The sequence below is a fragment of the Paenibacillus sp. Y951 genome (assembly GCF_056786395.1).
On sequence record NZ_JBXCIY010000006.1, the window covers coordinates 180,374 to 275,253 of the forward strand.

Consider the following 94,880-nt stretch of genomic DNA (forward strand, 5'->3'; position numbering starts at 1 on the left):
CTTCCCAATTCACAATTTCATTCTCATTAATAAGCTTTAATAGCTCAAATTTCTCTTCGAATAATCCTTCATAATCCTTCAAATCATATCCAAGTAGTTCGAACAAGCCAACACGTGAAGCTCGTCCAGCTACAATTTCTACACGCCCATTAGAAATAAGATCAATCGTTGAGAAATCCTCGTATACGCGCACTGGATCTGAAGTACTAATAATCGTTGAAGAACTTGTTAATTTTATATGTTCAGTCGCTTGTGCAATCGCACTTAGTACAACGCTATGCGCTTGTGTCGCGAAATATTTTTGATGACTTTCTCCTACACTAAATACATCTAAACCAAACTCTTCAGCAAGCTTTGCAAGCTCGATAATTTCATTAAGACGTTGCTTTGCTGAGATACGCTCCATCGTTTCTGGATTCGGAATATGATCTCCTAATGTATATAAACCAAATTCAATTCCTTTACTTCGATCAATACGATATTTTTCCATTTTCCTCTTCCTTTCATCCTGTTATTAGCTCAATTATGCATCATGTATAATTAATTTGATAGTACGCACTTTGAAGTAGTATAGTATACTAAAAGATACTGTAGGATATATGTTTTCAATGCTATTTTATGTTCACAATTTGCTGAAAGGATGGGAGATTAGCATATGGAAAAACCAATCGAAGCTTGTAAGGTAGACGATGCATTAGAAATTATTGTTGGTAAATGGAAGCCGAAAATATTATTATTACTTCTCGAACATGGAACTATGCGCTTTAATGAATTACGTCGTCATCTTCCAGGTATTACACAGAAAATGTTGACACAGCAGCTTCGTGATCTAGAGGGAGAATATATCGTACATCGCGAAGTATATGCACAAGTACCGCCTAAAGTTGAATATTCGATAACGGAATACGGACGTTCGCTTGATCCGATACTCGATACGATTCATCAATGGGGCTCTGCTCATCTTCTCTTCAAAGCTAAGCAAATAGCACAAAAAGTAGCTACTGAGTAATCAGTGCTACTTTTTGTATGGTGCATTTATTCTACTCTTTCCATTAATAATTTCACTAAAATCTAAGATCAATGACTTGCTACATAAGCCTCGATCTCTGTATAGATGTCTACTGGAATTGTATAGTGATACTCTTTACTTCTAATGTCAATCTTAACATAACCTTCTACATCATCTTTACATAACAGCTGAAGCTGGTAATCGTTGAGCTGTACATAATAATTTGGTGCACACTTGAAGTTAGTATCTGATCCACTATTATACTGACTATCAGAGTGGTGATCCCACGCACTAACCTTTAACAGAGTAAGTAATTGCTCAATTTCTTCTGGTTCCGTGATCGATGCGGTATTATTCGTTCCTTCAGCTGTATTAATCTCAACTGTAGTAGGAGCGTAGCTAACCATATCACTTAATACAAGTGTAGGTCTATTCATAACAAAGATGAGCATTAAAGCTGCAGTTACTACTATAGTGATCAATAACACTATGGTCAATATACGCTTGTTTTTCCTTATTTCCATTGTAATCGGTACCTTCCTTAAATAAGCTATCTATTTCCCATGTTGTTATCAAGCGGCAATAAGACATTATATCTATTGTATCACTATTGTCTGTACAGTCCCAAATAAGCACTTATTGTCAACAAATCTCCATAGTTTAGCCACTAATGCTCAAATACCTTTGCATCTACATAACCAATAAACGACACATTCGCAACCGTTGTTCGATTGGGGTTATGTTCATCAATGGGATGCGGACCACCACAATTATAGTCCACAACGACTTCGCTACCAAAAGGAACTTTCGTCACACTCTTTGTACCGCAATCGGTACATTCTATGCCGCATCCGTCATTTACATTTGCAGTTAACTTCTCTATCTTGTTGACGACTAACTTTTGCGAAATTGATGAGGTTAACCACGGACTCCATGCAGCTATTAATATGCCTACAATAAGACCGAGTACAATGGTAAACGTCCATACTTGCAATCGTTGCTCCATATCCATCAACTCCATTCGCATTACTAATCATTTTTTCTACTGAATATCGAAATCATAATATGTGTTTGGAAAAGGCTCGTTCTTCAATACATAATGCCACCATTCTTTGCTATACGGCTTGAATCCATACTTCACCATAACGTCTTGTAGTACTTGCCGATTAGCGGCCTGCTCATCTGTTATAAGCTTCGTCGAGAAATGAGAAATTTCATCCAACAGATCATAAGGGCTACCCATATCTACTTCCTTCTTAGTATCAGAATAAATTAGCGTCAAATCTACTGTGCTGCCTCGTGAATGTCCTGACTTACTGGATAAATAGCCTGATTTAAACAGAGTGGCTTTATCAATATTCGGATAGAAATCTTCCTTCATATCAATATCATCCGTATCTTTGGACCAAGCAAGAAATTGCTGAACTGCTTTTGCTGGTCGATACGCATCATAGATGAGAATTTGATATCCTAACTCCTCAAGTTCATTACTGACTTTCAATAGAGCCTCTGCCATCATACTTGTACCAATCGCTAACGGTGTTAAGTAACCATCGATCTGCTTGCCTACAAAGTTATAATCACTATAATAGCGCATCTCAAATTGGGCGTTAGGTACAACTTCATCTAAGTAGACAAAACCTTTTGGTAAATCATCTTGCTTTGCAATGACTTCACTAGTAGCACTATCTTCCTCTGATTTTTCACCATCAGAGTTTTCTGTATCGATCGTTTCTTCTGTTTCTAGTTCTGAATCTGGATCTGAATTAACATCTAACTTACCGTCTAGTTCTGCCTCTTCTTGACCAGTTAATACTTCCTCAGTAGATTGTTCTTCATGTTGAGGAGGCATACTTTCGTTAGTCTCTTCATTAAGAGTCTCATCAGTTATTATTGGCGTTGGTTCCATTGGCGAAGATAAATCTTCTAGCTCTTTATTTGCTGAGCAAGAGACAACTATCAAACTTAAACCGATAACAATAAGCAGCTTTATATAGTAGATTGTGTTAGTATTTACCATGATAATTCCTTTTCTGTATTCAGTATTATTGTACTCAAGTTTCTCTTCGATATATCATGTAATTTTTTCTGTACTAATACAAGAGAAGATACATCTGTAACTTATTATTCATTGCTCCAATTCCACAGTTCAACCTCTCCAAGCTTTTCCCCCCGGACAAATGTAGCATCTTGTAGCTTCAATAACTCTTTCACTGGCCCAGTCACTACTGCACCATAAACTATAAATCCATTGTCTTTAAGGTACTTATATTTTTCTGGTAAATGATCCAAGCCTAGAAGATCATCATAATAGTTCTTCGGCTTAGTAAGTAATTTCTCCATATTGGTTAGCATCGCTTGCTCACTGTATGCTATTGAGTCAGTAGATAAACCATATGACTTAGATCTCGATCTAAAATTATCACTTACTGTTCTACCGCCATTTAATCCAATAATATTACTTAGTGTCAAGTTTCTGCCACTCGAGCCATAGCCTCTAGGATCATAATCTATGAACTCCCCTGTATATAATGGCATCCATAATATATCTACATTATATTCCTCTAACAGACGAGTTAACTGTTCTGGCTCCATAAAACTAGTACTAGAGAATGTAAGCTCGCCCACAGTTCCCTCCGGTAACATCTCTAATCTCTCCCACACCTTGGGATTCTTTTTAGCCGTTAATTTCTCATTATTACGTGGATCTTCGGGTAAGTAAAAACCCCCTTCACTCAATCCTCTTTGATTCGGTATGGTGTACTCAATTTTAGAAAACATATTAATAAGGCGTTTTTTCATGGTAGCTTTCCCAATGACAACATCTTCATGACCTACACGTTTCAATAGAGCGTACGTAAATGTCTGTGTACCAAACATCGATAATTTCTCATCCGTAATAATTTCTGACCCTCTTACATTAGGCACTTGCCATTCAACTGCAAGCTGAGCGTAAAATTGATTCTCCCTAGCGAAATTAAATTCATATACAATAATACTTAGTACTATCATCCACACAACATAAATGAAGAATAAACTCATGAGTACTCGTGCTATTTTCAACGTTAACGTAAATCTAGATTTAAATAATATCTTTTTCTCGAGTTTGCTATTCCACTCTGTCATAATCCCACCCTTTCTGTACTGCGAGCTGAGCTAATCGTTTTCTCGCTCGATGTAGCGTTACCTTCACTTGATCTTCCGTCAGCTGCAATGCATCCATTATTTCCGCATAACTAAATTGTTCGTATTCCCTGAGATATATAATGGAACGATAATTTTCAGGTAAGTATTGCAATAAATCTTCGAGTTGCTGCGTTAATTCTTTCTCCAGTAAACTCTCTTCTGGCAATCCATATGGACTAATTGAATTCTCTCTCTTTATAAATGAAGAAAGAATCGGAATTTTTCTAAATCGCTGTTGTTTGCGCCACTCGTCAAGATATACATTTCGTGCGACTTTAAATAGCCAAGCTCGTGCCTCTTCATCCCTGTACGTATGAATATGTATCGTTGCCCTAACGAATGTTTCCTGTGTTAAATCCTCTGCTAAACTTTCAGAACCACATAATTTATATAAATAAAAATAGAGCGCTTTAACATAACGCCTATACAATTTATCCAAAGCATATCGTTTGTTCATAGTGCCCCCTTTCTTCACTATACATTAACACGTTTAATCAACCAAAATGTTACAGTTATTCAAAAAAAACAATTAGCCCCATGAAACAAAAATCGTTTCATAGGGCTAATTATATAAATTCTATACTTACTAGATATCAGTTATTACTTAGCAAGCCACTCATTAACACGAGCTTCATTGGCTTCTACCCAATGCTTTGCAGCCTCTTCTGGAGTTGCTCCATCAATGACCTCTACCATAACCTCTGCCATTTCATCTGGCGTCCATTCAAAGTTATTAAGAAGCTCATAAGCATCTGGCTTATCCGTTTCCAAGCCTGTACGGGTCATCGTATGAATTTCCTCTGACTCACCATATACACCTTTTGGATCCTCAAGGAATTTCAATTCCATTTTGGCGAACATCCAGTGTGGTGTCCAGCTCGTTACGATAATTGGTTTTTCCGCAGCGTATGCATTTTGCAGCTCCTGAGCCATTGCAGCTGAAGAACTCGAAATCAGCGTCCAATCTTTTCGTAAATCATACTCATCAAGTACCTTCTCGCTAGCCATCATAAGACCAGCACCAGGTTCAATCCCAATAATTTGATGATCAACTAATGAACCGATTTGACCGTCTGTTAGCTCTTCAATACTAGTTATATCCATATAGGTAGGTACTGCAAGTCCAAGCGTTGCACCTTTTAAGTTTGGTCCAAGATCAACAAGCTTATCTCCGTAACGCTCCATATAATCGGCATGTGTAACTGGCTGCCATGATGCCAGAATTGCGTCAGCACTACCGTCTGAAACTGCGGCAAACATCGGACCTGCGTCAAGCTGAAGCATTTCTACTTTATAGCCGAGCTTTTGCTCCAAAACTTCCTTCATAACATAAGTACTAGCAATTTCTGAATCCCAAGCAACATAAGCTAATTTAATCTTTTTGTTATCACCAGATTGAGCTCCATTACTACTACATCCTACAAGTAAAGCTACGATCATTACTGCTGTTATCATCCATTTAAAGTTTTTATTCATGTTATTCTCCTTGTAAATCAAGATTTTTTCTTAATCATATGTTGCGTCACTCTGTCTAACAATATTGCCAGAATGACTATGACTAGACCGGCCTCGAATCCTACACCTGTTTTCGTTTGCGTGACTGCAGCGAAAACAATGGTACCAATACCTTGTGCACCAATCATTGATGCAATAACGACCATTGAAAGCGAAAGCATAATCGTCTGATTAATCCCCGCCATAATTGTCGGCAGTGCCATCGGCAATTGTAGCTTGAACAATTTTTGAGCGGAAGTTGAACCGAACGCATCCGCTGCTTCAACTAGCTCTTCTGGTACTTGTTGAATACCTAATATAGTTAAGCGAATCGTTGGTGGAATCGCGAAAATAATAGAAGAAATCACTCCTGGAACAACACCAATGGAGAAGAATGTAATCGCAGGCAATAGATAGACAAATGCTGGCATCGTCTGCATGAAATCCAACAATGGCGTAATTATTTTTTGCATTGTTTTATATTTGGCACTTAATATACCAATGGGTACACCGAGTAAAATGGAAATCAATGCGGCGGTAAGCACAAGTGCTAATGTTTGCATTGCAGGGTCCCAATAGCCAAGATTGACAATAAATAATAAACCAATTAACGCAAAAGTTCCAAGTCTCCACTTAGCAAACCACCATACTAATGCGGTAATGACCACAATAATAATAATCGCAGGTGGTTCACGCAATATAAATTCAAGACCACTTACAACACCACCAATAACGGTTTTCACGAAAGAAAAGAAAAAACCGAAATGTAGCTGCATCCAAGATTCTAATGTTTCAATCCAATTACCTACTGGAATTTTTGGAATGTTCATTGTTGCTCACCTGTCTCTGGAATCATACTACCCGCAAGTGCAGCTAGAACTGCTCCTTTTATTAATATCCCTTTTAACCTACCATCATCTGTAACAACAGCTACAGGCAATCTCGTTCCACCCATAAGCTCGAACAAATCATTCAACAATGTATCCGGGCTAACCTTAGGAAGTTCATGTTGAACAATAGACTCCAGTGATTTACCCTCTTTTACCGCTTGAATCGCATCCTCTGCCGAGATAACTCCGATTAGCTTCATCCCTTTATCAACAATATAAAGGTTGGATACACCTCGGTCTCTCATTGTCTGCAGTGCTACACGTGGACCACGATCAATACTTAACGTTTCTGGTTTGCGCATAATATGAGCAGCTGTAAGTACTTTAGACAAATCGACATCTTCAACAAATCGTTCTACATATTCGTTGGCTGGATTCATAAGAATTTCCTCAGGTGATCCAATCTGGACGATTTGCCCATCTTTCATTAACGCAATCTTGTCGCCAATTCGCAGCGCTTCATCCAAATCATGCGTAATAAAAATAATTGTCTTTTTCATTTGTGTTTGGAGCTCTAATAATTCATCTTGCATATCTTTACGAATTAGTGGATCAAGCGCACTAAAAGCTTCATCCATTAGTAATATTTCAGGATCATTCGCCAAGCCACGGGCCAAGCCTACTCGTTGCTGCATCCCACCAGATAAGGCGTCAGGATAACTATCTGCCCAGCTCATCAACCCGACTAGCTCCAACGTTTTCATTGCCATTTCACGCCGCTCTGCTTTTGGTATGCCCTGAATTTCTAACCCATACTCTACATTTTGAACAATGGTACGATGTGGAAATAGTGCGAATTTCTGAAATACCATGCCCATACTTTTACGTCGGAATTGACGCAATTGCTCCGCATTCATTTTCAAAATGTCCTTATCATTATATAAAACTTCGCCTGATGTAGGCTCGATCAATCGATTAAGCAACCGAACTAACGTAGATTTACCACTGCCGGACAAACCCATAATGACAAATATTTGTCCTTGCTCTATTTCAAAGCTTGCTTGATTAACGCCAACCGTTAGCTTCGTTTCGCGAAAAATTCGTTCCTTACTCCAGCCCTCATTCAATAATTTAACGGCTCTCTTCGTATCCGCACCGAAAATTTTGGTTAGTTTGTTCACTTTAATTATTGACATCTTATCCCCCTTTATGATCATCCGATCGCCTTTTTTCTTTTACCATTGTATGGGTTTTGCGTATGCTTGGTCAAAGCTCATATAAGCTAGTAGCGTGCGTACAGTTTTAACTTTACAAACTTATAGTACCGTTTACTCTGTTTAACATACAAATGGTCTATAAACTGGCGCTTTACTTCTAATGAACATAATGCTAAAACTAATTAGTAAGAAGTTGTAGCGTTTCTTATATGTTTATTTTGGTCCGCAGGAGGGCATTTTATTATGAAAGATTTAGAACAGTTGTCAGAAGAGCAACAAGCATACATTAATAAGATCAGACAGCGTGTCATAGAATCTATAGGGAAAAATATGGATTTGTATGGTGTTACACTTTCTATTGGTCATTTGTATGGGAATATGTATTTTAATCGTTCTCCTGTAACTTTGGATGAAATGAGCCAGACTATGGGTATGAGTAAGACATCGATCAGCACTGGGATGCGCACTCTTACAGATTTGAAGATGATTAACAAAGTTTGGGGAAAAGGCTCTCGGAAGGATCTTTATGAGGTTGTTCCAGATTGGCATCAGAACTTTACCGACTATTTTTCTACGAAATGGCGTAAAGCTGTTGAGATTAACTCTTCTGTACTTAAAAAAACTTTAATTGAAATTAAAAATATAAAGCAACAAGAAGCAGATGATGTAGGTTTATGTCAGCTTATTGCGCTCGATGAGGAAAAAATAGTTGATGCATTGAACTATTACAATTGGCTGCTACGCTTAATTGACTCATTCGAAACAGGAGCGATCTTTGATTTTATTCCAAAATCGGAATAAGGGGATTATTCATGAAAAAGAAGCTGACGCAATCTTAACAGCGCCAGCTTCTTTCCTATATTCTATTACCTTTCGCTAAAATGTATAATTACCACGCTTGGAGCACATCTCACACTTTCGTTAATTGCCTATTACGCTTCGTTGCGAAAATTCCAATCACAATGAATATAATCATCAAAACAAAAGTTATCGTTAGCGTCTTCCAGTAATGATTCATATCTACTGTTCCAGTAACAATACCAACGCCATAAGTAGCTAGCTTCCAAGGCGTCGAGTGCCAAAAGCCGCCAATTATTGAATCAATGACTAACCCAATTGGCAATGCAAAGATAGCCACCGCTAATGCAATACTCGTTTGAAATGCTGCACTTAACGCTACCGTTATGGCCATCACCAATAGTATCCAGACGAAATAAGTACATAGCATCGCAATAAAGTTAATAGGATTGACTGTCCCATATAGTATAGAAATATAGTACATACTCCCCGCATAACCTAACAATGCGCTTAATATACCGACAATTGAAGCCATAACCCATTTACTCATAAAAATTGCAGTTGCAGAAATAGGGCGTACATAAAGTAATGTTGCAGTACCATTCTGTCGTTCTCTACTAATCGAACCTACAAAGACAGCGACAAGTACAATTAATCCAACGAGCTGAAACTGTCCAGTAGAAGCAACTAATAAGTCTGCTGGCTTAAGCTCGGGAAACATCATCTCAAAGCCTTCAGGCATATTTCCAACAGCAGCCAATATATCACTCATATAATAATTCGTTAAAGGGTCACTTACACCAAGCGATATAAATACGAGTGGGATCCATATTAGCTTGAAGCTACGCAAGCAATCTAGAAATTCTTTTTTCAACAGCATATTAAATTGCCTCACTCGTACCAGCCACCTTCATAAAGATTTGATCTAAGCTAGCTACTACACGCTCTACTTTAACAATATCCGCTTGGAGAGCAAGTAGGTGTTGCATTATAGCTGCAATGGAAGGAAACTGCTCACTAACATCGACATATACATATACACCTTGTCGCTCAATATTTCTATTCGTACTATTACAGAACGTAGCAGCCGACTGTTCACTCGCAAACTGTATCATATATTTGGACTCTGCATATTTTTGCTGAATATCTATTAGAGTGCCTTGCTCAACGAGCTTACCCTCCTTCAAGAATAGCACTTGATCGGTCATTTTCTCAGCGTCATGCAATATATGTGTCGAATATAGAATTGTCGTTTCTTGCTGCAATTCCTTCAATAAATCCATAACTTCCTGTCTACCAATCGGATCTAGCGCAGATACAGGTTCATCTAACAAGAGAAGCTTCGGTTCGTGCACAATTGCTTGTGCAATTCCTAATCGCTGCTTCATCCCGCCTGAGAAAGTTGATGTCTTTTTGTGAACGACTTTACCAAGTCCAACATATTCAAGTGTCTTCATGCTGCGAGCTCTAATTTCTTTCGCTGCAACCCCACTTAGATTGGCTACTATCTCCACATATTCAAGCGCTGTGAGCCACGGATAAAACTGTGGGTATTGTGGTAGAAATCCGATCGCTTCACGAATATCAGCATAATTTTCAATGAATACTTTCCCACTAGTGGGATGCAATAGTCCTGTAATCATTGACATCGTCGTAGTTTTACCCGCTCCATTCGGACCAATAAGCGCCGTTGAAGTGAACGGCTCTATCGTAAAGCTCACATTATTCACTACAGTGTTGCTTCCATAATTTTTGGTAAGATTGTCAACTCGAAGTAAACTCATATTTGTCTTCTCCCCACGATAAAGTAAATAATTGAACCGAATAAACCACTCACAAGAATGGCCACTAACCATAACCATTTCGGTCCATTCGTCGCATGGATTCTCAGTAAATCAATAAGCGCAACGATCTGCAGTATAAGTTGAATTCCAATGATCGGGGCAATCAGTGCCCAGGGAATATCGGCAAGTTCTTGCATATTAACCCCTCCTAAAACTTTTTATATCTTCTTGATGCCGATTAACCTGCCTGCTTCACTTCGTTATCAAAGTCTGTCTTATAGTTGTAAATGATGCTTCAAATTAGCGACTATAGCTGTAAATTCTTTATCGTCTTTCAAACTATCGAACATAGGTTGATTACTTACACTGCCAAGCAAATCTCTCTTGATCGACATATCGTCACGAGGTGCTTGCGACCCTATGCTAATGTCTCGAGCAATCCAGTCGTCAAGCAAGTAGTAATATTGATCCCCACGAAGCGAGATTGGAAATACAATGTCACAACATATCCGATAATATTTTCGCAACATCTCTAACGCTTTTTCATTTTTTTGCTGCATAACGTAACCCATTGCCGCCTTCAAATAAAACACTAATCCCGCATTTTCATTTAATGCAGATACTTGAAATACGTCGAGCATTGCCTCAATCCGATGAACGGTTTCATCAAAGTGGCTACTATTATTCGTTTCCATTAATAAACTTTCCGTTGCACTTGAAATAGTACCTAGCATATATTGATACATACTTACTTGTATAATTTCTTTCGCCTTTTCAGCTTGGCCAGTCATACCTAGAGCCGTAGCAATCAACTGCTCCTTACCATAATAAAGACTAACCTCATCACCCAAAGCACGAAGTACTTCCTCAGGTTTACCTGTAAGTAACATGACATAAGCCTTTATCATTTCTGCTTCAAATGCAAGTTTGTAATTTGCACTTAACGAAATCACTCGATCACATAACAGCAACACTCGATCTAATACATCCTCTTTATTTGATGATATCGTATAATAATTCAAATATAGCTGAGCCATTTGTAGCACAAATGGAAAACATGAGTAGTATTCTGATAGTAACTCTTCTATTTCTAACTGAACCTTTTCGAAGGGCTGCTCGCCAAATTGTTTCGCAAACTTCGCATATATTTTCTGGGTATGCTCCTTCGTCATTTGAGGATCGTAGCCTAGTAAAGCATCAATGGAAATATTGAAATATGTCGCTAGCTTTGGTAACAGCGTAATGTCTGGATAGCTTAATCCTTGCTCCCATTTTGAAACTGCTGCCTTAGATACTCCGACATATTGAGCTAATTGTTGCTGCGTAACAGCCATTTCTTTTCTTCTTTGTACCAAAATACTAGAGAATTGAAAATTTTGCATGGTTTCCCTCCTTCTATTTCAATATTAATCCAATACTTGAAGGAATACTAACGAGTATTTGTGTATATTGGTGGTCTAAATCAACCATTGGTTTACTTTTAGTGTGTTAAATACGAGTTCTATTTGATCTTTCTTCATTTTCATACAAATAAAGCCTATCATGCAATCAATCAACATATGACCGCAAATAGACTTTTCTTCACATCGATATATAATATACCTCATCTATATTTTCAATTGCTTCTTATCTAATTTCCCTATAGCCGTATACGGCATTTCATTAACAAAGATAATTTCTTTCGGCATCTGAAAACGTGCTAATCTAGGGCGTAACCAACCATGTAACTCCTCTGTTGTCATTGCAGTATAAGGGATCAACTGAACATATGCCCGTAATCGTTGTCCAAAGTGTTTGTCTCTTACGCCAATTACTGCTGTAGCATCAACTTCGGGATGTGTAAGCAATATCCGCTCTACTTCAAATGGATAGACGTTCTCTCCACCAGAAACAATCATACTATCTACTCTGCCGCATAAATAGTAGTATCCTCTCTCATCACGATAACCCATATCACCAGTTTCGATCCAAGATGTATGACTTTTCCCATTAATACATGTACTTCGTATACAAAATTGACCTAAGTTTCCTATCGCAACTTCCCTTTTATAATCATCTAAAATTTTCAAGTTAACCCCTTCAATTACCTTGCCTACCGTGTAAGGGGAATAGATGAGATCCTCTGGCTTGGCGATAACTGTTAAACCTGCTTCCGAGGTTCCATACAGATTATATAATACATTGCCCAATTGACTACGCGTTGCTTCAATTAGCTTTGGATTGAGTTCAGCACTACCTGACGCAATACATTTAAGAGATTTTAGCGCCTTCGCGTTGGACATCAACATTTTATGTAACATGATCGGAACAACAGAAATAACTTGTACTTGTTGTTCTCTAATTAGCTCACAAGCCTTCTCAGTATTGAATCTACGTTGGATAATGACTTTCTTACCGATAGCTCCAAAAAGTAGCAATATCGCTATTCCATATCCATGAAATATAGGAGTAGCAATATACACATTATCGTACTTAATAAGTTTCAACCTTGAAAGTAATGCAGCAAAGGGGTTCAGATAGTTGAATAAGGAAGGTTTATGCGTCGCTTCTTTGGCATTCCCTGTTGTACCACCAGTTAATATGACAAGTTTACCTGAATTATTACGTAAACTTTGCTTATGTTCAAATTCGGTTGTAGACAATATATTACTGATTGCTAAACTGAAGTCATCATAACTTAATAGTTTGGCATTGTTATATGTAGATTGTTCGATAAATAAGCTAAGTTCGGGATCATAGATAAGAAGATCAAAATCTTTATGCATTAGCAGATTGTGCAGCTGTTCCTTACTTAATTCTGTATTAAGTAAATAGAGGTCTGCTCCCGAATATGAAATCGCATAAATAGCTTTTACTAATGAAATATGATTTCTACATAATATACCGACTTTTTTACCTTGAGTAAGTTGGAATTGCTCTCTCATAGCTAACGAAAGCCTATTAGATTGGGTGAACAATTGATGATACGTTAACGTCTCTTGCTCATCGACAATAGCAATTTTCTCTCCGTAAGTTTTAGCCGAAAAAGAGAGCAGTGCCATCAGATTTACTCCGTATTTTTGAATACTGAACAATAATCGAAAGATCGCTACAGGGGAAAAGAGCTTAATAGTATAAAATATATAGAAGAGCTTGTATACTCTCATGGCGTACCTCTCTTTTTCTTAAGCTTTTTTGCAATGAAAGTTTCCAACAATCCACTAAACAAAACAGAGGAAAGCTGTCCGAAAACTAACCACCACGGTTTATATGCTTTCTTTTTTGTATATATACCATTACAGATGATCGCTGCCGCATGTTGTGGAGACATTGCGGGAGACTTTTCATAAGAAATGGTCGGTACGATCATAGGTGTTCTTACTAAGGGAAGATAGATTGAGGTGGTCATAATACCACTGTTGTTAAGTTCTGGAGCAGCAGACCGTAGCCAAATATCAAAAGCAGCTTTCGAAGATTGATATGCCGCCCAATGGGGAAATGGGTATAATAATGTATTTATCGTAGAAATATTAATGATTTGCCCTTGTTTTTGTTCTAAAAGTGGTTGAATAGCTAGAATAAGCTCCACTGGAGCAAAATAGTTGATCGCCATCGTACGAGTAAAATCATGAAATCGGTTCAATGATTGCAGTATCGGTCGTCTAATCGAATGTCCTGCATTACTAATGAAGAAATCAAGTCCATCTGGAAGTTGATGTAGAAACGATATTACCCTCTCCCTGTCCTCATCCATTCGTAGATCAGCAGGGACAGCTGTTACCATCGCTTCGTTCATTTCAATTTTTTTCTTCATAGATAGAAGCTTTTCTTCACGTCTAGCTACTAGTATTAGATGAACCTGTATATCAGCTAACATATAAGCAAGTTGTTCGCCAATTCCCGAGCTTGCCCCTGTTATAAGAACCGTTTTCCCTTCTAATTCTCGCTTAAGCTTCTGCCGATTAAGAGTTGTTCGTGGAAACATGATATGTTCAATAAAACTATAGCTATGCATATAGACTCCTTTCGAACCGAAGGAAAGAATTTAGTCACTAAATACTTCGCTTAATACTTTCTCTCTATTTTCCAGAAAACGTCTAGTAATAATATAGTGCAATGTATCTTCATAGCGAATATTCTGTACCGGTTGCGCATCAAAATTCAATATTTGTGCATTGGGATATCCAAGTAATATCGGAGAATGCGTAGCAATAATAAACTGGGCATCATTCTCCATCTCTTTAATAATTCGTAGTAATGCCAACTGTCTTGCCGGCGACAGGGCCGCCTCTGGCTCATCCAGTATATAAAGCGCCTGTTTACCAAACCGATGGCTGAAAAGAGACAGAAATGCTTCCCCATGTGATTGTTCATGTAAGGAGCGACCACCGTAATGACGCAAACTTGCTGGCATTGTATCAAGATGTGAAGCGAAATGGTAGAACGTTTCAGCCCTCATGAAAAATCCATTTGTAACTTTAGGCATCCATGATAATCGCATATGATCACCTAAGACGGAGTGTGAGGCATCAACCTCATAATTATTATTCTTGCTTCCACCCGCCGTATTGAAACCACACTGATAGGCCATTGCTTCAAGAATTGTTGACTTCCCTGATCCATTTTCGCCAACTAGGAAAGTTACATTTTTTTCAAACTTAAGTGACACTAGATTTTTTATCGCTGGAATGTTAAATGGGTAGTTATCGCTACTGGTTTTATTAATAATTTCAAGGCTATGTAAAAACATATGATCACCCCTTTGTTACATCTAAAGTTACATTAATAGTTGCATCCTGTGAGATCGACTATTTAAGCTCTTTTTGCATCATTACATGAGGGATATTTTCTTCTAAAAATACGTCTGATATAACGGAGTACCCTAGCTTCTCGTAAAATGGCTGTGCGTGTACTTGTGCACCTAACTTCACGCTACTGAACTGCTTTTCGCGTGCTATCGTTTCCAATGCTTCCATAATGCATGTCCCCACACCCATACCTCTTACTTGCTGCAGTGTACATACACGTTGGATCTTACCGATACCATCTTGATTGCTAATTCTGCCAGTACCAACTGCCGCTCCTTCATGCAGGACAAGAATATGTGTACACTTTGCAGAAATTTCATCATAGTGATCTTTCTCAATCTCAACATCTACACCTTGTTCATCCACAAATACTTTGATTCTAATAGCAAGTGCTTCATTCAATTGTTCAATCGTTTCTACTTTAATCCAATTCATCGTCAAACCCTCTATCTCTAGCTTCATATTCGATGCAGAATAATCTTCCTGCATCACTTCGTTATTAAAGTCCGCTTTCTGAACTTCCTCTTCTAGTTTAACACAGATAATATGTCTTTCCTTATCCAATCTAGACTATCTATTTGGCTCCATTCATAGCGGCTGGGACAAAAGGTTTTTAACTAATGAAAAAACCGAACTATTATTGAATCTCTAACTTAGAGATTCGAAATAGTTCGGTTTTTATTGATGCAATTTAAGTTTTTTCCTAGCCTCTATGAACCTTCTGAAGGATTTGTACGTGAGTGATTTTTATTTTTCACTTTCTTAGATCCTGAAAGTGGCTCATTACCAGGATTTGTTGGTTTGGCATGAGTATCAGCATAATGAGGATTTTCTGGCTCGTTCTTCTCTTTATTCATCGTAATTCTCCCTTCATACAGCTAATTGCATCTATTCGTTTTGCTCAGTTTCATACGCCTTTTTGTTATAGTGCAAAGAGTCACCATTCAAATTGTCCATATGCTGTTGATTCAATTGTTGATTACCATGTGCATCTAAATCAGGTTTTTCTAGTTCTTTCACAACATTTTGCAAGTTTTTATCTATTCCTGGCTTGGCTTTGGTCATTGTTTGGTCACTCCCTTCAAGCTCTGTGCACATTCACGAATGTGCCTGATATAATCTTTAACTAAGGATTGAATAATGTCTGTTTGCTCATCTGCATGTACCTCGCCTTTTTCAACATCAACGAATTCAACATGGATCTCACGATCATCGACATACTTTACTCTAAAATCGAATGAATAGTGTGATCGTCCATCATCCTTAATGTGAATCAATAACGTATCCGAAAATTTCTCATCTGCTTGAATAGAACATTCACCTGATGGCTTAATAAATTCAGGAAGAGCATCTTGCCAAGCCTTAACTAGTGTTTTGGCGTCAATTGTAAGCACGTTGGTCTTACTCATTAATATCACCTCCATAAGTATTATGCCGTTATAAGTTTGGTCATATGCATGTCAATTTTACATTTCGAGTAGCATTTCAGTTGCGGCGACCTCTAAGCCATTAACCAATAAAACAATGCGATGTTTGCCAGGATAATGACGACGTGTAGTTAGATCGGACCAGCGGTGAGTTCTATTCGCCTGAAGTTGTGTTCCTCCCGCTACTGTTTTATCAGATAATAAAAACTTTTTGCGAGATACTTTTTGGCCTGATTTCACAAAATCAATCCCGTACTCCACTCTAATGCGAACGGGATCGCCTTGTCTTATAAGCAGCTTGTAGCCTAATAGACATTCTCCGCCAATGGATAACGTAGCTTGGTCTACCTCAAGCTTAGCATGCTCAATAATTGTACAATCATCAGACGATCCGGCATAACCAAATAATGCGAGTACTTCGGGATCAGCTTGTCGAATCAAAGTTCTGCAGCCATGTCTCACAATCCAGTCAGTATCTCTATTTTGTCCAAGCCAACGACGAGCAATCTCAATAACTAACTGTGGATGGTCTTTAGCGATATCATTCAAATTGTTAGCCACACTTTTACGTACATATAGAGATTGATCTTTCTTCAACTGTTCCAATATTTCAAGAACGGGTGCTGGATCTTTTTTGAACATCACAAGCGCTTGTCCCCACGGAAGTCGTGGTCTGCAGCCCTCACTTGCCAGTCTTCTAACATGTTCATCCGAGCTATTGGACCATAGTAGCATCTGCTTCATCATCCGCTTCGGGTCACGAATGATAAATGGTCTAACTGCAAATTCCGCCGAAGAGTGTGAAGTAAACTTCTCTAATGCAAGCATTGATAACTCCCAGTCCTCAACATCTTGTCCATATACTTCAACGAAATCTGGCAGGATAAGATAAGGAAAGCCACTGCATGATTCATTGACAATCAATAAAATATTAATGGCATTAATATATTCATCTGGTAAGTATGTTCCAAGTGATATTGTAATTTTACGAATTCTTTGTTTAAGTGCGAGCCCTTCCCACTCATCAACCAACACATTTTCTACAAAAGCATCAATTGAAAATGGTGGATACGCTGCTTGAATAATTCCACCAAACTGTCGTAAAAAGTTTTCGTTGTACATATTTTTAAGTGGTTCCGCCATAGCTAACACCTCCATTTAGTTTCGTACTACCTATAAGAGGTAGTTCAAACAGCGAACTTTTTGAACCTTCATTATATTATATAAATTGTATAAATTAGAAGTTTACGAGACAAGCTTTAACCCAACAGCTGCACTTAAAATCATGGCGATGAAAATAATTCTTCGATAATCTTTTGATTCACCGTACAAGATCATACCTAGAATAGCACCACCGGACGCTCCAATCCCCGTCCATATCGCATAAGCTGTCCCCATCGGTAAATATTCCATTGCATAAGCGAGAAACAGAAGGCTTGAACCAAATCCGACAAATAATAATACGAATGATTGCCAATTTTTATCGTTATTCAATTTATTGATCATCGTAACACCGAACATTTCACATAGTCCTGCCAATATTAATGATACCCATGCCATCAGTTTTCAGCTCCATTCTGCACTTTATCTTCTGTTACCATTTTCAAACCAATGACACCCGCTAATAGCAATAATATTAAGAGCATCTTACTTAACTTAAACGGTTCTTCGAAAAAAACAATTTCAGAAATTGTAGTTCCTGCTGTACCTAAGCCAACAAAAACGGCATATACCGTTCCTACTGGAAGCTTTCGTCCCGCCACAATTAGCAAATAAAAACTAATGACAATAGAAATAATCGTTCCTATCCAAGTCCAAACATCATAGGCATGTTTTAAACCGATAACCCAACACACTTCAAAAAAAGCAGCGATAAACACACTAATCCAGTCTCTATTCATTGAAACAATACCTCCGATTTTATTGTACTTAACAACAAAGAAAGCCCAAGAGACAACTGTTTGCACAGTTTCTCCCAGGCTTTTATCCTTCCGTGACACAGCAAAGCTGTGAGTTTTCTCTCGGACCAGACTAGCACCTACTGCTACGGAACCCTAGAAAACATTTTAACTATTCATTTACAATAAATTATACACATTTTAACCACTTTTTCAAGAAATGAATGGTAAGATTCACTAATAGGTCTCAAAATTATTATACGGAAGTCCTTACAATAATTTTTTTGCATTTTCACTTGAGATTGACGTAAGGTTAGGGTTTATAGTTAATCTAACGAACATCCAGTTCATATTCAGTTCACAACTTATTTATATACTTTATGTTGTAAACCAAAAAGAGAGGAAGTATTTACATGACAAAACCGAAACAACAAAAAGGATGGCAGCAGTTTTTACGATTAGTCGCGCAGACGAAGCCATCTAAATTATTAATAGCCATTGCATTAGTACTCAGTTTATCTACTGCAGGTGTTGGATTATTAGTACCACTATTCACAAAAGACCTCATTAATGACTTTTCAATTAGCTCATTAAATGCTGGTAGTATTACACTCTTAGCTATCGCAATTCTTCTACAAGCATTAGCAGGTGGATTCTCCATCTATTTATTGAATCGAATCGGTCAATCCGTCGTTGCAGGTATACGAGATCAGTTATGGAAAAAACTACTTGTGCTTCCGATAAGTTATTTCGATGAGCATGCATCAGGAGAAACGGTTAGCCGGATGACCAATGATACATCTGTTGTAAAAGAATTAATCTCTCAACATTTAGCCAACTTTGTATCCGGAATTATATCGATCGTAGGTGCGATTATCGTTCTATTTATTCTTGATTGGCAAATGACTTTAATGATGTTTATCGCCATTCCTATAGCAACCTTAATCTTAGTCCCACTTGGTAAAATGATGTACAAAATTTCTAAAGATACACAGGATGAGACTGCAAAGTTCACTTCCGTTCTTACGCAGGTATTGTCCGAAATTCGTCTTGTGAAATCTTCAAATGCCGAAAATATCGAGTACAACAACGGCAAACGAGGCATTACGAATCTGTTTCGCTTTGGTCTAAAGGAAGCAAAAGTCCAATCTACAATCGGACCAATTATGAGTTTAGTGATGATGACATTACTTGTTCTGCTATTAGGTTACGGCGGAATGCGCGTATCTTCAGGTGCATTAACTGCAGGTGCTTTAGTTGCTTTCATCATGTATCTCTTCCAAATTATTATGCCGATGGGACAAATGGCTTCTTTCTTCACCCAATTCCAGAAAGCTACAGGTGCTACGGAGCGGATCATTGCTATTTTAGAATCAGATGCTGAACCGAATGCAACAGCTGAAGTTGGCAATATGAATGAAACGATTAAAGTAGAACATGTTAACTATAGCTACAATAGTGATAGTCAAATATTGAAAGATATTTCCTTCGACGTAGAAGCCGGTAAAGTTACTGCCATCGTCGGACCAAGTGGTAGTGGTAAAACGACACTATTCTCTCTATTTGAACGTTTCTACACACCCGATGACGGGTTGATTTCCATTGGCGGCAAGTCAATTCAAGATTTCTCCCTATTATCATGGAGAACTCAGATCGGATACGTCTCACAAGAAAGCCCTATTGTGGCAGGAACGATTAGAGATAATATTACTTACGGTATTGAACGTGATGTAACAGACGATGAAATTAATAAAGTTGCCAAAATGGCCTATGCCGACCAATTTATCAGCGATCTACCCAAAGGTTATGCTACCGAGGTTGGCGAAAGAGGTATGAAACTATCTGGTGGTCAACGACAACGTATCGCCATTGCTCGCGCATTTTTGAGAAATCCGAAAATTTTAATGCTTGATGAAGCTACTTCAAGCCTAGATAGCAAATCAGAAAATGTTGTACAACAAGCTTTGAATGACTTGATGAAAGGCCGTACAACCATAGTTATTGCTCACCGTTTGTCCACTGTTGTTGATTCTGATCAGATTATATTCCTTGATAAGGGCGTCATTACAGGCAGTGGGACGCATGAAGAATTATATCAATCACATGACTTATACCGCGAATTTGCTAATCAACAATTGCACAAACTTGAAATAGCCTAATTGGTCAAAAGGGAATGAAGAAGGATGGCAATACACGCAATAAGCATTGCAATGCTTATCTAGAAATCATTACGGCGCTTCGTAAAGTAGCAAGTGAACTTGGAAAAGGTACAACGTCTACGATTACACTGCCTGTATCATAAAAATAGGGACTATCTAAAGTCATTTATGACTTTAGATAGTCCCTGTTCATTTTACAAAATCCATTCAGTAGATACTTTTGTTCTTACTTTTCAAAAACATACTAATCTGCTTCCCTTTAGACTTCTGTTCATTCTTTAAGTTAGCAGATGCTTTGCTATTGATATACGCTAGTTCTCGATTCATTTTCAAGTAGTTATTATAGCGACTTTGCTCTAACTCACCACTAGTCAGCGCTACTCTTATGGCACAACCGGGTTCATTATTATGGTTACAATCGCTAAATCTACATTGCGTTATTAGGCTATCTACATCTTCAAACGTACTCGTAACACCCTCATCTGCATCCCATAACTGTAGTTCTCTCATTCCTGGTGTATCCATAATAAGACCACCTTCAGGAATAAGCAGCAGTTGTCGATGGGTTGTCGTATGCTTGCCTCGGTCATCGCCTTCACGTACTTCATTGACTCGTTGCAGCTCTTCACCTAGTATTCGATTGATTAAAGTAGACTTTCCAACTCCCGATGAACCGATTAATGCTATCGTGTTGCCAGGCTGAATATATTGACGAACTGCCTCACAACCATCCTCTTCAATCGCTGTAATTACATGAATAGGAACACCTAGCGCTACAGACTCTACCTCACTAATTTTGGAGGCAATATCATCACAAAGGTCGCCCTTGCTTAATATAATTACTGGCTGCGCTCCGCCTTCCCATGCAAGAATAAGGGCACGTTCAATCCTTCTTACATTAAAATCATGATTAAGCGCATTAACAAGAAACAGCGTATCTACATTAGCAGCTACAATTTGCTCTTCAGTAACTCCACCTGCTACTTTTCGTGAAAACTTACTTTCCCTAGGCAGAACCTCTTGAATTAGCTTTTTCGATTCACCTGCAAGTTCTCGTACAACGACCCAGTCCCCAACAGCTGGAAACATTGCTCGATTTGTCGCCTGATGACGTAACTTGCCAGTTACTTCTGCAAGATATTCCCCATCCTCTGTATAGACATTATACAGATGCTTATACTCCGCAACTACACGACCAATTTGATTTCTCGAATAGTTCTTTTCTACTCGAAGGTTTTCAAAGTAGGGTTTCCACCCCAAATCTTCTAACTTCATTTCTTAATCCTCCTCGAATTATACCTATTTCCTCACATCTATTTAAAATAACCACACTCTGCATTTTCATAACAATCTCCTCCTCGAATTTATTATTTTTAGTCAAACGTTTGGATGGTCAACAATATTCTATGTCGCATGTATCCAAACAGTTAACTACAATACAATTCTATATATAACAAAAAATCCCTCTTTTTATACGAGGTTTTTTAGTTAATCCACTATTTACAAGGCATGCGTCTTGCTATTACAGAAGAAAAGCCAAGTAATTTTCAGATGAAAACCTGAAAATTACTCGGCTATATGTGATCTAAGTATATAACGATTACTAACTACTCGATATTCGAAGACTATCTCGCAGTCAAACCACCATCGATAACAAATTCAGAACCAGTTGAATAGCTGGATTCATCCGAAGCTAAGAACAGCACAAGGTTGGAAACCTCTTCTGATTGAGCTACACGTTTCAAAGGAATATGTTTGGCAAATTCCTTAATCACTTCTGCAGCATCACCTTCTGTCACCATTGGTGTTTCAATCACACCAGGATGAACAGAATTTACACGAATACCGAAGTTGGCAAATTCTATTGCAGCTGCTTTCGACATACCACGAACCGCAAACTTCGTATCTGTATAACCAATGGCTCCGGCCACTAATCCATTCATCGATGAAATATTGACGATAGAGCCGTTTTCAGTTTTTTGCATGGAAGGCAGAACAGCTTTCATACCTAGAAATACCGAAACCTGATTAATATCTACAATTTTACGGTACTGTGCCTCTGTCATCTCAGTAATCGACGTATTCATACTAATACCAGCATTGTTAACAAGAATATTTACTGGTCCGAAAGCTTGTTCAGTTTCAGTAATGACTCGTTCCCAATCCGCAGCATTCGTAACATCTTGTTTCACGAATTTCGCATTTTCGCCTAATTCATTAGCAAGTGCGTTACCACTTTCTTCGTTTAGATCTGTAATTACTACTTTTGCACCTTCAGCAATAAATTTTCTTACATGAGATTCCCCCATACCACGAGCTCCACCTGTAATAATCGCAACTTTACCTGTTAGTCTACCCATCATGCACTACTCCTTTGTAAATCTAATATGTCAATATTACTTAATTATATCATTGTATCCAAAACAAAAAAATGCATCCCGAAGTAGCATCATTTACTTGGTAACCAACTCGAGCATCTCCATCCAATTTACGATACAACGTTCAACAAATTTAATTACATCAGGCGATACAGGAGAAATTACGATTATGCTTATGCCCCAGCGAACTACAAAACTGAGTATCGCTGGCTTCGAAATAGGATTGGTGTCGGTGGAGGAATGTAGGTTTATAAAATACTAAGCTGAATGATCATCTGTTGTACCAATAGAAAAAGAACCTCTTATACCACTACTAGTAGAGGTATAAGAGGTTCCTATCAAACAGCTAAGATAAGTTAGCTGACTTCTTTATTTTTAAAAATTCCAAAGGGTGAACCAAGAGGTAGAAAACTACGCCCAAAATGAACATTTAGAACAGATGCCCCACATCCATATAGGGACATGATAGCAATTCCCAGTTCAGCATAAGCTGCAATAGTATGGAATATATGAGGTGCCACTCCAAATGCATCTAATGTCAATCCTAAGAAAAGAAAATCGATTAACACAAAAATAATAAATAGTACTTTATGTGTTTCCATAGCGCCGATCGTCATAAATAATGTGAAGATCAAATAACCTAGAAAAGCGAAACCTAGCTGCTTACCATCAATGTCGGCCGTCAATAGCGGGCCGAAAGCACCTAATTGGATTAACCAGCTACTAGCTACCCCAAGCCAAAAGAAGCCATACGCTGCAAAAGCCGTCATTCCAAATGTATTATTATGTTTCGCATCTTGGATAGCTGCAAAGAGCTGGGCGAATGCACCTAGAAAAATAGCCCATGGAATAACGAAACTGAGTCCCGATGTAAGACCAAGCTTTTGCGATGATGCAACAAGCGTTACTATAGCCAACCCAAATAGACCAATTGCGCTTGGATCTGCTGTAATGATTTTTACCGATTGTTTTGAATGTGTAGTCATAGTTGCCTCCGGTTTTAATTAAAATGATAATTTATTGTAGTCTGTATCGATCAGAGCACAGTAGCTTATCATAGCATAGTTTCCTTAAATTTTCTAACCATTCCCACTTAACAAGCTATTTTGTAATAGGCATTATTGCTCAACCTTCAAACCATCGTAGCGAAATCCTAAATATTCATATCCCTGCTTCTGATACATTTCCCTCGCTGTATCCTCACCGTCAGCCAGTAAAATAACCGTTTTATCCACGAACAGCTCCATAATAAATCGCTGAATTTGTCCGCCAACTCCGTGATATCTAAATAATTTAGCAACAAAAAAACTATCGATTTCTACTGTCTTATCTCGTTCAATCACTTCAACACATCCAGCTGGATTACCTTCATAGTATGCAATCATTTGCAGCTTACTCCCATCATCATATTGGCGCCGTAATAATTCTTGCTTCTCTTTGGCAAAGGTTTCGCCATATTTCAGATCCTCTTCATATTGCAGTTGCAAAAATGCCTCCATATTAGTATCTGAGACAAGCTGTACATCGATCGATGAATGTTTCGCGACTGAAAATTTCTTAGGCTCAATCGCATATAACTCCACAAAACCAATATCATATTCCTCTGTCTTCATATAATTAGCAATCTCATCGGACATGATTTTATTAGGTGGGAAGATGAATTTAAGATGTTGCTGACCATGCGCTCGATGAAAAGCCCGTAATGATTGTTCCAGTTGACGGAATGCGATTAACGTTGGCATCTGCTTTAACGCTATGAAATTACTATCATAACGGCACAACATCTCAGGGTAATGATATTGGCAGTACTGTTCACTATCATTTACGATGTATCCAAGTATATATGTATGTTCAAATGTTATAGTTTTCATCATTCAACCTCAATCTCCTTATTTTTTGTAGCTATCTACTATTATACACAATCAATTCATAGCAATATTTCCCCGGAAATTGACGAAACGGGTAGTTACAAGGGCGCGAAGCAGCACAACAATACAAAAAAATACAAGCAATCATCTTATTTCTAGAATTTTTTCGCACAGTTTGTTACTATTTTGACCATCTAAATGGTTCTCAGTGCTTGTCAAAATTCAAATAATATTACCGTGAATTTCCTGATCGAGGTATAAAAAAAACAGCCATTCCTATATGGAACGACTGTATTCCTTATTCCGTAAAAACCCCTTAGAATGAAGAGAGGCATTCACATTTTTGTTATTGCTCAACAGAAATTGAACTTGTAAATTCATTAATTTCTTTGGTTATTTCCTTATATTGTGTCCAATGGAGATAGTGATGACCCTGTAAGACTACAACTTTACTATTAGGATTATCAGTTAACTGTGTCTTATAAAAAGACACATTATTCTTGCCATCCTCTGTTACCTTTTCTTCTTTCGTTGTAAAGAATAAGACTGGAATATTAGAAGGGAACTTCATATTAACGGTTTTGTCTATATTCTCTTTTATTTCATTGGCTTCAGCAACAACGTTTTTGTTGTAACCCTTCCAAGCGGAGATTACCTTGGTCATTTTTAAATTTTCTTCGGAATAAGTGAAATCATCAGCAATAGGTAAAAAACCTTGAGGATTCATATATAATACTAATCTTGCAATTCCAGTTGGTGCCAGATAGCTTAAATACATTGGTATTGTAGGTGCATCTTCACCAAAATATTCTAATGCTTGTGGTAACGTTGGGTCGATTCCTATAATGCCTTTAACTTCCTCTGGGTATGTATTAGAAAAATACATACTGTAAATTCCAGAAATTGAATGAGGCATCAAAATATACGGTCCTAGTATGTTTGATTTTTTTAAGGCTACTCTTATTTCCTCTACAATGTTTTCAACTGTCCGTTCCTTTTTGGTTATATCACTCCATCCGTATCCAAACAGCTCTACTACTACTACCTTATTATTTTTTGACATTTCATTTATTAAAGGGTCAAAATCCAATGCAGGTGCTGATGTTCCAAGCCCGCTTAATAAAACTATCGTGTCAGCACCCTCCCCCTTTGTATAAATGTGCATATTTCTACCATCAACTTCAACTACCTCTCCTATGGGCTGGTATTTTTTTTCTTCATATGCTGTCATAACATTACTGAAAGTAACCCAAATAACAAATACAGCTAGTATGGAGAATAAAATGTTTCTTAGAACTATCCAAATTCGAAATCTTTTTTTTGCTTTCTTCATTACTTTCTATGACCTACTTTCTTTTTTCTAGCATATGTTACAAAGAAGCTAATAGAAATGAACCATAGAAGTATTTTAAGATAAGTCTCAAAGCTTATATTCCAATAAAGGTTCAAAACATTCGCTTGTCAGCATCAAGAAGATGACCTACAGCGGAAACGAGTAGCACAGCGTACGTTTTGGGTACGTGAGCACACGCAGGCTTTCGATGGGGGGCATATTCGACGTCGACTAAGCTACGGTAGCATAGTCATCGTGATCACAAGTGACTGTTTTGAACTTCCTCTCAAACTTCTTTTCTTTGTAGGTATATATATCCGACCAGGAAGAAAACAATAAAACTTCCACCTACGACCGTCAGCAATTGCTCCCATGGTATGAAAAACACATCCTGCTTATCCTCTGCGATATACATCATGGCAAAAGGCTGCGCCCAAGGATAATATGGAGCAAACTTCTCTGAATTCATGACTAGAATGGTAGGTATAGTGAAAATAACATTAACCGCAAATGGGGCAGCAAAAGACTTAAATAATGTAGATAGCCATAATTGCAGTGCAATGAGAGGTAATGTAGCTACCCAACCTCCAAAGATGCTCTTCACGATAAGTATCATTGGGAATGGTTCTCCATAATCCTTCATTAACCCTACGAAAAGCAATACAAGTGCATAGAGTAACTGCATAATAAGGGTAATGCCAATAATGATTACGAATTTAGAAACATATACTTTCCCTCTAGTCGTTGGTAAGGCGAATAATTGCTTCCACCCTCCCGCTTGATGCTCATATCTGCATATGATCGCGGCCAGTACACCCGTCATTAAGGGAAGAAACATTACAGCATATACGAGGTTAACCATCATAGAAGTGTAAATATATTGAAAACCTTCAGTGCCTTCCATGTCCAACTCAATATTCCAAGCAATAGCTAACACAAGTAATGGACCAACTAATATGAAAGGAATAATATTAGTTTTTTGTAGCTTATACCATTCCGCTTGCAGCAAATTAACCACTTAGGCCACATCCCTTCTATTAAAATCCCACATGCCGATAATTAATAGAATGATCGCTGTGCCTACACCACAAGCTACATTAATCAATGGATTATTCCAATCATTCATTAACGTTGGCCACTTCCATATGACCCAATCCGGCAAATAATAAGACATCATACATATAATTACACCCATAATGCCTATCGTTATCGTTACTCCTTGATGCTGACTAATTATGGCGATCCATAGATGAAGTCCAACTAAAGCTAGAGACGCTAGATAAGGATAGAAGCTATTCAGTAGTAGTTGTGACCATGGGATATTTTCACCTAGCCCTAATGTCCTGCCATATAGCAGTGTTAGAACGGTAAGTACACAAGACGAAACGAATAAAAGAATAGCAACGATTACAAACTTAGAAGCATAGACGCTCATTTTCGAAATAGGCAGTGCGATCCACTGCTTCCATCCGTTTGATTCATTTTCAATACTTGCCATAAGTGAAGTGAGAATGACTAGACCTAATATTAACGCCATTGGAGTAAAGCTCCCTACATTAGATAAATAATAACCCCAATCATCGTCACTTTGCGTTAACAAATAATCCTTTCGGACACCGTAATTGACCATCTGCAAGGCAACAACACCAATGGGGCCTAGTAGCGCGAGAAACCATAAGCCTTTACGCTTAATCTTCAGCCATTCAGCGCGTAACAATTGGGTTATCATCGTCTCTGCCCCTTTTCGGTCATTTGCAGGAAGATGTCTTCAAGTGAGCGTTTCACTTCTTCAACACGGTATACTTGATGTCCACTATGTACTAATGTACTAACTACATTGGCTACACATTGATCCGTTGGCTGTGATAAATGAATATGATCCTGAATAACTTCTAACGGTATTTCTAATTCTTGTATCCGCTCGCTAGCTGAAATAACATCACTGCATTGAATAATGATTTTCGCTTTTGCTATTTGGCGCATTTGCCCAATCGAATCCTGAAATACAAGTTCACCCTTTGATACTACACCTACTGAAGTAGCCATTTGATCAATTTCTGATAATAAATGGCTTGAGATTAGCACGGTCATCCCGTACCTTGCTGGTAAGCTTTTAATAAGCTCGCGAATTTCAATAATACCTGCTGGATCAAGTCCATTTGTCGGCTCATCCAAAATTAATAGCTTCGGCTGATGTATTAGAGCAGCTGCAATTCCTAATCTTTGCTTCATCCCCAGCGAAAATCCTTTAACCTTCTTGCGCTTAACATCTGAAAGCCTTACGATTTCTAACACTTCATCAATACGAGCCTTTGGTACATTGACTACTTTACGAATGACTTCCAAATTCTCATATGCGGTCAAATGAGGATAATAAGAAGGATTCTCCACTAGCGAACCAATGTCACGTAATATTTCTAGCTTGTTTTTCGTAATATCTTTACCGAAAACTTGAATACTTCCTGAGGATGCTTTCATTAAGCCTAATAACATCCGTATCGTAGTCGTTTTGCCCGCTCCGTTTGGACCAAGAAAACCATAGATTTCACCTTTTTTAATTCTCATATTCATTCCACTTACTGCTCGTTCTTTACCAAATGATTTCGATAATTGCTTTGTCTCTATAATATATTCCATGTCTCTCACCTCTTATTTGAGTATAGAGACTCAAGTTTAAAAGGAGGTGTGGCCCAAGGTTAAGTTTTGTTTAAAAAGGAAGTGGGTTTTGATAACGATGATTTTGCTAAAGTGGCGTAATCGACGTCGAATATGAAACGAACTTGGAAGGTCCGGTACGCATGTACCAACTACGTATACTTGCGTTTCACCGTAGTGGATGTAAATGAGACTGTCCTCTCTCTTTATTAGCAACAAAAAGTAATCAATTGATTACTTTTTGTTGCATTTTTGATAACTTATGAATAGAATATAGTTAAAGTAATGTATGTTTACTAAGTAGATAGGAAAGGATGTTTTTAGATGCCTACAAAATATGACGTTGAATCATTTCTAACTGAAGCTAGAACATATTTGAATAATAATAAAACTGACTTTATAAAAGGGCATCAAGAAAAACAAACATTAAGTAATCTAGGTATATCAATTCGAGATGCATTAGCATTGATATCCGAACTAACATATGAAAATTACTATCGTGGTCCTAGTCCAGATCATAGAAATTCATCTCAGTTAATTTGGGAGTTTGGTATTGAAGATTTTTTCGAGGAAGAAACTTACCCAAATAGTAGCCTATACCTTAAATTAACAATTCGACATACTAATAATGATTTGCTAATGATGTCTTTCCATCCTGCTGAAAGAGCTATGAATTATCCATATCGTACTAATATTTAGTCAGGTACAAAGGAAAGGTAAACCTTTCCTTTGTAATAAATCTAAAGGAGTGTTTTTTATGCCTAAAACATTATTCTGTCCAAAATGTGACTCTACAGCAAAATATTATTTAAGTGATGATGATTTTCATTACACCGTCAAAAATGAAATTTTTCAAATTCACGGTACTCGTGCCTTCTGTGAAATTCATAATGAGGAATTATTTCATCTAGAACTTGATACTGAAAATCAAGAGAAAGCGTTTGATTTATATCGAAACAAACACAATATTGTCTCCCCATCCAAAATAAAAGAAATACGAAATAAGTATAATCTTAATCAAAAAGATTTTTCTCGTTTACTTGGTTTTGGAGAGATTACAATCTCGAGATATGAAAGAGGTTCTTTACCTACCAAAACACAAAGTGATGTAATAATTGCTAGTGATAATTCTGATAAAATGATGGATTTGTTAAATCAAAATAGAGATAAAATTGATTATGACAAAGCTAATGAACTAGAAGAACTATTAAGACAAAATTTACATGATGTTAAATATGAAACACAAATAATTGAAAAAATTCACAATATGTTTAATTCCACTGTAGATATTTATTCTGGTTTTAAGCACCTTGATTATAAGAAACTAATTGGTATGGTCGTGTTCTTTGCACAACGAGAGAAACCTTATATAACTAAATTAAATAAATTATTATTTTACTCTGATTTTTACTATTTTTCAAAATTTGGAAGGTCAATAAGCGGATCAAAGTATTGTAGAGATTATTATGGGCCTGTTCCTAATAAGTTTCAAACTTTATTCGATCAAATAGATGAAATTGATACAATTGAAACTGATTATGGGAATAAGGCTGAGGCAAAAATCAATACAGATATTTCTCATTTTTTCACAGAAGATGAATATAAAATATTACTTTTTGTACACGATAAATTCAAAAACTTTACTTCCGCTCAAATAAAAGACTTTTCTCATGAAGAAAAATGTTGGTTAGAAATATCCAATAAAAATTTAATCCCCTATAATTACGCAAAAGATTTGAATCAAGAAAGAACATTAAATTTATAATTTTAGCTACAGTTAAGAGCCTATTATGAAAATAGGCTCTTAACATCCTTATCTCCTTTACTTATAATACGGTTTCTCCTCACTTCCTCTTCTCTGCTTGCGAAATTCCGTCGTTTGAACTACCTCTACGAATTTCTATCGTCAATCCCTGCTCTTCGGAATCCATAGACCATGACAAATTCATGCCGTTAACCATCATATCTACGATAGAGAGACCAATCCCCGCTCCGCTTTCATTCGATGGATTATTCATACCACCGCCATGATCGACGATAATAATCGCATCATAGCCATGTTCAGATTGAACCTTTAACCCAATATATCGTCCACTACTCGCATGTCGTAGTACATTTTGAAATAGATTATCCATAATTCTACCTAACCAGATCGGGTCAGCCTTCCACACAAATTCCTGCATTCCGTCAAGTGAAACATCTATCTCGAAACCTGCTTTCTCAAAGGACGCATACCAAGTAGCTATATGCTCCCGCAAAAAGCGTATCATATGAACATCCTGCATCTCTAACCGATATTTATGACTCATTAACAGTGTATAAGACATTAAGTTCTCGATTAACGAATCGATCTGTTCTACAGAACGTTGCAAGGAATGTACCGCTTGTTTACTTTCAACTGGCAAATCCAGCTTCGTTAACGAATAGGCATTTGACTGAATTTTTGTTAACGGTGTTCTTAGATCATGCGATAAATTAGCAATAAGCTCCTGACGAATTCGTTCTTCTTCCTGCTCGCGAAGCTTACTTTCATTCAGTTCCATTACCATATGATTAAAAGCATTCTCCAATTGACCAATCTCATCTGATCGACTAATTGATATTGGAATAGGGAGACCATCACCATTGCGGTTATTCATCGCCTTCTGTAAATACAATAGCCGTTTGCGAATGCTTCTGAAAAATAGATAAGAGATGACAATAAAGAGCATAATGATGATGACCACACCTATCATGAGCCATTGTCCGTACTGATCATATATTTTCCTTAAAGGCGGATCGAATGCCGAACGAGGAATTTCAAGCACAGCAAATCCACGCGTAGCATCATCATTGACAAGCGCAACGACTGTAAACGGTTCACCACCATAACGCTCTTTCATAAAGGAAACAGTATATGAGCTCGTCCAATAGGTAGGCACATCCCAAGTGAGCTGCCAGCTGCTAGCTAAATTGCCCTGCCCATCTACCCAAAACATTGAACTTTCTGGATAAGCGATAGACCATTGTGTGAATAGCCTATTCATCGCTTCGCTATCAATCTTTGTAAGCCCATTAATATCTTTATGCCAACTACTTTCTATTTGTGGATAGTTAGCCATATTAGAGTTAGAATTCTCCATTCGATTCTGTATCGTTGTCATAAGGACTGCACTCAACAAATATGCAAATTGAACAATGACGATTGCTGAAATAATAAGCAGCATATATTTTGCTTGTAGCGAGCCAAATAGTTTTCTCATTGCTTCACCCGATATCCGATACCGCGAATCGTTTCAATAATAGTTGGACTCGATGGATCAACTTCAATTTTTTCTCTTAAGTAACGAATATGTACCATTAATGTTTTGTCACCCTCAATATAAGTTTCTCCCCATACTTGTTCATATAACTGGTTTTTGGATAAAATTTGATTGAGATGACGAATAAAACATTGGAATAAGAAAAACTGCTTACCCGTCAATTGAATTTCTTCGTTCGTCAACGTATTCGTAATGCTTATATCCTTCGTATTAATTTGTAAATGCTGAATGAGAAGTATCTGCTCCTGCTTCTGAAAACGGCGTAGCAATACCTCAATTCGCGCTATCAATTCATCCAAATGAAATGGCTTCGTAATATAATCATCCGCGAAGCTGAGTCCCTCGATCTTATCCTCCATCGCCGTTCTAGCCGACAGCATTAGAATAGGCAGCGAATCGCTAGCTTTCTTCAATCTTTTCCCGATCGAAAAGCCGTCCAACCCTGGTAGCATTACATCAAGTATAACGAGATCGACCTGATCCACATGGCTCTCCGCACCTTCACCCGATTGTAGCCAAGTTACCTCATAGCCACGATCGACTAATTGCTGTGATACTAAGCTACCAATCTCTTGTTCATCCTCTATGTATAATATATGGGTCATTACGCTGCTCCTTTATAGTAGTTCTATGTGGATTAATCATACCATAGCATTCTGCTGATCCATTCGATAATTTAGCTGTAATCTGTACTCCTATTGGTGGTATTTGTAAGATATACCGATTATAATTCATATTCCCCATTTCTTCGATATTCCCTTCGGTATCAAAATACTATATTCAGGATGCTGAGCAAAATCCCCGCCTCTCGTCGTGGTATCTCCCAATCCAAAGACCAGTAGTACAAATAGACTTAGGAACGTTACTAACATTTGCCATCCCATATACAATTACATTATAAGCAAGGACACGAAAGGATGATCGACAATGAAAAAATTATATCGCTCAACAACGGATAGCAAGCTGACAGGTTTATGTGGAGGTATCGCTGAATGGTTCGGTATTGATCCGACTATCGTACGTGTATTAGTTGTTATTGCTGCATTGTGCAGCTTTGGTACTGTAGCTCTATGTTACTTTGTGGCAGCACTGATCGTACCGAAAGCGCCTTACAGCAATAATCAATTTACAAACTATCATTACTAATACAGAGCACACTAAAGGAGATTTGGACAATGGGAATTTTACAACGAATAGTACAGCTGACGAAAGCCACAACGAATGAATGGTTAGATAAATTAGAAAACCCTGAAACGATGATGAATCACTATTTGAGAGATTTGGATGAGAAAATTGCAGTAGCAGAGCGCGGAGTGCTCCAGCAGCAAGTTGAAGAACGAATGTTGCTAGGCAAGCATGATGAGCTAAGCAGCTACGCTGCCATGTATGAGAAAAAGGCAGTGCAGGCCGCAGCCGAAGCACGTGAAGTTGAAGCGCGTGCAGCGCTCGAAGCCAAACTACAGTATCAGGAGCAAGCTGATGAAACAGTACCTCTCATTAAACTTGCGAGAGAAGCAGCACTTGATCTGGAATTGCATATTGAAGCATTAAATGAAGAAAAGGTAAAGCTGCAAGCAAAGCGTACCGAGCTAATTACCCGCGTGCGCCAGACGCATGATAAATCATCATATAATCTGCAAGACAGCCCGTCTGTCAAAGGCTTTGAGCGAATCGAGCGAAAAGTGATGGAATGGGAGGCACAGCACGAGCTAAGAAGTATACTCCCCAATGAATACAATCGATCTAGTACCGAAGCTATTGATACGAAACAGCAGCAACGGAATGCTTTAGTAGAAGAGCAGTTGCAGCAGCTTATGCAGAAAAAGTAAAAACACATTATCACCATCAGTTGTTCTATTTCAAAACTATGTTATAAAAATGCTTTAGTTCAGATTAATATTGAAAAATCCGCTCCGTGCACCATTGCACAAGAAGCGGATTTTTTTTGAGTTTTGTGGTTTCAGTGCTACTACATTATAAAATCACTTTTCATTTACTCCAGTTATGAGGGTCAACATTTCCTCTTTACCATCCATATGTATCATTACGTGTATGGTTTCATTTTCATCATAGTTATTCGTTGAACTTGAACTTCTTATTCTATCTCCTAATAAATTAATATCAGCTTTAATATTTACATGTTGACTCGTAATTTCATAAGTCATTAGACTATCTTTAGGTTTACTCTTTCCAACATAGATAAATTGCCAAACTACATCAAAATATTTATTATTAGGTGATTTGCTAATAGTATACGTTGCTAGCCAGTTCTCACTCTCACCTTTGTAAACGATTCGATTATTCTTAGATGAACAACCTACCATTAATATAGATAAAATAACGAGTAGTAATATAGATTGCTTTAATTTCATAATGTTCACTGCTTTCTTAATGTTATAGAAAATAAAAAACAAAGATTCCCATTGCAATTATTCGATGCTATAGCCATATTCCCTTCAATGTTATAATAATTAGAGTAAGTATTACGACTATAACAACTTAGTTGTGCACAATTAGTTGCGAAACGATGCTTTTACTTCTTTATAATTTCTTTAAGAGGAGGGGATCAGATGGATTGGCTTACACGAATGAATCGGGCAATGGATTATATCGAGATGAATTTATGTGGAGAGATTGAACTAACCGAAGTAGCTCATAAAGCTTGCTGTTCTTCGCATGAGTTCCAAAGAATGTTTTCATTCATTACCAATGTAACGCTTGCGGAATATATTCGGCGTAGACGACTTACTCTAGCTGCACTTGAATTCCAAAACAGCGACGATAGTAAAGTAATCGATATAGCTATGAAATATGGCTATGAATCGCCCGTATCTTTCGCGCGAGCATTTCAATTAGTGCATGGCGTTACACCTGCAAAGGCTCGCCAAGATGGGATTGCGCTCAAAGCTTATCCTCGGCTCTCCTTCCTTATTACAATTAAAGGAGCAGAAGCGATGAATTATCGGATCGAGACAAAGGAGTCTTTTCAAGTGTTTGGCATGGAAAGAGTGTTTCAAACCAATGGAGATAGCGAAGCAATAGATACGCCTGCGCAGTTCTGGGGGCAAAGTCATGCAAATGGTGAAGTTGAGAGACTTGCTGCCAATTCAGGTGACTTACCTGCTTTTGTAAGTCAGGATTCATATAAGGTACATGCCGTCTGTAGCTATAGAAAAACTGAAGATAACACTTTCCCGTATATGCTTTGTGCATTTAATAATTCGTCTAGTAACACAGAAGGATATACTACCGTTACGATTCCCTCTCATACTTGGGCGATATTCCCTTCCGATCCATTCACATGGGATACATTTGATACCGCCATCGAGACGTTATACCGACGATTCTACTCAGAATGGCTACCAACGGCAGGCTATGAACAAGTTGATGGCATGGAGTTTGAAATCTATGGTGGCAAAGATGAGCTTAACTATGTCGAACTATGGTTCGCTGTAAGAAAAATCGATTAATTGGTAGAATAAGCACCCTCGCAATCGATGCGTGAGTGCTTTTATTTTGATTCTATTAAATTATTTGCCTCTGATTCCGTAATCAATTCATATTCGTTAAAATTTCCATTGAAGATGCTATCGTACGCAGTGGTTATGGCCCATTCTCCATTAATAAAGATCTCAATTATTCCATTTTCGAGGCGAATAACCGCAAATGGATCGACCTTCGAGCGATTATATTTAGTTATCGCATAATATTGCATGTCCAACTTCCTTTCCGGGGCTTTTCAAATACCAGTTTTACTACTCTCTAAAATTACATTGGTCTAAAACCGTAGCCTTGCTCGTTATCCCCTGTGTTAGGCTAGTTGTCATAGACCTCTTAAACTAGTAAAGTTAGCATAGAAGTTTTATAGTAGAAAGTTAGTTGCCTGGGAGATTTGGTTGGAAAAACCCGCTGAACATGCAAGTGTACTTGTCAGACGAGGCATCTTATCTGAACAGCGCATGCGGTCAACACAGCCACTTGTTTTACACTCAAACAATGGGAGTCCTATGAAAGGCTCATCTTTATTAGAAACGCTTTATCAGTTAGGGATCACACCATCGCGAAGCCGTCCAAGGGTCAGTAATGACAATCCTTATGCGAAGTCTATCTTTAGAACCTGTAAGTATCGTCCGAACTATCCAGCCAAGGGATTCATGGCATTAACCGAAGCCAGAACGTGGGTATTATCCTTCGTATGTTGGTATAATCAAGAGCACAGACACAGTGGTCTTAATTTCCTGACCCCAAATCAACAAGAGGAACTTGAAACTTATAATTAATAATACCATCGCTAGATGGAACGCGGAATGATGGGAAACTATCACGTTCCGTGCGAAGTAGGGGAAGAGCTGGAGAAAATCTTAAAATTAAATTTAGGAGAGATAAAATTAAATTTAAACAAAAAGCATTCTGCTTACATTTTTTTTATTATACATTTTAATTTAATTGGCTCCCTACAATTTCTATATATAGATTTATCACTATCAATGAAAAGACTTCCCTTCGATTTTACATTGAAGAGAAGTCTTTTCACAAAAAATTATACTTTAAACCGATGTACCATCTCATTTAGCGCATCCGAAACCTTCGTTAATGATTGCCCATTTGTTTGGATTTCTTCCATCGATGCGAGCTGCTCTTCAGTTGCAGCAGCTATTTCATGAGTACTTTCAGAATTTTTCTTGAACAATAAGGAAACTCTATCGTATTTATGTGTCACCATTGTGAAATCATCCGTTATTTTCTCTGAAGAAGTAGCTATTTCTTGTACTTTTCCAAATACACGTGCAATCGAATGTATTATTTCTTTAAATTGCACAGATGTTTCTGAGGTTAACTGCGCACCGGTTTCAACATTTATTTTAACAGTTTCAATAGTTTTAACAGTTTCATTTGTTGTCTCTTGGATATGCGTAATCAGTTTTCGAATTTCATTAACAGAGCTACTTGATTGCTCAGAAAGTTTACGAACCTCTTCTGCAACAACAGCAAATCCTTTCCCATGTATTCCAGCTCTAGCAGCTTCAATAGCTGCATTTAAAGCAAGTAAATTAGTTTGATCCGCGATATCATTAATGATTTTTGTAATTTCTCCTATTTTTAGAGCATCTTCTGCTAGAGAATTAATATTTTTATCTGTTTCTCCTACCGATTGTTGAATAACATCCATAAAAGAAACTATGTTTCCTACTGATTTCTCTCCATTATCAGCTTGAATACTAACGCCCATTGCTTCCTCCGTAACCTCAGCTGTATATAATGTCATTTTTTGCAATCTTTGTAGAGATTGCTCTATGGCTATAGAACTTTCATTTACAACAGATGATTGTTCATTCATACTAATAGAAACATCCTGTACATTCTCTGCTATTTGAATTGATGTAAGTTTTGACTCCTCTGCACTAGCAGAGAATTCCTCCGAAGAGGCAGCCGCTTGAGAAGATGAAATACTAATCTGTGTAATCATTTCTCTTAAAGAAAATAGAAATTGGTTAAACGAAGTAGCAACTTCACCTAACTCATCATTGTTTTTCACCTGTATAGTTTGAGTTAAATCACCGTTGCCATTAGCAACAGCATTCATTTGTTCTTTCAACTGGCGCAAAGGTACTAAGATTGCTCTGAGAAGAATTAGAACTAAAATCAGTCCAATAATAGTTGAACCTAATGAAACGGCTAGCAAAATAAATTGGTTTTGTTCAGATTGAGACGCTAAACTTGTACTTATTTCTACAGTTTTGTTATCTAGCTGCTCAATAAAACTATCAAATGAGGGATCCAGAACTTCCTTGCGAATTCTACGTTCTTCTCCAAAGTGAATTTTTTCTGCCTCTGCTGAGTTAATTACAATATTTTGCATTACTAACTGGCTTTGAGTCCAAAATTCTTCATAATTTCCTTTTATCGCTTCAATCACTTGTCGTTCTGAAGAGTTACTTGATAACTCAGATAGTTTATCTAATTGTTTATAAACGTCTGCTGACTTCTCTTTAATTTGATTAGCATATGTTTGATCACTAGTTAATAGCAATGCTCTTTCGTCATTCGAAAGTCCAGCTAATCGATATTGAATCTGTTTAGAAACTTTTTGCATCTCCGTTAAATTATTTAACTCTGCATTATTCTTTAGATTTTCAGATAATAACCAGGTTGAAAATCCTCCAATTCCAATAAGCGACACTATTAGAATTAAAGTAACAAGAATAAGTCTTGTTTTAATACGCATAATATTCCTCCATACATTCACTGTTAAAATTCCCTAATGTAATATTATAACAGGTTATTCAAATAAATAGATCACTATATACAAGAAAAAAATCTTGTAAAAGCATTCTTACAGAAAGAGGAGCTAAATTATACTACATAATTGATAGTATAATTAATCGTTTTATCATCCCAAAAGAAATGTTTACATATATAATTTCTCTTCTGACGGTTTTATTATCAAAATCAAGTCAGTTATTACATTGGAAGCAATCTGTGACATATCAGTTGATTTAGCTTTGAATGGTATAAGCGTGTTTATTTTCTACGGACAAGGGCTTTATGAGGAAGATTTAGTTATATCGAGGCATTCTTGAGAACGATTGGACAAGATAGAATGCTAATCATATAACAGCAAATAAACCGAATGAGATGCGGAATTCAATTCCCGCTCCCCATTCGGTTCCCTTAAATACTTTCCTGTCTACTTAACCTTCATTAATCTCCAAAAGCTCCATCAACTCACGAATTTTATATGTCGGCTTAATTGCTAGATTGTTTTCCTTGCCATTCGGATTGAACCAACAAGTATCGATTCCGTAATTAATCCCACCCTGAATATCAGAGGTTAAAGAATCACCCACGATTAATACGCTAGATTTATCTGTAATCTGTAGCTTGGAAAATGCATAATCGAAAATCCCTATATCAGGCTTCTGATATCCCGCTTCTTCAGAAGTAATAATCTGCTCAAATGTATGAATAAGAGGCGAATTTGCAATTCGTGATCGCTGCACAGCTGTGAATCCATTCGTTATAACGACTAGGCGACAAGCGGCTAATTGGGTGCATAACTCTTCTGCTCCCTCTATAAGATGGGATTCTTTACCCAAGTTTTCAAGATAAGCATCGCTGAACCTATGTGCATCAATGGCAAGTTTATTGGCTAAGAAGAGCCTGCTAAATCTCTCTACTCCCAATTCTGTTGTCGTAATAAGTCCTTGTTCTAGCTCTCTCCATAATATGCTACTAATCTCTTTGTAGTCTGCTTCATAATCCGCCAATCCCGTAGGCAAGCCAAACTGGGTAAATGTGTTATGTAGTGCATTTGTCTGCGATATACTAAAGTCGAATAGTGTATCATCAGCGTCGAACATAATAACTTCGTATTTCATAGCTACCTCCAATATTAATATCTTTATGTTAACTTACGAAATATCCCGAAAATCGTTCGACTCAGAATCATTACGTATCCCAAATTCTAAACCTTAAAATTAACAATATTAACTAACTGCACATTCATTTCATCAACAGACTCTTGGAAATCACGACGATACCACTCTATAATGAGTCCAATAAATGCATTGGCAGTATAGGAATAGAAATAATCATTGACCGCTCCTCGAATTTTCGTATTTTTATCGGATATAAAATTTGAACGAATCTCATCAAATAACATGTAATAATACTTAGTCGACACACCTTGAGATAGTACAATTCTGTAAAATTGCTCGTATTTTTTCACATGATGAAATATACCTACAGTCTTGGGATCTAGCTTCTCTACGTCTAGAACAGTTATATGTCGATAAGGTTCATTATAAGAATTTTTCAAATCTAACATAATTTCTTCGAATAATTCTTTTAAAACATCTCCTATTTCTTTATAATGAAAATAAAATGTGCCTCGATTAATGCTTGCTTCTTTACAAAGCTCGGTTACTTTAATTTGTGCTAACGTTTTATTTTTCAGTAAATTTAGTAATGCTTGATGTATATTACTTTTTGTTTTTACAACGCGCAAATCATTTTTATTCAAATATTACCTCTCCTTTATTAAACATTTTTGATGATATTGTTGGATATCATACAATCTGAGGACGTTTTGTATATTGAACGCGCTTACTTAAGTATACTATAATTTTATTATACAGATGTACAATAACATAAACTACATTTAGTTTATGCTTTCGAAATAACTTTTTGTTACTAAGAAGTATTTCAGGAAGCTACAAAAAATTTAGGAGGTTTCTTATATGAGATTACAAGACAAAGTAGCTATCGTAACAGGTGCAGCATCAGGTATGGGTAAAGCTATCGCAGAGCTTTACGCCAAAGAAGGAGCTAAAGTAGTTGTATCTGACTATAATTTTGAAGGTGCAAAGGCAGTAGCTGAAGCAATTAATGCTAATGGCGGCGCGGCAATTGCTAACCAAGCGAATGTTGCTGAATTAGCAGACTTAGAGCGTATGTTTGCTGAAACACAAGAAGCATTTGGCAAGCTAGATATTTTGGTCAACAACGCCGGTATTATGGATGGTATGGAACCCGTTGGCGAAATTAGTGATGAGAAATGGGATCGCGTATTTGCTGTAAATACGACTGGTGTTATGCGTGCAATGCGTATCGCTACGAATATTTTCTTAGAGCAAGGACATGGCGTTATCGTAAATAACATTTCTGCAGGTGGCTTACGTGGTGCTCGTGCAGGTGCAGCATATACGGCATCAAAACATGCTGTATCTGGTTTAACAAAAAATACCGCTTATATGTATGCTAACTCTGGCATCCGTTGTAACGGTATTGCTCCAGGTGGCGTAGCGACAAATATTCAATCTTCTATGACTGGTGTCTCGCAATTTGGTGCAGGTCGCCAAATGACTGGTAATGGTACAATGCCACGCGTTGGTCAGCCAGATGAAATTGCACAACTTGCGCTTTTCCTTGGCTCTGATGAGTCAAGCTTCGTAAATGGACAGGTTATCGCAGCAGATGCAGGCTGGACTGCCTACTAATAGGGGTAGTTCAAAACATTCACTTGTGATCACGATGTAATGCGCTGTAGCGAAGACGAATAGAATTAAGTAAATACAAAACAAGCCTCGAAATTATTTTCGAGGCTTGTTTTTACTTACTCATTATACATATAAAAATTCTCGTTATATGAGCGACAATTAACATTAAGAAGTTATAACACCTTTTTTCAGAATGATATTGGCATATAACGCACTTTCCCCAGTTGCAATAATGGCGTAAGCTTTTTGCGCTCTCTCGTAGCGCTGGTATACCGTGACCATCACACCGAATAAGACGTTGTGCATGGCTAGCAGCAGGGAAATTACCGTCTGCCAACACAATCTCGTCGCTATGTCCCATTTCCCAACCGTACAAGATGCAGTGATATTATTTTCTCTGGAAAACGTTGAAAGTCTTATTGTCACCGACCAACGGGGATCACTTGCTGGTATGGTCTCGCGCAAAGATTTGCTCTGACTCCACTCAGCATTTACTTATCTCACAAAGGATTTAAAACGGCAGCAGCTTATACATATTCGCGAGGCAAGATTACAATCGTTGGGGCTTCTTTCTGGAGCGTTATATACTCAGAGATCTAAAGTTGAGCTTGAATTGAATTATGCCAAGCAATTTATGGACTAGGTAGGATGCCCTATCATCGACGTGACGAATCGTGCAATTGAAGAAACAGCCGGAATCATACTTGAATCTATGCAATAGTAATAGTTATATAATGAAGAAGCTAGAGATCTCTAGCTTCTTCATTTCATATTACAAACAGATCCTTCATATAAATTGTCCAATTCGTCGTCCATATGCTACCCTTAATAGCAAGACATATGGAAACTAGAGGTGACAGAACTAACATGAAATCCAAACGAGCAATGATTGAACGGAGAAATACCGAGCGTCGGAGACTCCGGGAACAGAAAAAGAACCCGCCCAGTCTATTCTCCAAGTTATTCGACCGGATATTGTCATTCGGGCAGGTGTTGTTTATTATTTCCCTTTTCGTTGCTGTCCTCTCTCCTTTGTTGATAGACCCGCTCCCTGGGGCGAGAGAAAGAGACGCAGACCTCATTCCTTTTACCGCTGAACGGATTGCTACCTTTTTGCTTTTTGGCATTCTCGTCATCGGCAGCATCGTTGGAACAGTGCTTCTCTTTAAGAAGACGAATGACCACCACAACGCTCGTAAGAAGCCAGACGGAGCACGACTGAAGATCATGAAAGCCGCTTTACTTCTGTTCTTTGCCCTTGTTTTTATATTTTCAGCAATCATCTGCTGGGCCCAACTGAAGGCTCTTGCTGAGGTATCCCGGTTAATATTATCTTGATCCTTATTTACCATCCATCGTTATTTCCTGCGGTACGCTTTTCTTCGTTAAATTCCGACCTACTATAATAAAGGTTATCACACTTAACAGCAGCATACTTACACTCGTTAGTCCAACAACTGGTATATTAAAGGTAATGATCGTTGGATCAAGCAGGAGAACTAACACAATGAGAATGACACCAATGACACAACCAACGATAATACCTACACAAATATATAAAATAACTTGCGTCAGTATCATATGAGTAATCCCTTTAGGGGGAACTCCCATGGCACGCAGCACGGCAAACTCTTTACGTTTGGATAATATATTATTCATTAAAGCATTAAGCACTCCAACCATAGTAGAACCCACTAAAACGATAAGTACGACAATAAAAATAGCCCAGCGTTGGAAGAACATTTCCTCCGATTGCGCTAATTCTTCCGACAAAGCTGTAGCTTGCAGCTCCGGATACTTCGAGCGCAATAACGCTATATCCGCCAATGCTTGAGTCTCATCATTCGTATCAATGTACATCCTCTCTAGGGTTAAATATCCATTAAGTGGGCTTGACCACGCAATAAGCGCATTCGGTACTTGCCCTAATTCATCACTTATTTTCCCGATTCGATAGGTTTCCATCGGCAATACATCCTGTTCCTCTTCATCAAAATAACCAATGGTCACAGCATCGCCGACTTGAATATTATGCTTACTAGCCAAGTCCTGCGCTATAACGAGTTCGTCTTGTTGTACACCTTCCACCAAAGATGATGTAGCTGCTGAAAGTGAAAGCTGAATATCATCATTGCCCTTCATAATGTATTTCAAATCTGCAATACCATTAAAATAAACATTACGAATAGAATCGAATTGCAGTAATTCTTCCTTTAACTGCTGAGGATCTATTTGAGAAGTTAAAGCTAGACGATTATATAGTATAATTGGAGCTTCATAATATTCATGCAAAAAATGATTATTATTAGCATTTAATGTACTTAACAGCGTTGAGCCAAACATAGCAATAATCATTATTAACGAGATAGAAGTGATGGAAAACGTATTTTTCTTCACTTGAGGCAACATATTTTTAATAGCCAAGTAAACGTGTTGACCAAGCTTCCGATCTATTAGCTTGAAAATTATAGTTAGTAGCTTTGCAATAACATAAGGTAGTAACATGAAGCTGCCAATAAAGACTAGCAAAATACCAGCAAATACGAGAATATAAGCGGCTTCATTTTCTATCGCAAACACATAACCAAAAATATACAAAGTGAAACCTAAAATAGTTAACACTTTACCTTTACGGCTATTCCCCTTTTTATGTTTGAAATCCAACCGTTCATTGTCCTCGGTAATCTTTAACGGTAATATTTTCGTACTACGATATGCTGGAATGAGCATAAACAACTGAAATACGATAAAACAGGCAATAGTCATCACTATCATCGGATAATTGGACATTTTATCAGTTACCGGCGGTAACTGAAAAGCTTCTTCTGCCATTTGGAATAAATAATTCATTCCAAAAAACGATAAAAGTGCGCCCACGCCTACACCAATGATGTTCATCACTATACTTTGAAACAATATAATCGAGCTTACTTGCTTAGTTGTAGCCCCAATTGATCGTAAAATTGCGATTTGATTTCTTAATTTATAAAGAATGATTTCAAAGTTTGATATAATAAGTAACGATGTAACGACAGCAATTAACACGGACAATATAATAATGTAAATGTGCAACGTTCGCATATTCATTACAACGACTTCATTTTCTTCCTGCAAATCAATCCTAAGCTCAGCATCAATTTGCTTTAATTGATCAACAACAAGTAACGGATCGGTACCTTCCACAAGCTTAAGCATGAGACCTTTCGCTTGCTCTTCACTTTTCATAAATGGCTTCAAATGGCTGGGATGAACAATAGCAATACTTACATCGTTAACACTATCTTCTAGCAGTTCAGAGACATGTAGCGTAATCCCTGCAATGCTAAGTTCATCACCTACGGATACCTTCAAAAACTGTGCCAACTCTTGATTGAGAATAATAGTAGACGGTGTTATCTCTGAGTTGAATTTGTAGGTGCTTTTCGTAAGCTCATTACTCATGGTACCGACGGTAAATTCTTTCATATTCACTTTATCGAAATGGAGAAATGTATGTAACACTTGGGCAGATTGTTCGATTTCAGGGAGAGCTAGAATTTGATCAATTTTGTCCTTTGTTAACACATATGGTTGCCCTGGAGCATAGGAAACCAGTATATCGGCTTCTCCAAACATCTCTTTAAATGATTGCTTCATCGCAGCTTGAGCATTAATAGAGTACATGAGCATCGTCAAAATTAGCATAGTTGAAATAACAATACTAATAATAGAAGTCGCAATCAGCAAGCGATTAGCTTGAAATAAACGTAGCGCAATTCCTCTTAATGACTTCATCTCTTATCACTGCCTTCTGTCATCGCCTTAAAGATGTTAAGGATATTGACTAAGTCCTGTTCACCATGGCAATGATACTCGTCCCAAATTTCACCGTCATGAAAAAATAATACGCGATCAGCATAAGTCGCTACCGCAGGATCATGTGTTACTAATAATATCGTTTGCTGCAATTGATCCCGCATGGTTATAAAGACATCAAGTATTTCTTTTGACGTATTGTAATCCAGATTACCTGTTGGCTCATCCGCTAATAAAATAGGAGGGTTCGCAATAATGGCACGCCCAATGGCCACCCGCTGTTGTTGACCACCAGATAATTGAACTGGTCGATGACGACGCCACTCTGTTAAACCAAGTAGGCGCAAAACTTCATCTAATCTAGCTTGAATCGTTTTCTCTGATTCCCCTTGTAAAATAAGTGGGACAGCAATATTATCTTCTGCCGATAAATCTTTTAATAAATTATAAGATTGAAAAACAAAGCCTATATTTTTCCGACGATATAACGAGGCTGCGGGCTCTTCGAATATATGATGATTCGCTTCACCATTTAATAGAATCGTACCAGATGTTGGTTTATCTAAAGCACTTAATATATTGAGCAGCGTACTTTTTCCAGACCCACTCGTGCCCATAATGACAACAAACTCACCTTTTTCTAACTTAAACGAAACATCCTTTAATGCGTGTACAAGATGACCTTGTCCTTCATACGTTTTCATTAATTCTACAACTTCCAATATCGTTTCCCCCATGTTTACACCCCATCTATCCGTATTGATAAGCATCGTGTTTTTCTTGACCGTTTAATTGATAACTTTGGTGCCATTAGCTTACCACAAATATGCATTTAATTGCATTAATTGTAATAAAATGATTATATTTTTCGACCTGCAAGGATGATGATGACTTCACTATTGTGACATCGCTACTTTTCCCAACGGAAAAAACGCAAGGCACATATGACGCAAACGATCGAAAAACCTGCAAGTACAACCCATTCTGTTCCAAACGCTGTAAGTGATTCACCACTCCAAACACCTGAAGTTAATAACGTAATTTAGCAATAGAAAAAGCCAAGAAATATCCGAAATTTCCTAGATATTTCTTGGCTTTTTGGTTAATTAAGAAGGTGCTGATCTTATAAATTATTTAAAGTAAGAGGTTGTAAGTGGAATGAACACCGCACCATCCGACTTGGCATCGCCTGTCACATATATCGATTTAACGCCGCCGATATCTACTTCTATTGTTACAAGACCATCACTAACCTTTATCACATCGACCTGCTTCAAAATAGTATTTTTATCAGTATCCTTGATTGTAAGCTCCTCTATGTCTTCACCTACCGCTGCGATCTGGAGATAAAGCTTCTGATACTCTTTATTCGGATCAAGTGTAAATCCGCTGCCTCGATTCCCGCTAGCATTGTCAAAGTAAGCCTCTTTGTAATCTTTGTCCTTATAGACAGTTTGAGCAGGATCCTTCGTATGATACATAGAATTAAAGCCTTTAGCAATCGAAATGCCGTCAACTTTCTCTCCGAAAACAATCGTTCCTGTTGCTTGATCGTAATCAACAGCTACACCAAGTGCATCCGCTATCGCACGAGCTGGTACATAATTTGCGTTATTATACAAAATTGGAACGATAGCATTACCTTTAACATCTCTTAGCTGAACAGGTGTGCCATCTACTTTCACCTTCACATCTGGATTCAGATAGGCCTTAATATCCTGCAGCTTGGTTGCAGCATATGCGCCTGTACCCATACTAGCCAACATAGCAACACTGATCACTGCAGCAAATACTTTCTTCTTCAATTTCCTCACGCTCCCGGCAGGTAATTTTAGTTATAAACTCCAACAATATACTATACAAAAACTGTATTGAATACAAGCGTAGTTTGAACTAATTCCCTATGTCGTTTGAACTAATAGCGTCAGATTATATGATCTTGAGAATGGACTCTTTTACAATGAAAGATATTAATTTCTCACAGAAATTTTTTCTTGTCGAATCTTAAAGAATAACGTTTTATATCCTCCCACTATAAGTAGAGTGATATAGCTCATTAACGAATTCTTAGTCGGAGAAACTCCACTATACATTTATCCCTATGGCGCTAGCCGACTTGTTTGATGCAGACCTCATATTGGATAAAGAAGCGCGACCAGCGAAATATTGGAAGTAGCATTATCGGACCGTAAACTATCAACCTATGTGAATGCGATGCTGGACTTTAGTCGAGGCTCGTTACCTGCCCACAGTCTGTTCCAAAATACGGAAAAATTCGTTATAATATAGCAAAGTCTTTTGGAGGAGCCACTGATCATGAATTACGAACATAAAGTACAGAGGGAAGTTGCCGACTGGGAGCAACAAATGTTCAAACCGCCGGGATGGCTGGAAAAAACATCGAAAACAATCGGCAATCGAATTAATCATTTGATTCCCCCGAAGGTGCACAGCATCATTACGACCACCATACGATCGATCGTGCGTACGGCACTGTTCGGAGCGGAATATACACCTAGACGTCCCGTGCATCGTAATTTGGAATTGGAGTCTGCAGATCAAGAAGCAAAAGAGTTGTTTGCCCTGTACCAAAAAATTGCAGTTGCCGAAGGCGCAGGAACGGGAGCAGGCGGTATTATGTTTAGCATGGTAGACTTTCCAGCTTTAATTGCGATCAAGATGAAATTTTTGTTCGAGCTGGCGCATGTTTACGGTTATGATACCAAACATTTCTCGGAGCGTGTATTCATTCTTAAAGTATTTCAAATGACTTTTTCGGGACCGGAAAACCGTGTTAGGTTGTTGGATTCCATCAAGCATTGGCATATCGAAAAGGAACAATGGCTCTCTGACGCTGAATATTCCCGTAATATGGACTGGGAAACATTTCAGATCGAGTATCGCGACGCCATTGATTTCCGAAAAATACTGCAGATGGTGCCTGGAATCGGCGCTATCGCAGGTGCATGGGCGAATTATACCATTCTTGAGGAACTACGCGAATTCGCCATGAACGCTTACCGTCTGCGAAGATTACACGATGATTTCGAAGTTCTGGGGTAATCATTTCTCTGCCGCCATATATCTCCACAAATTCATTTACAATAAAAACAGGATAAACTATAAAAAAGACTGTAGCCAAACTCAAATTCGAGTTTGGCTACAGTCTGAACCTTACTTCAACTATAGCAGTAAATTATTCATTAATTAGAGTCTCTAGCGCTACAATAATCATGTCATTAAATGTTGTTTGACGTTCTTCCGATGTTGTTTCTTCACCTGTAATAACATGGTCGCTCACTGTCATAATACTTAAAACATCGATGTTGTATTTTGCTCCAAGTATATAAAGAGCTGATGTCTCCATATCTACACCTAACACACCGTAATCTGCTAACTTATGGATCATGGATTCATCATCCTCATAGAATGAATCCCCAGTGTACACATTACCTACATGAACCTTCAAATCATCATTTTTTTGCGATAAACGATAAGCTCTCTCAAGAAGAGTAAAGCTTGCGTTTGGTGCATAATTAATTTGTGGGAAAATGAGATTTTGCATATTAGAATCATTTGTAGCTGCCATTGCCATAACAACGTCGCGGATTTTCACTTCACGCTTCATGGCTCCGATTGTACCGATGCGAATAATATTTTTCACACCATAATCTTTAATAAGTTCAGTAGCATAAATACTCATGGAAGGAACACCCATTCCAGATGATTGAATAGAAACCTTATGCCCTTTATAGGTTCCCGTATATCCATACATTCCGCGAACCGTATTATGACACTCGGCACCCTCTAAAAAAGTGTCTGCAATATACTTAGCACGAAGTGGATCTCCTGGCATCAATACATTTTCCGATAATTGACCTTCTGTTGCATTTAAATGAATACTCATAATAATTCTAACCTCCAAATAATTAATATAATATTCCTATTGTATTTACTGTTGCTTCTTCAATTTTGTTGATGAATAAATCCAGGCTAACACTAAACCAACTGCAAATGTTAGTATTACTCCTAGACTGTTACCTTCGAAAATCCCTTTCGCAAACGGGGCAGGGAATATTGGATTTGTTGTAAATAGAAGTCCCACGATAACACTCACAAACCAGATCGTTACATTCCCTTTATCGACAGAAATATTGTTATCACCTGAAATGATATCAGGGTCATATCCTTGCTTTTTGCGAAGGATAACGTAATCGGCCACGAATATAGATGTCCAAGCTGCCAAGCCAATTCCGACAACTCCTAAAAACATTTGGAACGAACCTAAGAAGTCGCCATTGATGAACAACACATAACTCGGAAGCAATACCATGATTACACCATGGAAAATAATCGATGTCCGCTCTGATATTTTTATATTTGTAGCTTCCAAAGCATTTCGTCCAGATCGAAGTGAAATAACTGCCGGTGGAATGATTCCGCCCAGCGCTGTAATAAAGTATGGAATAACCATCCATTTAGGCATTTGCAGAGCTAATGCCGCGATTGGATCCGCTGAACTAACTAGCTCTGGATTCGTTGCATTCATTAAAATACCCAAAAACATAATAACAAATAGTGGCGCTGCTGATGCCACCGTTGTTGTCCATAAAATCGATTTATTCGAAGATTGGGGACTTTGGTAACTAGAGTAATCACTCGCAACCATAGCCCAACTAAGCGCAGAACCAGCAATGATGATAGATATAGCAGGTAATACGCCGCCAATCCAAGATCCATTTGGCATATTCACAAGCGCTGACCAGTCTGTTTGTGGAACTAATATCACCAATACAACTACCGTTAGTCCACCAAAAATATAGGTGAATATCGTTTGCACTTTTACAAGTGTTTCTTGCTTTACAAGAGATAATGCCATAATTACAATCGCAAGAGCGATTAACCCAATGATTTGTGTTATCGTTGTTACTTCAAATCCAATCGAAGTAACAATGGCATTAATAGAGAAAATACCAGTAGGAACATTACCGACACTCAACCAACCAATTAAACAAATCCATGCGAGTACTGCTGGAATCAAGTTTCCTTTTGAGCCAAAAGGTGCTCGGGATAACACAAACGTCGGTGCTTTTCCTAGCTTACCAGGTAAACTAAGATATCCAATAAGTATAAACGATGCTGCCCCAAAAAATGCAGCTATGACGGATTGAATAAAGCTAAGACCATAACTTACAACAATCCCTCCGTACACCAACCCCATTATACCTATATTTAATGAAAACCATATCCAAAACAATTGTTTAGGTTGTCCAACTCTTTCACTTTCTGGAATTAAATCAGGATGCTTTTCACTCATACTCTTCGCCTTCTTTCTCTTTTATTATTTATAAATATTTAATTTTATTTCCGCAAACTGCTGAGGCACGTAGAATTTATTAAACAGTATTGGATAAGACTCATTACTGTAAATACTTTCCGTTAGTAAAAAACAATTATTTCGACCAAATAAGCTATCTTTTCGATTAATTATATTAACAGTATTGGTATACTTTATTTCAATTTCTCCATGAATCGCATTCACATACGCTTGGTTCTCTGTAAAATCCAGAAGTAGCTCCTTATTATCTAAGTCCAACGATAACTCTTCTACCATTTCCATCGATATAAAAGTAAAAGCATAGCCTACTAACTCGTCCTCTTTATAATAAAAACGCTCTATAGCTACTACACAAGATGAATCATTTTTTAATACTTGTTTCGTGTATTCTGTTCCCGTGTCCATATAATATTGTATATCGATTCGATCAAATGTACTTATATGGCACTTATGCATCGGGTTGCTTAATTTTTCTAATTGAACAGCATCTTGTTTTTTGAAAAAGGAATCACTCAAAAAGTTTCCTTTCCCGTGTATATTTCTTACTATTCCATCATCTTGCAAAAGTGCTAAAGCTTGTCTTAAAGTTGAACGACTAACCCCTAGTCTTTTTGCTAAATCCGGTTCTGAAGGAAGCCTGTTTTCAACAGAATATTCCCCTTTTATAATTTGCAGAAGAAGTTCGTCGTATACGTTTACATAACGGGGTCTTTTCAATTTATTTGATATATTGTTATTCATATTATTCCCTTTATTTTAGAATTTTCAAGAATGAATCACCGTTTTCAGGCATTTCTACAGCAAAATTATGTGCTATAGTTGCACCAATATCGGCAAACGTGTCGTTTTCAGGTAATTTTCCGGATCCCTGTAATCGCTTAGAATACGCCAATACCGGAATATATTCGCGTGTATGGTCCGTACCACGGAATGTCGGGTCATTGCCATGATCAGCTGTAAGAATTAATAAATCATCTTCTTGGATTAGATCAAATACTTCATCTAATCGTTTATCAAATTGCTCTAATGCTTTTGCGTAGCCTTCTGGGTCACGACGGTGTCCGTATAATGCATCAAAATCAACTAAATTTAAGAAGCTTAAGCCTGTAAAATCCTTCTTGATGACTTCTAATAATTTGTCCATACCATCCATATTACTTTTCGTAAGAATGGATTCTGTAACTCCTTCCCCATCAAAAATGTCATCGATTTTCCCGATAGCAATGACATCAAATCCGCCATCCTTGAGGCTATTCATAACTGTTTTTCCAAAAGGCTTTAAGGCATAGTCATGTCGATTGGGCGTTCTCGTAAAGTTCCCAGGTGTGCCAATATACGGTCTCGCAATAATACGGCCAATTAAATAAGCAGGATCTTTTGTGATTTCGCGAACCTTTTGACAAATATCATATAATTCTTCTAGTGGGATGATTTCTTCATGAGCTGCAATTTGTAGAACAGGATCTGCAGATGTATATATAATCAAATCCCCAGTATTCATTTGGTGCTCGCCAAATTCATCGAGAATAGCAGTTCCGCTTGCAGGTTTATTAGCTACTACTTTACGTCCTGTGATTTCCTCAATTTGTTGAATTAATTTATCAGGAAATCCATTTGGAAAAACATTAAAAGGTTTATCAATATTTAAGCCCATGATTTCCCAGTGACCAGTCATCGTGTCTTTACCTATGGATCTTTCTTGTAATTTAGTGTGATAGGCAAGAGGCTGATCTGAAACAGGCACACCTAGTATTTCATCAATGTTTGATAGGCCTAATTTCGCTAGGTTGGGTAAGTTCAAACCATTCATATGTTCGGCAATATGTTGCAGAGTATGTGAGCCAACATCATTAAATTTAGCTGCATCTTTTGCTTCACCAATGCCCACTGAATCCATAACAACTAAATGGATACGCTTGAATGTCTTCATGCTACTTTTCCTCCTAAAATTTTTTTTGATGGAGCTGAATGTGCTTTCAGAGCGATAAAAATGTCACTTCGAAAGCATTCACTAAAATTTCATTTCTTATTATAGTTTAAAGCAACTGGATTATTTCTTACAAAGCACTTTTCAATGTCATTCAATTCAACTTGTATGTTTTTTATACAAGTTTAAAATATCATACTTTCTTCTCTAATGCAAGCACTTTCATAAGTTCACAAAAGTTATACTACTTGTTGTTTCGAAACTAATTTAGCGGAAATAAAGCCGATCGATAATCAGGAGGAAATCCCGAAAATCGGTCGGCTCAGCGGCAATCTTATTGGGATAAGTGGCAGACTTTGTGTGTGGAATTGGAAATGATCTCGTTTTTTCTTATTCCAAATCATTGTTTTCTTGTTTAATTTGATCTATTCGCTTTTTTCCCCATTCATACATCATCTCTACGATCGGTAATAACGTCATTCCAAGTTCAGTCATTGAATATTCGACTTTCGGTGGAACTTCTGGATACACTTCTCTATGAACAATTCCATCTTCTATCAGATCACGTAATTGGTTTGTTAATATTTTATGGGATACTTTCGGGAAAAGTCTCTGAAGTTCACTGAAGCGATGTGGTCCTTCTACACCTAAATGCCATAAAATAACAACCTTCCATTTTCCGCTAATAATCGATAAGGTAAGTTCTTTTTCACAATGATAATCATGATTTAATATTCTCCCTTTAATTTCATTTCTTAATGTATCTGCCATGGGAGATAACCCCTTTTCTTATAGTAGTAACCTTTTGGTAACCTACGCACAAAAAAGTGCATTCTTCACAATGTCGAGAATCGAAGGTACAATGAAGTTAGTCTTAAATATAAATCTTTATCCATTAAACATCTATGAGTAATACAATCTTAGTTAATTATAACACCAGAACAGTGTTATCAAACTCACCTTACTCATTATTAAAATGTTTAGTTTAATAAATTTATTTTGGAAATAATAAATCTATCTCATCTAAAGGAGCATAAACATGCAATCAATTACAGGAAAAGTGGCGTTAATTACAGGAGCAGGACGTGGCATTGGACGTGCAACAGCAGTAGCTTTCGCCAAAGAAGGTATTCATGTAGGTCTTGTTGGACGTACACTTGAAAATTTACAACAAGTTGCAGAGGAGCTTAAACAGTATGACGTGAAGGTGGCAATCGCGGCAGCGGATGTAGCGGATTTAGACTCTATCACAGCAGCGGTTGAATCAATTCGTGGCGAGCTCGGTGCAATCGATATTTTAGTGAATAATGCCGGCATTGCAAAATTCGGTAGCTTCATGGACTTAACGCCTGAAGAATGGACAAATATTATCGATGTCAACGTAAAAGGTGTGTACTATACAACACGTGCGGTATTACCAGAAATGATAGAGCGCAACACAGGCGACATCATTAACATCTCATCAACAGCTGGCCAAAGAAGTGCACCAACTACAAGTGCATACGCGGCTTCAAAAGCTGCAGTTATTGGACTAAGTGAGTCATTAATGCTTGAAGTGCGTAAGAAAAATATTCGTGTGACAACGTTAACACCGAGTACAGTTGCAACTGATATGGCTGTTGAGTTAAATTTAACAGACGGCAATTCAGAAAATGTGATGCAAGCAGAAGATTTGGCAGAATTAATGGTTGCACAGTTAAAACTTCATCCACGTGTTCTATTAAAACACGCAGGACTTTGGTCGACGAACCCTTAATAGAACTAATTGAAATATCAAGACGCTATCCGATGTATTTTGGATGGCGTCTTTCCTTTTTAGAATAAAAATATCTTATAGGGATACTTGTCCCAATGCAAATAAGTTTGTCACTCCCATAGGCCTTCCCACCCTTCCCCTCCTATCTTCCCCCTACCCTTAAATGTAATTTAGGTTTGACGTGAAGCCCGAAAAAAACACGAGAAACAAAAAGAACGAGAAAAAAGCCGAGCGATAATCAGGAGGAAATCCCGAAAATCGATCGGCTCAGCGGCAAACTTATTTGGTTTACCAAGCAAATATTTCATCTCACTTAAATTGGCAATTCAAATGATAAAAACTCAGGTAATTGTTGTTCACGCTTGTCGAGCACAATCTGTTCTGGCTTGATGCCCTGCTCACGCAGTACTTCAATGTTCTGCACGAGGAACTCGTCGCTGCCGACAACATAGAAGAGTCCATCCTTGTCTGCAGCAAGATTTTTCACTTCTTCATAGTAGTCTTTACGGTTATCGACGAACTGTGATGTGAACTTCTTGTCAGATGCGGATTCAAAAATATTAGTGAATAAGAATTTTTTTGATGAATCGATGTTCAGGGAATGAATTTGATTGACGTTGTCAGCACGTTCCAAATAATCAAGTACAAGCGGTCTGAAAGTTGCCAGACCGACACCTGATGACAGCAGATAAACATTTTTGTTCTCTCTTTTAAGCGGTACATTCGAATGAGTTTTAAATATTGCAACTTCATTGCCGACTTCAAGATCTCTTAAAATCGCTTTAAACTGGGAGCACTGCTCTCTGATACGTGTTGTGATACCGATTGAATTTTCGTGCGGTAAAGTAGAGATTGACATATGGCGAATCAGGCTACGATTTGGTTTATCTCCGGCATTAAAACCTTCCAGTGCGAAGTGGGTGTGGGAACCTTCTTCCCATGTAAACCCTTCCGGACAGTCGAGCAGGTACGTTCTAACCTCAGGCGTTTCTTCAATAATCTTATTTATTTTAATCCAATATATTTGCATTATATATTCTCCTTACTCAATTATAGCTATCGTTACTATCTAGTATACAGTAAGTGATAACAATTCTCAATTAAACAAATTGACTATTTCAGATAATTTATACTCATCGGGACTAATAGCGTCGTTTTGTTTTCCGCGATTTCCACCTGCTATATACTGATTTTTGAAAAGCAAATCATAGGTTTCGTTTCTGTTACGTAGATTTTCATGGGTATCAAAAGCTACCATTGCACCATCTTTTAAAACCATCACCTTGTCGCAGTCCAAAATAGTAGATAAACGGTGAGCAATGGAAATCATCGTTTTCCCCGATGAAAGGCTCTTGAGTTCTGTAATGATGTCATTCTCATTTTCGTTGTCAAGAGCGCTTGTACTTTCGTCAAAAATGATGATGTCCCTGTCCTGTAAAATCGCACGGGCAATAGATAGGCGCTGTCTCTGGCCCCCTGAAAGTTTTACACCTTTTTCTCCGATTATCGTATCCAATTTATTCTCCAAGGTTTCAATAAATTCATAAATACTTGCTCTGCGGCAGCACTCTATCAATTCCGCATCGATTGCGTCGGCCTTTGCCAGCAATAGGTTTTCTCTGATCGTCATATTGAAAAGAACCGGTTCCTGCACAACTATACTAACTTTTTCTGACAGACTCTCGCTGTTCACAGTATATATATCAATGCCACCAATGCGTATAATACCACCTTGCGGTTTAATCTTACCTGTCAACAGTTTAGCGATGGTAGACTTGCCGCTGCCGCTTTTTCCGACAATTGCCAGATGTTCACCCTTGCTCACGGAGAACGAAATACCGTCAATAGCAAATGAATCGTTCCCCTCATATGTAAATTTCAAATTTTCAACATTAATATCTGTCCCATCAATTTTCTTATAGGGTCTCTGAGCTACTTCTAAATTCAGTATCTCGACAACTTTTTCGATATTCACCGAATCATTCTTGAAGTTTATTATGGAGTTACTAATGTTTTCTATATTCCCGAAAAACTGCCCGTAAAAGCTGATAAAAACGAGCAGCACACCGACTTGCGAGTAACCATTAATTACGAATAATCCGCCAATAAAATAGATAAACAACTGGGTAATGAAATTTTTCGTGAAGAACGAATAGGTAATCCCTAGATGCGAATAGAGCTGGCTTAGAAACCAAATAGGCCTTATCTTCTTATAGTGTCCGTTTAATTCATCAAGTTGCGCGTCCTCAAGGTTGTTGATCTTGACATCTTTCCAGTTTTGAATATTCGAGTGTAAAAAGGTTTCATATTTTGTTTCCAGTTTCCACAGTTCCTCTTTCGCTTTCTTCGATTTTCCTCCCAAAAAATTAACCGTTAACAAAGATATCGGAACAAAAACAAAACTGAGAAGCGCGATCCGCCAGTCGTAACATAGCAAAATAACCGCCAGCGCAACAGCGTAAACGACGCCGTAAATAAAATCTAATATATGGGTCGTAAAAAAATTCTCGGCAACAGTAGAATCTCTTTCAATCCGACTCTTAATGTCACCAATGCTATATTTGCTATATACATCATGATCAAGGTTGGTATACTTTTTCAGCAATTTATTCTTTATTCTCAGGTCATATTTCAGTATTAACCGGTTTGAAAACCTCTTACTGACGGTGATCCCGATTGTCGCGAACAGGAAAACAGCCAGATAACCGATGATGACAGGCGAAAGCTCATTCATATTTTTATCCACTAAAACGCGATTCACCAAAAACGAGTACAAGAACAAAGGGATAAGCCCGAATATTAAGTTCCACACCTTGAAAAAGCCAAGCGCAATCAACGGCTTGTTAATGCCATCTATATCCCGAGTTAATGCCTTAAAGGTTTCCAACCGGTTCATACGCTTCATCTCCTATGTACTGTTCGCGGAATAAGTCTATATACGTTTCATTACTTTTAATCAGTTCGTCGTGAGTATCAAAACCTGCGACAACGCCGTCCGCTAAAACCGCGATTTTATCACAGTTTTTGATGGTGGAAAAACGGTGGGCGATTATAATAAGCGTCCGATCTTGCGACATATCCCTCATCATGTTCCTAATAAGCGCTTCGTTCTGGCTGTCAAGGAACGATGTGGCTTCATCAAAGATCAAAAGCTTGGGATTCTTGATTAATATTCTGGCGATAGCCAGACGCTGCTTCTGACCGCCGGATAATTCTTGCCCATCAGTTCCAAGTAGCGTGTCCAGTCCGCTTGGAAGTGTCAGGAAAACATCATAAAGGGCGGATTTCTTAAGCGCTTCCAGTAATGCGTCATCATGATCCTTGTTGTTCGTAAATGAAAGATTGTAACGTAGCGTATGATCGTAAAGGATTGTCTCCTGATGGACAATACCCACCTGGCTCCGCAAGCTATGTAGGTTATATTCATTGATATTCATTCCATCTATCAGAAGCTCGCCGCCGTCAACGTTATATAAATTGTAGAGCAGATTCGCCATCGATGTTTTGCCTGCGCCGCTCTTTCCGACAATGCCAATTGTGCTTCCTGCATCAATACGGAGATTGAATCCGTTCAGAACATGCTTATCTTCGGTGTACCCAAATGTGACATTGTTAAATTCAATCGTGCCATCCTTAATTTGTTTCGGAGGATGGCTTTCTTTATAATCTTCTTCATCTTCATTCAGAATCTCCACGACACGTTGTATGGAGACCAGTTGCTTCCCCACATCCATAATTTTACCGTTAATGGAGCTGAAGAAGCTCACAGCCATATTGAAATAACTTACAGCGGCTACAAAAACGCCAAGCTGCATGTGGCCTTTAACAATGAAATAGGCACAGGTCACAAATATCATCAGTTGTGCGATAAGCGTGATGAACGAATTTACCCTTTCTGCCGTCACGTCGATTCTTTCACTTACCACGTTCATTTTATTGATGGCTGTCGTTTTTCTTAAATAAAACCTCGTTACTTGTTTACGTGCGTTAAGGATTTTTATCTCCTGCAAATTTTTCACGATTTCAAACAAGTAAGAGGATAGTTTGCCCTGTTCCTTTGATATGTCCTTCCTGACATTTTGCGTTTTTTTCTTGAAATGTTTCGAGGTAAAGAACACGACAGGAACCAGAACGACTGTAAAAACTCCCAAAAGTAGATTGTAGTAAAACATGAAGCCGACAGCGAATAGTATATGTAAAAAGTTAGAATATCCCCAAAGACCGCTCCAGAATACGAGATTCATAATATCCTTGGTGTCGTTGTTCATTCGGCTGATCATATCTCCGCTGTACATCCCGGAGAGGTCTTTCCCTTTTTTATGTAATATCTTTTTTAACAGAGCCCGCCGTATATCAAAGACAAAACCCGTCATCAATTGTGACTGAATGAGATTGTTTAACGTCGCAACGACAAACTGATTGACAAAGAGGATGCTGGCATAGATAAGACACAAATTCAAAAAGGCGGTCATGTCTTTATCATAAAAAGCGATATTAACAAGTTTCCCGTTGAGGAACGGATAGATCAAATTAGTCAACGTCATTAATGTAGTGATGATGAAGCCACATAAAAATACCCATTTGTGCATCAACACAAATTTTGTGAGCCATTGCCTTGTTGTCATACATACACCTCACTTATCTATAGCAGATATGGATAACGCACACACATCTTTAGCATTCAATTTTTCATCTTCATCCGAGCAAAATGAATCATCTCTGCTGTCATGCCATTCTTTTCAACTTTTCGATTTTCAATCCTATCATTATTTCTATAATGATAGGATTGCTGATTCAATATCGCTTTCTACATCCACAAGTAGCTCCAGTGTTTCGGCGACCTCATCCCATCTTTTTGAAACAGCAAAGGTTTGGCATTTACCAAACAGTTGGGCTTGTTTATCTTTTAATAATGATAGTTGTTCGTTTCTGCTTTTGAAAAAGATTGAAAAATCAAGAGCTCGTCTTGCTCCTAATGGAAAAGCAAAGTGAATGAAATGTCCAATTTCTCGATTAGAGATATTTCCGCCTTTAATCTGGGCAGCCTTTAATCGAATTGCCTTTTTGCCTACTAACCTTTTTTCCTTAACGGCAAAATTGTTTTGGTCATGATAGCTCGCTTTAAATAATTGGATCGCCGTTTCATATATTTCTTCTGATGTAGGATTTGATACTCGTATTGGCGTGACCCAGGAACGAAACGAACCACTACTCCAAATGATTTTCTCTGCTTTCCAAGCTATTTCTAATTGTTCAAAAGGTAGCCATACAAAAGGAAAGCCTGCTGGATCGTGCAATAATATCTCTTTATCATTGAATTCTAAAGCCAAAGCATAATGGTCAGATCCACCTAAATAGTGATGGTTCGGATTATAGGTTAGATAGCCCATATCTAATGGTCCTAGCATAACAGGCGATCTTGTTAGATCATCTTTCAATTCATTTAATGGGATCGATTCTCCATCTTTACATACCTTTTCGATCACTTTAAAGCCTAGTATTTCAAAAGCATGGTTTATTCCTTTGTCGGGGCTACTTGTACAGTTATCGAAAAAAAGTAAATTGTTATCGACTTCAATGGAAGCTCCCAGCGCAAATCCCGTAAGAACTTCGATTAATGAAGGAGAAATATCTTCCCCAATCGTAGACAACAGCATCGAAGCCGAATTGGCGTAACAATAAGCGCCATTCCCATTATACACCGTCATTTAACCATCCCTCTCCAATTATTATTAAAAGATCCGCTATCTTAATTTTCATAAATCGCCTTCACCAATAAGAACGTGTGTTCCTTTTCAATTATATACCAATATATTGTAATTGCAACTAAAAAGTAGGAATTTGAGATGTTTGATTGAGCGGAACCTGGGGGAAAGTGTCAGAAAAAAACCGAGCGAGATTCAGGAGGAAATCCCGAAAATCGATCGGCTCGTGAGCAAACTTCTTTGGATAATTGGTGAAATTTGTGTATTGGGTTCAAACTTGAATACATGGGAATATCAAGGTAATGGGGTAATCAGAAAAATGCTATTTCAGCATGGTTTCATTACCGAAATATTTCTCCCAAGCAGCTGTTCGCTCATCGATAATCGCTTGACCGCCTGAACCGAGGTAATCCTTCATACCTGAATCATATACATCGTCAAATTTGTCAACAGGTGCCACAACAGCCTTGTTCAAGATCGTATCACGTTTCTCTTTAAGTGCTTGACCTTGCCCGTCTTCTGCCTTGATTTCACCTACATTGGCATTTTTGCCTACACGTCCCTCATGAGTTGTAATTTGACTTGCGATCTCAATATATTTTGAGTCAACACCAGCATAAGCGTTGGCCATTGACTTGACTGTCTTATCAGGATCGCCAAGGTCAAGACCATTGCTTGTGATCGTGTAGTCAATGTTTGCTGGAGAGTTCATAATTTTCTCGCCTGTTGCTGCAAGTGTCTTCACGGAACCGTCAGGCAACGTCTCGTGAGTAACGCCTTCTTCTCCAATTTGCAAGAATACGCGATTTTCAAGTTTGGAAATCCAATCCACATAGAGCAGAGAAGCAATTGGTTCTTTGTTTGTAGCTGGGAAAAATATTTTACGGTCAACAGGACCTGATAAAAACTTCTTATAAACACCAGCATCGTTGGCAAATGGTTCAATAGCAATATAAGCTGCATCTGGGCCAACAAGCCGCTGAAGATTTGCAGTAATACTGTCCTCGCCGTCACGATACGGGTAATCCCAGTTGTGTATAAACGCGCCCACATAGCCCGCTTTCATGAAATTATCCTCCGTTTTATCTCCGGCAGGATAAAGTGCGAAATCTTTCCAAATCAGACCTTCGTTATACCAGTTGTTCAACGTTTGTATGCCTTCTTTGTAATTCGGATAAAGGAATTTTCGATCGTCAAAGTCGTGAATGAAGATGTCCTTGTCTGTCATATCATTGGGCACGAATGACGAAGTCAAATGATCTGAACGCCAGCCGATGTCATAGCTCGTTGAAAAAGGAATCATCTTATCAGCATCTGCTCCTAAAAGTGTAGAAGCGTTGTCTTTAAATGCTATGAGCATGCTTTCAAATTCTTGTAACGTTGTTGGCGCTTCGAGTTTGAGCGTCTTTAACCAATCCTCGCGCACAAATGTATTAATACGGTTAAGGTTGTTTAAACGAGTTTCCAATGCCCACAAGGTTCCTGTGTCAGGATCCTTATCCCAATAAATGTTTGCTTCAGTTAGATACTCCCACATGTTTGGCAGTAGGTCTTTGTTATCTTCGACAAGGGGGCCTAGGTCAAGGATACCACCCATATTGGCATACGTTTGAACTGTTGAATAAGAGTAGGTGAGACCGATATCCGGCGCTTGACCCGCTGCCAAAAGGTTGTTAATCACTTCGCCCTCTGTCCAACGTGGAACAGGAACAAAAGTAACGTCTACATTATGGTCACGAAGCATTCCGTCTTTGATGTATTGTGTATAAAAGTTGTCCTCTGGTTTGGATCCCCCGTCATTACCACGGTCATAGATCTCAACTGTAATCTTACGAGTCTCCTTGAATTTCAAATTGGAATCGAGACCTAACTCTTCTAGTCTTGCATCGTTGCTGTCTCCAGCGTTATTAGATGTAGGTGCTGAAGAAGCTGGTGGTGTTGGTGAAGCTGACGGTGCTGGTTTGTCGCTGGTACATCCTGTAATTAAAATTGCAGTACTAATCGTCAGAACGGACAACGCTTTACGTAAACCCATGTTTGTTCCCCCTCATTTTTATTTACTATTTTGGATTAATCTATAAAAATTGACATAGCCAATTTCTATCATGCGTTAAACATTAACCTTTTACCGCTCCGATTGTAACACCGGAGATAAAGTATCTCTGCAGCCACGGATATACGAGCAAAATCGGAATAGTTGCAAACATAACTGTTGCTGATTTAATCGTTTCAGATAGGCCTGGGCTTGAAAAGCCTTCCTGTGTAGCAACCTCAACACTGCTGATACTATTAAGTATGTTGTAAAGCAGTAATTGTATAGGGAAGTAAGTTCTATCGGACATAAACATCAAGGCATCCGAGAATCCGTTCCAGCGACCTACCGCATAGAAAAGTGCCAACGTTGCAAGCACAGGAGTAGACAGTGGTAGATAGATGTTGATGAGTACCCTAAGCGGTCCTGCCCCATCAAGTTCAGCGGATTCTCTAAGACTCTCTGGAATCCCGAAGAAAAAGCTACGCATGATAATGACATAAAATACACCAATGGAGCCCGGCAGAATCAGTACCAACGGATTATTGAGCAAGTGCAGCTCTTTCAACAGCAAATAGGTCGGAATTGTGCCTGCACTAAAGTACATTGTAAAGATAACAAGTCCTAAGATAATGCTTTTCCCTTTCAGTTTGTCATATATAAGCGGGTATGCACACATAATCGTCATAAACATCGACCAAAGTGTGCAGATCACAGTTAGTATTGCTGTCCACAACAACGACCATGTGTATTTGGAATCTCCAAGTACAGTCAAATAAGCATCGAAATTCAGTCCTACAGGTAGAAGTAAAACTTCATTTCTCACCAAGGCATCCGCTGAGCTTAAGGATCGTGCCAATATATTCAACAACGGCAGGAGACAGACTAAAATAAGAAATATACAAAATATAGCGATCATCCAGTCTCCAATTTTAGTGCTTTTTGATTTAATCATGTTTCATCCTCCTACCAGATGCCGCGTTCGCCAGATTTTTTGGCTAGAGCGTTTGCTCCTAACAAAAATATGACGCCCACGACGGATTGAAATAAACCGACGGCAGTGGAAAGTGAAAATTGTAATCCACGAATACCGTTGTTGTATACGAATACGGAAATAACGTTAGAAACATCTGAGACTAACTTATTGCTGAGTGCATAAGGTCTGTCGAATTCACTACCCAAAATATGCCCCAGGCTTAAAACCAGCAAAACAATGATCGTAGGACGAAGCCCTGGCAACGTAATATGCCAAATTTTTCGTAAACGACTTGCTCCATCCACCGCTGAGGCCTCGTAAAGTTCTGGGTTAATCCCAGCAATGGCTGCCAGATAGATGATGGTATTCCAACCACAGCTTTGCCATATGCCCAGAAAAACGTAAGTGACAACCCAATACGCAGGGTCATTCAGAAACGGAATGGATTCAAAGCCTATCTTATTTATCAGGATGTTGACCAGTCCATTAGTCGGTGCGAAAAGCTGAAGCGCCATACCCGAAATGATAATCCATGATAAGAAATGCGGCATATATACAACCGTTTGGGTGAACTTCTTAAAACGCTTGAAAGCGAGTTCATTTAGGATGATCGCTAGAATAATAGGTGCAGGGAAACCAAACAATAAGTCAAGAAAATTAAGAAGTATGGTGTTTCTAAGTGCATAAAGAAAGTCACGATTGGAAAAGGCCTTAATAAAATATTCGAACCCACCATTTGCTGCCCATTCCATCGCCCATGGACTTTTTACAATACTATAGTCTTTGAATGCAATTTGAATGTAGCCCATCGGTATATATCGGAAAATGATAAAGAAGGCCATTGGGAGAAGTAGCATCGCATACAGGATCCAGTAATGTTTTATATAGCTGAGCGATTTACTTTTCTTTGTAATATCCATATCTGTACCGCCTTACCTATAAATTTTTCTTCCCTTTTTATCGTCAATTCCTGTTTTGCGATAGAAGAATGTATTCACTTGATCTCTCCACTCTCGAGCATTAAGTAGTTGAAGTTTAAGCCTCTCTTGTACCGAGTGATAGGTTTCCAGTGGAACTCGGTTCTCTAGAGTCTCCCAAGATTGTAACAATGCTTCCACTTGCTGAGCACCCTCAAAGTGACTGTCATAAATATACTGAAGCAGTGTTCGTCCGTCTTTCATTTTGTAGTCGTACCGAACTCGATGGAAAAACAGCAATAGTTCCTCCGGACAACTTTCTATATGGTCATACATCCTTTGTAGTGATTCTGGATACTGAAGTGTAAATCCCGTTCCTTTGGAAGTTCGATCGACACCAATCGCATCAAAGCTTGCTCTGTGATAAGTTCCCCAATATGAAAACTCATAGCCGTCAATATTAGGTCCGTAGTGATTATTTGGATTTACCATAAAGCCAATACCAAGAGGTGCTGTATAGCTCTCGTAAATCCCTCTAGATTTAAGCAGCATTTCCTCCACAGTTTGGCGTCCATGTTCATCTGTTTCAAATGTGATCCGAACCCACTCACGGATCAGCTCTTTAGCAGTAAGCTCCGGATTCCACGCCATTCTCCCAAAGGCATACAGATTGCACTGTGCAAGGGTGTTTCCTGTCCAGTTCAAGTTATTTCCTGTGTTTGTAACCGCTGTCATAGCAACGATTTCTTGACCAAACAAACTTTTCAACTGCTTCCCTTTATCAACTTCAGTTGACAAAATTTCTTCCCACTGAACAGCTAGGCTGAACAGATCAATTTGCTGACCAGTGTACTCCTGAGCAATTTGAAACTCAATGGCCTCGCTTGTATTCTTAAGGCTTGAGAATAGAGGTGATACGGGCTCCCTCGTCTGAAAATCTACAGGGCCATTTTTGATTTGAAGAATGACATTCTGATCAAATGTACCATCCAGTGGCTGAAAGTGCTTATAAGCCGCCATTGGACGATCGGTTTGCGTGTCTCTCCAATCCTGCTGGCAGTTATATACGAAGCAGCGCCAAAAGACCAAACCTCCAAATGGAGCGACCGCTGCGGCAATTGTATTGGCACCATCTGCCTGAGTTCGTCCGAAGGCCTCTGGACCACCTCTAAACTCTGAATCCGCTTTCACTACATAACCTAAAAAGTCCGGGATTTTATCGTATACAACCGCGGATTGAGCTTGCCAAAATTCCTTTACTCCCGCATCCAGTGGATCAGAGGTTGTAAGCCCGCCGACGAGCATCGGTGCATCAAAATGGACGGATACCAATAACCGGATGCCAAAAGGTCTAAACAATTCGGCTAGCTCTGCCAAATCAGAAAGCAATGGTTCAGCAATCAGACCAGCACTTACTTTGTCCACGTTCACATTGTTAATGCAAATCCCGTTAATTCCGATAGATGCCATCAGTCTGGCATAATTTTTAATTCTTTCTACATCGTAATCAAATTTATTATTAAGGAAAAAGAATGAATTACCAGCATAACCGCGTTCGATATGTCCTTCCATATTGTCCCAATGATTAATAATGCGATAGTCCACTGTAGGTGCGGAGTATTCACGAATCTGTTCCATGCTTTCTCCAGCGGCAAGACGGTTTAGGAAGCGATAGACACCATATAAGAGACCATTCTTACTGCCGCCTGCGATCTCGAATCCATTTTCTAGTGGGGTAAGTGAGTACCCCTCTTGCTCCAAGTCATCAACTTTCAATTGCAGTGTGTACTCATTATTTTCTTGAATTTCTCCCCATAGGCGAGTTAGTCCTAAACGGCATTCTTGATCGATAAAATCTAGATCGAGCCCTGCACTGATTCGCAAAGCTTTAGGCTCTAGACTGGTTTTTGGCTGCAGCCAAGCATTGTGTTCGGAATATATACGTTCTACGTGATCCATGTAGCACCTCTAATATAAGTATTAAAGCGTTTTCATAAACTAGAACATATAGGGTGTAAATTAATTATTTTAATCATATTAAGTTCATCGTACAGCTCCTATATAATAGCTCAAACGCTTCTGTTCTTTATATAAATTTAGCATTGAAGAACCTTTGGAGCAATAGCACGAATAAAGTTAACGAGGGCTAATTAAAGGTAACTTTTCTAAAAATACAATTGTATAACAGGTTAATTTCTAAAAAACACTATAATATATCAGGTTGATTTCTAAGACATTGTGATGGCGAATACCCTTTAATCATTTTAAATTGCTTGCGAAAGTGCGACAGATCCTTATAGCCACAGCGCTCTGCCGCTTCGCTTACGTTGCACTCGCCATTTTGCAGCATATTCTCTGCATGGTTAATTCTCGTTAGTGTCAAATATTGATTGAGTAGCATTCCCATTTCTTTTTTAAATAGTGCCCCAAAATATACCGTATTGAGCCCTACCAGATTAGCAGTCTCTTTTACAGAAATGTTGCTCGCGTAGTTTTCAGATATATAGTTGACAACCTTTTTCACTCGAAAGTCTATGCTTGTACGATCTTGTTTTAATAGAATCAGCTCATACAATCTGTGAATAATGACAAGCAGCAGACCTCTAGTTTTTATACGATACCCAGCTTCCTTACGAACCCATGCATTGGATAGCTCACGAAAGAGCCCAACAAGATCGCTTTTAATCCCAATATGCGTCAGCAAAGGAAGAGGAAGATCGGCTAGCTCTCCATTCATGCCATGGAGTGTAAAGTTAGCTGAATACAAGTTCATAAGGTCATCGACGACGCAATGGGCCATGCGAATACTTCCACGTGGAATGCAAAGAAGATCACCACGTTTTACCTCGTATGATTTTCCATTAATAATGTAAATTCCTCTTCCCTCTATAACATAGGTGAGGTCATTAAATGAAATTTTATTCTTTATAATTTCCCATGAAGGTGTGCACTTTCGATATATTAAGTAACCAATATCAGGAACGATAAGATCGTTAATTTCCACTGACAAATCGATACACCTCCCAAATAACATCTTTAATTTATACCCTATTACTATAGTTCTTCATTGTCAATTAATAAGGTCGACGTTATGAGTAAAGTAGAAGATTTCTCAATGCTAAACATCGTTTCGAATTAGTGCATCTTTTCAGGCAGACTCTCCAAAAAAAATCCATGATTCCACTCTACAGTTAACAATTCATATAGCGCCTCAAGGAGGAGATCATTAAATCATGATCTTCTTGATCCGGCAGCCCGGATACGGTAATTGTACCAACTTGCCCTACCCCTGCCACAATAAGTGGAAAACCTCCACCTGCTCCGACGTAGTCAGCAAGAGGCAATCCATAACGCTCCTCTAGCGTTGTTCCTTCCTGACGAGCAAGTAAAGCCACACGCCACGAGCTTTGTCCAAAATGCTGAACAACGTTATTTTTACGACGAATCCAGTCTTCATTTTCCGCTACAGTCCCCGCCATGGCATGGGCGAACAGCCGCTGGCCGTGACAATATATTTCTACGGTGATGTTTTTTCCGAGGCTTTTAGCTTCTTCAATAATTGTAAGTCCTACTTGCAGCGCCGTTTCATTAGTAAAATTTTTGAATATAAGCTCTTGTTCCTCTTTCTCCATTTGAATCAATTGATCCTTCATGCTTTCTCCTCCTGCTTATACGTTCCGAATAAATTCATTATATTCTCATTTTTTGTAGATTTAACAACTTAATCATAGTTCGACAAAACATTCAAAACTCCTGTACTGTCTACCTTTTCCAGCTGAATAAACGCTCAGAAGGTTGTCCATTAACTATTTGAACTATAGCGGATTAAACTGACCGTTAATCGAGAAAATGCTGCCGTACGCTGACTTAATATATTTGACCTATCGTTCTCTGTTAGCTGAACAAGCACGCTTTCTTTTATTACACAATATCGTCGTACTGTACATTAGCAAGATATAATGTGTATAATATTGGTAAAATAAATTTGGAGGTATCGACTGTGAAAAAACACTCATTACTCGGGAAAATTATTTTTTGGATAGGGTTTTTCTTGTTTCTCTTTGGATGTTTAACAAGATCAGGTACCATTGATTACAATTCTTTAATACCAAATAAATCATTAGCACTTTTATCTATCTGTATTGGAATAGTGTTATTATTATTTTCAAACATTTTCAAGAAGACCAAGGATTCAAAATTTAGATAAGATAGTTGGAATAGTTGAATAAGAAAAGGGTGCTTAACTCCTAATTGAAGTAAAGCACCCGTTAGCCATACATGCAGCGCCAGCGCCGCACCACAGATGATAGAAGTTAATGAGTTCTTCCATGAGAGTTCAATTGGTTGGGGGGTTATAAATTGAAAGATTCCAATCAAGATGAGCAAAGTCACGAGTACTATTATAAAAGTTAAGCTCCTTAGTCTCTTGCTCCATTGGTAATCCTCACTTAATACCACATAGCTGAATTGCCTTTACGCTTTGCTTTTTCGGGGTTTAAAAACAGTGGAATGACGTCGTGTAAAATTATTTTAAAATGATGTGGCTTTTTACCTCCCTTCGGTGTCTAATGAATTATAAGTTAAGGAGGAGGTACTACTGGTGTCACGAGCTCAAGACAAAAAGAAAATCCCTGTTCTTCCGGAGGAGCAGGAGCACATCCAGCATTTCGAAGCCATTTATAATCAATATCGAGATAGAATTCGAAACTATATTGCAGTAAAGACAAATTCGGCAACTGCCGATGACTTAACGCAACAAGTTTTTTTAAAAGCAATGGAAAACTTTCACTTGTTTAAGGGTAACTCCAGTATATTTACTTGGCTATTCAAAATCGCGCAAAATATTGTGAAAAACGAGTATCGTACGAGATCACGAAATAAAGAAATAGTGCATGAAGTAATCGATTTTCAGTCCCAATCGATATCCCTCGATATTGCTAGAGATGTCGATATCCGTCTTGATATTAGTGCTGCATTAGCCCGATTGAATGAATTAGATCAGCAAATCATATCATTGCGTTTTTTCGTCGATTGCACTTTATTGGAAATGTCCAAAATCATCGGGATGCCTGAAAGCGCAGTTAAGAACAGACTCTACCGTGCCTTAAACAAACTAAAAAAAGAATTAAAAGAATGGGGTGACATTACAATCATGTCTATTAAAGAATTGATATCAATTGTGGATAAAAGCGAGGCTCCCTCCAAGAATGATGGTATGAACAAGGTATACCATGACTTATTTGAAGAGTTGAAAAGCAATGTAGATCAAATTATTACAACCTATCGTCATCGACCTTCTCAGAAAATCGCTATTGAGATTTATCCGGATCTGCCCACTTTTCATCAAGCAATAAATGAGCCGGATGCGCCCAATTGGTTTATGGGAACCTATGAAGACAATAAAATTAAAATCGTATCCCCACTCAACCCAGGCCCTGAACATACGTATCAATCGGTACTACGGCACACTATAAGCTTGTTTACGATGTGGTTAGTGAAGGATATTAATCCGTTGGCACCGAAATGGCTTACACACGGGCTCGGAGGGCATGAAGCCAAACAAATGTCACAAGAATATATCCAGTATAGCACCTCCGAAGCGATTCAAAATAACGCTGTCCCTAGCTTTCAAGCGTTAACTAATGATACCTGGGATTTCGAGAAGATAGGGGGATATGGATTCTCGTACTTGATCGTAGAATATCTCATCCATTCATACAGTTTAGATGCGCTCAACAAATTCATACGCGATGCCACTGATTTCCAAGGTGCATTTCAAGTATCGGAAGCTGAGCTGCACGGGATGTGGGTGCAATATTTAAAATCTAGGCTATGTTAAATTTTAATACTAGTATTTGACCATAACAAAACCACCTTCGAAAAGGTGGTTTTGTTATGGTCTCCCATAGCTCAACAGTACACTATACATTATTCTATCTAGTACAGCCTTATAGCCCTATCATTAAACTATCCTGGCCGTTAGCCATACATGCAGCGCAAGCGTCGCACCACAGATGATGGAAGTAATTCCGTTCTTCCATGGGAGTTCAATAACGATGACTACTTTACTAATCTAAAGTGCTCGACAACTATCATTGTGTGATCATTCAATTGATAACCCTCAATTCTCAAATCCTCTTCCCACGCATATACATGATCCTTATGAAACTCTTCATACGAGGAGGAGTTTTCTCCCTTTACAGTTCGATCATCGATCTCACCGAAAGGGATTTCATACTTTTCGGTTATTTCTATCTTGCACATAAACTCACCTTTTTTACTGAAAACTTCAATTGTTTCTCCAACATCCGTTATCTCCTCTGGAAGAGCATCGTACCAGCATTTAGGAGTGCACGTAGCTGTCTTCACACCTTCAATAATTTGAAATACTAATCGTTCATCGTTTTCATCTTTTCCCCAGAAAGTTGTACGCTTCATTACACCAACCCTTCCATATATCTACCAATTATGAGCATCTAAGAAAACATGCCCTTATACATGAAGCTGTCTAACTCTAATGGTTATTTCTATATTTTCACTATCTACTGCCCTTATTGAACTATAGTTCTCCGTTAGCTCAACGCTAGGATTTGTAAGTCCTCTTTTCCCGTTAACCTATTTGATTGTAACTTTCACCTAGGTTTTTAGCAAAATTATGCAATGTAACACCGCCGATAATTGCCACGAACACAATAATACCAACAAAAAGTAAAATTCGTTTTTTCATTCTATTATTAGCTCACCTCGTTTATGAATCCTGAATATGTAATAATATAGACGCTATCTGCGATAAAAGGTTACGCTAAACTGCCCGTTCGTATTATGAGATCAACCAGTTCTTTCTGGTTGATCTCATAATACGATACCAGCTAATACTATATTTTCTCAGTCTACAAATTGTTTTCTCTAGTCTATTACTTTATTTTCTTTTAACAGCAAATACTTTTCCATTAATCTTGTTATTAATTTGATTTGAATCTAGTTTTCAGAAGTACTGTCTCTATAATTTCATTCTTATCATATTCATTAAGTTTTCTATAAACCTCAACTAACTTTTTTTCGTAATAGTCTTCATATGTAATCCCATCTTTCGAATCTACGTCGGTTAACAACCAGTTTAAATTCACATTATACTGGGTTCTAATTGACATTAACGTTTCCGCTGAAGGATTACTATTTCCCATTTCAATTTCACTCATCCATTTCTCCCCCTAAGTCAAGTTTCATATAAAAGTAAGAGAAAGCATGGGAGTTAGGTTTGATAGTGGAAAGAAATACATAAAAAAAATCAGAGGTTAAATCGAGATAAATCCAGTGTTGGCAAGGGATTACGAGGATTTTGATTGGGGAAGAAATAGAGAAAGAGATTGAAATAAATAATAAAAAGCCTAATTTCTCGTTTTTAACACCGAGAAATTAGACTTTAGTTACTTCATAAAAGCGCCCGATCGTATTATAAGGTCAGCCAGAAAATATTTTCTTTTTTTACAAACATCGTGACTTTATTTTAAGCCATATTCGGACATCTCTGTTACTGTAGTGTTAACCACCGGCCTGTTTTTTCTTCATTGTTGTGCCTAGTATGATCAAGGCAACATAGATTACGATGGCAATCGAATCTATAAACGTATCCGTAAGAGCCGATACGTCAAGTAATGCCGTTACACCAAGAATGACCATCAGTCGGACGATTAGGATCGCCGCGATCATCCATGCGGCAAAACGGATCTTCGATTGATCACTTTGGAATGACATGTAAATGAATGCGATGCCGAAGACCAGATTTTCCGCCGTTATAATGTGCCAAATATACGTGAATACCGTCCGGGTATCCATAGACATCGCCCTAATGTCGAGCGTCGACAGCACAGCGGAATGTCCGTTCCATGCATGCGTAACGGCAAACAGCATTGCAAGAACACCTGTAATCAGATAATAAAAATTTCTAACCTTGATGATGATCACAATCCTCCCTTGAAATTCCCGGTTCATTCCCCCGGATATCCTTGTAAAGCTCGCGGACGAATTCTGCCAACCGTTGATCGCTTTCGTTATTAAAATCCCTTAACGTTTCAGCTGTTAAATTGAGAAGCCGACTGACCTTTTCCAGATGGTTAATCTTCTTGCGCGTTTCTGCGTTCTTAGCATCGAGAAATGCAGCAACCTCTTCGCAGTAAGCGGAATCGATATTTTCCATCTTGCGGAAACCCAATTTCCCCTTGATTTCGTCAAGAGTAAATTCCGCATACCGCATGATATGAATATTCATCAAGTCTATGAGGTCATCCCTCGAATACATGCGATACCGATTGTCTTTCCGAGACGGCGAGACGATCCCAATCCGGTCATAATACCGAAGTGCATCTTTGGACATCCCAAGTATCTGCGAAACCTCTTGTATAGAATAAAGTTTTTCCATGAATCCAGAATAACATTTGAGTTGACTCCAATGTCAAGTAGTTTTCTGATTTTCTTATATAGTTCGAATATTGTTTTTGGGGTTCTGCCGACAAAACGCAGATATTATACGCTAAGTATGTTTAAACATAAAAAAGTCGAATTCCTGTATGCTAAGGAATTCGACTTTTTATTTCGGCTTATTAAGCTATCGCGTCATTTTCTGGAATTACAGCATTAAATAAATTGTATATTTATGTTACGCTGTAATGAATATCCCCTTCCATTTTCACGTTCGTGAAGTTGCAGAGCAACACGAGCAACTTTTGGACTTAATCCAGTTGTCTCTTTCAATAGTTCATATCCAAAGATGGTGTGCTTTTTCACAATCTCAAATTCTTTATTCGTTAGTTTTCCTGGCTTATTTAAAATATCACTTTCTACTTTCTTTCCGATAAGATGTTCCAATGCTTCCACCCCTTCCTATGTAATGGGACTATTTAATGGGACTATTTAATTATATTTCTATAGAAAATGATGTTTTTACGTGTTATAATTTCCACATATATGAATAAAAGATATATCCTTAGGAGAATCTTTTCTATCTAAAGTATGAGTTTTCAGGAGGATCATTAACATCATGAACAGTCACAAAGTCATTATTAAGGTATTAGGGGAATTAAGAGAAGGTCAGTTTGATATCAAGATTAGCCCTTGGAGATTACTCGTTGAGACTAATCGTTATTACGAGATCAAACCAGAGAGCGGTGCTGTAAAGAGGATCTATAAGGAGAAGTTAAATACTATAGTTGATGAAACAAAGTCTTATGCAAATGGTTTTCTATCTTGTTCGGCATTTTGTATAGAAGAACACATTAATGACATGCAACAGAAGATTGTTCAAAAGTTACAATTAAAAATCACAGCTTATATGAATGAGCTTCAATTAAATCAAAAGGCTATCAGTCAAGGGTATCTACTATTCCAAAACAAACAATAGTTTGAATCGTAATCCAAGATTAACGTATATTAGATATTTAAAATTTTAAAAGGAAGTTCCACATCGGAACTTCCTTTGTGCTATACTCACTTCAAATTTTCTAATTCTACCGTTACCTTTTCAATCAACTTCACGAAGGAAGCTAACTCTTGAGAGCTTGCCATCTGCTTCTTAGAATACAGTGAGTTATGTTCTGAGTCTCTTTTTACCTTATTGAGCGTAGCGTGAATATTGTTCAGCCTTTGATCAATTGTTCCTAATGAATCTTTTGAGCGGTAAGCTAACTTTCGAACTTCATTCGCAACGCCTTCAAAACCACGCCCAAACTCACCTGCTCTTGCCGCTTCAATTACGGCGTTTAAGCCTAAAAGATGCGTTTGACCCGCTACTTCCCTCATCAACGTACCCACTTGATGAATAGACTCAACCTCTTTGTCCAAATACAGCACATTCTCGTGCGTCTTCTCTTGATAATCCTCATTCTTATATGCTGAATCCTCTATCGATTCACTGCTATCTTTTAGTTGTACCATTAAAGTTACCAATTCTTGAACTGCTGAACTCACTCCTGTAAGTAAATGATTTTGCTTCTCCAACAAGCATTCCATTTTCGCTTTTTCATCCGTTTCATATGCTTCCAAAACCAATTGTGAATCCAGATTAAACATTTTAGTTAACGATAGAATAACGCCTTTCCACTCAATCGGTAATACCCGTTCAAAATGGGCTGTAGCAAGATCTAAATATAAAATGTATGTTCCCAAATACCAATTCGTTGTTAAACCAATTCTTGAATGAATCTTTCCAATAAACAGGCGTTTTTCAATGAATGCTTCATCTATCACACCAGATGCCATAGATAGAAAGTACCAGCGTTGAGTTTCTTTTAAACGTTCCAATGTACTATGTTGTTCTATTATGGCGAGAAGTTCTGGTACGGCTGTCACCTGTTCATATACTTCATCGACAAGAGTATTGACGATAAGCTTAAATTCTTTTTCCTTGCTTTTTAATAGATTCAAATCAGCCTCGGTAATACCAATATAACTGATTTGTTTTTGTCTTTCTGATCCAAGATTAATCATAATTGGGTCAACTACCCTCTCATCATGTAATTTTATAGTTGTATAGATAGTTTTGATTACGATATCATTTAATACAATATCTGGTTAAAATGGTATACATAGATAATTATAAGTACAGATTTAAGTCAGTGATATAAGTATTTCGAACTATTTCAACACCACTATTAAGAATGCAGAGAAAGAAAAAAGCCGAGAGATTGTGGAATTAAGCTCCTGCAATCTCTAGGCTCTTAAACGTAGTTCCCTGCCCTTACAATAGCTCTGCGTACTTCAACGCATGATTCCAACTCGGAAAATAGAACAACGCATTCCGCATTAACTCAGGATCATTTTTATTTACTTGTTTCTTACTCGAAGATTATCGTATTAAATGAAATTGTTGTCCCCACGCAAATGAGTTTGCAACTCCCCTCACCACCCCCAACAAATCCCGCTCTGATCTACTCCCACAAGGCTTCTCGCCACTTTTCGCCTCCCACTCTTTATCACGTTAAATAGCTAAAAATTTGAGCTGAAACCCGAAAAACACACCGAGAAAATCAAAAAAATTGAGGAAAAGCCAGATGTAGCAAGGGATTTTGGCGTTGACTTGAGGAGAGATTGAGGAGAAAAACAGAAAAAGAGCCGAGCGATAAACAGGAGGAAATCCTGAAAATCGGTCGGCTCAGCGGCAAACTTTAAGTGTTGAGTTGCAGACTTTGAGTGCTGAGTTGGAAACTTAAATGCAAGTCTACAAATGTTCAAAGAAAATAAAGTATTAGACTGGATTTGTTGATCCTACGCGGATTTCTGAATTGCTAAATCGTCAGGCTTCGAAGAATAAGTCTTAGACTTCCTCCAATTATAATACAAGCGGCAGTCTAAGACTGGAAAATAAAGTACTAGACTGCCCCTTGTTTATTGAACTAACGGATACTATAGTTTTCTTGCCGTGATTACAAAAGTTACAGGAACCATCTTTGCTTTTTTGCAAAATTGCCGTTACTCGATTGCATAATTTCATCATCAATGATTTCATAGCGAAAATTCATTAAGTTAGATACCTGCTACGTAGTGCCGGCAAGAAGATCGCTGAAAACAGGATTTCAAGCGCATAACTAAACACGACCATGTGCTTAACGCCTGCAAGTTCCTTATACCCTGTCGCGCTCAACAGAATCAGTTAGTCTTCCGTCTTTCATACGGATTACACGATCTGTTGCTGATGCAACTAACGGGTCATGCGTGACGATAACCACAGTCACTTGCTTCTCTGTATTTATCTTGCGTAGCAAGGTTACTACCGCCTCCGATGTCACAGTATCTAAAGCTCCAGTAGGCTCATCAGCCCAGATGACGCAAGGATTATGGACAATAGCGCGGGCAATTGCAACCCGCTGAGCTTGCCCTCCAGACAGTTCATGCGGCATGGCCTTCAACTTATCCGATAGCATGACATCTTTAAGTGCCGCCTTTGCAGCTTTGTGGGCAACTGACATCTGAGCGCCCTGACTGATAAGCGGCAATGCAACGTTATCAATGACATTCAACACAGGAATCAGATTGTACTGCTGATAGACAAAACCCATCGACCTCAACCTGAGCGCGGAGACATCTTTTTCACTCATTTGGTGGATCGCTTGCTCGTCGAACCAAATCTCGCCACTGTCAGCTGGCTCAATACCTGACAGCGTATAAAGCAATGTGGACTTGCCACAACCAGATGGTCCCATAATGCTTACCATCTCTCCCCTATGGATGTGTAAATCCACCCCTGATAATGCGACCGTTTGTGGAGTCGCTGTCATGCCGTAGTTCTTATGAACAGCTTTGGCTACAATCATGATCTAAAAACCTCCTCCCATATTACTCTTTCCGACTGATCTGTATACGTCTTAATCCGGCTGTGCTGAATCGGTTGAACAACCAGATGAAGATCAGCAATCCGATGATGAGACCTGTCACTTTCAGATAAGGGAACGAAAACTCAACACCCATCCACGCCAGACGCATCAGCATCTCCGAACCGAGCCTTCCGACAACAACACCGCTAATCAACCCAACGAGACCAATCAGACAACCCTCTACCATAAAAATCTGTTTCAACGACTTTTGACTTACCCCCATTTGCCATAACATAACCATATGGGGAAGCCGCTCCTGTACAGACCGGATCTGAACCACATACATGCCGAGCAAGGCCATAAGCATCATGAATGACATAATGTATGAGAACAGCGTGAATTCAGCCTTAACAATCATATTAATGATTGCCTGGTCCTCACCAGGCGTACTCACCGTAACACCGGCTGTTTTTGTAAAGTGGTATTTCAGTGTCTTTATGGAATCTACCGCCGTCACATCTGTATCAGTCAACTGCAACAGCGCAAAGCCTTTGGGATCCCCAGGCCACTTATAAGCCCCGTATGTACTATATTTATTGTAGAGTTCGTCAGTCACCATAAACACGTTTCCATGGAAGCGGTTATCATCACCAATGGCGAAGGTTCCCGCTATCGTGACCACTTCTTCTCCAATCAGGTTCTGCTCTTTACCCCCACCTCTCAGTAAGCGAAGCGGAATCTGATCACCTACTTGGTACGTGCCTTCCAATTTTTCATCCACGAGAACGACAGATGCTTGATCGCTCATAGCCTGAAATACTTCTGCATCGCTCTGAAATTGCGGCGCACGGGAGGTGAGTGGTAATTGGTAGCCTTCCCCTAGCCACTTTCCCCACACAACTTGCGAATATGCCCATTTGTTACCATTCATAGGTGGGGTTACTTCTGTCAGAGTAAGTGCATTGTCAGAAGATGAAACAAATATTCTGTATGTATCCATGTAGGCAGCACTTTGGACGATTTCTTGCACTTCATTCATATTGACTGTAAGCTTATCTTTTTCTCGCTCATCGACATAAGACATATAAGCGTCGGTAGCCATAAAAGAATCTTTTTTGTTTACAGCGGCGTAATCTTCAACATTAGAAGCGAAGCTTAGCATCACAATCAAACAGCAGGACAATACTGTAAACAATAAAACGATGCCGAATGAACGACTAAACCGCATATTCGGGTACTGCGTGCCTAACGTAACAGCCAGACGATCCAACCATCGATGCGGAAAAATGGAGGATGCCTGTTTCAACCAAGGTACAATGAGAAACATGAGATAGGCAATCGATATTATTCCAATAAGCCAACTTATAATTGAACCGAATACTCTAAGATTTAGCCTATCGGCATCTGCAAGCCCCTCTGTTGCAATATAATTGAAATAAATGAATGCCACTGTGACAAGGAGACAACCTAAGATTTTGAGCAGACGCTTCTGTGCCGGATTAACACGATTATCTTCCTTGCCCATTAGGTGCAGAATGGATGTGCGCTTAATGAAACGCCCGACAAAACAAGCGAGAAGTAAGAAAATGATAAACATGGTCAACGCAATCCAGAATGTTGCCGTCACATCCACGTGGGGTTGGATTGGATAGGCGTAAGCGGAATACTGTACCAGTAATTGTTCGATATAAAATACATTAACAGACAGTAATCCGAAACCGAGTACATTCCCGAGCACAACTCCCAAGATGGTAATGACCGCACACAGTAACGTACACTCACTCACGTAGATGACAAAGCAGTTGCGGTTACTGATTCCAAGCGATCGGAGCACGCCAAGATAATATTTGCGCCTTTCTTTCAGAATATTAAACAACTGCGCCAACAACAGAATTCCAGCGAATAAAGAAACAGCGACAAAAAATAAAAATGGAGGCGTGAAAATACTCTGCACCATCGACATATGAGATAGCGCTTCTTTTTTGATTGGTCTCTCAATGAGATCAGTAAAGAAGGAACTGCCTGGTAATGATGAATACATCTTGTCCGTCGCCAGTAAAATACTGTGTGCGCTTGCTACTGGAACGCCGAATATCTGATGCGCAAGCTTATCCGAGAGAATAACTGTCCCTTGTGCCCGCATTGTTCCGCGAAAACCTGTTAATCCGCTTTCCTCTGCTAAATCACGAATAGTTACAGGAACTTCTTGCCCAGCAAACGAGATCACCATTGTATCACCGACACTAAGTCCCAACCGCCGTGCTAGCGGAACCGATACAATAGCTTCTTCTGCTGTCAGGGGATCAGTAGACCACAGCGGTTGTTTCGGCTCTAATTCCCGAGCATTTTGAAAATCAAATCCTAACGCAACGATGCTATCTTCCCTAGCTTCATCATTATTCCCGCTGTGAACGGAAACCACCTGAGACACGTTGGGAAGACTGGTAATATTTCTGGTTTGAAGTTTCGTCTTAATATTATCAATCTGATCCTCAGTCAACTCATGTCCGACACGCGGATAAATCTCTGTACCAATTACACCAAAGTGTTTTTCTTCCCATAGTGATTTGCTATGTGTAATAGATGAAATGACAAAATAACAAGAAAAAATTAGAAAGACACCGATAGACCCTATGCATACAGTGAGTAGCGTTTGCCGAATCCGAGCTATGAAATTTCTGGCTCCCATTTTCCAAAATATTCCCATTGTAACACCAACCTTCTCTTACTGGCGCTTATAATCTTCGTCCACTTCATACAAGCACAATAGTAAATCTAATGATGCTCTTATATATTCCGTAAGACTATTTAAAACGTTTTCGAAAACCAATCTCTAGAGTGAGATCTTCTGCATCTTTCGTATGACGTACAACGCTGTAAACGATTTGAAAAATATAAGTTTGATATCAATCGACAATGTGTTTGAATGCTGCTTGATCTCCAGCTAGCACTTGCCTAATGATTTGTTCATCTTGAATGAATCACTCCCCCTTTCCACCTTTCCCTATATAAATAGACGCTCGTAATACTCCAAACCCTGCACATTTTTTGAATTTTTTTCTAATAATTGAATCAATTTCATAATGCATTAATGTCCCCATGCAATGAGTTTGCAACTCCCCCAACCAAAATCCCGCTCCACCCTACTCCCACAAGGCTTTTCCTCTCCACGACATCTTCCAAAAAAATCCGTTTTCACGCCATGTTTGACTGAAAACCGAGGAAAATCATTGAAAAATTCCCCCATCAAAATCACAAATCGAACCGTAAATGTTTGACGGAAGGGCAAGGGAAAACATGGGGAATAGGTTTGATAGGGAAAAGAAATATTTTAAAAAACCAGAGACTAAATCGAGATAAAGCCAGTGTTGGCGAGGGATTACGAGGATTTTGATTGAGAAAAAAATAGAGGAAGAGATTGAAATAGAAAAGAAAAAGCCGAGTGAATTCAGGAGGTAATGCCTGAATTCAGCTCGGCTTGTCGTTAAACTTTATTAGCTTCGTGCAAGGTTTTAATAGTGGGCTTTAGAGTTTGTTAGATGTAGACAGTTGGGGACACTAAGTGTCCAGTAACATTATAGTTGGTGTCTGAAAAACACAGCATTATCAAGCATTTTCGGGTTTTTAGCTTTATTTGTAACTTACATTATAGTTAGTGTCTGAGAAAAGTGTATTAAACCTGCGATGACATTTAAGTTTGTGTCTGATAATTACATTATAGTTTGTTCATTAATTTAATTTTAAGTTTAAACTTTTCACAAGAAAATGGCTGCAAATTGATTGATTAAAAAGTTTCATCTCGGAATGCGAAAACAAGATTTACAAGTACTCTATACTGTGCTCTGTAAGTGGTACCAGACCAACAGAACTTATAAAAACAGTAATACTAACAGAGTAAGTATTATTAGGATCGCCTCCAATAATAAATAAAATTGGCTCTGGACAATGATAGGATTTATCGTTAGATATTTCTTGCATTTGTTTAATATCTACTAGGCTCATTTTACTGGTAGAAAACGGGTGGAAATGCCACTCCCCAATATAATAGGCTTTTTCTTCTTCCCATTTTTCTTTAAGCCAACTCTTAAGTCCTTTAATCCCACGATGAAATCTAGCTCGCATGTGCCTAGAATCATTCGGGGCAATACTACCTCCGACAATAACTGCTTTATTTAATGAGTCGTCATAGTATCCAGCAAGTATTCCACCAGTTTCATATTTTCCGTAAGAAGAACATTCATTAAGCATTTCAATTAATATCGTTTCTTCAAATTCAATTTCGAGTCCCCGCTCAAGATTTCGATATCTGTGTAACAGCATCTAGAATTCCTCTCTTTGCTTTAATAAAACTCCTGCTGGCAACCCATTCAATTGTTGTTGTTCGTAAACAGCAAATATACTTGATCCCAGATTATTCGGCCACCAAGCTTCCATTTCTTTAATAGCTAATCCTGCCATTGTCCATATGTCATCAAGCCGAGCTGGAAACAATGGATGATAACACCCGATTCCTTCTCTAGGAAAAACTACGTTTTGATTTTCCAATTTTTCAAGTGTAATCCAGGGTTGCAGAAATTGATAAAAATCTTTTTGTGGGAATGGATTTTTATTGGAAAGTAAAATAAACATTCTTCTCGCACCGAAACCAAGAGATATAGATACAAATCTCTTGGGGACGGTCCAATCAAAAGAATACAATAAATTTATTACCGCGTCGCTACCCGTTGTATCAATAATAACGTCATGTTCTTCAAGATGCTCAATTTCATCATCACTAAAATCGGGAAATGAGTTTGTAATTGAACTTGAGCTAATATGTAAATTATTATTATTCAGTTTACGTGATAAGGCAGTCGCTTTATTATGGGTTAATTCTCCTACACCAAGTATATGCCTAGATAAGTTGCCTATTTTTATTTCATCCCCATCACAAATCGTAAGATGAGATATTCCAGTACGTGAAAGTAATTCCCCTATAGATGATCCCAAAGCACCTGCACCTAGTAAGAATACTTTATCCTGTTGAATATTTTTGTTTAAACTTCCTCTACTTAAAATAGCTTCTTTGCTCCAATTTTCAGTGCGAAGATACTTAATCTTCCTTTTAGAATTTAATTCATTTAAGCGATCTCTTGAAAAGTAAAAATCGTTTTTTCTTCTAAAACCCTTTATTTTTTTTGTCCTTTTTGTTAATTGAGAAAATTCCAAAGCAATCCAGTGCATTATCGAATTCTCTTGTCCGATAATTTTAGGTATATTAAATCCAATAAATATAAAATTACGATCTTGTTTTCTAAAAATATCCATTAAACTGTAGATTTCTTTCCAGATATCTAACTTGTGATCCTTACAAACAGCCTCTAATTCTCCAATTGTTGTAGGATAAGACCATGGCTTTAAAATAGGTTTGAAACGAAGAAACAACCATACTCCAATATAAAGACTTGAATCCGAGGAATTATTAATAAGGTTACCCCAATTATAGCTTTGCACTTCATCTTTTTTACCGTTCAAAAAATTTGTTGCAAATAAAGTATTTGGAAATTCCTTTAGTTTCTTAATTGAAAGATACCCTGATCTAGATTTAGTTGAAGTCCACATTTCGAGATGATGACACTCTTCAGCAAAAGTAATCGTTTCATCATTTCCATTTAAATAGTGAAGATGAGGTAATTCGAAATGATCTCCTGGATTGACCAATTCGTTTTTAGACGCTGCAATCAACCATTGATATAGCCTTTGTACATGCCAACTCATACGTTGATCTGCTGTTAGAAGTTCCTCACTATCCGATAATAATTCAAGGGAATTATCATCCCAATCGGTACATATCTTTCCCCATCTCCATGGGTAGTCCCCTATTTCAATATTATGATTTTGGTGTTGATATGTAAGATTTATACCATTATCTCTATCAGGATATATGCTAATAGGACCCCGAGGATATAGGGGATCTATTAGCATATACCATTGCGTATAATTCGGAATTTGAGACTCACTGGTTCCAATCTCAGTTATACTGAAATGAAGTACCCATTTTTTCAATTTGGAATGCCAGATTAACTCATCTAATTGTTCAAAACCTTTTAGAATCTCAAGTTGATTACATCCAATTTGTATAGACTGTGTCGTTTCGGCTTCACTCATCCAAAACGTGCACCTTTCAGATCAGATATTGTGTCTGCTCTTTTAGAGAACCCACTTGAATTCTCGTTTACGCTATTATTGTTACTTGACTCTGACAATGGAAACTTTGAACCAAATAGTTCATTCCATCCCTCAGCACTTTCTTTAACAGTGGTTGCATCCGTAGCCTTACGTGCAATAATTGCAGCATTCTGAATAAGTTTATAAAACTCCTCATACTCTTCATCTGTAACTCTGGCCATAACATCATGATCTGGTACACCATGATCTGGCATAACAGGTTTTGCTGGATAATTACTCACAATTCCTTCAAGAACTTCTGTTACTCCTTGGCCAACGGTTTGAATACTATCAGGACAACAAAGACCAATTAAATGTTCAAACGGATACCCCTTTGGATATTTAGGAATATCATTAATCCTTCTCCACCATTTCAAACTTTTAACTACGTTAACATAATGACCATTACAAGATTTATTTTTATCTCGTGTCCATTTAATTTGGGCTAGTGGATCTGTCTGTTTCCACTCTTTAGAATCCCTGTCGGGAATCCAAAGAGGAACAGTCTTCCACTCTGCTTCATTTTCATTTGAACTGGTTTGGAACACTTGGTTGGTTTGCATAAACAAATCACTAACTTCCCAAGATTTTTTCAAATCCCATGATTGTAATTCATCAAGTGCTCTCATATCAGTTACGCTTGCTGATTCTAATATGCCTTCTTCGCTCTCAGAGGGAGCTGCTGTTATAACCACATCTAAGTCTACATAACTTAATGAAATTCCAATAGATCTTCCTTGAATCTCATACTTTCCTGCATAATACTTTTCCATAAATGGCACAAATTCTTGAAGAGCGTCCTCAGGGTTGCTGTATTCTTCCATACTAAGTCTAGTAACTACAATTACATCAACATCTGATCTACTATCGCCTTTAGGGCGCACTGCTGTAGATCTTCTATAACTTCCTTGTAGAAATGTGCTCACAATAGCCTTTGATAACTTTTCATCAGCGTTTAACCTTGACCTTAATGTTGTGTGTCCTTTTTTAAGATCATTTAATTGATTCTCAGTTAATCGAATTTCTTTCAAAAACCTGGCGAAGTACGTTGGTATATTCATAGAGATCCTCCAATCAAAATTATAAAGGTAGAGTAAAAGAAGGAGAGTAGGAGCCATCACCTGTAAAGTCATGCTCATAACAAACAATATTTGGTATGTTTCCAGCTAACTGACCCAAGAAAAAAACAAATCCACCCGGAGCAGCAATAAACAAATGTACTATTCCCTTTCGTTGTATCGGATTTCTTTTATCTAGTGATCTTATCACCTGTTCTGCTAATAACCATGCGTGTGTACCATCTCTTACTGACTTACCCCCTACAGACTCTAAGGAAAAATGATAATAAGTTTGGATATCAAGCCCGTTTTGCTCGACGTGCCATTCAACATGTGACTTAATATCTCGTGTTATGCTTATAGAAACTATCGTATCACGAATTCTCTCTAAATCATTTAATGGAACAGATTCGTACTCCTCCTTAAATGATGTGTACTCCGTGTATTCTGCTGATTGTATATCTGGTATCCACGCTACTAAGCCATTTCCGCGTTGTACAGGATATACTTTAGTACCTGATTTTGGATTTAACCACATGCCAGCAGCAAATGATATCGATAGATGTGCATTAAATTGAACATAATAGGCATTGCCCTGCTGAAACGTCTGTTGGATAAAGGCCTTAACTGCAGAAGCCACATCTTCATTCCAAGTTATGTCACTTTTCAATAGTCGATCATTAAACTGATGACTAATACAAAGTAGGTGTTCAGTCTCATCTTCCAAGCTTTCAGTAAAAGGAACAAAGCTCCGTATACCAACAGCGATTTCATCATTAACGATTAACGGTGGACCATAATATAACCCTTCTGTTTTGCATATCTTAATAAGATTGGGTTTCGTAAAGTTCTTTACTCCTTTTGCTGCACAACTAATAACTAAATCATTATAGGGATTTGTGAGAGCTCTATCATTAATAGGAGTTAACCCTGCTAGCTTTAAGCTATTGTTTAAATTCTCCTTAATAAATCGCGAAATTCCTGGCTTGCTATGTTGAATACGAATACTCCGTAAGATTTGTATCAGCTCAGCGTCTTCTTGCAATCCTAAGTGCTTCATTATTGCTATTCTTGCTTTAGCCATTGCACTTCTTTGTCTTCCATCAAAAAGTAAATCTATATTTAATTTGTTATGGTGATTATCCAGCAACTTTTCAAGAAGATCCCCTTGCTTAATATTCCACGGGGTTACTAAATTAAATCTTGCGTTTGTATATCCACCTTTTATAGCTTCTTGGACTCTCTGAAGAAATGAATAGGTTACAGCATTAATAAAGGAAGGTTCAATTAAATCCAAAAATTCAATTGATTCTGAATTCTTGACATGATACTTAACTTGATATACATCCATGTTTATCTCACTAAGATCATAATCTCCAACAAGAGGTTTATCGTACTCAACTACGACATCATCAAGAGATTTAATACGATTATCCTCATAAAAAACTTCTTTAATATTTGAACTTTTATGTAGCATCTCTGATGCATACAACCAGAAATATAGATTTTGATATGTTATACCAGCATGTATGGCGTCAATTGCTTTTCCCATTTTCCACAATCCTATTAACAAAATTAGAGAACATTAGTTCACTAATTCTATTATCTCATATTTCCATAATTTGTTCAATTGATATAAGAAGCGTTGGAATTCGTCCAACGCCTTAAAGGAAACTGCCCCCTGGACCTGACACACATCAAAACACCTTCAAGAAATGTAAATCATGTCGTAAGATATAAATACAATTTATTGATGTATTTATTATGGGAACCAGAGTGAGTTATTCAATAGATCTGAAGATGAAAGCAATTGAAATGAGGATTCCAGGCGTCCCTGTTGAACAGATGATAAATGAATTGGATATCTACAATCTAACACAACTTAGAACGTGGATACTTTGGAATCGTGAAGGTCAACTTCATCGTTAGGGCAGACTGTAGGGAAACAATACACATATGGTAAGCAATACTACGTATACTTTATATTTCATAGAATACTCTTAAATCGGCTTATCCCTTCAAGCTCAACACCTTGATATAGACTGCTCACACGAATGTATAAGCTTCTATTAATGTGTTTGTGTAGCTGTTATATTTTTTTCAACAAGATATTATATTTATTACCATGGAACTAATTAACAATATTATACGTATCATTAATAAACATAATTGGAGTGATAATATGAGTTCTCTTTCAACAGATTTTTTGATTAAAGAAACCAGGTTATTTAATTATTTTAAAAATGAGTTAACGGAAAAGCACATTTGGATAACAGGTAAGTCCAAGTTTTTTTTAATTCTTACTCTGTTAAGTATTGTATCAATATTGGTCGGCACGATAGGCCAACTATTTGGAATAGGTAAACTCACCTCTTTAGTTTTTATTATACTAGGAGTTATCTCCACTTTCGTCTTTACACGCATTTCGGATTATTTGTCAATAAGCTATGCTCTAACACAATATCCTGAATATTCACCTCTACTCAACAAATCATTAATAAAACGTACTAATAAAAAAACTTTTCTTAGAGCGTACAGAAGTGACAAATTAAATGAGAAGCTTTTAGAACCAGACTTACATAACTTAGACATCGATACACTAATTGACTACTATAAAAACTCTAGTGATACTCTAACGACAAAGAAATGGTGGCCAGTTACATTAACAGCTGTTATAGCTTTTCCCGTTTGGAGCGAAACTGTAGCTATACTAATTAGTAGTGGAAGCATATTAGAAGAAAAAATAGCGTTGGCTTTGGTATTACTTGTAGTATCATTCTCTATAACTTTTTTAATTTCTTCAGTAAAGACAGCACTAGAATCAATTTTACTAGTGGAGTCAAGTGAATTAAGTGAAATGGCTAAGCTTTTAGAATTGATTAAGATTGCTCGTTCAAACTCTACTAATATTCCACAATAATAGCTCTCTTTAAGAAGCATGATTTCTTAAAGTATTTAGTCATTACTACTGGGGTAGCATCCATATATGGATGCTTAATGCCAAGTTCTTAAGCAATCCATATGGACTTTTCTAACGACAAAAGTGGTCGTTGCACACAGATATCAGCCATTCTATTAATCAATTCACAATATTATAAATATTTCCTATAATGTTCGAACAGAGTATGGTAAATCCGTACGTTCTTCCATCCTTTGTATCATTTTAACCAGCCCAGTAATTTTATTATCATGCACTTAAATGAACTATTGATAATTCACCCCGATATTCCCCTTAAAAATGACTAACGGCTTCGCCCCTAAATAACACAGGCGAAGCCGTCAGCTATAGATCTTTTTCTGTATTTCTAAATGCTAGTATTTTCATTCCAACCAAAAGGGAATACTTGATAAAGATGAGTTCATCATTCGATTACATTAAAGTTAGTTCCTTGTCTTTACTCTATAACAATATGAATTTAACTCAATTGTTCTTGTTTTAATTCGATCTTAACTGATTCCTTAAAGTACTTTAATATATTCTGTTCTTCATCACTGGATATAAGCTTCACACATATCAGATTCACTTTAGCTCTGGAACATGCAACATATACAAGTTTCTGATTCTTATGTCTTTTTATTTCATTGTCTTCAGTAGAATCAAAAATTGATTTAAAATCATAAGCATTCCAAAAGTATTCATCTAATACAACTAGTACGTTATCAATACCTGAACCTTTTGTCTTGTGCATCGTGATATATTGAGTTTTTTCATTCATATATTTGTAATAATTAATTATTTCAACAAACTTTATCTTATTTGAAAACAAATCAACGTAAAAGTTTTCTTTCAATATGTTTTTCTGAAGCTCCTTAAATTCATCTTCCTCCCAATCACTAGTTATCCTACTCATTCTCGAATAAGTATTATTTCCATCCTTATATAAACCTTTGAATTTTAAGTATTCAGCATTTTCCTTTAGCTCTAATAAAAATGTATCTTTTCTATTCAAGTATTCAGAATACTTATCACTTTTATTTAATAGTTTCAATTCAAAAGCTAATTCTAATGTAGCAAAAGCACTTTTATCTGATTTAATTATTCGATTAAAAACCCCTTTTATTCTCAATTTATCTTCAACATTCCTAATGTAATATCCATATTTTTGAATTTTAGAAAGCACAAAATTATAATTCTTACATTCATATGCGTTGCAGAGCTCAGTTAAATCAAATAATTGTAAAGACATTAAATGATTATCAATAATCTCCTTTGGATCAGAATATCTTGTACTAAATACATCATAAAGATTTTCGAAGCCAGCTTTACCAGATATAGATTTATTTGTTAACATAAGGTTTCTAAGATCGTTTTGATTTTCATTAGCTTCTTCAATTAATATATTTAAAGCCCTTAAATAATCGCTTTTATCATCTATACTACTAAATACATTCGGTTTATTATTATATATGCCATAATAAAGCTTGACACTCCCTTGTCTATCCTCCATCGTTTCAAGTATGGACTCCGTATTTACTTTAAAGGCTACTTTCTGTTCCAAATTATCGTTTCGTAACTGATTAATAAACTGTACAACTTGCTCTGAGCATCTATAATTATCTTCTTTAATAATTTTTGTTAAATAGTTTCCTTTAATATACTCTTCAACATCACCAATACCATCCTCATAAATAGCCTGCATAGAATCACCAAACAATCCTATAACTGTTTTCTTTTTATTAGGTAGCATCTTAAGAAATATATCAATGATTTTTTTGTTTGTATCTTGATACTCATCAATGAATATAAAATCGTACTTATCCTGTAGTATTTTTCCTAATACTTTGTACTTTTCCAAGAGCATATATGCAATCTCAATTAAGCTATCATGACCATATGAAAGTTCGTTTAAGTTATCAAAACTGGTTTCATTGTATCTAATATAATTGTAATTTTTATCCTCTATTTTCTCTAATATTACATTATTGAGCATATCAATTTTATTATTTAATATTTCGTTATAGTATTCAGGACTTTTTTCATACTCCTTTTTCCCTTCCACTTTACTAGCATTGTCTTTAGCCACTGTAAACAATCTAGCTGCATATTTAGAGTGAATTTTTTTATAGTTCTCATGTTCCGCTTTCTTTTTTTGTTTATCATCTTCATAAATTTCAACAACATTTTGTTCTACTTTATTTAATTTAAAAATCCCAAAAATTATTTTATGTACATTTTTTTTATAATCCTTTGTTATAGCGTTTAAAAATGAGTGTATTGTGCTAATTGTATACTGCTCACCCACTCTTGATTTAATTTCATCAACTGCAAGATTCGTATGAGTAATACATGCGATTTTTTTATCCGGGTAATGTTCTGATATATATTCTAATAGTTGTTTTAATGTTTCCGTTTTCCCACTCCCCGCACCGCCTTGTAATACAAAGTTTTGATTTTCATTGATACATTTTTTGATTTTGTTAAGTGGTGTTATTTCGCTATCCATGATAATCCTCCTTTAATATAGGAAGGAATATTCCAGTCAACTTCATTATCCGTTAGTGCTAGATAAAGTAAAGAGGAAGCGAAATTAGATTTTTTTTCTAAAATAGTGTCCGTTAATTCATATATATTTGTAATGTCGTCTAGTCTCCTTCTATTCTTTATTCCTTGTAATTCATCTCTTTTCTTTTTCATAATTTCCAAATTACAATTAATAAATGCATCTTCAAAACTTCTTCCATGATAATCTCCATCTTTTTCTTGGTATGCTATTTTAATGTACTCATTGTAATCTAGTAATGTATTATTTATTAATCCATTAAGCCATGCTTTGAATTCCAGTGTTTTAAGTTCACTAGGTGCTTTGAAAAAATGCTTCAATGTATAATTACTTGTATTCTGAGCTTTGGATACTTCACAAGCTGTATATTTAGTTGTATCAACACCATTTTTATCTTTAATTACTTTTCTTTCTGTCGTATCTATATCTGTAATTATTAATGTTTTAATGCCCAAAAATTCAAGGAATTCATGAAATGATTTTGCGTTTGCACCCACCTCTAATATGGAAATATTCTGCGAATTCAGTGGCTGGTATGATTTATCCAATGCAATATTCTCTTCATCGAATTTATTAATAAAAAACGGAAGAAGCATCTTTTCTGTAGTACCTTCCACGAATATTATCTTACTAGCGAAGAACAATTCTGCCGATTGAATTGTTAAATATTGCTCTAAAAACTTAAAATCCTCTTCGTTACTATACTTTTTGCTTAGCTCTTCATGAAAATTCTTAATTTCAATATTTTCATTTTTATTTTTATATTCTTTTTTCAATAGATATCTAATATCCTTAAAATCACATTGTGATACGATATGTGCTGAATGAGTAGTAATTACTGTTTGGAGATTTTTTATATCCGATAATATATCCTTTATTTTTCTTGCAAAGATATATTGCATTTGCGGATGCGTATGCGCTTCAGGTTCTTCAATAAATAGTAAGTTGATATCTCGTTTATCTCTAATAAAATTATCTTTTTTAATTTCTATTGTTAATAATAAATATAATATATTCATATAACCCAAACCATTTAAGTGCTCGGGTAAATAATTATTATCTTGGCCATACACGACTTGTGATGAATTTTCGAACAACTCTTTCGATTGAATATTTGATATAACTTGCAAGTTTTGTATGTTTAAGAATTCTTTCGAACTTTCTAGAAATGATTTAAAAAACTCACCATAATTAGGATCTAGTTTGCTATCCATTTCAATCATTAATTCATTGATTTTTGTAAAATCATCACTTACGTTTTTATTTCTGTTATTAAAAAATTTTGTTGTCAATATTGATAACGCTTTTTTACTTTGTTTATTTTCTTCAGAGCTAGATACATCGCGTTTTGCATGTATTATTTGAAAGTTTATCAATTTCTTAATTGCCGTCAAATCTTTCTTTATCAGTTTGTATCTATTGATACTTTCTAAATTATTATAATCTTCAAAAACATATACTTCTTCTTCCAGATAGTTTTCAATATTTTTTGTTATGAACTTTTCTTTATCTTTTTCACCGATATTTGAAAGATCTTTTAAAAGTCTACTTTTATTTATAGAGCATTCAAACACTATATTTACAGTATTAATCTCTGGTTCCAAGTCTAAGATAAACTCTGAAATATACTCCAAGTCATCCTCTTCACTGTATTCAATTTCTAATATCATTCGAATAGATAATTCATTTACATCTGTGCTATTATCAATTTTATTTATGTTATCTCGGATAGATAAAGAAAAATCATTGTAGTTAAAGCGAATTTGCGAAAAGAACTTTTCAAATAAACATAGGAATGATGTTTTACCACTATTATTTCTACCAATTAATAATGACAAGTCTTTTTTAAGATCGAGAGTTGTATCATTTAATAATCTAAAATTTCTCATGGTTATTTTACTAATAAACATTATCACACCTCTTATTCTGATTTATGTTATTAACAGACTTAATTGAAGAGATTGTAAACTACTATAGTCTTTTAGATTCGACATTTTTTTACAAATACCTTTTCTAAATATTAGACCCTTGTCCTGCTATTTTATAGTCAGTTTTCTGCATTGTACATTTACAGAAATGTTTACATAAGACCACAAAATAAAAATTCATTAAATTTTTAATTGTTCTCATGATTCTTAGAGGTTCTACTCTGAGTATTTGTATGATACATTATATTCCAAGATAATAAACCATCGTCTTATAGTAATCAAAATATATGAAGTTTAAAGGGAGGCATTATGGACAATTCCATAAGCAAAGATTCAATTGTAGCATTTCTAGACATTCTAGGATTTCGTCAAATGATTCAGTCTCAATCACATGAACGTATGATGAGAATCTATGACATGAAAATAACTCAAAACATGGAGGCCATCAATAAAATTCGTGAAGTAAACCCAAATTTTAATTTTCCAAATGTTAATTATCTAAACCTCTCGGACAGTATCATACTTTGGGTGGACAAGAATGATCCGTTTTCAATATACTTTCTAATAACATCTGTAAGAGAACTAATGGTCAATTTTTTAAGGAATGGAATGCCTCTTCGTGGTGGTATCGCTTCGGGTGAACTCGCAGTAAGAAATAATACTGCTGGTCATATGAATGTAATTGGAATGGGATTGACAAAAGCCTACGAAATAGAGGGAAATCAGCAATGGTCAGGATGTATTTTAAGCGATGAATGCATAGAGGTTCTTAAGAAAGACGAGGAATTGTTTTATACACTTATAGATAATAAATATATTGTTGAATACGAAGTGCCTAAGAAGTCAGGTAACATTGAAAAGAACTTCGTTATTAATTGGTGTAACGCTGATGAATTGGACAATTATCATAGAGGTCATCTAAGAGATAGATTCCAGGATCATGGAAAACCAATATCTAATTGGGCTGCACGTGTGAAATACGACAACACCCTTTCCTTCTTTGAAGCATATAAGCCTAAAAGGAACCTGTTTCCATCAAAATGAGTCTTCTACAAAATAAAATCTGAGATGCCTCACTCCCACAAGTCATCTCAGCCTTACTATTCCCCTTCCTACTAAACCTCTCTGAACGCCATGTTTGACTGAATTTAGAGGAGAATTCATGGGCGTGAGGTCTTAGATAAATCATAACTCGAACCGTAAAATTTTGACGGTAAGATCGAGGAAGAGATCAAAATAAAAAAGAAAAAGCTGAATAAAATCAGGAGGAATGCCCTGAAAACAGTTCTGCTTGTGATAGTACTCTATAAACTTACTGCCTGCTTTTAATGGTGGGCGTTAGAGTTTGTTGGATGTTAACACCAATGTTCAGTGACATTATAGTTGGTTCCTAAGAAACCTAAATTTAATTTCTAATATTTGTGCTCATCAATTTTATTTTCTTTAAATATCAAACTGGTAGCACTACATCCCGAACATAGTTTCTGGGATAGTTTGGACTTTTCACAATCTTTATGACATGCCTATTGAATTTGATATGTACTATCTCTTTTGATTCACTATCTATCAGAATGTCAACATTAAATTGGATAAAATCACAAGTTCCGTTGTTTAAATTCCAAAGTTCTTAAATAGCCTCATGTTCTGTGAATTTGAATATTGATGAGCCAATGAACATACTCACCAAGTTCAAGAACAAGCTACTCAAGTGAAGAGAAGTATGATCCCTTAGTGAATTCTGATTTCAATATCTTTAATACTCTAATCTTATTGATTTTTCACTATCATGAAAATCCGTTTCTTTAATCCACAAAGAATCTTGACTATTTGTACTTAACCCCAATTTTAGAGCATCAATTATCGCGGTCTTCCCAGCATCATTTTCTCCAACTATAACATTTAAATGGGGATTGAAAGTTACTGTTATCCCAGGCTGTCCACTTTACTTCTCCCCGAATTTTCTCCAATTCCAGATATTAACCGTGTCTAGATACATTGATATTCACCCTTTTCCGCTTTTACTTTTGATTGACATTTACATAAAGTATATAATGAATAAAAATCACTAATCGCAACCACATATCAATAAATATCCTTACTTTTATTCCCTAAGAATTATATCTAAGAATAGAGAACAATATAGTGTTTTGAGACGATGTCCACGTTCTACGCCGAAACATTTGAATCAACTTTATACCCAACACTGTCGACAATTCGACGTTCCAGATCGATGTTTTTCAGAAAGATTTTTTATTATGATTTTAATGAACTATAAACTACACCAAATAACTTCAAATTCAATTTAATTGAAAACAGTAAAGCTATAAAACTCGTCATCACTACAAACGGTAGTATCTTCCAAGTTATGAGCAACAAAAGGGATAATAAGCTAATAACAATGAGTGCTATAAAGTTAAATCCTCCTAATGCGCAAAATAATAAGTAGTTACTATTGGAAAAAATTTCAGACACTTGTCTAGGCATTTTATAAGTTGGAACCTTAAAAGGAGGCAACATAATATCAGAGCCACGCGATATCGTACACTTCAATGATATTTCAGTCCCGTAAGTAACATCAAATAACCCCGATAAATTCTTGTTAACTAATATGATATAATTACTAAGATTATTTTCCTCTCTATATATCGTAACTTTTAATTGTTCCCCGTCAATGTTCATATATCCTTCACGATTAAGCTTTAAGTTCTTGTTATTAATTTTACTTTCAAACATACAATTCAGAGAAAGTTTTCCTTTAAAAAAACTCATCTTAGTGACTATTAAATTATAACTCTCAGATATTACTTCAACACCTTCTAACTCGATACTTCTCATGTCCCCCCAATAACGAGAATATTTATTAGGAAATAAAAAGCTAATACCACAACTCCGAAGAAATTTCTTAAATGATAAATCTCTTTGAGCTTCTTCCCCCCATCTCTCTAGTTCATTAATAACCCATAGCTCGTTAAACAACCAAATCTCAGTAAACAGCATTCTAGTGAATTCAACTATTGAACTAAATCTTACCTTATGCTTATACATAAAAATAAAAACTAAAACCATAACAAAAAGTCCCATGCACAAAAAGAGCAATAAATTATATGCTACGATTTTAAACACAACTATCATTTAATTTCTCAACTCTTTTCCACAAATCAAAGTATATATTCGCCATAATGAAAGAAAAAATATATTCTATTGATATAACTAGTCATGAGTCCCCCCTGAAACTAGTATATTTATGCAATGATGGTTGCCTTTTAAGACACATGCTTTGCTCGAATTATGTCCACAAATGATTCAGAATCAATTCCCTTTTTTATTTGGACATTACTGTGGCCAATCCAGTCAGTAACACATGTTAACCGTTCTTTATGAATATCCGTATACAAAGAGAATTTCTCATATTTTCAGCATATCTCCCTTACAAAAAACAGATATCCGGACTTTGCATGTTTCCAACCAAATACCCATCCAACTCCTTCGAGCGAATTCGAAGAAGCTATTGATTCAAGAACATTCCATAATCCTTTGTACTATTTGGTCATAATCCCCTTAAAATCTTTTTACGTTAATACCCCAATCTATAAATGTTAGTCTAAATATGTACAGAATTGCTTGAATAAAGATGTACAGTTTTGACGACATGCTACATACTTGTCTCAAGGGAGAGATGAGTATGTACATGACGTTGGATGTTCAAACGGAATTTGAGATTCGTAGTTTACTAGACTTACCTAAATTCAAATCATTAATGGAGAATCTTAAAATGAAAATCAATAGAAGTCAATTAGCTAGAGAGTTAGACGTAGATCCCCGTACTATCCAGAAGTATCTCGATGGATTTACAAAAAAAACAACGAAAGACAAGGGATCTAAGATCGATGAGTATTACGAGATCATTGCTGCTTTGCTTTCTGAAGACAGCAAGCAAGTCTTCTATTACAAGCGTGTGTTATGGCAATATCTGAAGGATAATCATGGGTTGGATTGCTCTGCCTCTGCTTTTAGAGCGTACATTGCTCGTAAGCCAGCGTTTGAAGCTTACTTCAAACAAGGACATCGCCTTCCGTCACCACAAGGAACCATTCGTTTCGAGACGGCACCAGGCGTACAAGCTCAACTAGATTGGAAAGAAAACATTCGCTTTGAAACTCGCGAGGGTGAGCAAGTAGAGATCAATGTTGCCGTGTTGCTACTATCCTATTCACGTTTTCGCTTCTACCATATGAGCATTACGAAGTCACAAGCCGTCTTAATGTCATTCTTAACCGAGGCTTTTGAAACCTTAGGCGGTGTGCCTCACGA

Annotated in this window: 93 protein-coding genes, 3 pseudogenes and 1 riboswitch (1 of these 97 cut by a window edge); of the genes and pseudogenes, 22 read left to right on the forward strand and 74 right to left on the reverse strand. The window is 37.4% G+C overall.

The annotated features are described in order from the left end of the window. Window positions 1-490, reverse strand: partial view of an LLM class flavin-dependent oxidoreductase gene (locus AC1TPB_RS10995; protein ID WP_482076517.1) — the start only. It extends 566 nt beyond the left edge of the window; the window shows 490 of its 1,056 coding nt (coding positions 1-490); the start codon lies at window positions 488-490; its stop codon lies off the left edge, out of view. A 165-nt stretch (window positions 491-655) separates the two neighbouring features. Here AC1TPB_RS10995 and AC1TPB_RS11000 point away from each other — a divergent pair, with 165 nt between their 5' ends. Beyond that, a complete protein-coding gene (locus AC1TPB_RS11000) occupies window positions 656-1,009 on the forward strand; it encodes a winged helix-turn-helix transcriptional regulator (RefSeq protein ID WP_482063075.1) in 354 nt (117 codons plus the stop codon). Between the two features lie 68 nt (window positions 1,010-1,077). On the opposite strand, the gene AC1TPB_RS11005 is transcribed toward AC1TPB_RS11000, so the two are convergent. The 8 genes from AC1TPB_RS11005 to AC1TPB_RS11040 form a co-directional block, all read right to left on the reverse strand. Next, a complete protein-coding gene (locus AC1TPB_RS11005; protein ID WP_482076518.1) occupies window positions 1,078-1,491 on the reverse strand; it encodes a hypothetical protein in 414 nt (137 codons plus the stop codon). Window positions 1,492-1,676: 185 nt separating this feature from the next. Continuing rightward, a complete protein-coding gene (locus AC1TPB_RS11010) occupies window positions 1,677-2,015 on the reverse strand; it encodes a hypothetical protein (RefSeq protein WP_482076519.1) in 339 nt (112 codons plus the stop codon). 36 nt (window positions 2,016-2,051) lie between these two features. Then, the gene (locus AC1TPB_RS11015) at window positions 2,052-3,029 is read right to left on the reverse strand and encodes a M15 family metallopeptidase (RefSeq protein WP_482076520.1); all 978 of its coding nucleotides are present in this window, start codon (window positions 3,027-3,029) and stop codon (window positions 2,052-2,054) included. Between the two features lie 104 nt (window positions 3,030-3,133). Next, complete coding sequence (locus AC1TPB_RS11020; protein ID WP_482076521.1) at window positions 3,134-4,135, reverse strand: anti-sigma factor; 1,002 nt, start codon at window positions 4,133-4,135, stop codon at window positions 3,134-3,136. Further along, window positions 4,119-4,652, reverse strand: a complete 534-nt coding sequence (locus AC1TPB_RS11025) for a sigma-70 family RNA polymerase sigma factor (RefSeq protein ID WP_482076522.1) — start codon at window positions 4,650-4,652, stop codon at window positions 4,119-4,121. The genes AC1TPB_RS11020 and AC1TPB_RS11025 overlap by 17 nt, the downstream gene beginning before the upstream one ends. Before the next feature lie 143 nt (window positions 4,653-4,795). Continuing rightward, a complete protein-coding gene (locus AC1TPB_RS11030; RefSeq protein ID WP_482076523.1) occupies window positions 4,796-5,671 on the reverse strand; it encodes a glycine betaine ABC transporter substrate-binding protein in 876 nt (291 codons plus the stop codon). A gap of 17 nt (window positions 5,672-5,688) precedes the next feature. Beyond that, complete coding sequence (locus AC1TPB_RS11035) at window positions 5,689-6,519, reverse strand: ABC transporter permease (RefSeq protein WP_482076524.1); 831 nt, start codon at window positions 6,517-6,519, stop codon at window positions 5,689-5,691. After that, a complete protein-coding gene (locus tag AC1TPB_RS11040; RefSeq protein ID WP_482076525.1) occupies window positions 6,516-7,715 on the reverse strand; it encodes a quaternary amine ABC transporter ATP-binding protein in 1,200 nt (399 codons plus the stop codon). Before AC1TPB_RS11040 ends, AC1TPB_RS11035 begins: the two co-directional genes overlap by 4 nt. Before the next feature lie 264 nt (window positions 7,716-7,979). On the opposite strand from AC1TPB_RS11040, the gene AC1TPB_RS11045 reads away from it, so the two are divergent. Then, window positions 7,980-8,537 (forward strand): GbsR/MarR family transcriptional regulator, encoded by a 558-nt coding sequence (locus AC1TPB_RS11045; protein WP_482076526.1) that lies wholly within the window; start codon window positions 7,980-7,982, stop codon window positions 8,535-8,537. Window positions 8,538-8,646: 109 nt separating this feature from the next. Here the strand turns inward: AC1TPB_RS11045 and AC1TPB_RS11050 are convergent, their stop codons facing one another. The 14 genes from AC1TPB_RS11050 to AC1TPB_RS11115 form a co-directional block, all read right to left on the reverse strand. Then, a complete protein-coding gene (locus AC1TPB_RS11050) occupies window positions 8,647-9,429 on the reverse strand; it encodes an ABC transporter permease (RefSeq protein WP_482076527.1) in 783 nt (260 codons plus the stop codon). Continuing rightward, window positions 9,416-10,318, reverse strand: a complete 903-nt coding sequence (locus tag AC1TPB_RS11055) for an ABC transporter ATP-binding protein (protein ID WP_482076528.1) — start codon at window positions 10,316-10,318, stop codon at window positions 9,416-9,418. The genes AC1TPB_RS11050 and AC1TPB_RS11055 overlap by 14 nt, the downstream gene beginning before the upstream one ends. Next, window positions 10,315-10,515 carry a PLD nuclease N-terminal domain-containing protein gene (locus tag AC1TPB_RS11060; RefSeq protein WP_482076529.1) on the reverse strand — a complete coding sequence of 67 codons (201 nt, stop codon included), beginning with the start codon at window positions 10,513-10,515 and terminating at the stop codon, window positions 10,315-10,317. The genes AC1TPB_RS11055 and AC1TPB_RS11060 overlap by 4 nt, the downstream gene beginning before the upstream one ends. 78 nt (window positions 10,516-10,593) lie before the next feature. Beyond that, entirely contained in the window at window positions 10,594-11,700 is a 1,107-nt protein-coding gene (locus AC1TPB_RS11065; protein WP_482076530.1) for a helix-turn-helix domain-containing protein, read from the reverse strand. 225 nt (window positions 11,701-11,925) lie between these two features. Next, the gene (locus AC1TPB_RS11070) at window positions 11,926-13,464 is read right to left on the reverse strand and encodes an AMP-binding protein (protein ID WP_482076531.1); all 1,539 of its coding nucleotides are present in this window, start codon (window positions 13,462-13,464) and stop codon (window positions 11,926-11,928) included. Then, on the reverse strand, window positions 13,461-14,282 hold the full coding sequence (locus tag AC1TPB_RS11075) for an SDR family NAD(P)-dependent oxidoreductase (RefSeq protein WP_482076532.1): 822 nt from the start codon (window positions 14,280-14,282) through the stop codon (window positions 13,461-13,463). Before AC1TPB_RS11075 ends, AC1TPB_RS11070 begins: the two co-directional genes overlap by 4 nt. Window positions 14,283-14,342: 60 nt before the next feature. Continuing rightward, complete coding sequence (locus AC1TPB_RS11080) at window positions 14,343-15,047, reverse strand: AAA family ATPase (protein ID WP_482076533.1); 705 nt, start codon at window positions 15,045-15,047, stop codon at window positions 14,343-14,345. Window positions 15,048-15,105: 58 nt separating this feature from the next. Continuing rightward, window positions 15,106-15,669: a GNAT family N-acetyltransferase gene (locus AC1TPB_RS11085; protein ID WP_482076534.1), complete on the reverse strand. Its 564-nt coding sequence runs from the start codon at window positions 15,667-15,669 to the stop codon at window positions 15,106-15,108. 146 nt (window positions 15,670-15,815) lie between these two features. Then, window positions 15,816-15,962, reverse strand: a complete 147-nt coding sequence (locus tag AC1TPB_RS11090; RefSeq protein ID WP_482064743.1) for a small acid-soluble spore protein P — start codon at window positions 15,960-15,962, stop codon at window positions 15,816-15,818. 31 nt (window positions 15,963-15,993) lie between these two features. Then, a complete protein-coding gene (locus AC1TPB_RS11095; RefSeq protein ID WP_258201053.1) occupies window positions 15,994-16,170 on the reverse strand; it encodes a hypothetical protein in 177 nt (58 codons plus the stop codon). Next, window positions 16,167-16,514: a hypothetical protein gene (locus AC1TPB_RS11100; protein ID WP_482076535.1), complete on the reverse strand. Its 348-nt coding sequence runs from the start codon at window positions 16,512-16,514 to the stop codon at window positions 16,167-16,169. The genes AC1TPB_RS11095 and AC1TPB_RS11100 overlap by 4 nt, the downstream gene beginning before the upstream one ends. A 57-nt stretch (window positions 16,515-16,571) precedes the next feature. Further along, window positions 16,572-17,675 (reverse strand): DNA alkylation repair protein, encoded by a 1,104-nt coding sequence (locus AC1TPB_RS11105; protein WP_482076536.1) that lies wholly within the window; start codon window positions 17,673-17,675, stop codon window positions 16,572-16,574. A 102-nt stretch (window positions 17,676-17,777) separates the two neighbouring features. Further along, a complete protein-coding gene (locus AC1TPB_RS11110) occupies window positions 17,778-18,092 on the reverse strand; it encodes a DMT family transporter (RefSeq protein ID WP_482076537.1) in 315 nt (104 codons plus the stop codon). Then, window positions 18,092-18,433, reverse strand: coding sequence for a DMT family transporter (locus tag AC1TPB_RS11115; protein ID WP_482076538.1), 342 nt, complete (start codon window positions 18,431-18,433; stop codon window positions 18,092-18,094). The genes AC1TPB_RS11110 and AC1TPB_RS11115 overlap by 1 nt, the downstream gene beginning before the upstream one ends. Before the next feature lie 69 nt (window positions 18,434-18,502). After that, window positions 18,503-18,601, reverse strand: a riboswitch (guanidine-I (ykkC/yxkD leader). Window positions 18,602-18,843: 242 nt separating this feature from the next. On the opposite strand from AC1TPB_RS11115, the gene AC1TPB_RS11120 reads away from it, so the two are divergent. Both AC1TPB_RS11120 and AC1TPB_RS11125 read left to right on the forward strand, forming a co-directional pair. Beyond that, window positions 18,844-20,589 carry an ABC transporter ATP-binding protein gene (locus AC1TPB_RS11120; protein WP_482076539.1) on the forward strand — a complete coding sequence of 582 codons (1,746 nt, stop codon included), beginning with the start codon at window positions 18,844-18,846 and terminating at the stop codon, window positions 20,587-20,589. 14 nt (window positions 20,590-20,603) lie between these two features. Beyond that, window positions 20,604-20,732: a hypothetical protein gene (locus AC1TPB_RS11125; protein WP_482076540.1), complete on the forward strand. Its 129-nt coding sequence runs from the start codon at window positions 20,604-20,606 to the stop codon at window positions 20,730-20,732. A gap of 64 nt (window positions 20,733-20,796) precedes the next feature. Here AC1TPB_RS11125 and rsgA read toward each other — a convergent pair whose 3' ends face one another. The 8 genes from rsgA to AC1TPB_RS11165 form a co-directional block, all read right to left on the reverse strand. Further along, entirely contained in the window at window positions 20,797-21,864 is a 1,068-nt protein-coding gene (gene rsgA / locus AC1TPB_RS11130; protein WP_482076541.1) for a ribosome small subunit-dependent GTPase A, read from the reverse strand. A 350-nt stretch (window positions 21,865-22,214) separates the two neighbouring features. After that, on the reverse strand, window positions 22,215-22,949 hold the full coding sequence (locus tag AC1TPB_RS11135; protein WP_482076601.1) for a glucose 1-dehydrogenase: 735 nt from the start codon (window positions 22,947-22,949) through the stop codon (window positions 22,215-22,217). Between the two features lie 374 nt (window positions 22,950-23,323). Beyond that, complete coding sequence (locus AC1TPB_RS11140) at window positions 23,324-23,953, reverse strand: acetate uptake transporter (protein WP_482076542.1); 630 nt, start codon at window positions 23,951-23,953, stop codon at window positions 23,324-23,326. A gap of 132 nt (window positions 23,954-24,085) precedes the next feature. Continuing rightward, the gene (locus AC1TPB_RS11145; RefSeq protein WP_482076543.1) at window positions 24,086-24,841 is read right to left on the reverse strand and encodes a GNAT family N-acetyltransferase; all 756 of its coding nucleotides are present in this window, start codon (window positions 24,839-24,841) and stop codon (window positions 24,086-24,088) included. Window positions 24,842-25,181: 340 nt separating this feature from the next. Next, window positions 25,182-26,168, reverse strand: a complete 987-nt coding sequence (locus AC1TPB_RS11150; protein ID WP_482076544.1) for an alpha/beta fold hydrolase — start codon at window positions 26,166-26,168, stop codon at window positions 25,182-25,184. Between the two features lie 286 nt (window positions 26,169-26,454). Next, entirely contained in the window at window positions 26,455-27,186 is a 732-nt protein-coding gene (locus AC1TPB_RS11155; protein WP_482076545.1) for an ABC transporter permease, read from the reverse strand. After that, window positions 27,187-27,897, reverse strand: a complete 711-nt coding sequence (locus tag AC1TPB_RS11160; protein ID WP_482076546.1) for an ABC transporter permease — start codon at window positions 27,895-27,897, stop codon at window positions 27,187-27,189. Next, window positions 27,894-28,805 (reverse strand): ABC transporter ATP-binding protein, encoded by a 912-nt coding sequence (locus AC1TPB_RS11165; protein ID WP_482076547.1) that lies wholly within the window; start codon window positions 28,803-28,805, stop codon window positions 27,894-27,896. Before AC1TPB_RS11165 ends, AC1TPB_RS11160 begins: the two co-directional genes overlap by 4 nt. Window positions 28,806-29,147: 342 nt before the next feature. Here AC1TPB_RS11165 and AC1TPB_RS11170 point away from each other — a divergent pair, with 342 nt between their 5' ends. Both AC1TPB_RS11170 and AC1TPB_RS11175 read left to right on the forward strand, forming a co-directional pair. After that, the gene (locus tag AC1TPB_RS11170) at window positions 29,148-29,522 is read left to right on the forward strand and encodes a hypothetical protein (RefSeq protein WP_482076548.1); all 375 of its coding nucleotides are present in this window, start codon (window positions 29,148-29,150) and stop codon (window positions 29,520-29,522) included. 58 nt (window positions 29,523-29,580) lie between these two features. Next, entirely contained in the window at window positions 29,581-30,588 is a 1,008-nt protein-coding gene (locus AC1TPB_RS11175) for a type II TA system antitoxin MqsA family protein (RefSeq protein ID WP_482076549.1), read from the forward strand. Window positions 30,589-30,667: 79 nt separating this feature from the next. Here AC1TPB_RS11175 and AC1TPB_RS11180 read toward each other — a convergent pair whose 3' ends face one another. Next, on the reverse strand, window positions 30,668-32,065 hold the full coding sequence (locus AC1TPB_RS11180; protein ID WP_482076550.1) for a histidine kinase dimerization/phospho-acceptor domain-containing protein: 1,398 nt from the start codon (window positions 32,063-32,065) through the stop codon (window positions 30,668-30,670). After that, window positions 32,062-32,730, reverse strand: a complete 669-nt coding sequence (locus AC1TPB_RS11185) for a response regulator transcription factor (RefSeq protein ID WP_482076551.1) — start codon at window positions 32,728-32,730, stop codon at window positions 32,062-32,064. The genes AC1TPB_RS11180 and AC1TPB_RS11185 overlap by 4 nt, the downstream gene beginning before the upstream one ends. A gap of 322 nt (window positions 32,731-33,052) precedes the next feature. Between AC1TPB_RS11185 and AC1TPB_RS11190 the strand changes: the two genes are divergently transcribed. Together AC1TPB_RS11190 and AC1TPB_RS11195 are read left to right on the forward strand one after the other, a co-directional pair. Then, complete coding sequence (locus tag AC1TPB_RS11190; protein ID WP_482076552.1) at window positions 33,053-33,271, forward strand: PspC domain-containing protein; 219 nt, start codon at window positions 33,053-33,055, stop codon at window positions 33,269-33,271. Window positions 33,272-33,300: 29 nt separating this feature from the next. Continuing rightward, window positions 33,301-33,954 (forward strand): PspA/IM30 family protein, encoded by a 654-nt coding sequence (locus AC1TPB_RS11195; RefSeq protein ID WP_482076553.1) that lies wholly within the window; start codon window positions 33,301-33,303, stop codon window positions 33,952-33,954. Window positions 33,955-34,107: 153 nt separating this feature from the next. On the opposite strand, the gene AC1TPB_RS11200 is transcribed toward AC1TPB_RS11195, so the two are convergent. Beyond that, window positions 34,108-34,497, reverse strand: coding sequence for a hypothetical protein (locus AC1TPB_RS11200; RefSeq protein WP_482064721.1), 390 nt, complete (start codon window positions 34,495-34,497; stop codon window positions 34,108-34,110). A gap of 198 nt (window positions 34,498-34,695) precedes the next feature. Here AC1TPB_RS11200 and AC1TPB_RS11205 point away from each other — a divergent pair, with 198 nt between their 5' ends. Next, window positions 34,696-35,595, forward strand: coding sequence for an AraC family transcriptional regulator (locus tag AC1TPB_RS11205; RefSeq protein WP_482076554.1), 900 nt, complete (start codon window positions 34,696-34,698; stop codon window positions 35,593-35,595). Window positions 35,596-35,636: 41 nt separating this feature from the next. On the opposite strand, the gene AC1TPB_RS11210 is transcribed toward AC1TPB_RS11205, so the two are convergent. Beyond that, window positions 35,637-35,840, reverse strand: coding sequence for a hypothetical protein (locus AC1TPB_RS11210; protein WP_482064719.1), 204 nt, complete (start codon window positions 35,838-35,840; stop codon window positions 35,637-35,639). Between the two features lie 292 nt (window positions 35,841-36,132). On the opposite strand from AC1TPB_RS11210, the gene AC1TPB_RS11215 reads away from it, so the two are divergent. Continuing rightward, window positions 36,133-36,405 carry an integrase core domain-containing protein gene (locus AC1TPB_RS11215; protein ID WP_482076602.1) on the forward strand — a complete coding sequence of 91 codons (273 nt, stop codon included), beginning with the start codon at window positions 36,133-36,135 and terminating at the stop codon, window positions 36,403-36,405. Between the two features lie 260 nt (window positions 36,406-36,665). Here the strand turns inward: AC1TPB_RS11215 and AC1TPB_RS11220 are convergent, their stop codons facing one another. The 3 genes from AC1TPB_RS11220 to AC1TPB_RS11230 all read right to left on the reverse strand — a co-directional run bounded on the left by AC1TPB_RS11220 (window position 36,666) and on the right by AC1TPB_RS11230 (window position 40,148). After that, window positions 36,666-38,351, reverse strand: a complete 1,686-nt coding sequence (locus AC1TPB_RS11220) for a methyl-accepting chemotaxis protein (RefSeq protein WP_482076555.1) — start codon at window positions 38,349-38,351, stop codon at window positions 36,666-36,668. A gap of 466 nt (window positions 38,352-38,817) precedes the next feature. Continuing rightward, window positions 38,818-39,504: a YjjG family noncanonical pyrimidine nucleotidase gene (locus AC1TPB_RS11225; RefSeq protein WP_482076556.1), complete on the reverse strand. Its 687-nt coding sequence runs from the start codon at window positions 39,502-39,504 to the stop codon at window positions 38,818-38,820. A gap of 86 nt (window positions 39,505-39,590) precedes the next feature. Beyond that, window positions 39,591-40,148: a TetR/AcrR family transcriptional regulator gene (locus AC1TPB_RS11230; protein ID WP_482076557.1), complete on the reverse strand. Its 558-nt coding sequence runs from the start codon at window positions 40,146-40,148 to the stop codon at window positions 39,591-39,593. A gap of 217 nt (window positions 40,149-40,365) precedes the next feature. On the opposite strand from AC1TPB_RS11230, the gene AC1TPB_RS11235 reads away from it, so the two are divergent. Then, window positions 40,366-41,124 carry an SDR family oxidoreductase gene (locus tag AC1TPB_RS11235; RefSeq protein WP_482064684.1) on the forward strand — a complete coding sequence of 253 codons (759 nt, stop codon included), beginning with the start codon at window positions 40,366-40,368 and terminating at the stop codon, window positions 41,122-41,124. Between the two features lie 165 nt (window positions 41,125-41,289). Here the strand turns inward: AC1TPB_RS11235 and AC1TPB_RS11240 are convergent. After that, window positions 41,290-41,485, reverse strand: a pseudogene (locus AC1TPB_RS11240) (RbsD/FucU domain-containing protein). A 6-nt stretch (window positions 41,486-41,491) separates the two neighbouring features. Here AC1TPB_RS11240 and AC1TPB_RS11245 point away from each other — a divergent pair. From AC1TPB_RS11245 to AC1TPB_RS11255, 3 genes and pseudogenes are all read left to right on the forward strand, one after another. Further along, a pseudogene (locus AC1TPB_RS11245) lies at window positions 41,492-41,599 on the forward strand (histidine kinase); the annotation flags it as partial. 51 nt (window positions 41,600-41,650) lie between these two features. Then, a pseudogene (locus AC1TPB_RS11250) lies at window positions 41,651-41,767 on the forward strand (hypothetical protein); the annotation flags it as partial. 224 nt (window positions 41,768-41,991) lie between these two features. Beyond that, a complete protein-coding gene (locus AC1TPB_RS11255) occupies window positions 41,992-42,462 on the forward strand; it encodes a hypothetical protein (RefSeq protein ID WP_482076558.1) in 471 nt (156 codons plus the stop codon). A 3-nt stretch (window positions 42,463-42,465) separates the two neighbouring features. On the opposite strand, the gene AC1TPB_RS11260 is transcribed toward AC1TPB_RS11255, so the two are convergent. The 3 genes from AC1TPB_RS11260 to AC1TPB_RS11270 form a co-directional block, all read right to left on the reverse strand. Continuing rightward, window positions 42,466-44,898 carry an ABC transporter permease gene (locus AC1TPB_RS11260; RefSeq protein ID WP_482076559.1) on the reverse strand — a complete coding sequence of 811 codons (2,433 nt, stop codon included), beginning with the start codon at window positions 44,896-44,898 and terminating at the stop codon, window positions 42,466-42,468. After that, complete coding sequence (locus AC1TPB_RS11265) at window positions 44,895-45,656, reverse strand: ABC transporter ATP-binding protein (RefSeq protein WP_482076560.1); 762 nt, start codon at window positions 45,654-45,656, stop codon at window positions 44,895-44,897. The genes AC1TPB_RS11260 and AC1TPB_RS11265 overlap by 4 nt, the downstream gene beginning before the upstream one ends. 393 nt (window positions 45,657-46,049) lie before the next feature. Next, window positions 46,050-46,724 carry a stalk domain-containing protein gene (locus AC1TPB_RS11270; protein WP_482076561.1) on the reverse strand — a complete coding sequence of 225 codons (675 nt, stop codon included), beginning with the start codon at window positions 46,722-46,724 and terminating at the stop codon, window positions 46,050-46,052. Window positions 46,725-47,235: 511 nt separating this feature from the next. Between AC1TPB_RS11270 and AC1TPB_RS11275 the strand changes: the two genes are divergently transcribed. Further along, window positions 47,236-47,982: an EcsC family protein gene (locus AC1TPB_RS11275; protein WP_482076562.1), complete on the forward strand. Its 747-nt coding sequence runs from the start codon at window positions 47,236-47,238 to the stop codon at window positions 47,980-47,982. A 133-nt stretch (window positions 47,983-48,115) separates the two neighbouring features. Here the strand turns inward: AC1TPB_RS11275 and deoD are convergent, their stop codons facing one another. The 5 genes from deoD to AC1TPB_RS11300 all read right to left on the reverse strand — a co-directional run bounded on the left by deoD (window position 48,116) and on the right by AC1TPB_RS11300 (window position 52,955). Beyond that, on the reverse strand, window positions 48,116-48,826 hold the full coding sequence (deoD, locus tag AC1TPB_RS11280; RefSeq protein WP_482076563.1) for a purine-nucleoside phosphorylase: 711 nt from the start codon (window positions 48,824-48,826) through the stop codon (window positions 48,116-48,118). Window positions 48,827-48,871: 45 nt separating this feature from the next. Beyond that, window positions 48,872-50,236 carry a purine-cytosine permease family protein gene (locus AC1TPB_RS11285; RefSeq protein WP_482076564.1) on the reverse strand — a complete coding sequence of 455 codons (1,365 nt, stop codon included), beginning with the start codon at window positions 50,234-50,236 and terminating at the stop codon, window positions 48,872-48,874. A 24-nt stretch (window positions 50,237-50,260) separates the two neighbouring features. Further along, entirely contained in the window at window positions 50,261-50,998 is a 738-nt protein-coding gene (locus AC1TPB_RS11290) for a GntR family transcriptional regulator (RefSeq protein ID WP_482076565.1), read from the reverse strand. Between the two features lie 10 nt (window positions 50,999-51,008). Then, window positions 51,009-52,187, reverse strand: coding sequence for a phosphopentomutase (gene deoB / locus AC1TPB_RS11295; RefSeq protein WP_482076566.1), 1,179 nt, complete (start codon window positions 52,185-52,187; stop codon window positions 51,009-51,011). 387 nt (window positions 52,188-52,574) lie between these two features. Continuing rightward, window positions 52,575-52,955, reverse strand: coding sequence for a winged helix-turn-helix transcriptional regulator (locus AC1TPB_RS11300; RefSeq protein ID WP_482076567.1), 381 nt, complete (start codon window positions 52,953-52,955; stop codon window positions 52,575-52,577). Between the two features lie 268 nt (window positions 52,956-53,223). Here AC1TPB_RS11300 and AC1TPB_RS11305 point away from each other — a divergent pair, with 268 nt between their 5' ends. Then, window positions 53,224-53,940 carry a 3-ketoacyl-ACP reductase gene (locus tag AC1TPB_RS11305; protein WP_482064698.1) on the forward strand — a complete coding sequence of 239 codons (717 nt, stop codon included), beginning with the start codon at window positions 53,224-53,226 and terminating at the stop codon, window positions 53,938-53,940. A gap of 313 nt (window positions 53,941-54,253) precedes the next feature. Here the strand turns inward: AC1TPB_RS11305 and AC1TPB_RS11310 are convergent, their stop codons facing one another. From AC1TPB_RS11310 to AC1TPB_RS11360, 11 genes are all read right to left on the reverse strand, one after another. Continuing rightward, window positions 54,254-54,970, reverse strand: a complete 717-nt coding sequence (locus tag AC1TPB_RS11310; RefSeq protein ID WP_482076568.1) for a dihydropteridine reductase — start codon at window positions 54,968-54,970, stop codon at window positions 54,254-54,256. Between the two features lie 66 nt (window positions 54,971-55,036). After that, on the reverse strand, window positions 55,037-56,836 hold the full coding sequence (locus AC1TPB_RS11315; RefSeq protein WP_482076569.1) for an ABC transporter ATP-binding protein: 1,800 nt from the start codon (window positions 56,834-56,836) through the stop codon (window positions 55,037-55,039). After that, entirely contained in the window at window positions 56,814-58,565 is a 1,752-nt protein-coding gene (locus tag AC1TPB_RS11320) for an ABC transporter ATP-binding protein (RefSeq protein WP_482076570.1), read from the reverse strand. The genes AC1TPB_RS11315 and AC1TPB_RS11320 overlap by 23 nt, the downstream gene beginning before the upstream one ends. Window positions 58,566-58,712: 147 nt before the next feature. Next, window positions 58,713-59,648, reverse strand: coding sequence for a hypothetical protein (locus AC1TPB_RS11325; RefSeq protein ID WP_482076571.1), 936 nt, complete (start codon window positions 59,646-59,648; stop codon window positions 58,713-58,715). 319 nt (window positions 59,649-59,967) lie between these two features. Continuing rightward, complete coding sequence (locus AC1TPB_RS11330) at window positions 59,968-61,662, reverse strand: type 2 periplasmic-binding domain-containing protein (RefSeq protein ID WP_482076572.1); 1,695 nt, start codon at window positions 61,660-61,662, stop codon at window positions 59,968-59,970. Between the two features lie 100 nt (window positions 61,663-61,762). Continuing rightward, entirely contained in the window at window positions 61,763-62,632 is an 870-nt protein-coding gene (locus AC1TPB_RS11335) for a carbohydrate ABC transporter permease (RefSeq protein WP_482076573.1), read from the reverse strand. An 11-nt stretch (window positions 62,633-62,643) separates the two neighbouring features. Continuing rightward, window positions 62,644-63,573: an ABC transporter permease gene (locus AC1TPB_RS11340; RefSeq protein ID WP_482076574.1), complete on the reverse strand. Its 930-nt coding sequence runs from the start codon at window positions 63,571-63,573 to the stop codon at window positions 62,644-62,646. Between the two features lie 12 nt (window positions 63,574-63,585). After that, on the reverse strand, window positions 63,586-65,529 hold the full coding sequence (locus AC1TPB_RS11345; RefSeq protein WP_482076575.1) for an alpha-glucuronidase: 1,944 nt from the start codon (window positions 65,527-65,529) through the stop codon (window positions 63,586-63,588). Between the two features lie 247 nt (window positions 65,530-65,776). Beyond that, window positions 65,777-66,574, reverse strand: coding sequence for a helix-turn-helix domain-containing protein (locus AC1TPB_RS11350; RefSeq protein WP_482076603.1), 798 nt, complete (start codon window positions 66,572-66,574; stop codon window positions 65,777-65,779). Window positions 66,575-66,761: 187 nt separating this feature from the next. Next, entirely contained in the window at window positions 66,762-67,223 is a 462-nt protein-coding gene (locus AC1TPB_RS11355; RefSeq protein ID WP_482064707.1) for a heme-degrading domain-containing protein, read from the reverse strand. A 439-nt stretch (window positions 67,224-67,662) separates the two neighbouring features. Then, a complete protein-coding gene (locus tag AC1TPB_RS11360) occupies window positions 67,663-68,028 on the reverse strand; it encodes a hypothetical protein (protein ID WP_482076576.1) in 366 nt (121 codons plus the stop codon). 142 nt (window positions 68,029-68,170) lie between these two features. Between AC1TPB_RS11360 and AC1TPB_RS11365 the strand changes: the two genes are divergently transcribed. Beyond that, window positions 68,171-69,409: an RNA polymerase sigma factor gene (locus tag AC1TPB_RS11365; protein ID WP_482076577.1), complete on the forward strand. Its 1,239-nt coding sequence runs from the start codon at window positions 68,171-68,173 to the stop codon at window positions 69,407-69,409. A gap of 221 nt (window positions 69,410-69,630) precedes the next feature. Here the strand turns inward: AC1TPB_RS11365 and AC1TPB_RS11370 are convergent, their stop codons facing one another. The 5 genes from AC1TPB_RS11370 to AC1TPB_RS11390 form a co-directional block, all read right to left on the reverse strand. Further along, the gene (locus tag AC1TPB_RS11370) at window positions 69,631-70,008 is read right to left on the reverse strand and encodes an ASCH domain-containing protein (RefSeq protein ID WP_482076578.1); all 378 of its coding nucleotides are present in this window, start codon (window positions 70,006-70,008) and stop codon (window positions 69,631-69,633) included. Between the two features lie 524 nt (window positions 70,009-70,532). After that, window positions 70,533-70,769 (reverse strand): helix-turn-helix domain-containing protein, encoded by a 237-nt coding sequence (locus AC1TPB_RS11375; RefSeq protein WP_482076579.1) that lies wholly within the window; start codon window positions 70,767-70,769, stop codon window positions 70,533-70,535. A gap of 343 nt (window positions 70,770-71,112) precedes the next feature. Next, a complete protein-coding gene (locus AC1TPB_RS11380) occupies window positions 71,113-71,535 on the reverse strand; it encodes a hypothetical protein (protein ID WP_482076580.1) in 423 nt (140 codons plus the stop codon). Next, entirely contained in the window at window positions 71,516-71,989 is a 474-nt protein-coding gene (locus AC1TPB_RS11385; RefSeq protein WP_482064709.1) for a MerR family transcriptional regulator, read from the reverse strand. Before AC1TPB_RS11385 ends, AC1TPB_RS11380 begins: the two co-directional genes overlap by 20 nt. A 215-nt stretch (window positions 71,990-72,204) precedes the next feature. Beyond that, a complete protein-coding gene (locus AC1TPB_RS11390; protein WP_482076581.1) occupies window positions 72,205-72,435 on the reverse strand; it encodes an HD-GYP domain-containing protein in 231 nt (76 codons plus the stop codon). A gap of 172 nt (window positions 72,436-72,607) precedes the next feature. On the opposite strand from AC1TPB_RS11390, the gene AC1TPB_RS11395 reads away from it, so the two are divergent. Next, the gene (locus AC1TPB_RS11395) at window positions 72,608-72,967 is read left to right on the forward strand and encodes a hypothetical protein (RefSeq protein ID WP_482076582.1); all 360 of its coding nucleotides are present in this window, start codon (window positions 72,608-72,610) and stop codon (window positions 72,965-72,967) included. Between the two features lie 86 nt (window positions 72,968-73,053). Here AC1TPB_RS11395 and AC1TPB_RS11400 read toward each other — a convergent pair whose 3' ends face one another. From AC1TPB_RS11400 to AC1TPB_RS11430, 7 genes are all read right to left on the reverse strand, one after another. Next, on the reverse strand, window positions 73,054-74,052 hold the full coding sequence (locus AC1TPB_RS11400) for a protoglobin domain-containing protein (RefSeq protein ID WP_482076583.1): 999 nt from the start codon (window positions 74,050-74,052) through the stop codon (window positions 73,054-73,056). 1,133 nt (window positions 74,053-75,185) lie between these two features. Beyond that, on the reverse strand, window positions 75,186-75,875 hold the full coding sequence (locus AC1TPB_RS11405) for an ABC transporter ATP-binding protein (protein ID WP_482076584.1): 690 nt from the start codon (window positions 75,873-75,875) through the stop codon (window positions 75,186-75,188). 22 nt (window positions 75,876-75,897) lie between these two features. After that, window positions 75,898-78,582 carry an ABC transporter permease gene (locus AC1TPB_RS11410; protein ID WP_482076585.1) on the reverse strand — a complete coding sequence of 895 codons (2,685 nt, stop codon included), beginning with the start codon at window positions 78,580-78,582 and terminating at the stop codon, window positions 75,898-75,900. 1,112 nt (window positions 78,583-79,694) lie between these two features. Continuing rightward, window positions 79,695-80,195 (reverse strand): MPN domain-containing protein, encoded by a 501-nt coding sequence (locus AC1TPB_RS11415; protein WP_482076586.1) that lies wholly within the window; start codon window positions 80,193-80,195, stop codon window positions 79,695-79,697. Next, a complete protein-coding gene (locus AC1TPB_RS11420) occupies window positions 80,196-82,022 on the reverse strand; it encodes a ThiF family adenylyltransferase (protein ID WP_482076587.1) in 1,827 nt (608 codons plus the stop codon). Then, entirely contained in the window at window positions 82,019-83,143 is a 1,125-nt protein-coding gene (locus AC1TPB_RS11425) for an SMODS domain-containing nucleotidyltransferase (protein ID WP_482076588.1), read from the reverse strand. Before AC1TPB_RS11425 ends, AC1TPB_RS11420 begins: the two co-directional genes overlap by 4 nt. 19 nt (window positions 83,144-83,162) lie before the next feature. Beyond that, window positions 83,163-84,692, reverse strand: a complete 1,530-nt coding sequence (locus AC1TPB_RS11430) for an SAVED domain-containing protein (RefSeq protein WP_482076589.1) — start codon at window positions 84,690-84,692, stop codon at window positions 83,163-83,165. Window positions 84,693-84,916: 224 nt separating this feature from the next. On the opposite strand from AC1TPB_RS11430, the gene AC1TPB_RS11435 reads away from it, so the two are divergent. Both AC1TPB_RS11435 and AC1TPB_RS11440 read left to right on the forward strand, forming a co-directional pair. Continuing rightward, the gene (locus tag AC1TPB_RS11435; protein WP_482076590.1) at window positions 84,917-85,069 is read left to right on the forward strand and encodes a hypothetical protein; all 153 of its coding nucleotides are present in this window, start codon (window positions 84,917-84,919) and stop codon (window positions 85,067-85,069) included. A 196-nt stretch (window positions 85,070-85,265) separates the two neighbouring features. Then, complete coding sequence (locus tag AC1TPB_RS11440; RefSeq protein WP_482076591.1) at window positions 85,266-86,060, forward strand: hypothetical protein; 795 nt, start codon at window positions 85,266-85,268, stop codon at window positions 86,058-86,060. Window positions 86,061-86,556: 496 nt separating this feature from the next. Here the strand turns inward: AC1TPB_RS11440 and AC1TPB_RS11445 are convergent, their stop codons facing one another. Further along, on the reverse strand, window positions 86,557-88,584 hold the full coding sequence (locus AC1TPB_RS11445) for a UvrD-helicase domain-containing protein (protein WP_482076592.1): 2,028 nt from the start codon (window positions 88,582-88,584) through the stop codon (window positions 86,557-86,559). Continuing rightward, window positions 88,569-90,551, reverse strand: coding sequence for an AAA family ATPase (locus AC1TPB_RS11450; RefSeq protein ID WP_482076593.1), 1,983 nt, complete (start codon window positions 90,549-90,551; stop codon window positions 88,569-88,571). The genes AC1TPB_RS11445 and AC1TPB_RS11450 overlap by 16 nt, the downstream gene beginning before the upstream one ends. A gap of 327 nt (window positions 90,552-90,878) precedes the next feature. Between AC1TPB_RS11450 and AC1TPB_RS11455 the strand changes: the two genes are divergently transcribed. Next, window positions 90,879-91,613 (forward strand): hypothetical protein, encoded by a 735-nt coding sequence (locus tag AC1TPB_RS11455; RefSeq protein ID WP_482076594.1) that lies wholly within the window; start codon window positions 90,879-90,881, stop codon window positions 91,611-91,613. Window positions 91,614-92,322: 709 nt separating this feature from the next. Here AC1TPB_RS11455 and AC1TPB_RS11460 read toward each other — a convergent pair. Both AC1TPB_RS11460 and AC1TPB_RS11465 read right to left on the reverse strand, forming a co-directional pair. Further along, the gene (locus AC1TPB_RS11460) at window positions 92,323-92,496 is read right to left on the reverse strand and encodes an AAA family ATPase (protein WP_482076604.1); all 174 of its coding nucleotides are present in this window, start codon (window positions 92,494-92,496) and stop codon (window positions 92,323-92,325) included. Window positions 92,497-92,822: 326 nt separating this feature from the next. Continuing rightward, complete coding sequence (locus AC1TPB_RS11465) at window positions 92,823-93,692, reverse strand: hypothetical protein (RefSeq protein WP_482076595.1); 870 nt, start codon at window positions 93,690-93,692, stop codon at window positions 92,823-92,825. A gap of 559 nt (window positions 93,693-94,251) precedes the next feature. Between AC1TPB_RS11465 and AC1TPB_RS11470 the strand changes: the two genes are divergently transcribed. Next, on the forward strand, window positions 94,252-94,880 hold a 629-nt coding region (locus tag AC1TPB_RS11470), incomplete at its 3' end, for a transposase (RefSeq protein ID WP_482076596.1).

What these genes read in the sequence shown, in the direction of transcription:
- AC1TPB_RS11260 (WP_482076559.1), bottom strand. Translation starts at nt 44,898, where the DNA reads ATGAAGTCATTAAGAGGAATTGCGCTACGTTTATTTCAAGCTAATCGC.
- AC1TPB_RS11220 (WP_482076555.1), bottom strand. Translation starts at nt 38,351, where the DNA reads ATGCGTATTAAAACAAGACTTATTCTTGTTACTTTAATTCTAATAGTG.
- AC1TPB_RS11315 (WP_482076569.1), bottom strand. Translation starts at nt 56,836, where the DNA reads ATGAACCGGTTGGAAACCTTTAAGGCATTAACTCGGGATATAGATGGC.
- AC1TPB_RS11420 (WP_482076587.1), bottom strand. Translation starts at nt 82,022, where the DNA reads ATGAGTGAAGCCGAAACGACACAGTCTATACAAATTGGATGTAATCAA.
- AC1TPB_RS11215 (WP_482076602.1), top strand. Translation starts at nt 36,133, where the DNA reads ATGAAAGGCTCATCTTTATTAGAAACGCTTTATCAGTTAGGGATCACA.
- AC1TPB_RS11125 (WP_482076540.1), top strand. Translation starts at nt 20,604, where the DNA reads ATGAAGAAGGATGGCAATACACGCAATAAGCATTGCAATGCTTATCTA.
- AC1TPB_RS11080 (WP_482076533.1), bottom strand. Translation starts at nt 15,047, where the DNA reads ATGTTTTTACATAGCCTTGAAATTATTAATAAAACCAGTAGCGATAAC.
- AC1TPB_RS11300 (WP_482076567.1), bottom strand. Translation starts at nt 52,955, where the DNA reads ATGGCAGATACATTAAGAAATGAAATTAAAGGGAGAATATTAAATCAT.
- AC1TPB_RS11405 (WP_482076584.1), bottom strand. Translation starts at nt 75,875, where the DNA reads ATGATTGTAGCCAAAGCTGTTCATAAGAACTACGGCATGACAGCGACT.
- AC1TPB_RS11200 (WP_482064721.1), bottom strand. Translation starts at nt 34,497, where the DNA reads ATGAAATTAAAGCAATCTATATTACTACTCGTTATTTTATCTATATTA.
- AC1TPB_RS11040 (WP_482076525.1), bottom strand. Translation starts at nt 7,715, where the DNA reads ATGTCAATAATTAAAGTGAACAAACTAACCAAAATTTTCGGTGCGGAT.
- rsgA (WP_482076541.1), bottom strand. Translation starts at nt 21,864, where the DNA reads ATGAAGTTAGAAGATTTGGGGTGGAAACCCTACTTTGAAAACCTTCGA.
- AC1TPB_RS11015 (WP_482076520.1), bottom strand. Translation starts at nt 3,029, where the DNA reads ATGGTAAATACTAACACAATCTACTATATAAAGCTGCTTATTGTTATC.
- AC1TPB_RS11445 (WP_482076592.1), bottom strand. Translation starts at nt 88,584, where the DNA reads ATGGATAGCGAAATAACACCACTTAACAAAATCAAAAAATGTATCAAT.
- AC1TPB_RS11450 (WP_482076593.1), bottom strand. Translation starts at nt 90,551, where the DNA reads ATGTTTATTAGTAAAATAACCATGAGAAATTTTAGATTATTAAATGAT.
- AC1TPB_RS11160 (WP_482076546.1), bottom strand. Translation starts at nt 27,897, where the DNA reads ATGATAACCCAATTGTTACGCGCTGAATGGCTGAAGATTAAGCGTAAA.
- AC1TPB_RS11120 (WP_482076539.1), top strand. Translation starts at nt 18,844, where the DNA reads ATGACAAAACCGAAACAACAAAAAGGATGGCAGCAGTTTTTACGATTA.
- AC1TPB_RS11455 (WP_482076594.1), top strand. Translation starts at nt 90,879, where the DNA reads ATGGACAATTCCATAAGCAAAGATTCAATTGTAGCATTTCTAGACATT.
- AC1TPB_RS11375 (WP_482076579.1), bottom strand. Translation starts at nt 70,769, where the DNA reads ATGAGTGAAATTGAAATGGGAAATAGTAATCCTTCAGCGGAAACGTTA.
- AC1TPB_RS11105 (WP_482076536.1), bottom strand. Translation starts at nt 17,675, where the DNA reads ATGGCGGAACCACTTAAAAATATGTACAACGAAAACTTTTTACGACAG.
- AC1TPB_RS11355 (WP_482064707.1), bottom strand. Translation starts at nt 67,223, where the DNA reads ATGAAGGATCAATTGATTCAAATGGAGAAAGAGGAACAAGAGCTTATA.
- AC1TPB_RS11035 (WP_482076524.1), bottom strand. Translation starts at nt 6,519, where the DNA reads ATGAACATTCCAAAAATTCCAGTAGGTAATTGGATTGAAACATTAGAA.
- AC1TPB_RS11140 (WP_482076542.1), bottom strand. Translation starts at nt 23,953, where the DNA reads ATGACTACACATTCAAAACAATCGGTAAAAATCATTACAGCAGATCCA.
- AC1TPB_RS11225 (WP_482076556.1), bottom strand. Translation starts at nt 39,504, where the DNA reads ATGAAATACGAAGTTATTATGTTCGACGCTGATGATACACTATTCGAC.
- AC1TPB_RS11235 (WP_482064684.1), top strand. Translation starts at nt 40,366, where the DNA reads ATGAGATTACAAGACAAAGTAGCTATCGTAACAGGTGCAGCATCAGGT.
- AC1TPB_RS11255 (WP_482076558.1), top strand. Translation starts at nt 41,992, where the DNA reads ATGAAATCCAAACGAGCAATGATTGAACGGAGAAATACCGAGCGTCGG.
- AC1TPB_RS11055 (WP_482076528.1), bottom strand. Translation starts at nt 10,318, where the DNA reads ATGAGTTTACTTCGAGTTGACAATCTTACCAAAAATTATGGAAGCAAC.
- AC1TPB_RS11165 (WP_482076547.1), bottom strand. Translation starts at nt 28,805, where the DNA reads ATGGAATATATTATAGAGACAAAGCAATTATCGAAATCATTTGGTAAA.
- AC1TPB_RS11175 (WP_482076549.1), top strand. Translation starts at nt 29,581, where the DNA reads ATGCCTAAAACATTATTCTGTCCAAAATGTGACTCTACAGCAAAATAT.
- AC1TPB_RS11170 (WP_482076548.1), top strand. Translation starts at nt 29,148, where the DNA reads ATGCCTACAAAATATGACGTTGAATCATTTCTAACTGAAGCTAGAACA.
- AC1TPB_RS11095 (WP_258201053.1), bottom strand. Translation starts at nt 16,170, where the DNA reads ATGACCAAAGCCAAGCCAGGAATAGATAAAAACTTGCAAAATGTTGTG.
- AC1TPB_RS11145 (WP_482076543.1), bottom strand. Translation starts at nt 24,841, where the DNA reads ATGATGAAAACTATAACATTTGAACATACATATATACTTGGATACATC.
- AC1TPB_RS11075 (WP_482076532.1), bottom strand. Translation starts at nt 14,282, where the DNA reads ATGTTTCCACGAACAACTCTTAATCGGCAGAAGCTTAAGCGAGAATTA.
- AC1TPB_RS11045 (WP_482076526.1), top strand. Translation starts at nt 7,980, where the DNA reads ATGAAAGATTTAGAACAGTTGTCAGAAGAGCAACAAGCATACATTAAT.
- AC1TPB_RS11185 (WP_482076551.1), bottom strand. Translation starts at nt 32,730, where the DNA reads ATGACCCATATATTATACATAGAGGATGAACAAGAGATTGGTAGCTTA.
- AC1TPB_RS11195 (WP_482076553.1), top strand. Translation starts at nt 33,301, where the DNA reads ATGGGAATTTTACAACGAATAGTACAGCTGACGAAAGCCACAACGAAT.
- deoD (WP_482076563.1), bottom strand. Translation starts at nt 48,826, where the DNA reads ATGAGTATTCATTTAAATGCAACAGAAGGTCAATTATCGGAAAATGTA.
- AC1TPB_RS11430 (WP_482076589.1), bottom strand. Translation starts at nt 84,692, where the DNA reads ATGGGAAAAGCAATTGACGCCATACATGCTGGTATAACATATCAAAAT.
- AC1TPB_RS11305 (WP_482064698.1), top strand. Translation starts at nt 53,224, where the DNA reads ATGCAATCAATTACAGGAAAAGTGGCGTTAATTACAGGAGCAGGACGT.
- deoB (WP_482076566.1), bottom strand. Translation starts at nt 52,187, where the DNA reads ATGAAGACATTCAAGCGTATCCATTTAGTTGTTATGGATTCAGTGGGC.
- AC1TPB_RS11065 (WP_482076530.1), bottom strand. Translation starts at nt 11,700, where the DNA reads ATGCAAAATTTTCAATTCTCTAGTATTTTGGTACAAAGAAGAAAAGAA.
- AC1TPB_RS11030 (WP_482076523.1), bottom strand. Translation starts at nt 5,671, where the DNA reads ATGAATAAAAACTTTAAATGGATGATAACAGCAGTAATGATCGTAGCT.
- AC1TPB_RS11060 (WP_482076529.1), bottom strand. Translation starts at nt 10,515, where the DNA reads ATGCAAGAACTTGCCGATATTCCCTGGGCACTGATTGCCCCGATCATT.
- AC1TPB_RS11115 (WP_482076538.1), bottom strand. Translation starts at nt 18,433, where the DNA reads ATGAATAGAGACTGGATTAGTGTGTTTATCGCTGCTTTTTTTGAAGTG.
- AC1TPB_RS11150 (WP_482076544.1), bottom strand. Translation starts at nt 26,168, where the DNA reads ATGAAGAAAGCAAAAAAAAGATTTCGAATTTGGATAGTTCTAAGAAAC.
- AC1TPB_RS11275 (WP_482076562.1), top strand. Translation starts at nt 47,236, where the DNA reads ATGAATTACGAACATAAAGTACAGAGGGAAGTTGCCGACTGGGAGCAA.
- AC1TPB_RS11385 (WP_482064709.1), bottom strand. Translation starts at nt 71,989, where the DNA reads ATGGAAAAACTTTATTCTATACAAGAGGTTTCGCAGATACTTGGGATG.
- AC1TPB_RS11340 (WP_482076574.1), bottom strand. Translation starts at nt 63,573, where the DNA reads ATGGATATTACAAAGAAAAGTAAATCGCTCAGCTATATAAAACATTAC.
- AC1TPB_RS11395 (WP_482076582.1), top strand. Translation starts at nt 72,608, where the DNA reads ATGAACAGTCACAAAGTCATTATTAAGGTATTAGGGGAATTAAGAGAA.
- AC1TPB_RS11425 (WP_482076588.1), bottom strand. Translation starts at nt 83,143, where the DNA reads ATGAATATACCAACGTACTTCGCCAGGTTTTTGAAAGAAATTCGATTA.
- AC1TPB_RS11100 (WP_482076535.1), bottom strand. Translation starts at nt 16,514, where the DNA reads ATGAGTAAGACCAACGTGCTTACAATTGACGCCAAAACACTAGTTAAG.
- AC1TPB_RS11335 (WP_482076573.1), bottom strand. Translation starts at nt 62,632, where the DNA reads ATGATTAAATCAAAAAGCACTAAAATTGGAGACTGGATGATCGCTATA.
- AC1TPB_RS11205 (WP_482076554.1), top strand. Translation starts at nt 34,696, where the DNA reads ATGGATTGGCTTACACGAATGAATCGGGCAATGGATTATATCGAGATG.
- AC1TPB_RS11210 (WP_482064719.1), bottom strand. Translation starts at nt 35,840, where the DNA reads ATGCAATATTATGCGATAACTAAATATAATCGCTCGAAGGTCGATCCA.
- AC1TPB_RS11310 (WP_482076568.1), bottom strand. Translation starts at nt 54,970, where the DNA reads ATGCAAATATATTGGATTAAAATAAATAAGATTATTGAAGAAACGCCT.
- AC1TPB_RS11190 (WP_482076552.1), top strand. Translation starts at nt 33,053, where the DNA reads ATGAAAAAATTATATCGCTCAACAACGGATAGCAAGCTGACAGGTTTA.
- AC1TPB_RS11265 (WP_482076560.1), bottom strand. Translation starts at nt 45,656, where the DNA reads ATGGGGGAAACGATATTGGAAGTTGTAGAATTAATGAAAACGTATGAA.
- AC1TPB_RS11010 (WP_482076519.1), bottom strand. Translation starts at nt 2,015, where the DNA reads ATGGAGCAACGATTGCAAGTATGGACGTTTACCATTGTACTCGGTCTT.
- AC1TPB_RS11135 (WP_482076601.1), bottom strand. Translation starts at nt 22,949, where the DNA reads ATGGGTAGACTAACAGGTAAAGTTGCGATTATTACAGGTGGAGCTCGT.
- AC1TPB_RS11370 (WP_482076578.1), bottom strand. Translation starts at nt 70,008, where the DNA reads ATGAAGCGTACAACTTTCTGGGGAAAAGATGAAAACGATGAACGATTA.
- AC1TPB_RS11400 (WP_482076583.1), bottom strand. Translation starts at nt 74,052, where the DNA reads ATGATTAATCTTGGATCAGAAAGACAAAAACAAATCAGTTATATTGGT.
- AC1TPB_RS11070 (WP_482076531.1), bottom strand. Translation starts at nt 13,464, where the DNA reads ATGAGAGTATACAAGCTCTTCTATATATTTTATACTATTAAGCTCTTT.
- AC1TPB_RS11180 (WP_482076550.1), bottom strand. Translation starts at nt 32,065, where the DNA reads ATGAGAAAACTATTTGGCTCGCTACAAGCAAAATATATGCTGCTTATT.
- AC1TPB_RS11020 (WP_482076521.1), bottom strand. Translation starts at nt 4,135, where the DNA reads ATGACAGAGTGGAATAGCAAACTCGAGAAAAAGATATTATTTAAATCT.
- AC1TPB_RS11110 (WP_482076537.1), bottom strand. Translation starts at nt 18,092, where the DNA reads ATGGCATGGGTATCATTAATATTGGCAGGACTATGTGAAATGTTCGGT.
- AC1TPB_RS11090 (WP_482064743.1), bottom strand. Translation starts at nt 15,962, where the DNA reads ATGAATAAAGAGAAGAACGAGCCAGAAAATCCTCATTATGCTGATACT.
- AC1TPB_RS11285 (WP_482076564.1), bottom strand. Translation starts at nt 50,236, where the DNA reads ATGAGTGAAAAGCATCCTGATTTAATTCCAGAAAGTGAAAGAGTTGGA.
- AC1TPB_RS11345 (WP_482076575.1), bottom strand. Translation starts at nt 65,529, where the DNA reads ATGGATCACGTAGAACGTATATATTCCGAACACAATGCTTGGCTGCAG.
- AC1TPB_RS11025 (WP_482076522.1), bottom strand. Translation starts at nt 4,652, where the DNA reads ATGAACAAACGATATGCTTTGGATAAATTGTATAGGCGTTATGTTAAA.
- AC1TPB_RS11410 (WP_482076585.1), bottom strand. Translation starts at nt 78,582, where the DNA reads ATGGGAATATTTTGGAAAATGGGAGCCAGAAATTTCATAGCTCGGATT.
- AC1TPB_RS11440 (WP_482076591.1), top strand. Translation starts at nt 85,266, where the DNA reads ATGGAACTAATTAACAATATTATACGTATCATTAATAAACATAATTGG.
- AC1TPB_RS11000 (WP_482063075.1), top strand. Translation starts at nt 656, where the DNA reads ATGGAAAAACCAATCGAAGCTTGTAAGGTAGACGATGCATTAGAAATT.
- AC1TPB_RS11290 (WP_482076565.1), bottom strand. Translation starts at nt 50,998, where the DNA reads ATGAATAACAATATATCAAATAAATTGAAAAGACCCCGTTATGTAAAC.
- AC1TPB_RS11320 (WP_482076570.1), bottom strand. Translation starts at nt 58,565, where the DNA reads ATGACAACAAGGCAATGGCTCACAAAATTTGTGTTGATGCACAAATGG.
- AC1TPB_RS11415 (WP_482076586.1), bottom strand. Translation starts at nt 80,195, where the DNA reads ATGCTGTTACACAGATATCGAAATCTTGAGCGGGGACTCGAAATTGAA.
- AC1TPB_RS11325 (WP_482076571.1), bottom strand. Translation starts at nt 59,648, where the DNA reads ATGACGGTGTATAATGGGAATGGCGCTTATTGTTACGCCAATTCGGCT.